We start from the raw sequence: 114376 nt of genomic DNA on the forward strand, positions 1-114376 counted from the left end.
GGTTCCCTGTGCATGCCTGCCCTTTTAGGATGAAGCATGCCTGCAGCCCTCAAAAGTCCCAGTCCCCGTGTGATGGGCCGTTTGCGGCTCGTCAGCCAAGGCCTGCTGGGTGGTGGCTTCCCCTCGGTTGCCGACGCCGTTCGTTGGATGACCGCCATGCAGGCCCAGGACCTGGGCCATGCGCTGTGGGCTGTCGGGCAGCGGGTTCCCGGCACCCATGCCTCGGATGTCCGGGCCGCACTCGACGCCGGGAGCGTGGTCCGTTCCTGGCCCATGCGGGGTACCCTTCACCTCCTGGCCCCTGAGGATCTCCGCTGGATCCTGGGCATCACCAGTGACCGGCTCATGTCCGTGGTGGCCGGCAGGCATCGTGAACTGGGCATCACGCCGGACGACATCAGCCATTGCCGGGACATCGCCTTCAAGACAGCGGAGTCCCTGAAGGCCGGGGGTGCGCCCGGAGCGAGCCGTGAGCAGTTGTTCCAGGCCTTTGAGGAAGCAGGCCAGGCCACCAAAGCGCAGCGGGGGATCCACTTGCTGGGGAGTCTGTGCCAGCGTGCGTGGCTGGTTCAGGGGCCCATGGCTGCGGCCAGCGGGAAGGCAGGCTTGCAGCAGCTGTTTGTGCCGTTTGAGGACTGGATCCCCGAATCCAGGGAGCTTGGCCGCGAGGAAGGCATAGCAGAATTGTTGTTCCGCTACGTCAGGAGCCACGGACCGGCGACCATCAAGGACTTCTCGTGGTGGAGCCAGGTCCCGCTTCTTGAGGCGCGGGCGGCCCTGAAGACCCTGCATGGCCGGCTGGTTGAGGTGCCGTTGGGCGGCAGCAGTTATTGGGTGTCGCCGGAGACTGCTGCGATGCTCGACGACGGCGTCCCAGGGTCGCGCTCGCTGCTGGCACTTCCTGGCTTCGATGAGTACCTGCTCGGCTACCAGGACCGGAGCCTGGTGCTGGCTCCCGAGCATGCCGGGCAGGTGGTGCCTGGCAGGAACGGCGTTTTCAAACGCATCATCGTATCCGGCGGAGAAGTGGTGGGAACTTGGGTCAGGACCATGAGCGGCAAGTCAGTGGGCGTCGCACCCGAGCCGTTCGCCGGGCAATTGGGGGCTGCCGCTGAGCGCTCCTTCCAAGCCCAGGGCAGGGCGTACGTGAAATTCATGGCCGGCTGAACAGGCAACCGGGGGCCATAAATACACCGACAACGCGAAAACCCGCTGTTCCGAGGCCGTGAAGCAACGGAACAGCGGGTCAGCAGCGGGTTGGAGCAGCCTAGAGCTTGCCCGTGGCGATGTTGAGCATGCGGCGCAGCGGCTCGGCTGCACCCCACAGGAGCTGGTCGCCAACTGTGAAGGCGCTGATGTACTCCGGGCCCATTTCGAGCTTGCGGATACGGCCCACGGGGATGTCCAGGGTTCCGGAGGCTGCCACGGGGGTCAGGTCCGCCATGGAGGCTTCCTTGGTGTTGGGAACAACCTTGGCCCACTCGTTGTCCTTGGCCAGGAGGTTCTCGATTTCGGTCACGGACAGGTCTTCGCGCAGCTTGAGCGTCAGGGCCTGGGAGTGCGAACGCATGGCGCCGATCCGGACGCAGAGTCCGTCCATCGCGATGTGGTCCTTGCCGGCCGTTCCGTTGCCGGTGCCGAGAATCTTGTTGGTTTCGACGCCGGCTTTCCACTCTTCCTTGGACTGGCCGTTGCCGAGGTCGGCATCGATCCAAGGGATCAGTGAGCCGGCCAGCGGCACGCCGAACTGGGTGGCGTCAACGCCGGTGCGCTGTGCAGCGAGGACCTTGTGGTCGATTTCAAGGATCGCCGACGCCGGATCCTGCAGTTCGCTGCTGACCTCGTTGTTGAGGGTGCCGAACTGGTTCAGGAGTTCACGCATGTGACGGGCTCCGCCACCGGAGGCAGCCTGGTACGTCATGGAGGTTCCCCACTCCACCAGGTTGTTCTTGAACAGGCCACCGAGGCCCATCAGCATGCAGGAAACCGTGCAGTTGCCGCCGATGAAGTCCTTCACGCCCCCGGACAGGCCGGCGTCGATGACATCGCGGTTGATGGGGTCCAGGACGATGATCGAGTCATCGTTCATGCGCAGGGTGGAAGCGGCGTCGATCCAGAGGCCGTCCCAGCCACGGCTGCGAAGTTCGCTGTGGACCTGCTTGGTGTAGTCGCCGCCCTGGGCGGTGACAATGATCGGCAGCTTGGCCAGGGTCTCAATATCGAACGCGTCCTCGAGCTTGCCGGGGTCGCCGGCGGCAGAGTCCAGGAAGGACGGGGCCGCACCTCCCGCGTTCGAGGTGGAGAAAAATACCGGGTTGATGTTGGCGAAGTCGTTCTCTTCCTGCATGCGCTGCATCAGGACGGAGCCGACCATGCCACGCCAACCGACCAGTCCAACGGACGGATTAGCTGCTGTAGTCATTGAACAAGTCTAGACTTTCGGAGCAAACCGCCGCTGTTGATTACGTCACGCACGCAACGGGCGGGCACCACGAGTTCCCAGGTGCCGCGCGGCAGCCGGCCGCGGCTTCAGCGCTTCTTAGAGGGCGCCGGCGTCGTGCTCTTCAAGCAAGAGGGCTTTGCGCTTGCGCACGGCGAAGAAGGCACTGAACGTAAATACCTGCGTGACAACGATCAGCACGATGATTCCGGCGATCTTGTTGCCGCCCAGGATCATGGTCAGTCCCACAATGGCGGAGATCAGGGCGAAGAGCGGCAGCAGCATATAGCCCAGCACAAACAGGGTTTCGGGTTTCTTCAGCATGCTCAGCTCTCTTGGCTTTCCTGGGTTGCGTTTCGGCGCCACGTAGTGAACCGGTAGTTGGTGCCGTTCTTGGCGGTGAGCCAGCCCTCGGACGGGGCTACGGCGTCGAAGGTCCAATCATCGCCGAGTTCGGGAGCGAAGGTGTCGCCCTCCGGATCGGCGTCGATGATGGTGATGACGGCCAGGTTTGCTATCTCCATGGATTGTCCAAAGATTTCGCCGCCGCCGATGATCCAGACTTTTTGGCCACCGGGCGCGAACTGCGACTCCAGGAGGGCCGCGTCCAGTGATGAAACCACGACGGCGCCCTGGGCCTCGGGCGTGGACGCCCAGTCTGCGTTGCGGGTCACCACAATATTGGTCCGGCCCGGGAGGGGACGGTACTTTTCCGGGAAGGACAGCCACGTCTTGCGGCCCATGATGACGGGGTGGCCGGTGGTGAGTTGGCTGAAGTGCTTGAGGTCCTCGGGGAGGTGCCACGGCATGGAGCCGTCCTTGCCGATCACGCCGGACTTTGTCTGCGCCCACACCATGCCGATGCCCGTCATGCGCGCGGCGGTCTCCTGGGTGAAGATGACGCCGGGAAGCTGGGAGGGAGTCCCGGGGGAAGTCGTGCTCATACGGCGATCGGGGCCTTGATGGTGGGGTGGTGGCGGTAGTCCACAACCTCGAAGTCGTCCAGGGTGTAGTCGAAGATGGAGTCCGGCTTCCGGAGGATCTTCAGTTGCGGGTACTCGTAAGGCTCACGGCCGAGCTGCTCGGCAACCTGGTCCACGTGGTTGTCGTAGACGTGGACGTCTCCGCCGGTCCAGACGAATTCGCCCGGCTCCAGGTCCAGTTGCTGCGCCACCATCCGGGTCAGCAGTGCGTAGGAGGCAATGTTGAAGGGAACGCCCAGGAACGTGTCGGCGGAGCGTTGGTACAGCTGGCAGGACAGTTTCCCGTCTGCGACGTAGAACTGGAAGAACGCGTGGCACGGAGGCAACGCCATGTCCTTGAGCTCGGAGACGTTCCATGCGGACACGATGTGCCGGCGCGAATCCGGGTTGGCGGCCAGGTTGGCCATGAGCTCGGAGATCTGGTCGATGTGCCCGCCGTCGGGGGTTGGCCAGCTGCGCCATTGGACGCCGTATACCGGGCCGAGCTCGCCGTCGGCGTCCGCCCATTCGTCCCAGATGGAGACGCCTTGGTCCTGCATCCACTTCACGTTCGAGTCGCCGCGCAGGAACCACAGGAGCTCTACCGCCACGGACTTGAAATGGACCCGCTTGGTGGTGATCAGCGGGAAGCTCCCGGCAAGATCGAACCTCAACTGGCGGCCGAAGACGCTGCGGGTTCCGGTTCCGGTGCGGTCCGACTTGTGCGTGCCGTTGGCCATGACGTCGCGCAGGAGGTCTTCATAAGGGGTGGGGATGCTCACGAGTCCAGCTTACTGGTCAGCCTGCCTCGAACCAGATCTATGAGAGTGTCGTCACCAATGCCGGCACCCCTGGCCGTCCGGATCAAGCCGTCGACGGCGGCCATCACCGCAGCGTCCGAACGGACAGTCCCGTGGGGCGCGGGAGGCGGGCCGACGACGACAGTCCCGTTCCGGCGTCGTGATTCAATCAGTCCGCCCTGCTCCAGCTCCTTATAGGCGCGCGCCACGGTTCCCGCTGCGATGCCGAGGTCAGCGGCCAGGCTGCGCACCGTGGGCAAGCGGCTCCCCGGTTCAAGGATGCCCACTGCTATGAGGGAACTGAGTTGCCGGCGGATCTGTTCGTACGGCGGAACAGGATCGGAGAGGTCCACAGTGATCCCGGCCGTCATTGTGCGTGTTCTCCCTGCTTGGCCGCGTGACCCCGTGGAATGGTCCGGAAGAGCCGCCGCACCGGTGTCAAGGCGACCAGGGCCCCGAGGACGATCAGGACCAGGCCAATGCCCACCGCGGGGCTCGGGCCGATCGGATCCGGGCTGGGTGCGGGCGGGAACACTTCGTACCAGGCGTTTCCAGTACTGACCAGCAGTACGCCGGCCTGCGCCAGGGCATACGCCGCCAGCGTCCGCACGATCCTGTAGATGCTGATGGCACGGAGCGCGGAGTCCAGTCCTGCATTACCGCCTGCCTCGGGGATACCACGACGACGACGCACAGTCAGGATGGCACCGGCCCCGGCCAGGGCAACCACTGCGGAGAGAAGGGCGACGGCGGGCCAGGCCTTGGGACCGAACGGTTTCACTTCCCCGGCAACGGCGAAGGCAACTGCCAGTGCCAGTACCACGGCGCTGGCTATGGCAAAGGACAGCAGGCCCCTGGAGACGGGTTGCCGCGGCCAGTGGCGTGGAGCCTCGGGCGTGCCGTAGTTCCTGGCGGTCAGGAACTCGCCCGCAGCAATGGTTGCAAGGAGCAGTAAGGCCACTATGGCCGTCAGGGCGGGAAAGGACCACGCGGCGGGTGGTAGCGGAGGAAACAGGATGAGTGCGTAGCCGGCCGCCAGGGCGATGCCGCCCACCACGCCCAGGGCTGCTCCGACGGAAATGCCCAACCGGGCAGCGGGGTGGGTGCGGGGATCGGCGCGGAGGGTGGCGGCGCTGGTGGTCTTGGCCGCTTGGTGCAGCGACGGCAATTCCGGGACCCGCCAACCCCACATCATGAGGAGCACCACCATGTTGACCAGGCCCAGGATGTTGAACCACGACGATTGCCAAAGTGCTCCGGGTGCGGGCTGGGCCGCGAAGTTGCCGGCGATGGCAGCCAGGCCGGCCGCGATGGTGGCCACTGTTCGAAGCAGCCGGTTGGTGGCGATGATCCGGAGTGTTCGGTTGTCGTCGCCGTCGAGGGTTTCCAACTGGCGGCGGCGGGCGGTCAGGAAAAGTACCAGCACGGTTCCCAATGCCAGGACCAGCAAGGCCCCGCCGAGCCAGGCTGCCAGCTCTACTCCGGGAATGCGGCCGTCCTGGCCTTGACCCACGTACCCGTTGTCCGGATACGCACCGCCCTGAGGAGGCGCCTGGCCCGGGGGTGTCGGCAGTACCGGCGTGTGGCCCGGGAGGGTCCCGATCCACGCAATGACCAGCGCTGCGACTGCGAAGATTGCTGCGGTGGTCCAAGCAAGCTTTCGGGGAAGGAAGTCGCGGATCCTGCGGACGGTGAGTTCAGCGTATCTGCGCGGAGCTTTCGGTGCCGGGTAGCTCAACTGCCCCAAGGCATGAACCGTGAGGCAGGCAGCGATCGGCCAGCCCAGGGCCGTGGCGATCTGGTCCGCAGTTGCGGGGGCGCTGGATCCCATGGGATTTGCGCGCATGATCCCGGCGTTCATGGCACCCTGCAGTGAGCTGGCCATCCACCCGATGATGCCCACCCATAATCCGTGCGAGGCAACGGATTGGGCATCGGGCTTGGACCAGACCTGCATGCGCAGGAACAAGTACACGATGATGGCGCCGACTACCGGCGCCAGGAAAAACAATGTTGGCACAACAACCACAGCAAGACCCCCACATCTTTTGTATCAATCTACTGATACAAAAGTGCGGGGGTCAAGCTACTGCCTAGTCGTCGAAGGGCTTGACCTGCTCCACGGAAACAATCTTCCGCCCGGAACCACGCGCTACCTGACAGACGATCACTTCGCCCGGCGTCAGGTACGGGTCCGATGCCGGTAGCAGGGCTTTCAGGCCCTGCGACATATGTTGTCCCAGCTGTTTCAGGGCAGTGGGAAGCGCAGGGCGGTGTGTGCAGACGGCGATCGGAACCTGTTTGTCGAACAGGGCCTCCACCGCTGCCGCCGTCTTCTTGGGGGAGCGCTGGTGGCTGTGTTCGGTCAAGGCTTCCACCAGTTTGACCTTTGCCCCACTGGCCTTGGCATAGGGGGCGATGGTGGCAACGCAGCGCGCCCAGGGGCTGGTGACCACGCGCTGCGGTTTCCACACGCCCAGGAGACGTTGAACGGCAACTGCCTGCCGCTGGCCCGTCGCTGCCAACGGACGGTCGCCCTCGGCTTTGGTCCAGGAAGACCGCGGTTTTGCCTTGGCGTGACGGATCAGCACCAGCGGCCATGTGTCCAGTTCGCCCCGGACGTGCGCCTTCTCCAGGTACTCGAGCGGCTCCACATCCGTTGGGTTGCTCAGGAACGAGGCCGCCCTGTCGGGACTGCACCACATGACGCTGTCCACTTCCTTGCCGTCCGGCCTGAGCTGGGCTCCGTTGACCCGGACAGCCCAATACCGGACAATCTTCAAACCGGCAGAGACGTGGTAATGGATTGCGGGAAGGGGGATGCCCAGCGGTGCCTGGAGACCTATCTCTTCCCACACTTCACGGGCAGCGCACTCAGGAACCGTTTCGCCGGCGTCGAGCTTTCCTTTCGGCCAGGACCAATCGTCATACCGCGGCCGGTGGATGAGGAGTACCTCAAGGGCACCCTTGTTGAGCCGCCACGGAATAGCGCCGGCTGCGACAACAGCCACCGGCTCGCCGGGGTGGTCAGTCTGATCCGCCACGGGGGTATCGCTGTTCAAGTGCTTCCTCTACCGCCGTGCCGATGCGCGCTGCCGCGAGCGGGATTCCAGGAGCCAAGACTGCATGTCCAGCAACGGGTTGCCGTCCCCATCCTGGTGATGCCGCGTCCAATGGCCCTGGTTGTCCAAGTGCCAGCTGGCAGTATTGTCATCCACGTAACGGCTCATGAGGTCCATGACTGTTGCGGTATCTTCCTTGCTGGCCAACTGCACCAAGGCCTCCACGCGACGGTCCAGGTTGCGGTGCATCATGTCCGCCGAGCCGATGTACACCACGGGATCGCCGCCGTTGCCGAAGGCGAACACGCGGGAGTGCTCAAGGAAACGCCCCAGGATGGAGCGGACTGTGATGTTCTCACTCAGGCCAGGCACGCCGGGGCGCAGCGAGCAGATGCCGCGCACCACCACATCAACTCTCACGCCGGCCTGCGAAGCGCGGTACAGGGCGTCGATGATGGCTTCGTCCACCATGGAATTGACCTTGATCTGCACCAGGCCAGGGACGCCGGCGCGCGCATTGCGGATTTCGGTTTCAATCCGCTCCACCAAGCCCGCACGGACCGAACGCGGAGCAACGAGCAGCCTCTTGAAGGTGGACTTCGGCGCGTAGCCGGAAAGCTGGTTGAACAGCTTGGAAAGGTCCTCGCCCACTTGCTCGTTGGCAGTCAGCAGGCCAAGGTCCTCGTAATACCGGGCTGTGCGCGGGTGGTAGTTACCGGTGCCGATGTGGCAGTAGCGGCGCAAGCCATCCACTTCCTGGCGGACCACCAGCGACAGCTTGCAGTGGGTCTTCAAACCCACAATGCCGTACACCACGTGGACGCCGGCCTGCTCCAGCTTGCGTGCCCAGGAAATATTGGCCTGCTCATCGAATCGGGCTTTGATTTCCACCAGGGCCAGCACCTGCTTGCCCGCCTCTGCGGCATCGATCAGTGCGTCCACAATCGGGGAGTCGCCGGAGGTCCGGTACAGGGTTTGCTTGATCGCCTGCACCTTGGGATCCGCCGCTGCCTGCTCCAGGAAAGCCTGAACCGAGGTGGAGAAGGAATCGTACGGGTGGTGGAGCAGGATGTCCCGACGACGCATGGCCGCAAAGACGTTGGCTGCCTTGGACGTCTCGGATTCGTTCAGGTACCGCGAAGTGTGCGGAACGTGCTTGGGGTAGTGGAGATCTGCCCGGTCGATGTTGCTGATCGCCGACAATCCACGCAGGTCAAGGGGTGCCGGCACGGAGTAGACCTCCGACTCCTCCACTCCCAGTTCCCGGATCAGCAGCGCCTTGATGTTCGGGTTGATGTCCGTGGTGACTTCCAGGCGGACCGGGGGGCCGAAGCGGCGGCGCAGCAGTTCCTTCTCCAGGGCCTGGAGGAGGTTCTCGGCGTCGTCCTCTTCGACTTCCAGGTCCTCGTTGCGGGTGACGCGGAAGGTGTGGTGCTCCAGGACCTCCATGCCTGGGAAGAGTTTGTCCAGGTGGACGGCGATGACTTCTTCCAGGGCGATGAAGCGGGCTACCCGGCCGGGGATGGCACCGGCCCGGGGTCCGTCCACCGAAATCAGGCGCGGGAGCTGGTCCGGCACCTTCACGCGGGCAAAGAGTTCCTTGTCGCTGATCGGGTTGCTCACGATCACTGCAAGGTTCAGGGAGAGTCCTGAGATGTACGGGAAGGGGTGTGCCGGGTCCACAGCCAGGGGGGTCAGGATGGGGAAGACCTTCTCCTGGAACATGATGCTGATCCGGTGGCGCGCATCTTCATCAAGTTCGTGCCAGTGCATGAGATGGATGTGCTCATAAGCCAGTGCCGGACGGATCTGCTCGGCAAAGACCCGCGCGTGGCGTTCCTGCAGCTTGTGGGCTTCCTCGCCGATCTGCTCCAGTACCTCGATGGGGCTCAGCCCCGCGGGGGAGGGCACGGCCAGCCCGGTGGCGATACGGCGCTTGAGGCCTGCCACCCGGACCATGAAGAACTCATCCAGGTTTGAGGCAAAGATCGAGAGGAAGTTGACGCGTTCCAGCAGGAACAGGTCCGGGTCCTCGGCGAGTTCAAGCACGCGGGAGTTGAACGCCAGCCAGCTGAGCTCGCGGTCCAGGAAGCGGTCCGGGGTGATGTCGCCTTCGGGCTCAAGGCTCGGCGCGAATTCCGGAATGTCGATGCGGTCCTGGGTGGCCCGCGAGGCCGGCACTTCCGAGGATCCGAAGCGCGGGGGCAGGGTTGCCCCCTTCGAGGTGGATCCGGCGGTGCCGACGGGGTCCGGCTGCATGGGGTTCTCCTAAGCTCAGGACGGGGTTTCCTCCCACATTACAAGCAATTGGGCTGCCCGAATCATAGATGTCACCGGCTTTCCGTCCGGCAATCACCCCTGGTTAATTTTTGGTTAAAGGTCCATACATCACATCGGTATCCCAGCGGACGAAGCCGAGTTTCTGATATAGGGCTACCGCAGCCTGGTTGTCGGCGTCCACGTACAGCATGACGGCGTGCAGGCCTTTGTCCTGGAGATGCTTGATTCCGGCCACCGTCAGGGCCTTGCCCAGTCCCAGTCCTTGGGCTTCGGGAGTAACTCCCACTACGTACACTTCGCCGATGGCCGGGTGCGGTCCCTGCCGGGGATGGACCTTGGTCCAGTGGAAGCCCAGGAGCTCGCCGCCGGCATTGACGGCCAACAGGAACCCTTCGGGATCGAACCAATCTTCGGCCTTCCGGGCTTCGAGGTCCGCCAAAGTCATCGAACCCTGCTCGGGGTGGTGGGCGAACGCGGCACGGTTCGCTGCCAGCCATGCCTGCTCGTCCTGGCCCGGCACGAAGGCGCGCAGCGACACGCCCTCCGGTAGGCCGGCATCGGGCAGTACCGAAGCGGAGGACATGAGCCGCATCTTCCACAGCTCCCGCACGGCCTGGTAGCCGAATCGGGCGGCGAGTTCGGCAGCGGCCTCATGGTTCCCGTGGGACCACGCACTGAGTCCCTCCAGGCTCCGCTTGCCCTGCAACCCGCCCAGCAGCCTTCCCGCCACGCCCTGGTTGCGGTAGCTCGGGTGGACAGCCAGTTCCAGGACACCGCTGGAGTCAGGCGCTTCAACGACGACGGCGACACCCGCCAGATCGTCGCCGGTGGCAGGATCGGAGTCCTCGTCGGGGGCGTACAGTGCCAGGGTCAAGACGGAGTGGTCCCCGGAATCTGCGCCGCGCAGCATGACCAGGGTCTGCTCAGAGAAGGGCGGGTTGCCATCTGACTCCTCTGCGGCTGCGGCGAGGGTCTTGACGTCCTTGAGGAGATGGGGGTCCAAGGCGCCGGCGATGATCAGGACGGGCCAGTTTTCCGGGTGCGCGTGACTCATGATGCAAGGCTATACGTCCAAGGCAAGCCCTGTGATTTGAAGTCCGGGGGGAACGGCGGTAGTCTCGTTATCTCGCTCGGCTTTGCGGCTTCTTATGAAGTCAACCAGTCAGTGCAGGGGGGATCCACCAGTGGGGTGGCCTCGATACGTTCGACCCGTATGTCCTCCACTTTGAAACGAAAGAGGCCGGAATCCGCAGGGATTCCGGCCTCTTTCGTATTATGCTGCGGTTTCCCGTGGCTTCCGGGAGCCTGCGGTCAGGCTTCGGACAGCTCGTCATCGGGCAGTCGCACCAGCGTGAGCCGGTAGCCCACGTTGCGGACCGTGCTGATGAGGTTCTCGTGATCCACACCCAGCTTGGCGCGAAGCCTCCGGATATGGACGTCCACGGTCCGGGTGCCGCCGTAGTAGTCATAGCCCCAGACTTCGGTCAACAGCTGCTGGCGCGTGAACACGCGGCCCGGGTGCTGTGCCAGGTACTTCAGGAGTTCGAATTCCTTGAAGGTCAGGTTCAGGGGCTGGCCGCTGACGCGGGCGGTATAGCTCGCTTCGTCAATAACGACGCCGGCCGCACGGATCTCCGTTTGGGTTTCCTCTTCACCGGGAACCGCCCGGGCCATGGCAAGGCGGATACGCGCTTCAACCTCGGCGGGGCCGGCGGAATCGAGCACGATGTCATCCACTGCCCATGCATTGGAGACGGCAGCCATGCCGCCTTCGGTGAGGATGAGCATAAGGGGGGCGCTGAGTCCGGTTGCCTTGAGCAGTTGGGTCAGCGATCGGGCGCCGACCAGATCCTTGCGGGCGTCCAGGAAAACGATGTCCGTGGGATCGGTTTCAAGCAGGGCGGTGGGTTCTGCCGGGAGGATGTGTACGCGGTGGTTCAGCAACTCCAAGGCAGGCAAAATGTCCACCGATGAGCCGGTGCTGTTCGTCAGGAGCAGGATGTGCGACATAGTTCCTCCAATGGGCTGTACGCGCATCATCGGGCGTCGAAACCGGTAATTCCCGGCCGGTCACAGCGCATTGGCAGCCTCTGCCCGTTGTAACGGGATCAAGGCCAATACAGTGCGCCGTTGAAGTCTGAGTATACCCATCAGTGCCCTGCGACACATGGATTCGTGACGGGCGTGCACCGGAATTACGACATATTGGGCCGGGTTAAGGCAGGATTGTCGAGAGGTCGTAAGGCGCATCGGATTGAGGTCGGCACACAGTGAAGTCTTGGAGCATCGGGGTATTCGGACTCGTGGCGCTTACCGCCATCGTGGCCAGCACCTTCGTTTCCCGGGAGGCCATGGTGGGTGTCGGCGTTGCCGCATCGGCGGCCGTGGGTATCGGCTGGCCGCATTTCCTTGGCGTTCCCGCAAAGAAAACCCTGGCGTCAGTGATCGGGTTGGCTGGTGCGGGATCTGCCGTGTCCGCCGCCTACCTGCCGGCTCCCGGATTCCTGGAAGGAACGCCGGCCTTCATTGCCTTGGGGGTGATGGCGGTCTTCGTGGTCCAGCTCGTCCGCGGCACAGGGCAAGCGCAGCGGCTGGAATCAACCCTGGGATGCTGCGCCGGTGTGCTCCTGAACTGCCTTGGTGCAGGGTGGATTGCCGGGGCACGGTTCAACGGAGTCAAGGAAATGGTGGTGGTGGCCGGCCTGAGCGCAGCGGTCGCCCTGTTGGTGGGAATCATCCGGTGGCCCGACCGCATCGTGGCTCCGCTGGGTGTGGTCATGGCCGGACTCATGGGTCCCCTGGCCGGTCTTGTATTCTCTGATATCGCAGTACTTCCTGCGGCGTTGGTGGGCGTAGTGGTTGGCTCCGTCCTTGTCTGCTTCCGCCGGATGACCACCCTTCGGCGCGGACGCCTGAACATCCGGGCGGCAGTGGGAATGGGTGTTGCGCCTGTCTGGGCTGTGGGGGCCTTGGTGTACTTCATAGACAAACTACTCATCTACTAACGGTTAGGATGGCATCATGTCTGTACTCGCATTTGAAATCTTCTTCCTCGTTCTCCTCGGCCTGGCCAGCGTTGCCATGGCATGGTTTGCGGGCTTTGTCGTATACCGCCTTTTCAAGGGCCAGAAGTAAATTCTCTGATCCTGCTCTCCAACAGAGGTAGTCGTTGTGCCTATTGAGATCCCTACCGACCTGACGCCCGAACTCGTCCCCCTTTCCTGGCTCATTGGTGAGTGGGAAGGCCGCGGCCGGCTCGGCAGCGGCGACGAGGATTCCGAGCATTTCGTCCAGCACGTCTCCTTCACCCATAACGGGCTCCCGTACTTGCAGTACCGGGCCGAGACCTGGCTCAGTGATGACGCCGGTGAAAAGCTGCGGCCGTTGACCGTTGAAACAGGCTTCTGGGCCCTGGAGCGGAAGCTCGAAGAGGGCGACGGCGGTCCCGGACTTATCCCGGCGGACATCGTTCCGGTGCTCAAGACAGCCGACGAAGTCGAAGAACGCCGCAACAAAGACGGTGGCTTCGATATCTCGGTGTCGATTTCGCATCCCGGTGGAATTACCGAGCTCTACTACGGCCAGATCAAGGGGCCCCAAATACAGCTCAGCACCGACATGGTGATGCGGGGAAGCCACTCCAAGGAGTACACGGCAGCTACCCGGATCTTCGGCCTGGTTGATGGGAACCTTTTGTGGCGCTGGGATGTTGCCGCAAGCGGCAAAGCCCTCGAAGCGCATGCCTCGGCGTTCCTGAACAAGGTTTCCTGACACTTCCTGACCCCAGGAGCATCACCTCAAGTTCCAGCAGTCGCACGGCAGAAGGAGCAGACAGTGAACAACCACGTCAGGCCTGAGGGATATGGCGGCCTCAAAGCTGTCTTCTTCAACGGCACCCTGAAACCTTCGCCGCAAACCAGCAACACTGATGGGCTCATCAGGATCAGCCGGGACATCATGGAGAAGCAAGGTGTCACCACCAAGCTTTTCCGCACCGTGGACCATGACATCGCCAGTGGTGTCTATCCGGACATGCGCGAGCACGGTTGGAAAACGGACGAGTGGCCGGAGATCTACCCTGAGGTCCGGGACGCCGACATCGTAGTGGTGGCCGGGCCTATCTGGTTGGGGGACAACTCCTCCCAAACCAAGAAGCTCATCGAGAGGCTTTATGCCCATTCCGGCGAGCTGAACAGCAACGGCCAATGGGCGTTCTACCCGAAGGTGGGCGGCTGCCTCATCACGGGCAACGAGGACGGCATCAAGCACTGTTCCATGAACGTGTTGTACAGCCTGCAGCACATCGGCTTCACCATCCCACCCCAGGCCGACGCCGGGTGGATCGGGCCTGTGGGCCCTGGTCCCAGCTACCTGGACGAGGGATCAGGTGGCCCGGAGAGTGATTTCACCAACAGGAACACCACCTTCATGACATGGAACCTGCTCCACATGGCCAAAATCCTCAAGGATGCCGGGGGTATACCTGCCTACGGCAACCTGCCGGCGGAATGGAAAGCCGGTACCCGGTTCGACTTCGAAAATCCGGAATACCGCTGACCGGAAATATTGCCGCACCCGGAATACCGCTGAACTGCAAGGACTTCTACTACATATGACTTACTCGAGCCCTCTCTTGTCGCGCCCTGGCGCCGTCGAGGACACCGGCCTGGATGCCGGCGTCGCTGCCCACTACGGGGAGCCGCTGCGTGAGCAGCGCGCACTGGCGGCCGGAACCGCCGTCGTCGACCTCTCGCACCGCGGTGTGGTGACCGTGTCCGGACCCGACAGGCTGAGCTGGCTTAACACGCTGTCCTCGCAGCAGCTCACCAACCTTCAGCCCGGTGTCGCCAGCGAACTGCTGCTGCTCAGTGTCCAGGGCCGCATCGAGTTTGACGCCCGGGTCATTGACGACGGCGGGACCACTTGGCTGATCGTGGAAACCGCGGAAGCGGCGCCCTTGGCTGAGTGGCTCAACAAGATGAAGTTCATGCTCCGCGTCGAGATCGCGGACGTCTCGGAGCAGTGGGCAGTGGTGGGTTCCACCAAACCGGTGGAGCAGTTCTCCCAGCGCCTGGTGTGGAAGGACCCGTGGCCGCGTGTCAGCCCGGGTGGTTATGCGTACAGCATCGTTCCGGAGGAGTCGCACCCGGGACTTGAGCGTCCCTGGTTCGAATACCTTGTCCCGGCCGCGGAACTGGAGAGCACCGTCGAGGGCCTTCCCCTGGCAGGTGCCTTGGCGGCAGATGCGCTGCGGATCGCTGCCTGGCGTCCCCGCTTGGGTGCAGAGACCGACGAGAAAACCATTCCCCATGAACTGGATCTGCTGAGGACCTCCGTCCACCTGAACAAGGGTTGCTACAAGGGCCAGGAGACCGTTGCGCGGGTGCACAACCTGGGGCACCCGCCGCGTCGGCTTGTTTTCCTGCAGCTGGACGGTTCACAGCACACCCTTCCCGCAGTGGGCAGCGTCGTATTTGCCGGCGAACGGAAGGTGGGTACTCTGACTTCTGTGGCGCAGCACTTCGAAATGGGACCCGTGGCCTTGGCCGTGGTGAAGCGGTCCGTTTCAGCGGAGGAAACCCTGACGGTGATGGATGGCGAAGAGCCGTATGTCGCTGCCCAGGAAGTGATCGTCGCCCCCGACGCCGGCCAGGTTGTCGGGCGCCAGACCGGATTCCTGAAGGGACCCCACCGATGAGCCATCTGAACCCGACCCCAGGTTCCGAGCCCACCAACCCGGCAGTGGCCGACGACGAAACGTTGGCACTGGCCCACGCCCTTTTCGATGCCGCACGCGAAGGCAATACCGAATTGCTCCGCGGGTACTTGGCTGCCGGGGCCCCGGCCACGCTGACCAACGCCGCGGGTGATTCCCTGCTGATGTTGGCCGCCTACCATGGGCACGCCGAAGCCGTGCAGGTGATCCTCCACCATGGCGCCGACGCCAATGCAGCCAATGACCGCGGCCAGACGCCCCTTGCCGGAGCGGTCTTCAAGGGTTACACGGATGTTGCCCGGGTGTTGCTGGACGCAGGAGCAGACCCCGACGCCGGAACCCCCTCCGCGCGCGAGGCTGCGGCGATGTTCGCCAGGGCCGAGATCCTGGCCCTTCTGGGCTGACGGTTCCTATCTGACGCCAGCCAGGAAGCAGGCCCGGTCGCTTGGCGGCCGGGCTTACTTGTGCCCATATATTCCATGTGGAATAGTTGTGGTGGAATATACGCGACGGAAAGGGGCCCACATGCCCAGGATTTCCGATCTGACGCCCCTGGGTGTCGCATCCCTGGCCCTTCTGGCCGAGGAACCCATGCATCCGTATGAGATGTACCAACTGCTGATGGCCCGCCATGAAGACCGGCTGGTCAAGGTTCGCCCCGGAACGCTGTACCACGCAGTGGGCCGGCTCGAAGACAACGGCCTCGTGGAAGCCACGGGAACCGAACGTGAAGGAAACCGGCCCGAGCGGACCTTGTACCGGATCACCGATGCCGGGAAAGACGCGCTCGATGACCGGCTCAGGGCCATGCTTTCCACCCCTGTCAATGAGTACCCGCTGTTCCCGCACGCCATTGCGGAGGCGCACCATTTGCCTGCCGCCGATGTGATGGAACTCCTGGAGGAACGGGTGGTGGCCCTGGCCGCGGACCTTGACTTCCTGCTCCGTGCGGAGGCCGTCGTCACGGCCAAGGGACTGGATCGCAAGTATTGGATAGATATCAGCTACCAGCAGGCAATGCGCAAAACGGAGATCGCGTGGATCCGCGGCCTCCTCGAGGAGTTGGGCAACGGGCTCCTGCCCTGGGACGAGTCCCTTGCCACTCCACCGGAACTTTCAAACAAGCCAAAGGAATCCCTTGGAAAACGTAGCTAAGCCATGGCCCGCGCTGTGGTCACTCGTTGTGGGCTTCTTCATGATCCTTATCGACACCACCATTGTGTCGGTCGCGAATCCGCGGATCATGGAGGGCCTCAACACGGACATCAACGCGGTCATTTGGGTCACCAGCGCCTACTTGCTGGCGTACGCAGTACCCCTTCTCATTACCGGCAGGCTGGGGGACCGGTTTGGTCCCAAGAACTTGTACCTGATCGGCCTTGTGGTCTTCACGCTGGCATCGTTGTGGTGCGGCCTCTCCGGTGATGTCGGCATGCTGATCGCGGCACGGGCTGTCCAAGGCCTGGGCGCGGCAATGATGACTCCGCAGACAATGGCCGTCATTACGCGCATCTTCCCCCCGGACCGTCGTGGTGCCGCCATGGGACTGTGGGGAGCTACAGCCGGCATGGCCGTGCTGGTTGGCCCCATCCTCGGCGGCGTGCTGGTGGACAGCCTTGGCTGGGAGTGGATCTTCTTCGTCAACGTCCCCATCGGGATCGTGGCCTTCATCCTCGTGACGCGTTTCGTGCCGAAGCTGACCACCCACACGCACTCGTTCGATGTCCTCGGCGTAGTCCTGTCCGCCGTGGGCATGTTCCTGCTGGTCTTCGGTATCCAGGAGGGCCAAACCTACAAGTGGGGAACAGTCACCGGCTTCGTCACTGTGTGGGGCTTGATCATCACAGGACTTGTGGTGCTGGTGCTCTTCGTTCTCTGGCAGTGGTGGCTGGAACGCCGCGGCGGGGAACCGCTGCTGCCGCTCGGCCTGTTCAAGGACCGGAACTTCTCACTGGGCAACACCACCATCATGGCGGTTGGATTCACGGTGACCGCCTTCCCGTTGCCCACCATCTTCTACTATCAGACGGTGCGCGGCCTGACACCAACGCAGTCGGCGCTTCTCATGATTCCCATGGCAGTCATTTCCGGTGCCTTGGCGCCGTTCGTTGGCAAGCTTATTGACCGCGCCAACCCCCGGTACTTCGCATCCTTCGGCCTGGTGTGCCTGGCCGGCGCCTTGTTCTGGACCGCCTCACTGCTGGGACCGGACACCCCCATCTGGATGTTCCTGCTGCCCAGCGCCCTGCAAGGTGTTGCCAACGCCTTCATTTGGGGACCGGTGTCCAATGCCACCACCCGCAACCTGGAGCCCCGGCAGGCCGGTGCAGGTTCCGGTGTTTTCAACACCACCCGCCAAATCGGTGCAGTCCTTGGCTCGGCGGCCATTGCTGCGTTGATCCAGTCGAGGCTCTCCGCAGAACTGCCCGCAGCGCCTGCCGGCGCACCGGTGGGCGAGGCGTCCATGGGTGGGGCATTGCCGGAAGCCCTTCATGCAGGATTCTCGACGGCGATGAGCCAGTCCATCCTGCTGCCCGCCTGTGCGGTGCTGCTCGGCGCCGTGGTTGCACTGTTCTTTGGCAAACCGAAGACCGTGCAGGGCTGGGGAGGCGAGTCCGAACCAGCGGCCACAACCGACAAGGCTGACCTGAACTCTTAAGGGTTTTGGTACACCTGACGCCCCTAAGGAGCCTTCTTAGGGGCGTCAGTTGTCTTGGAACCTGGTGGGAGTCAGCCGAGAAGGACGCTCGCATGGAGCCCGCCAGTGGCAAAGCCAAGGCTGCGGGCCATAGCGAGTGCTCCGGTGTTGCTGACATCTGCCTTCCATTGCAGGGTCAGCCCTGCGGCGAGCGCTTCGTGGGCAGCGATGGATGCAGCCAGTGTTCCCAGGCCCCGCCGACGCCAGGGGGGTGCCACCAACACACCCATGTTGGCCAGGATGCCTTCCCATTCGGTGTAGGCCCCGCAAGCCACGGGGGTGGGGGGAGCCTCGTCGGGGTGCATGATGGTGAACCGGTGTTCCAGGCCCTGGAGTCCCACCTCATTGACGTCATCCGGAGGGCACAGCGATTCGAGGCTGATCGCTTCCGGGTTTCCCTGGGAGACGGTGAGGTCCTCGGAGGGTTGCTGCAACGGCAAATCGTCGGCGAAGAACAGGGCAGTCGATCCCAACCCGTGCCCTCCGTGCGACCGCGTCAAGGTCAGCAGCGTGACGTGTTGTGCCAGTTCGGTATCGGGAAGTCCGACGGCGGCGTCCAGGGCCCATTGCGGCCCCACCAGTGCTGAAACCCCGAAGAGCCTGAGGAACACCACGGCACTTGCGGATTCGTCCACGCGGGTGATGCGCTGTGCGGGGTCGCCTGCGTCCGTCGATGAGGTGGCAAGCCTGTCCGCGGCGGTGGCGAAAGCGTCGTCGTCGAGCCCCAAATGGCGAGCCCACGCCAGCTGGATGATGGCAGCGGACGTGGGCTCAAGAGTCATGGATTCAGCCTAGCCGACTAGCCGAAAAGCACTGACGCTTCGTCGTAGCGGTGCTGGGGCACGGTCTTGAGCTTGCCCAGGGCTTCCTCGAAGCCCACGTGGGAAATGTCCGTGCCCTTGAGGGCCACCATGGTGCCCCAGCGTCCGTCCACAACGGAGTCAATCGCTGCCATGCCGAGGCGGGTTGCCAGCACACGGTCGTAGGCGGTGGGGACACCGCCGCGCTGGATGTGGCCGAGGATTGTTGCGCGGGTTTCAATGCCGGTGCGGGCCTCAATCTCGGGGGCCAGCTGGTCAGCGATGCCACCAAGCCGCGGCCGCCCAAAGGTGTCCAGGCCGCGTTCGGAGTGCGGGGACTCCATGTGCTCGGGTACGAAGCCCTCGGCAACCACCACCAGCGGTGCACGGCCACGGTCGTGGGCTTCCTGGACCCATTCGGTGATTTCCTCGATGCTGACCTTCTGCTCCGGGATCAGGATGGCGTGCGCACCGGAAGCCATGCCCGAGTGGAGGGCGATCCAGCCAACGTGGCGTCCCATGACTTCGGCAATCATGCAACGGTGGTGCGATTCGCCCGTGGTGCGGAGGCGATCTATGGCCTCGGTGGCGATCTGAACTGCGGTGTCGAAGCCGAAGGTGTAGTCGGTGGCATCGAGGTCGTTGTCCACGGTCTTGGGGACGCCGACAATCTTCAGGCCGGCGTCGGTCAGGCGTTTCGCCGCAGCCAGTGTGCCCTCGCCGCCGATGGCGATGATGGCGTCGATGCCCAGGCGTTCCATGTGGGCTTTGATGACGTCCGGTCCGCCGCCGTTTTCGAACGGGTTGGTGCGGGACGTGCCCAGGATGGTGCCGCCCTGCTTGGCGATGCCGCGGACCATGGTGCGGGGGATGTCAATGACATCACCTTCCACAACACCACGCCAGCCGTCACGGAAACCCACAAATTCCTGGCCGTGGATGGCGATGCCCTTCAGGACTGCACCCCGGATTACTGCGTTGAGACCGGGGCAGTCGCCACCGCTGGTAAGAATGCCAATTTTCATGTTTGCTCACTCATGGCTTGGAGGAATACGTGCAGAGCGCCACGCTGAGCTCCCCATGATTGTAGACGGGCATGTGGGGTGGGACACAAACGGTTACTTTTGAACCCGCCGGTGCGGTATTGGAAACATCGCCGAAAACGAAGGAAGCGCCCCGCCGGTCGACGGGGCGCTTCACAGGCTTTGTGACCGGCAGCTACCGGGAACGTTGGCTGATAAACGATTCCAGGGCGATCTTGTTGTTCTGGTCCGGCAGGAGCAGCCAGCCCAGGATGTAGACCACGAAGGCAGGGCCGGGCAGCAGGCAGAAAAGCAGGAATGCTACCCGCACATATGCCACGTCCACCCTGAGTTTGGCAGCGATTCCTCCGCAGATGCCGCCCAGCCAGCGCTGCGGTCCACGCTTCAGGCCGAAGCCCCTGACGATGCTGAAGAACTTGTCCATGGCTACAGACTTCCCTGTTGTGGTTGCTTTGTCACTTCGTAGTGGTCACTTTTTTTGAACCCTTGCGGGCCGAGAGGAGTCCTCCGACCACCAGGGCCGCTCCTGCACCGATCATCAGGCCGATCAGCACGTACGTGCCGTTCAGTGTCACCCAGCCAAGCGTTGAGATGACGATCAGGGCAGCGAGCGCTATCACGATCAGCCCCCACACCACGGTGCCGATCCGGGCCTGCCGGGGCTCGTCGTCCTCTGCAGGCTTCACCTGGAAGCTTCGCTCCAACGGTGGCGTGAGCGGGATTTCCTGGAGTCGCGGTTTGGGCAAGGCCTGTGTGGGACGGGTTTCCTTCGGCAGGGACTCCGTGGGGGTCGTCTCCCGCGGCAGGGGTGCTGTGGGCTGGGTGTCGTCGCCTTTGCCGGATTCGTTGGTGCTCATGTCAGTTTCCTTCCTGGATGGTCACGTTGCTGAACGTGCCGTCGATTTCCACCACGAGGTTGGCGCCGGGCTTTCCTGTGTTGTAGAGCGTCCGCTCGTCCTGGAACCGGCCGCCGCGGTCCGAGCCGCGTTCGTTGAGATTGCCGAACGTCATGTCTGCCCTGACTTCAACGGGAACGTCGTCGGGAATGATCACCGTGACGTTGCTGGCCGTTGCGTCCACGGGGATCTGGACTTCAGTGACAAGCGGGGGATTCAAGGTGATATTGCTCAGGTCCAACACCCCTTGGGCACCGGTGACATTGATGCCCAGCCGGGCCTGGTCCAGGCTGGTGGGCGCCCAGTTCACGTCGTGGAAGGTAAAGCGGTCCCCGTCCCGGGGTACCACGTTGAAGATTCCGCCGATGATCAGGGCAACGACTGCGAGGAATCCAAGGAAACCCGAAGTCCTGCCCCGGAGCCCTGCAACCAGGATGCCCAGGCCGAGGACTGCGGCGCCGGTGGCCCACACCACGGCGTTGGCGGAGTTGCCCAAGTCAATGACGTTGCCGGCGTCGAGGGCTTTCAACGTACCGCCTGCCAGTAACGCAGCACCGGCGGAGACTGCCACGATCGCAGCCCCGGGGCCCTTGCGCTTGGGGGCGGCAGGCTTGGGCTGCCAATCCTGCGGGCCGCTGGGGCCTTGCGGCGGGCGGGGGCCGGAGGCATTGGACTGGCTGCGCGGCCCTGCAGGGGCGTAGGCAGCTGAGGGGGTGTAGGGGCCGGGGCCAGCCGGAGTGTACGGGCCCGTCGACGGCCCGGCGCCGGCACCATGTCCGTGGTGTTTGGTCCCGGGTTGGCCGGGGCCGTAGACAGGGACGCCGGTGTTGGCTGCGGCCGGGGCTCCATAGGCCGTAGAGGAACCGTAGGTGCCCGCCGGCCCATAGGCGGCCGGTGATCCGGCGGTGCTTCCGTAGGCAGTGCTTCCGTAGGCGGTGCTGCCAGGTGCCGCAGGGTAGTTCTGCTGGCTCGTGGATGGTGTCGGGCTGCCCTTGGCCGTCTTGTTGCGTTGGACCAGGAAGTAGATGAGGTAGAAGATGCCGCCCATCCAGAACAGCGTCCAGAAGAGACCGGGCAGTCCGTCCCAGCCCCAGCCCCAGAATCCGCGGCCCAGGCTTGGAAGCCCGATGATCGTAGTGATCAACGCGCCTGTCATGCCCCCGGACCAGCGGCCCGCGGCGGCTTCCTGGACGTGGATGCGCCCGTCAGGCTCAGGCAGCAGCGCCCAGGCGATGCCGTAAAGCAGCACGCCCACGCCGGCGAAGACCGCCAAAACGATGAAGATGCCCCTGACAATCAGGGGGTCGATGCCGAAACGGTGGGCAACACCGCTTGCGACGCCGCCAATCCAACGGTCCGGTCCGCGGCGGATGCCCTGGTTGCGGATCCAGTCGAAGAAGTTCTCCTGGGACGTTGCCGGGGCGGCGCCGGCCGGCGGGTAGCTGCCGGTTGCGGGACCTGTGCCCGCGGAAGTGCCGGCGGCGGGCTCATGCTGTGAGCCGGGGGTGCCTGGTGTTCCGGGTTCCTCTGGATTCATGCTGTTCGCGTTCATACTTCGATCCTGCCGTCCGGCCCGTCCTTCCCTCTACTGGGGGATACCCTGAATGATCCCTGAGTGGCCCCCGAACAACGCTGGTTTCCGGTCCGGGTCACCCTGATCCGTGTTTGGATTGGTACATGAGAACCGCTGTACAACGCCCCGTGCTGGTCCGCAGCAGCGACCGCATGATTGCCGGCGTCTGCAGTGGCCTGGCCGATCATTTGGGCTGGCCGGTCAAGTTTGTCCGGCTTGGCATGATCCTGGCGTGTTTCGCCGGGGGCGCAGGCGTGGCCTTTTATGCGTGGCTGTGGACCATGGTTCCTACCGCGGACGAGAACGCCAAGCGCAATGCCCGCCGCCCGGCGTCGCCCATTGCTCCTGCCGTGAGCCTGCCGCCCGCCGGTGGAACACTGAATGCAGCTGGTAAGGCAGTTGGGTTCCCGCCGGGCGCGGTAAGCACCCAGGCTGCCAACGCGTACGACGCCGGACACTCACCGTCGGCGTCCGGAGCACCTCCGGTCTCCGGTCCTGTCGGTGGTCCTGTTCCTGTCGGTGGTCCTGTTCCTGTCGGTGGTCCTGTCGGCGGGCCTGTTCCGGTCCGTGGGCCGTTTCCACAGGTGGGCGCCGGGACTCCTGGCTTGGGTGGTTCCGCCACGGGCCACGAGCCATTCATTGAAGCAGCTGGCAATTCGGGACCCGACGGCTTGGGATCCAGTGGTTCGGTATTCGGCGGCCTGGGCTCCGGCGTCGGTTCCGTTCCGGCGGGTGGCGCGGTTTCGGCCGATGAGCGCGCAGGATTCGGCAGTCCTTCGGCCGCTTGGGACTGGGCAGGCAGAAGCGGCGAGGGCACTTGGTCGTCATGGTTTTCCACGCGGCGCGTCCCGTACGGCAAGGAAATCCTGTTGGGCGCAGCCCTGCTCCTGGTGGCCGCTATCCTGATCGCACGCCAGTTCGGCGTCGAGGTTCCATTGGGGACCCTGATACCAGCAGCAGCTATCCTGGGCGGCGCGGCCATCGCATGGATGCAGCTGGATGAAACCCGCCGGGCCGGCCTGGTGGACAAGACGAAGGCCGATCAGGCCGGCGGCTGGGTCCGGCTGGCGGCCGGCTTGGCGCTGGTGGTGGCCGGTGTCCTGGTCATGGTGTCGGGCTCGGGCTCGTGGGAACAGACGTGGCTTGCATTGCTTGCCTCGGTAGCAGTCCTCGGCGGCGTGGCCTTGGTGCTGCTTCCCTGGGGACTGAAGTTTTGGAAGGACCTGGAGACAGAACGGGCCGGCCGCATCCGTGAGACAGAGCGCGCCGAGATCGCAGCCCACCTGCACGATTCCGTGCTGCAGACACTGGCCCTGATTCAGCGCAGGGCCGGATCCGAACAGGATGTGGTGCGGCTTGCCAGGGCGCAGGAACGTGAACTCCGGTCCTGGCTGTTCAGTGATCCCGCCAAGGAATCCGGCCTTCTGGCCGACCGCATCAAAGCCGTTGCAGCGGAAGTCGAAGACTCCCAAGGCCACGCGGTGGAGGTCGTGGCGGTAGGTGACACCACCATGACCGAACGGCACGAGGCCATGGTCCAGGCAGCCCGTGAAGCGATGCTCAACGCGGCGCGGCACGGTGGTGGGACAGTATCGGTGTATGTGGAGAGCACGGCGGGCACTACGGAGATCTTCGTCAAGGACCGCGGCCCCGGCTTCGACCTCGATGCTGTTCCGGACGACCGGCTGGGTGTCAAGGAATCCATCATTGGCCGGATGAAGCGGCACGGCGGCACCGCCACCATCAACAGCAGCAGCGACGGCACCGAGGTCCGTCTGGCCCTTCCATCCGCCAATGGCGAGGCGGGCGACCAGCGGAACAGTGAAGCCCGGAACAGTGAAACCCGGAACAGTGAAACCCGGAACAGTGAAACCCGGAATGGAGAAGCGAAAGCATGAGCACCAACCCCCAGAGTGGTCCAGGACGCAGCGTACGGGTGGTGATCGTGGATGACCACACCATTTTCCGGTCGGGGCTGAAAGCCGATCTCGATGCCCGCATGGACGTCGTGGGAGAAGCCGGAACGGTGGAGCAGGCCATTGAGGTGATTGCTGCAACCCGTCCCGAGGTGGTCCTCCTCGACGTCCACCTTCCCGGCGGACTGGGCGGTGGTGGACGCGAGGTCATTGCGGGATCGGCCGCTTTGCTGGGAAACACCAGCTTCCTGGCGCTCAGTGTCTCCGATGCCGCGGAGGACGTAGTCTCCGTGATCCGTGCAGGCGCCCGCGGCTACGTCACCAAGACCATCTCCGGCAAGGAGATTTCCGACGCCGTCATCCGTGTGGCCGACGGTGACGCCGTGTTCTCACCCCGCCTGGCAGGCTTCGTGCTGGACGCGTTCGGCACCGCTCCGGCAGATATCGCGGACGACGAACTGGATAAACTCTCAGCCCGCGAACTCGAAGTCATGCGGCTCATCGCCCGCGGCTACAGCTACAAGGAAGTGGCCAAGGAACTGTTTATTTCCATCAAGACCGTTGAGACGCACGTGTCGGCCGTCCTCAGGAAGCTCCAGCTCTCAAGCCGGCACGAGCTCACCAAGTGGGCCGCCGAACGCCGCCTCCTCTAACCGGACGCCTCCTCCAACGCTCGTTCACATCCCCCGCGGTTTCCCGGGACCCTCGCTCACGTCCCCCGGGGTTCCCGGGACCCTCGCTCACGTCCCCCGGGGTTTTCGGGGATCCTCGCTCACGTCCCCCGGGGTTTTCGGGGACGCTCACTCACGTCCCCCGGGGTTTTCGGGCATCCTCGCTCACGTCCCCCGGGGTTTTTGGGGACCCTCGCTCACTTCCCCCGGGGTTTTTGGGGATCCTCTCTCACGTCCCCCGGGGTTTCTCGGGACCCTCGCTCACTTCCCCCGCCTTAAAAGCAAACGCTCTTCCACCATTCACGGTGGAAGAGCGTTTGCGTTGGCTACTGCCTACTGCCTACTGGCTATTTGGCCTTGCCCAGGAATTCCTGAATACGACGGACACCTTCGGCGAGGTCCTCATCGCCGAGGGCGTAGGACAGCCGGACATAGCCCGAGGGCCCGAAGGCTTCGCCCGGAACAATGGCAACTTCGACTTCGTCAAGGATGAGCGTGGCAAGTTCAGCCGAGGTCTGCGGCCGGACGGGACCGTTGGAGGTCTCGAATTCCTTACCCAAGAGTCCGCGGACGTCCGCGTAGACGTAGAAGGCGCCGGTCGGCGTCGGGCATTCAACGCCTTCAATGGCGTTCAGGCCGGCAACGATCGCTTTGCGGCGGCGGTCGAATGCAACCTTCATTTCATCGACGGCAGTCAGAGGCCCCGTGAGGGCAGCGGCCGCGGCGACCTGCATGATGTTCGAGACGTTGGAGGTGGCGTGCGACTGCAGGTTGGTGGCTGCCTTGATGACATCAGCCGGGCCAATCATCCAGCCCACGCGCCAACCGGTCATGGCATAGGTCTTGGCCACACCGTTGAGGATCACGACTTTGTCGCCCAGTTCCGGGGCTGCGGTGGCGATGGAGGTGAACTCAACGCCGTCGTAGGTCAAGTGCTCGTAGATCTCGTCCGTGACAACCCAAAGACCCTTGGAAGCGGCCCATTTACCGATCTCCGCAACCTGCTCCGGGCTGTACACGGCGCCGGTGGGGTTGGACGGGGAAACGAACAGCAGGATCTTGGTGCGGTCGGTTACAGCAGCTTCAAGCTGTTCGACGGTCACCAGGTATCCCTGTTCCGGTCCGGCGAAAACCTCAACGGGCACACCGCCGGCCAGGCGGATGGCTTCGGGGTAGGTGGTCCAGAACGGGGTGGGAATGATGACCTCGTCTCCCGGATCCACCAAGGTGGCGAAGGTGTTGTAGACGGCTTGCTTGCCACCGTTGGTCACCAGCACCTGGGAAGGGTCAACCTTGTAGCCGGAGTCCCGCAGGGTCTTCTCCGCGATGGCTTTCTTCAGCTCGGGGAGGCCGCCGGCGGGGGAGTAGCGGTGGTACTTCGGCTGGCCGGCAGCTTCAATGGCGGCCTGGACGATGTAATCCGGGGTGGGGAAATCGGGTTCCCCGGCACCGAAGCCGATCACGGGACGGCCCGCGGCCTTCAGTGCCTTGGCCTTGGCGTCAACGGCAAGGGTGGCGGACTCGGCGATGGCGGAGATTCGCTGTGAAATGCGGGCGGTAGTTGTTCCGGCAGACATCTATGTACCGTTCTTCGCAGGCAGCTCGTGGGCTGGATGATGGGATTCGACGTAAACTACCTTATGCTGTTCTGCGGACCTCCCGGGTGCCTGCCGGACTTTGTGACTGATAATGCTGGTCACAGGTTTTTGGGGCTGGGAGGACCGGATTTGGGCCGGTTCGACTATCGCGAAATTCTTGCGTAGACTGGTTCACCGGTGTTGAAAAGCACCACAGGCTGAAGTGCGGCCTGAAACATGGATTCGATCCATAGGGTAGTGGCGCAATTGGTAGCGCAGCGGTCTCCAAAACCGCAGGTTGCAGGTTCGAGTCCTGTCTGCCCTGCGCAAGCTGTCCCGGCGGAAACGCCGGGGCACGCGCAGCAACCATGGCTCTGATCAGAGTCGGGTCAACGACTTTGCAAGGTGAGTGAGGATCAGGTGACCGAAACAGCTGCCAGCAGCTCTAAGGGCCGTCCCGCCAAGAAAGCCGATCGCGGCTTCTTCGCCCGTATTGCTCTCTTCGTCCGCCAGGTCATTGGCGAACTGAAGAAGGTCGTTGCCCCCACCCGCAAGGAACTGATCAATTACACGCTCGTGGTGCTGGTGTTCGTGGCCATCATGATGCTCATCGTCACCCTTCTGGACCTGGCCTTCGGCACGGGAGTCAGCTGGGTCTTTGGTGGGTCAGGCGCTACGGACCGCTAAGCGGATCTGTCCGCAAACTGTGTGGAATTCCTTGGTTATTCAGGAATTGCGCGGGGTTTGCGGAATTGAGCCATTTAAATAGGCATGTTAGGCAATGAGGAAGCAGGAGACCAAGTGTCTGAGCAGGAGCTCGAGGTAAACGAGACTGAGCTGGAAGCAGCCGACGACGCCGCAGCTGAGGCTGTGGAAGAGTCCGAGGTTGATTCTGCTGCGCCCGAATCTGCCGACGCCGACGATTCCGAAGAGGACTTCGAAGCCGACGTGGACGACGAGTCCGATGATGCGTCCGGCGATGTCGCAGATGATGACGACGCTTCGGAAGAGTCCGACGGCGACGACCTCGCAGCCGCTGCTGCTGCAGCGCCCGCTGACCCGGCTGAAGAATTCAAGGCCAAGCTGCGCCGCCAGGAAGGTGACTGGTACGTCATCCACTCCTACGCAGGTTACGAGAACCGCGTAAAGGCCAACCTCGAGACCCGCATCCAGACCCTGGACATGGAAGATTACATCTTCGAAATCCAGGTCCCCATGGAAGAGGTTGTCGAGATCAAGAATGCGCAGCGCAAGGTGATCAACCGCGTTCGCATCCCCGGTTACGTCCTGGTCCGCATGGACCTGACGGACGCCTCCTGGGGCGCCGTTCGCCACACCCCTGGTGTTACCGGCTTCGTGGGCAACGCCCACAACCCCGTTCCGCTGCGCCTTGACGAGGTCTTCTCCATGCTCGCCCCGGTCTTCGAAGAAGAGCAGGCAGAGCAGGGCAAGCCGGTCAACAAGCAGAACCAGGCTCCCGTGGCCGTCGACTTCGAGGTCGGCGAGTCGGTCATCGTCAAGGAGGGCCCGTTCGAGACCCTTCCGGCAACGATCTCCGAGATCAAGCCCGAGTCCCAGACCCTCGTGGTACTGGTCTCGATCTTCGAGCGCGAAACCCCGGTGACGCTCGCATTCAACCAGGTCACCAAGATCTAGCTGATTCCAAAATTTCGCTCCGGTACTGCCTGCTTAGCAGTTCGGGAGCGGCCGGCCGCCTCGCCATGGCGGCCAAAAACCTGGGACGCGCTCCTGTGCCCCAGGAAGCTATTGAGAGAAGGACCCTACATTGGCTCCCAAGAAGAAGGTCACCGGCCTCATCAAGCTGCAGATCCAGGCAGGTGCCGCTAACCCGGCCCCGCCGATCGGTCCTGCGCTTGGCCAGCACGGTGTCAACATCATGGAATTCTGCAAGGCGTACAACGCTGCAACGGAATCCCAGCGCGGAAACGTTATCCCGGTGGAAATCACGGTCTACGAAGACCGTTCCTTCACCTTCATCACCAAGACCCCGCCGGCTGCAGAGCTCATCAAGAAGGCTGCAGGCGTCGCCAAGGGTTCAGCTACCCCGCACACCGTCAAGGTTGCCAAGCTGACCCAGGCACAGGTCGAGGAAATTGCTTCCACCAAGATGGAAGACCTCAACGCCAACGACATCAAGGCTGCTGCCCTGATCATCGCCGGCACCGCCCGCTCCATGGGCATCACCGTAGAAGGCTGATTCCAGCTTTTTACCCGCCGGGCAACCGGCATCTGAAACATTTGAAATGTCGCAGGATCCTTGCCGGATCCACGACTGTGGCAGGGCCCAGCGCGGTCCGCAGACCACAACTGCACAAGGAGAAACAGCAGCATGGCAAAGCGCAGCAAAGCATATGAGGCAGCCGTAGCCAAGATCGAGGCAGACAAGGTCTACGCCCCGATCGAAGCCATCAACCTCGCGAAGGACACCAACCCTTCCAAGTTCGACGCAACCGTTGAGGTCGCTTTCCGCCTGGGCGTTGACCCGCGTAAGGCCGACCAGATGGTCCGTGGCACCGTCAACCTGCCGCACGGCACCGGTAAGACCGCCCGCGTCCTCGTTTTCGCAACCGGTGACAAGGCTGAAGCAGCAATCGCTGCCGGCGCCGACTTCGTTGGTTCCGATGACCTGATCGAAAAGATCGCAGCCGGCTGGACCGACTTCGACGCCGCAGTGGCAACCCCTGACCTCATGGGCAAGGTTGGCCGCCTCGGTAAGGTCCTCGGCCCGCGTAACCTCATGCCGAACCCGAAGACCGGCACGGTTACCCCGGATGTCACCAAGGCTGTCAACGACATCAAGGGTGGCAAGATCGACTTCCGCGTCGACAAGCACTCGAACCTGCACTTCATCATCGGCAAGGTGTCTTTCGACGCCAACAAGCTGGCCGAGAACTACGCAGCAGCACTGGAAGAGGTTCTTCGTTTGAAGCCGTCCGCTTCCAAGGGCCGCTACATCCAGAAGGCTACCGTTGCCACCACGTTCGGTCCGGGCATCACCGTTGACCCGAACGTCACCAAGGTTCTCACCGACGCGTAAGCTTCGGGAGCACTGGCTCTGAGAAAAGGACCGTCCGGCTTAGCCGGGCGGTCCTTTTTCTTGCCCGGATGTTGCCGCCCGCCCTGTTCGCAGCCCAAGGTGGGCCGTAGGCTGTGGTGCGTGTCGTCGTCGAACTCTTCCGGAAATGGCGGGCTGTCCGTCGAACGCATCCGCGTGCCCGACAAGCCCGGCGGAGAATCCCCGGAATTCCAGGCGTTCCATCGACTGAACGTGGAGCATCACATGGAGCTCTGGGGCAACGCTGACCGCTGTGCCACCCTGACGGAGGCAGCCGTCTTCTGGCGCGGGAGTGAATACGAGGAACGGCGGGTGTTTCTGGCGTTTCTCGGTGATGCTGTGGTGGGCAGCGGCACGCTGACGTTGCCATTGAGCGAGAACACGACGACGGCGGGCGTGGACGTCCTTGTCGCCGCACCTTTCCGGCGGCGTGGGTTTGGGTCCGGGATACTCAACGTCCTCGAACAGTTGGCGAAGGACCGCGACCGCATCTCTTTTGACGGCTATTGCGGGGAACCGATCGGGCCGGTGCTGGCGGGCGCAGAGTTGGTGAAGGCTAAATCCGGAACGGGTGGTGTCCCATCGGACAACCCCTCCACGCGTTTTGCCCTTCATCACGGATATTCGCTGGAGCAAGTCGAAACGAACAGCACGTTGGGCCTTCCCGTAGCGGAAACGGTGCTGGGCACGCTGGAAGATGAAGCGATGCCAGGAGCTGCGGGGTATAGCGTCATTACCTGGCAGGACCGGTGCCCCGAGGATCTGGTGAAGGTCTTCGCGCGCCTCAAGAGCCTGATGAGTACGGAAGTGCCCATCGCCGGGTTGGGCTGGGAAGGCGAAGAATGGGATGCCGTACGTGTCCGCCAGGAAGAGTCCACATGGAGTGCAAGCGGCCTTGATTGGGTGGTTGCGGTTGCGCGCCACGATGCCACGGGTGAATTGGCTGCCTATACCGTCCTCACTCACCGTGGGGCGATGCCGGCGGTGGTCTTTCAGGAGGACACACTGGTAGCCCCTGGACACCGTGGGCACCGCTTGGGGATGCTGGTCAAGATCGCCAACCTTCGCCGTGCGATGCAGCTTTGGCCGGACGCCACGTCGGTTATGACATGGAACGCCAATGAAAACCGGCATATGCTGGCCATTAATATCGCCCTGGGATTCAAGCCCTCCGGCGTGGAAGGCGAATGGCAGAAACGGTTGGGATGACTGTAGACGAGGCAAAGACCGTTCATGTCGAGCAGCTGTGGGTGCCTGACACCCTGGACAGCCCCGATGCCGCTGATTTCCTGGACGCCGTGGAAGTGGGCCGGCGGGTAAGGATGGAGACCTGGGGGAGTGACGATCTCGCCTATACCCCGCTGGAGAAACTCCTGGAGTTCTCCGATCCTTATGAGCGCCAGATCATCCTGGTGGCCAAGGTAAACGGAACGATTGTGGGCACCGTGGACATCGCCTTGCCCCTGACGGACAACATGGACCTGGCCGAGTTCACCCTTGACATCCTGCCTGAGCATCAAAGCCAGGGCGTCGGGCGCCAATTGCTCGAGGCTGCGGAGGAGTTGGCCCGGGCGGAGGGCAGGACCATGATCCTGGTGGACACCAACCATCCTGCAACATCCCTGACTGAGGTTCCCGAAGACCAGTTGATCCCTGGAAGCGGTGCAGGCTTTGTGCCGGTCAGCAGCCGGGAAGTGGATTTCGCCAAACGTGCCGGCTATACGCTGCAGCACATTGAGCAGTTCAGCTCCTGCATACTGCCGCTGGATTCCAAACTGGTTGGTGACCTGCAGTTGGAGGCCGAGGAAGCCAACGGTGGCCGTTATGCGCTGCACCACTGGACTGACCGATGCCCGGAACCGTGGCTTGAGGCCGTCGCCGAGTTGGAGAATGCGGCCGGTGAGGTGGTTCGCGACGAGGGGGACGAAGAAGCTCCTGAAGTGGAGGCAAGCGGCATGGTGTTCGACCCCGCCGTCCTTCGCGAAACTGAAGACGCAGCCCTGGCGCAGGGCCGGCGCACGGTGGTCACCGCCGTCGAACATGTCGAGACCGGAAGGCTGGTTGGCCTGACAACCATCAGCGTGCTGGCCCATCGCCAGGACGTGGTGTTCCAGGACGACACCTTGGTCCTCCAGGAACACCGGGGCAACAAGCTGGGCCTGCTGATCAAAGTGGCCAACATGGAGAGGCTCAGCGAGCAGTTCCCGGACGCCCGGGTGATCTACACCTGGAACGCACCGGAGAACCGTTACCTCCTTACGGTGAACAAGCAGTTGGGATTTACGACGGCGGGCGTCACCGGACTCTGGCAAAAGGAACTTCCCGGACGGGGCAAGGACACGACGTCGTCGGACTAGTCCGCCCCCGATTTGGTTTGGGGAACACTCTCCCGTAACCTTGAAGTACCAAAGACCGTCGGTTGATGGGAATCCACTCTTTCGGGCACAGCTCAATTCTGCAGTTGCGCCCGAGGGACCACAGTGAATTCCTTGACGAAGGACCCTGAACATAGGGCGGCCGGCGCAGGTGAACGAAGCAAGTCTCCACGGATTCAGTCTGTGTTGAGCCAAGCCCCGTGCATCTGCGCGGGGCGTTTTTAGTTTTAGCTCTCGTGAGCGGGGACCCGGAAGACCGGCTTTATTCCCCGGAAGGAGGGTTATGACAACGCCTAGCAAGGTTTCCGCTGTTGCGGAGATCACCAACGATTTCAAGGAATCGAACGCGGCTGTCCTGACCGAATACCGCGGGCTCACTGTTGCACAGCTCAAGGAACTGCGTGTTGCGCTCGGCCAGGACACCAAGTTCTCGGTCGTCAAGAACACCCTGAGTGCAATTGCAGCCAAGGAAGCTGGTGTTGATGCATTCAACGATCAGCTCGCCGGCCCTACTGCAATCGCCTTCATCAAGGGTGACGCTGTTGCTGCTGCCAAGAGCCTGACGGACTTTGCCAAGGCCAACAAGCAGCTGGTTATCAAGACCGGCGTCTTCGAAGGCAAGGCATTGGACGCAGCAGGAGTTGCCGCACTGGCAGCCCTCGAGTCCCGCGAACTGCAGCTTGCCCGCGTTGCTGGTGTCCTCAAGGCTCCCGCATCCGCTGCTGCACGCATCATCGACGCCCTGCGCCTCAAGCTTGAAGAAGAGGGCGGCGCATCTGCACCGGCCGCTGAAGAAGCTCCGGCTGAAGAGGCTGCTGTTGAGGCTGCTGCTGAAGAGGTTGCGGCTCCGGCCGAAGCCGCTGAAGCTGCAACCGAAGAGAACTAAGTTCTCCCCCCAATCAAACTCCGGTGCACGGAGCGGCCTGGTCCGCGCCTGTACCAACTAATGGAAGGACGCCACCATGGCGAAGCTCAGCAACGAAGAGCTCATTGAAGCTTTCAAGGAACTGACCATCATCGAGCTCTCCGAGTTCGTCAAGCTCTTCGAAGAGACCTTCGAAGTTACGGCTGCTGCTGTTGCAGTTGCCGGCCCCGCCGCTGGCGGAGCTGCTGAAGCTGCTGAAGAGAAGACCGAATTCGACGTCGTTCTCGAAGCTGCTGGCGACAAGAAGATCGCAGTGATCAAGGAAGTTCGCGCCATCACCTCCCTCGGCCTCAAGGAAGCCAAGGACCTGGTTGACAGCGCACCGAAGGCTGTTCTCGAAGGCGCCACCAAGGAAGCTGCCGAGAAGGCAAAGGCTCAGCTCGAAGAAGCCGGTGCAACGGTTACCCTCAAGTAACTCGTTCCTGCTTGTGGACGCCCCGTCCTCTCCTGCGAAGGAGAAGGCGGGGCTTCCTGCTTTTAACTGCAACGCAGGGTCACTTATTACCCGATAAACCCCCCTTGAGGGGGCCATAAGTGACCCCGCGTGGCTATTGGAGGGGTTCGCTGATGTCCGCCACCACCGCGCCGAGCGCGGCTGTGAGTGCGTCTGCATCCACGAAGGCACTGCGTCCGTGGGCGCCGGCTCCCATGGAGATGCGCCGGCCCGTGATACTGGCGTCCGCGTACACGGGCCACGGCGTCGTGCTGCCGAGCGGTGTGATGGTTCCCCGTTCATAGCCGGTAGCGGCCAGCGCAACGTCAGCATGGGGGAGTGAGAGCTTGTTGACCCCCACCAGTACACGCAGCTTCGGCCAGGAGATCTGGCGGTCCCCTGGAACCAGGGCGAACAGGAAGCTGCCATCGCGGTGCTTGACCACCAGCGACTTCACGATGTCTGCCGGGCTGATGCCCAGGATCCCGGCGGCTTCTTCCAGGCTGCGGGCTGCTGGACGCTCGACGACGTCCACGTCCAGTCCGCGGGCGGCAGCATCGGACAGGAACCGTTCGGCCCCGTCCGTCACAGGATCATTCACGTCGTTTCTCCTCGTCTGCGGTTTGGGACTCAGCCCCGGTTCGATCGTCAGTCGCGGTACAGGAGCAGGGCTTCACCTTGGCCGCCACCGCCGCACAGCGAAACAGCGGCCTTGCCTGTTCCCCTGCGCTTGAGTTCGTGGGCGGCATGCAACGCGAGCCGCGCTCCGGATGCTCCAATGGGGTGGCCCAATGCGATGGCGCCGCCATGGATGTTGCACTTCTCCAGCGGGTAGCGCAGGTCCTTGAGGGACTGGACTGCCACAGAGCCGAAAGCTTCATTGATTTCAATAAAGTCAAGGTCTTCCGCTTCCCAGCCGGCCCTTTTCAGTGCCTGGGCAATGGCATTGGATGGCTGGGAGTGCAGCGAGTTGTCCGGCCCGGCAACCTGGCCGGGCTTGCCGACCACAGCCAGGTAGTCCAGGCCGTTGTCCTCGGCGAAGCGTCGGCTGGTCAGAACCAGCGCGGAGGCTCCGTCGGACAGGGGAGAGGAGTTGCCGGCCGTGATGGTGCCGTCCGTAGCGAATGCGGCCTTGAGCGGGGCCAGGGTCTCCAGCGTGGTGTTGGGCCGGACGCCTTCGTCGGTGCTGAGTACCAGTGGATCACCCTTGCGCTGCTTGACGCTCACCGGAGCAATTTCGACGTCGAACGTTCCGTCGGCGATTGCGGCAGCGGCACGCTGGTGGGAGGCAGCGGTCACTTCGTCCTGGGATTTGCGGTCAATGCCAAGTGTCACGTTCTTGGTTTCCGTGGACAACCCCATCGACTGCCCGTCGAAAGCGTCCGTGAGGCCGTCGTGCGCGGCAACATCCAAGGCCTGGACGGCACCGTATGTCCAGCCTTGGCGGGAACCCGGCAGGAGGTGGGGCGCGCGGGTCATTGATTCCTGACCGCCTGCAACCACCACTGTGGCATCTCCGCTGCGGATCATTCGTGCGGCATCGATGACTGCAGTGAGCCCCGAGAGGCACACCTTATTGATGGTTACTGCGGGGATGTTCCAGCCCACCCCCGCGGCAATGGCGCTCTGGCGGGCCGGGTTCTGGCCGGCTCCTGCCTGGAGGACCTGCCCCATGATCACGGCGTCCACTTGTTCTGCTTTCACGCCGCTGGCCGCGAGGGCCGCGGTGATGGCATGCGCGCCAAGGTCGACGGCGGTGAATCCCGCCAGTTGCCCGTTGAGCCGGCCCTGTGGGGTGCGGGCAGCGGCAAGGATGACAACGTCATTGTCGTCAGCGGAGTTGGTCATGGTCTCTCTTCCGATCCGGGAGTGGTGTTGCAAGGCTATCGCGGGGCGTGCGCCAGCCTACCCTTTCAACGGCTGTGCCCGCTGCTGCATTCCGTGGCCGGCAGGCGGGAACGGTGAGGGATGCGTCGTCGGGACGGGACTGCCTCCTGTACTGACAGTTGGACTGCCTGCCGACGCTGCAGAGTCAGCCGGCTTAGGTGCCTGCAGCAACGGTGCTTGCAATCACGGACGATCTGGGGTAGACAGGAAGGCTGCTTTGCCGTATTGTAGATATTTGCGTCTTCCCTGTTAACCTTCAGCCTTCATATAGCGGTGGGCTTTACCTCTCAGCTGCGCCATTGACGTGCCGTTCCTTAACGTGCATAGCCAATGAGTGGACTGGGTCCGGGTCATATAGCGGAACCGGAATAAGTATCCTGCGGAGCACTCTGCGGGATGCAAACGGGGGAGATCTGAAAACGCCTGAAGGTCTGTGGAAGGATCCCTCTTGGTCGCCTCGAGCACCTCTAATAACGAAACCGCTAACACGGCAAGCACCGATGGTGCCACCCGCCGCCTCTCATTCGCAAAGATTCACGAACCGCTTGACGTTCCGAATCTTCTCGCCCTGCAGACGGACAGCTTTGACTGGCTCGTCGGAAACGAACGCTGGCAGGCGCGGGTAGCGAAGGCTGTCGAGGAGGGCGACCTCAGCGTCGCCACCACCTCCGGACTTGCCGACATCTTCGAAGAGATCTCCCCCATCGAGGACTTCCAGGGCACCATGTCCCTGAGCTTCTCCGAGCCGGAGTTCGCTGACCCGAAGTACACCATGGCCGAATGCAAAGACCGTGACGCCACTTACTCGGCACCGCTGTATGTCAAGGCCGAGTTCATGAACAACAACACGGGCGAAATCAAGCAGCAGACCGTGTTCATGGGCGACTTCCCCCTCATGACTGAAAAGGGAACGTTCGTCGTCAACGGCACCGAACGTGTTGTTGTCTCCCAGTTGGTCCGTTCGCCGGGCGCCTACTTCGAGCGCACTGCTGACAAGACCAGTGACAAGGACATCTTCACTGCGAAGATCATCCCGTCCCGTGGTGCATGGTTCGAACTCGAAATCGACAAGCGCGACCAGGTCGGCGTTCGCCTCGACCGCAAGCGCAAGCAGTCGGTCACGGTTCTCCTGAAGGCCCTCGGCTGGACCGAAGGCCAGATCCTGGAAGAGTTCGGCCAGTACGACTCCATGCGTGCAACGCTGGAGAAGGACGCCACCGAGACCCGCGAAGACGCGCTTCTGGACATCTACCGCAAGCTGCGTCCGGGCGAGCCGCCCACAGTCGAGGCTGCCCAGTCGCTGCTGGACAACCTGTACTTCAACGCCAAGCGCTACGATCTGGCCAAGGTTGGCCGTTACAAGATCAACCGCAAGCTCGGCATTGACCGCTCCCTTGGTGACAAGGAAGCGTCGGTCCTGCACGTTGAAGACATCGTCGCCATGATCAAGTACCTCGTTGCGCTTCACGCCGGCGAGAAGTCCCTCATGGGCAAGCGCGATGGCGAAGACCACGAGCTCCGTGTTGACGTCGACGACATCGACCACTTCGGCAACCGTCGCATCCGCGCCGTGGGCGAACTGATCGAGAACCAGGTCCGCACCGGTCTTTCCCGCATGGAACGCGTCGTCCGCGAACGCATGACCACGCAGGACGTAGAGGCCATCACGCCGCAGACGCTGATCAACATCCGTCCCGTTGTTGCAGCCATCAAGGAGTTCTTCGGAACCTCCCAGCTGTCGCAGTTCATGGACCAGAACAACCCGCTCTCGGGTTTGACCCACAAGCGCCGCCTGTCGGCACTTGGCCCGGGTGGTCTGTCCCGCGACCGTGCAGGCATGGAAGTTCGAGACGTTCACCCGTCCCACTACGGACGTATGTGCCCCATCGAAACTCCTGAAGGCCCGAACATTGGTCTGATCGGTTCGCTGGCCTCCTACGGCCGCATCAACCCGTTCGGCTTCATCGAGACGCCGTACCGCCTGGTTTCCGAAGGCGTCGTTTCCGACGAGGTCCAGTACCTGACCGCCGACGACGAAGCTGAGGTCCTGATCGCACAGGCCAACGCTCCGCTGGATGCTGACAAGAAGTTCTCCGAAGAGACCGTCCTTGTCCGTGCCCGCGGTGGTGGAGGCGAGCCGGTTCTGGTTCCGGCCGGCGAAGTCCAGTTCATGGACGTTTCCCCGCGCCAGATGGTGTCCGTGGCAACCGCCCTGATCCCGTTCCTCGAGCATGACGATGCAAACCGCGCACTCATGGGTGCCAACATGCAGCGCCAGGCCGTGCCGCTGGTCCGTTCCGAGGCTCCTTTCGTGGGCACCGGCATGGAGCGCGCAGCAGCCGTCGACGCCGGTGACGTTGTCATCGCGAAGAAGGCAGGTGTGGTCACCGAGGTTTCCGCCGAGCTGGTTGTCATGATCAACGACGACGGCACCGAGACCAACTACCGCATCAACAAGTTCGCCCGTTCCAACCAAGGCAACTGCTACAACCACCGCGTACTGGTCAACGAAGGCCAGCGCCTGGAAGTTGGCGGCATCATCGCTGACGGTCCCGCAACGGACCAGGGTGAACTGGCCCTCGGTAAGAACCTCCTCGTGGCATTCATGTCATGGGAAGGCCACAACTTCGAGGACGCCATCATCCTGTCGCAGCGCATTGTTGCTGAGGACGTTCTTTCCTCCATCCACATCGAGGAGCACGAAATTGATGCCCGCGACACCAAGCTTGGTGCCGAGGAAATCACCCGTGACATCCCCAACGTGTCCGAGGAAGTCCTTGCAGGCCTGGACGAGCGCGGCATCATCCACATCGGTGCCGAGGTTGAAGCCGGCGACATCCTGGTCGGAAAGGTCACCCCTAAGGGTGAAACCGAACTGACCCCGGAAGAGCGCCTCCTGCGCGCCATCTTCGGTGAGAAGTCCCGCGAAGTCCGCGACACCTCACTGAAGGTGCCCCACGGCGAGTCCGGTACGGTCATCGGCGTGCGCGTCTTCGACCGCGACAACGACGACGAACTGCCCCCGGGCGTGAACCAGCTGGTCCGCGTCTACGTTGCAGCCAAGCGTAAGATCACCGACGGCGACAAGCTCGCCGGCCGTCACGGCAACAAGGGTGTTATCTCCAAGATCCTCCCGATCGAGGACATGCCCTTCCTTGCAGACGGTACCCCGGTGGACATCGTCCTGAACCCGCTTGGTGTTCCGGGTCGAATGAACGTTGGACAGGTCCTGGAAACCCACCTCGGTTGGGTTGCCAAGACCGGTTGGAAGATCGAAGGCGAGCCTGAGTGGGTCAAGAACCTGCCCAACCTGCCCCGTGAAACCGGCCAGACCACCGTTGCCACCCCGGTGTTCGATGGCGCCCGTGAAGAAGAAATCACTGGCCTGCTTGACTCCACCAACGTGACCCGCGACGGCGACCGCCTGATCGATTCCTCCGGCAAGACCCGTCTGTTCGACGGCCGCTCCGGCGAGCCGTTCCCGGACCCGATCTCCGTCGGTTACATGTACATCCTGAAGCTCCACCACTTGGTGGACGACAAGATCCACGCGCGCTCCACCGGCCCGTACTCCATGATCACCCAGCAGCCGCTGGGTGGTAAGGCCCAGTTCGGTGGCCAGCGCTTCGGTGAAATGGAAGTGTGGGCGCTCGAAGCTTACGGTGCCGCCTACACGCTTCAGGAACTCCTCACGATCAAGTCTGATGACATCCATGGTCGTGTGAAGGTCTACGAAGCCATCGTCAAGGGCGAGAACATCCCTGAGCCTGGCGTTCCCGAGTCCTTCAAGGTCTTGATCAAGGAAATGCAGTCGTTGTGCCTGAACGTGGAAGTTCTTTCCACCGACGGAACCACGATCGAAATGCGTGACTCTGATGACGCAGTCTTCACGGCTGCGGAAGAACTGGGCATCGATCTGTCTCGTGCAGAGCCCAGTTCCGTAGAAGAGGTCTAGCAGCTGTTCCGGCGGGCAGCCTCAACCACTGTCCGTCGGAACAACTCCCTCTTCCCGTAACCAAGACTTCAGAATTTAGAGAACAAGAGAGAACAGGGACCATATGTCCAGCGAATCCTCCTTCGGCCTCATGCAGATCGGCCTCGCCACCGCGGAAGACATCCGCGGATGGTCTTACGGTGAGGTCAAGAAGCCGGAAACCATCAACTACCGCACGCTCAAGCCCGAGAAGGACGGCCTCTTCTGCGAGAAGATCTTCGGCCCGTCCCGCGACTGGGAATGCTACTGCGGCAAGTACAAGCGCGTCCGCTTCAAGGGCATCATTTGCGAGCGTTGTGGCGTTGAAGTCACCCGCGCCAAGGTGCGCCGTGAGCGCATGGGCCACATTGAACTGGCTGCGCCTGTAACCCACATCTGGTACTTCAAGGGCGTTCCCTCGCGCTTGGGCTACCTTTTGGACCTGGCACCGAAGGACCTTGAAAAGGTCATCTACTTTGCTGCCTACATGATCACCAGCGTTGACACCGAATCCCGTCACGCCGAACTGCCGAACCTCCAGGTCGAGCACGACCTCGAGAAGAAGCAGATGGTGGACAACCGCGACAGCGACATCGCCACAATCGCCCGCGATCTTGAAGACGAGCTTGCCCGTCTCGAAGGCGAAGGCGCCAAGGCTGCCGACAAGAAGAAGGCCCGCGACTCTGCTGACCGCCAGATGGCGAACGTCCGCAAGCGTGCCGACGCCGACATCGAGCGCCTCGAGCAGGTCTGGGACCGCTTCAAGAACCTCAAGGTCGCTGACCTTGAAGGTGATGAAGGCCTCTACCGCGAACTGCGCGACCGCTACGGTCTGTACTTCGAAGGCTCCATGGGTGCCGAAGCCATCAAGAAGCGTCTTGAGACCTTCGACATGCAGGCTGAGGCTGAGTCGTTGCGCGACACCATCCAGAACGGCAAGGGCCAGCGTAAGACGCGTGCCCTGAAGCGCCTGAAGGTTGTCAACGCGTTCCTGACCACCAACAACAGCCCGCTCGGCATGGTTCTTGACGCCGTTCCGGTGATCCCGCCGGAACTGCGCCCGATGGTCCAGCTTGACGGTGGCCGCTTCGCGACCTCCGACCTCAACGACCTCTACCGCCGTGTGATCAACCGCAACAACCGACTCAAGCGTCTGCTTGACCTCGGTGCTCCGGAGATCATCGTCAACAACGAGAAGCGCATGCTTCAGGAAGCTGTTGACAGCCTCTTCGACAACGGTCGTCGTGGCCGTCCCGTCACCGGTCCTGGCAACCGTCCCCTGAAGTCCCTGAGCGACATGCTCAAGGGCAAGCAGGGTCGTTTCCGCCAGAACCTCCTCGGCAAGCGCGTTGACTACTCCGGCCGTTCGGTCATCGTGGTTGGCCCGCAGCTGAAGCTGCACCAGTGTGGTCTGCCCAAGCAGATGGCCCTGGAGCTCTTCAAGCCGTTCGTGATGAAGCGCCTGGTTGACCTCAACCACGCACAGAACATCAAGTCGGCAAAGCGCATGGTCGAGCGTTACCGTCCGCAGGTCTGGGACGTTCTGGAAGAGATCATCACCGAACACCCGGTGCTGCTCAACCGTGCACCTACCCTGCACCGCCTCGGCATCCAGGCCTTCGAACCGCAGCTTGTGGAAGGCAAGGCAATCCAGCTTCACCCGCTGGTTTGTGGCGCCTTCAACGCTGACTTCGACGGCGACCAGATGGCAGTCCACCTGCCGCTGAGCCCGGAGGCCCAGGCCGAAGCACGCATCCTGATGCTGTCCTCGAACAACATCCTGAAGCCGTCCGATGGCCGTCCGGTGACCCTGCCTTCGCAGGATATGATCATCGGCCTGTACCACCTGACCACCAAGCGCGTCGGTTCTGCCGGCGAAGGCCGTATCTTCTCCTCGGTTTCGGAAGCCATCATGGCTTACGACGCCCGCGATCTGCACCTGAACTCCCAGGTCAAGATCCGTTTGGATGACTTCGTGCCTTACGCAGGATGGGAAGCTCCGGAAGGTTGGGAGCCCGGTCAGCCGGCTCTCGTTGAGACCTCCCTGGGACAGGTCATCTTCAACCAGACACTGCCTGAGGATTACCCCTGGGTAGAGGCTGTTGCCGACAAGGGAGAACTGTCCCGGATCGTCAACGACCTCGCCGAGCGCTACCCGAAGGTTGTTACGGCGGCAACGCTGGACAACCTCAAGGACGCAGGCTTCTACTGGGCCACCCGTTCGGGTGTCACGGTTGCCATCTCCGACATCGAGGTGCCTACTTCCAAGCCTGCCATCCTGGCCGGTTACGAAGCCATGGCTGCCAAGATCCAGGGCCAGTACGACAAGGGCCTGATCGACGACGACGAGCGTCGCCAGGAACTGATCGAAATCTGGAACAAGGCAACCAACGAGATCGCCCAGGCGATGCGTGACAGCCTGTCCCCGATGAACACCATCAACCGCATGGTCTCCTCCGGTGCACGTGGTAACTGGATGCAGGTCCGCCAGATCGCGGGTATCCGTGGTCTTGTGGCCAACCCGAAGGGCGAGATCATTCCGCGCCCGATCAAGTCCTCCTACCGCGAGGGCCTGTCGGTGCTGGAATACTTCATCGCCACGCACGGTGCCCGTAAGGGTCTGGCCGATACCGCTCTCCGTACCGCCAACTCGGGTTACCTGACCCGTCGTCTGGTGGACGTTTCGCAGGACGTCATCGTCCGCGAAGAGGACTGCGGTACCGAGCGCGGTCTGCTCACGCCGATCGCCGTGCCGGATTCCAACGGTGAGCTCGTCCTGGACGAGAACGTCGAGAACAGCGCCTACGCACGTACGCTGGCTGTCGACGTCGTCGATGCCCAGGGCAACGTCCTGGCTGCCGGCGGCACCGACTGCGGCGACGTCGTTATCGACCAGCTGCTGGCTGCAGGCATCACCGAGGTCAAGGTCCGCTCCGTACTCACCTGTGAGTCCAAGGTCGGCACCTGCGCGCTCTGCTACGGCCGTTCGCTGGCCACCGGCAAGACCGTGGACATCGGCGAGGCCGTGGGCATTATTGCCGCACAGTCCATCGGTGAGCCCGGTACGCAGCTGACCATGCGTACGTTCCACACCGGTGGTGCTGTTTCCGCCGGTGGTGGCGACGACATCACCCAGGGTCTGCCCCGTATCCAGGAGCTCTTCGAAGCCCGTACTCCGAAGGGTGTCGCACCGATTGCTGAAGCAGCCGGCCGCATCACCATCGAAGAGTCCGAGCGCCAGATGCGCCTGGTCATCACTCCGGACGATGGTTCCGAAGAGATTGCCTACCCGGTACTGCGCCGTTCACGTCTCCTCATCGAAGATGGCGATCACGTCAGCGTCGGCCAGAAGCTGATCAACGGTCCGGTGGACCCGAAGCAGGTTCTGCGCATCATGGGTCCGCGTGCTGCACAGAAGTTCCTTGTGGACGAAGTCCAGGGCGTTTACCGCAGCCAGGGTATTGGTATCCACGACAAGCACGTCGAGGTTATCGTCCGCCAGATGCTGCGCCGCGTGACCGTCATCGAATCCGGCGACTCCGACCTGCTCCCCGGTGAGCTTGCAGAGCGCGCCCGCTTCGAGGACGAGAACCGCCGCGTCGTGTCCGAGGGCAAGTCCCCGGCTTCGGGTCGTCCGGAACTCATGGGTATCACCAAGGCTTCCTTGGCTACCGAGTCCTGGCTGTCGGCAGCTTCCTTCCAGGAGACCACCCGCGTCCTGACGCAGGCGGCCATGGAAGGCAAGAGCGATCCCCTGCTCGGCCTGAAGGAAAACGTCATCATCGGTAAGCTCATCCCGGCTGGTACGGGCCTGCCCCGCTACACAGAGGTCACTGTGGAGCCGACGGAAGAAGCAAAGGCAAGCCTGTTCACGGGCCCCAGCGCTTTCACCGACTTCTCCTATGACGCCCTGGGTGGCGACGGTGCTCCCGAGTTCCACGCCATCCCGCTGGATGACTACGATCTCGGCAACGACTTCCGCTAAACCGGTAAGTTGACGCTGTAAAGGCCGGACCCCGCACTCTTGAGTGCGGGGTCCGGCCCGTTAACGCGTGCGCCTTTCGCGCGTTGACCCGGGGGAGTGGAAGACGACGGCGGCAGCCCGCTTCCGCCGTCGGCCTCCATACACCCGATTAAGGCCTCAGATCAAGCCGTGCTAGACTTTTGGTAATTGTTCTGTGTGGCAGTGGATGAAGGCCGCCGCAGCATCATTTTGGTTTTGTTCTCATGGTGCTGGGTGGAGCCTGTTTCCGGGTTGCGGGCAACATGCGCAACGAATGCCGCACTTTTGCACGCCTACCGGAGTTTCGGCCGGCTGCACGAGCAACGCCAAAGTTCCCACGTTTACCCAGGCTGGCGCCTGTGTGTGGGGGCAGAGATCAAACAACGGAGAACACGAAAGTGCCTACGATTAACCAGCTGGTCCGCAAGGGCCGCACGCCGAAGGTCTCCAAGACCAAGGCTCCCGCGCTGAAGGGCAGCCCGATGCGCCGCGGTGTTTGCACCCGCGTTTACACCACCACCCCCAAGAAGCCGAACTCGGCTCTCCGTAAGGTGGCACGTGTGCGTCTCAACGGTGGCGTGGAAGTAACCGCTTACATCCCCGGTGTTGGCCACAACCTCCAGGAGCACTCCATCGTGCTCGTCCGTGGTGGTCGTGTGAAGGACCTTCCGGGTGTCCGCTACAAGATCGTCCGCGGCGCACTCGACACCCAGGGTGTCAAGAACCGCAAGCAGGCCCGCAGCCGTTACGGCGCAAAGATGGAGAAGAAGTAATATGCCTCGCAAGGGTCCGGCCCCGAAGCGGCCGCTAGTTTCCGATCCCGTTTACGGCTCCCCGTTGGTCACTCAGCTGATCAACAAGGTTCTTGTCGACGGCAAGAAGTCCACCGCAGAGCGCATCGTTTACGGCGCACTCGAAGGTGCACGTGCCAAGTCCGGCGGCGACCCCGTTGCCGCTCTCAAGAAGGCCATGGACAACGTCAAGCCTTCCCTCGAGGTGCGTTCACGCCGTGTTGGTGGCGCTACCTACCAGGTTCCGGTTGAGGTCAAGCCGGGTCGCTCCACCGCTCTCGCTCTGCGTTGGCTCGTGGGCTACTCCAAGGCCCGCCGCGAGAAGACCATGACCGAGCGTCTCCAGAACGAAATCCTGGATGCCTCCAATGGTCTTGGTGCCGCTGTGAAGCGTCGCGAAGACACCCACAAGATGGCCGAGTCCAACAAGGCCTTCGCACACTACCGCTGGTAAAAACTTTCCGGACGCCGCCGGCTCACTGAGCCGGCGGCGAACGTGTAGTCCATCCGAAAGGGAGACCCCGTGGCACAGGACGTGCTTACCGACCTTAATAAGGTCCGCAATATCGGCATCATGGCCCACATCGATGCCGGCAAGACCACCACTACCGAGCGCATCCTGTTCTACACGGGTGTGAACCACAAGATCGGCGAGACGCACGACGGCGCTTCGACGACCGACTGGATGGAACAGGAAAAGGAACGCGGCATCACCATCACGTCTGCCGCCGTGACTTGCTTCTGGGACAAGAACCAGATCAACATCATCGACACCCCGGGCCACGTTGACTTCACGGTTGAGGTTGAGCGCTCCCTGCGCGTCCTCGACGGTGCAGTTGCAGTGTTCGACGGCAAGGAAGGCGTGGAGCCGCAGTCCGAGACTGTTTGGCGCCAGGCTGACAAGTACAACGTTCCGCGTATCTGCTTCGTCAACAAGATGGACAAGCTGGGCGCTGACTTCTACTTCACCGTAGACACCATCATCTCCCGCCTTGGTGCCAAGCCGCTGGTCATGCAGCTGCCCATCGGCGCTGAGAACGACTTCATCGGTGTTGTTGACCTGCTCGAAATGCGCGCCCTGGTTTGGCCTGGCGACGCTAAGGGTGACGTCACCATGGGCGCTTCCTACGAAGTGCAGGAAATCCCGGCGGACCTCCAGGCCAAGGCCGAAGAGTACCGTGCACAGCTCGTTGAGACTGTGGCCGAGGCTTCCGAAGAGCTCATGGAGAAGTACCTCGAAGGTGAAGAACTCACCCTTGAGGAACTGAAGGCCGGCATCCGCAAGATGACCATCAACTCCGAGCTCTACCCGGTGTTCTGTGGTTCTGCCTTCAAGAACCGCGGTGTCCAGCCGATGCTTGACGCCGTTGTTGACTTCCTGCCGAACCCGCTCGACGTCCCGCCGATGATCGGTCACGATCCCCGCGACGAAGAGAAGGAACTGACGCGTAAGCCTTCTGCTGACGAGCCGTTCTCGGCCCTCGCCTTCAAGATCGCTGCGCACCCGTTCTTCGGTCAGCTGACCTTCGTCCGCGTGTACTCCGGTCACGTTGAGGCCGGCGCCCAGGTGGTTAACTCCACCAAGGGCAAGAAGGAACGTATCGGCAAGCTGTTCCAGATGCACGCCAACAAGGAAATGCCCGTTGAGGGCGCTACCGCCGGCCACATCTACGCAGCGATCGGTCTGAAGGACACCACCACGGGTGACACCCTGTGTGATGCCAACAACCAGATCGTCCTCGAGTCCATGAGCTTCCCGGAGCCCGTGATCTCGGTTGCCATCGAGCCCAACACCAAGGGTGACCAGGAGAAGCTCTCCACGGCCATCCAGAAGCTCTCCGCTGAGGACCCGACCTTCCAGGTCTCCCTCAACGAAGACACGGGCCAGACCATCATCGCCGGCATGGGCGAGCTTCACCTGGACATCCTGGTGGACCGCATGCGCCGCGAATTCAAGGTCGAGGCAAACGTCGGCAAGCCGCAGGTTGCTTACCGCGAAACCATCAAGCGCGCAGTCGAGCGTCATGACTACACGCACAAGAAGCAGACCGGTGGTTCGGGTCAGTTCGCAAAGATCCAGATCGCGATCGAGCCCATGGACACCGCCTCCGGCGAGCTGTACGCATTCGAGAACAAGGTCACTGGTGGCCGCGTTCCGCGTGAATACATCCCGTCCGTTGACGCCGGTATCCAGGATGCACTGAACGACGGCGTCCTGGCCGGTTACCCGGTTGTCGGCATCAAGGCCACGCTGATCGATGGCGCGTCCCACGATGTTGACTCCTCGGAAATGGCGTTCAAGATCGCCGGCCGTATGGCTTTCAAGGAAGCTGCACGCAAGGCGAACCCTGTTCTGCTTGAACCGCTGATGGATGTTGAGGTCCGCACACCTGAGGAATACATGGGTGATGTTATTGGTGACCTGAACGCCCGCCGTGGCCAGATGCAGTCCATGGAAGACGCAGCAGGTGTGAAGGTTATCCGTGCACACGTTCCGCTGTCCGGCATGTTCGGCTACATCGGTGACCTCCGGTCCAAGACGCAGGGTCGCGCTGTGTACTCCATGACGTTCAACAGCTACGCGGAGGTCCCGAAGGCAGTAGCCGACGAGATCATCCAGAAAACCCGCGGCGAGTAATCTCCCGGTAACGGATGCAATTCCGGAATCGGGAAGGCATCTAAGCGCGTGAGGCGGGGCTGCGGCGAGAGCCGCAGCCCGGCCCCTGCGCAAACAGGCTCGAGGAACTACTATTGGTTCCTGAATCTGCAATTTCACCAAAACCAAGCCCCCAAGTAGACTTGCTAAAGTTTCTGCCGCGAAAAGCGCGGCCGAGGAGCACTTCACTTGAAATCGTTCTAGGAGGAACCTGTGGCAAAGGCAAAGTTCGAGCGGACTAAGCCGCACGTCAACATCGGCACCATTGGTCACGTTGACCACGGTAAGACGACGCTGACTGCCGCCATTTCCAAGGTGCTGTACGACCAGTACCCGGATCTCAACGAGCAGCGCGACTTCGCGTCGATTGACTCTGCTCCGGAAGAGCGCCAGCGCGGTATTACCATCAACATCTCCCACGTGGAGTACCAGACCGAGAAGCGCCACTACGCACACGTAGACGCCCCGGGTCACGCTGACTACATCAAGAACATGATCACCGGTGCTGCCCAGATGGACGGCGCAATCCTCGTGGTTGCTGCAACCGATGGTCCGATGGCTCAGACCCGTGAGCACGTTCTGCTCGCCCGCCAGGTTGGTGTTCCCTACCTGCTGGTCGCACTGAACAAGTCCGACATGGTTGATGACGAAGAACTCCTCGACCTCGTCGAAATGGAAGTTCGTGAGCTCCTGAGCTCGCAGGGCTTCGATGGCGATGAGGCTCCGGTTGTTCGCGTTTCCGGCCTCAAGGCTCTGGAAGGCGACCCGGTTTGGGTCAAGTCCGTCCAGGACCTGATGGCAGCTGTCGACGAGTCCGTTCCGGACCCCGTACGTGACCGCGACAAGCCGTTCCTGATGCCGATCGAAGACGTCTTCACGATCACCGGTCGTGGCACCGTTGTTACGGGCCGCGCCGAGCGTGGAACCCTCGCCATCAACTCCGAGGTTGAGATCGTCGGCATCCGCCCGATCCAGAAGACCACGGTTACCGGTATCGAGATGTTCCACAAGCAGCTCGACGAAGCATGGGCCGGCGAGAACTGTGGCCTCCTGCTCCGCGGTCTGAAGCGCGACGATGTCGAGCGTGGCCAGGTTGTCGTCAAGCCGGGTTCCATCACCCCGCACACCGACTTCGAGGCTAACGTCTACATCCTTTCCAAGGACGAAGGCGGACGTCACAACCCGTTCTACTCCAACTACCGCCCGCAGTTCTACTTCCGTACCACGGACGTAACCGGCGTTATCACCCTGCCGGAAGGCACGGAAATGGTTATGCCTGGCGACAACACTGAGATGACCGTTGCGCTCATCCAGCCGATCGCTATGGAAGAGGGCCTCGGCTTCGCTATCCGCGAAGGCGGCCGCACCGTTGGTTCAGGACGTGTCACCAGCATCATCAAGTAGTCACTACTTGTAGATCTGTGACCTTCCGGCCCAGCCGGTAGTCATTCAGGAAGAACCCCACCGTTTCGGCGGTGGGGTTCTTTTTGGTATTGTTACTCTATCGATTGGATAAACGCGGGGAGTGTGTCGACTGCCCGTGACGTCAAGGAGTGGCCATGGAAGTCCTGCTAGTACTGATACTCCTTGCTGTGTCGTGGGCGGTGGGTAATGCCATAGGGCGGGGTCGAGGGCGGAAAGAAGCCACCGCCACCGCAGCCATGGTTGAACAACGTGCCTATCAGGCGGGCTACTTGGCCGGCCATATGGCGGGTTGGCGCGATGCCGAAGCCAAGATGCAGGGAGCCGTTCCGGGGTCTCAAGCGCCTGCTCCTCCGGGGCCAACAGTTTCGCCGGCAGGCGGCCCCACCGCGCCTCCTTCGCCACCATTGCATCCTCCAACACACGTGGGTGCACCCTTCGACGCGCCTGCCCCCAGGCCGACGTCCAATCAGTCACCCCTGCTGCCTCCCGCGTTTCCAGCTGCACACGTGGGTGCGCCCTTTGCAGCCCCGGTCCCCAGTCCGGCGTCGGGTTCCCAACCTCCCTCGGTGCCGCAGCGTCCCGCGACGGTACAGCCGCAACCGGCAGTGCGCCAGCAGGTTCCCATTGCGCGGGAAACTCCGGAGGCGGATGCCGCGCGCAAAGCCACGCGTGACCAGCAGAACATCAACATCACGCTCTACGTCGCCAGTCTTCTGCTGGTGGCAGCCGGTGCCTTGTTCGTCGGGACAAGCCTGCCGGAACTGTTCCGTTTCGCAGGCATCTGTTTCATTACCACCCTGTTCTACGTTGCCGGGTTGATCATCCACGCCAAACTGCCGCGCCTGCGTCCTGCCGCAATTGCGTTCGTTGGAACGGGCTTGGCCCTGATCCCCGTAACAGGGCTCGCCATGTACAACTTCGTACTGCCCAACGGTCCGGCAGCATGGCTGGTGACCTCAATTTTGGGGACCGCCGTATATGCCTACACAGCAGTACGGCTGGACAACAAGGTCTTGGCCTTCCTTTCCCTCAGTTTCGTTGTCTCGACAGCCTGGTCCGGAGTTTCCGTGCTCGGCGGGGCTCTGGTCTGGTATTTCACGGCGTTGATTGGAATCGCCATTGTGCTCACGTTGGGAGCGTTGGTTCGACCCAGGTGGTTGCCGCCGCTCTATGTCCGTCCGCTGATGATGCTCCATCCCTATCTGGTTCCCTTGGTGGCGCTGGCTGTGACGGTCACCCCGCAACTGCTTGCCCGGGGCGAATACCCGCTGGTCATGTTGATGTGTGGCACCTACTTTGCCGTGATGGCCTTCATTCCGAAGGCCCGGTACAGGCTGCAGCACGTCTACGCGGCGCGGTTGGCCCTGACGTTGGCGTTGTTGGGACTGGTGTGGGACACCACTTCGGATGTGAGTACGGTGCTGTTTGCGGCAGTCATTTGCTGCGGGGTTCAATCCCTGGGAGTTGCTTTTGGGGGAGAGGGCCTGAAGCTGCGGCACTGGTGGAACGACGCCGTGTCCTGCTTGGGCCTGCAGTTGGCCGCCGCTGCCGTCCTCACAGTGGTCCTGGGCCTCGGGACCTATGAACTGCCAACGTATCTTCCGCTCGCTGCCACGATGGTGACGGCAATGCTGGTGGGCTGGAAGCTGGGCGCCGGAACCGAGTTTGCGCCCGCAGTTGTCCTCACGGTGGCCCTGCCGTTCATGGGCCTGCTTGGCGCGTGGCCGGTGTCGGCATTGCTGGCATCCGCCGCCCTGTATTGGTCTGTGGGGGCGGCCGTGCATCCCGTCTCCTTCAGGCCTGTGCTGGTCCTTGCAGCACGAACAGCGGCAACGGCGGCGGTGCCCATCGCAGTTGCCGGTATCTTCCCGGACAGTCCGGACAGGATTGCCGTTTCCTTGGTTGCCCTCGTTGCAGCAGCAGCTGCGCAGCAACTGGTCAGTGCGTGCCTGAAGCGTGCGGGGGTGGAACTGCTTGCTCCGCAGGCTACACTCTCCGGGTTCTGGGGGCTCGCTGCAGCAGGCTTGCTGGTTCTGCCATTGGTGGACCGTACTGCTGGTCATACCTTCATTGTCACGGCCGTGCTCCTGGTGTTGTTTGCCGGTGTGGCCTCTGGTGCATTGTTGTTTCCGCCGTCACGGCAGGACAGTGCTGCGGCCGGGAGTTGGCGCCCTACCCTCGGCGAAGTCGTCGCCCCGGCATCGGTCATGGTTGCTGGAGGGGTTGCGTGGGCCGCCGTCTCAATGGCGTTGGCAAACGTGGTGCTCCTGGCAGCGGTGGCGTACTTTGCCGCCACCGCCCTCCGAATTCCCGCTTCCTTCCACCGCCAGTCCTACTGGTGGCTGGCACGGGTGGCAGGTACCGTCCTGGCCGGTTCGGCCTACCTGGAGGCGCTGCGGCGTGGTTGGAGCGTTGGCGTCGCCGGCGAACTTCCCACTGTGGCGTTGGTGGTAGCAGGAGTGGCGGCTCTGCAACTGGTCCTGCCGCTGCAGCAAAATATCCGCCGACGCTTCCCGCACGCTTCCATGGTGGATGCCTCCGTGGTGGTAGCGGTGATGGCCGGAGCGGCGACCATCCTGACAGTTTCCGCCGGCTCGGGAGGGCAGTTCCTGCGTGGGGGGTGGCAACCCGGGGTGGTGGCAATTGCGACTGCTCTCGCGGCAGTTCTCTGCGGCGTAGTCCTGAGGCGGCACCCGGCGGCCTGGATCTTCGCGCCCGTGACCCTCGTGCTGCTCCTTGCCCTGCGCTTCGGAAGTGTCCGGGACGTGGAGATCGTCCTGGGAGTCTTCGCAGCCTACAGCGGCTTCATGGTGGCAGTGGAAAAGGACCGCTACATTCGTGGCGCCTACATGCTGGGCCTGCGTGTCTTGTCCTTGGCTTTCATCGGCGTCCTGGTGGGCGATCTCTCAGAGTCGACCACCACGGTTTCCATGACCATGGCCGTGGTCCTTGTGCTGCAGCACGCAATCACGTGGATCCAACGCAGCCGAGGCCTGGACATTGCCTTCCAGCAGTCGGCGGTCTGGGCTGCTTTGGCTGCCCAGCTCCTGTTGCCCGCGGTGTACCTGCTCGCGGGATCCTACGACGGCGGTGGCCGTTGGGTGGTTATCGTCCAGTTGGCGCTCTCCGCAGCCTCCGCCGCGATCGTTTGGCGTCTCCTGGGCGTCCGGGGATCCCAATACTTCAGTGCCGCAGCCATGGCAGGGGGCGTGATTGCTGCCGGACCGTCCCTGGCGTTCCCGGCGGGCACATGGTTGTTCCAACCACTTCTGGACAGGGCACAAGTGCCGGTGGTGCTTTTGGGGCTTGCCGTCGTGATTGTGGTTGCCCGGGTTGTGTATGCCGTCATCCGCGCCGGACAAACCCCAGCCCACGTTGCCGAGCGCTGGTTCTGGTTCATTGCATCGCTTGCTTTCGTCATGACCGGGGGCCTGTTGGCCCTTGACGTCTCAAACGCCCTGACCGGGCTGGCGGTGCTGGCCCTCGCAGCGGTGCTGTTCGCTGCCTCGCATGTTGAGCAGTTGCCGGCGATGTACCTCGGTGCCGCCCCGTCCGTGCTGGTAGGTGCCGTTCCCGCCGTCGACGGTTTGCTCCCGGGTGCTGCACTTGGAGTGTGGAGCGATTACGCACCTTGGCTGGTAGGTGGTGTTGGTACGGCCGTGCTTCTTTACGCGATGAAGTGGCTGGGCGGGGCTGCGGTTCTCCTGCAGCCGTTGCGGCGAAATGCCCTCGCGGCGACAGCGGCCGCAGCGCTGGCTTCATCGGCCGCTGCTGGGATGATTCGTGATCAGACGTCCTGGGTGGGATTTGTCCTGGTGGTCGCTACCGGTGTGTTGATTGTTGTTGAGACGCCTTTCAATAAACGGCTGACGGGTGAAGTAGCGGCGCTGGTCTCACTGGCAGCCCTTCAGCGGGCTGTGCTCTTCGTTGGCGACGCCGCACCGGACTGGTTCTGGGCAGTGCAGTGGTACGTCCTCTCTGCGGCTGTTTTAGCAGGGGTGCGCTACATGAAGGGGCAGCGCAGCGAAGGCCTGCTTCGGCTCGGCATTGCCGCGGGTCTGTTGTCGACGACATCCCTGGGGACCATCTTTGGCGGGACCGCCCCCCAGCAGCTGTATGTCCTGGTAGGGCACGCGGTGCTTCTTGTTGCCGGGTTGCTGCTGGCCGAGAGGGCCATGGTGTGGTGGGGTGCGGCAGGCGTAGCGCTCAGCGTTATGTGGGCGCTGCGTTCGTACGCGTTCGCCATGCTTGCGTTGGTCGCCCTGGCACTGATTGTCCTGGCCGTTTGGCGCCTGAACAGGAAGCCTCAGGCACCTGCAGGTGGTGCGGCCCCGGGTAGTGGGCCGGGTGGTGCTCCGGGTGGGGTGGCTCCGCAGGGTGGTTGGTCGGGCGGTGTGCCTTCCCAGGGCGGATGGTCGGGTGGCGTGCCGCCGCAGGGTGGTGTGCCTAGTGGTGGGCCAGGTGGCGTGCCGCCGCAGGGTGGTGTGCCTAGTGGTGGGCCAGGTGGTGTGCCGCCGCAGGGTGGTTGGTCGGGCGGTGTGCCTGGTGGTGTGCCGCCGCAGGGCGGTTGGTCGGGTGGCGTGCCTGGTGGTGTGCCGCAGCAGGGCGGTTGGTCGGGTGGCGTGCCTGGTGGTGTGCCGCAGCAGGGCGGACGGCCGGATGGTGCCAGCCCGGACAGTGCATCGGCGCAGGACGGTCCACCGAACAATGCCATGCCTGGCCCCACCCCGTGGGGACAGGAGAAGGACGGAATCCGATAATCTGGCAGTCTACGAAGAGGAGCGCAGTATGGAATTCCTGATCTTCCTGGCAGTCATTGCCGCCGTTGGTGGTGGTGTGCTGTGGGGCCGCAAGAACTTTCGGAGCGAAATTGAGCGCGCCAAGCGGATCCGGCGGGCCAACAAGAATAATTAGCCCCTCGTTTTAACCTGGTTGGGCGGTCAGGGCTCACGATTCACGGCTACGTGCCCTCTCCAGCGCGCGCAGCCAGTAATAGGATTCCTTGGGTGTCCGCTCCAAGGTGTGGAAGTCGACGTGGACCAGCCCGAAGCGCTGGGAATAGCCGGCGGCCCACTCAAAGTTGTCCAGAAGTGTCCAGACGTAATAGCCGCGCAGATCCACATCCTCGGCAATCCCGCCCGGGCCGGTTGCGGTCAGGGCGTGGCCAAGGTGCTCGGCGAGGTAGGAGATGCGGTTGGTGTCCTGGACGGGGCCGTCAACGTGGGGCGGTTCCGGAAAACTGGCACCGCCCTCGGTGATGTAGAGCGGGGGAAGGGCCTCTCCGTACCTGTCCTTCATCTCCCTTAGCAACAACGCCAAATACTGCGGTGCAACAGGCCAGCCGAATCCGGTGGTGTCGTACTCCTGATACGCCGCCAGGTGGAACGGGACCTTGGTCATCTCGGGAGAGGTTCCCGTGGGGATCTCCGCCGGGCCCGGACCCGCAGCGACCTTGACGGGGTAGTAGTAGTTGAGTCCGTAGAAATCCAACGGCTGGCTGATCAGCTCGAGATCGCCGTCGTGGACAGTGCCTAGCGAGCGGAACCAAGGTTTCATGGGCAGGGGTGGCCTGGGGTACTGGCCAAGGAGTATGGCATCGGCATAGATGCGGTTGAGGATCAGGTCCAGCGCCTGCGCCATCAGCCGGTCGCCGAGGCTGGTGCCGGCGGGCTCCACGGGGCAGTGCATGTTGGATACTCCGATCTGTCCTTTGACGCCCGCATCACGGAGGGCGCGTACCGCCATTCCGTGGCCCAGCAATTGGTGGTGTGCCGCCGGCAGGGAATCAAACAGGAGTTGCCGGCCCGGAGCGTGCACCCCCAGGGAGTACCCCTGCACCGTGACTGACACGGGCTCGTTCATGGTGACCCAATGATCCACGCGGTCTCCGAACCGTTGTGCAGCGGCGGCGCAGTAAACCGCAAAGCGCTCGGCAGTATCACGGTTCATCCACCCGCCGGCGTGCTCCAGTTCCAACGGGGTATCCCAGTGGTACAGGGTAGCCATGGGGGAGATGCCTGCGGCCAGGAGCTTGTCTATCAGCCGGTCGTAGAAATCCAACCCGCGCTGGTTGACTGAACCTTTGCCGCCAGGCTGGATCCTCGGCCAGGACAGCGAGAAACGGTAGGAGTCCACGCCGAGTTCCTGCATCAAGGCGATGTCTTCATCAGTGCGGTTGTAATGGTCGCACGCTACGCTGGGGGAGCCGCCGTCGACTATTGCTCCTGGCTTTTCCGCAAACGCATCCCAACCCGAAGGGCCACGGCCATCGGCCGTCAGTGATCCTTCAATCTGGAAAGCAGCCGAGGCCACACCCAGCGTGAAGCCGGGGCGCAGCCGCGCCGCCAGATCTTCCACCGAGCCTGAATCCTGGACCGTCATGCACCCATCTTCCTCAGGCGCAGGCCGCCGGGCAATGGCCCTGCAGGGGGCTCTTCCGCCTCCGATTGGCCTTTACCCCATATTTCCGCCATACTGGATGAGTTGTTCAAGCGCTTCTTCGTGTCCCGATCCGGATAATGCCGGGTGTCAGGGTCCAGGTTGAAGCCCAAACATAACCCTGAACCCCATGGAATGCGGTCGAGTCTGCGTGGAAATCGCGACACGCCCGACCGCGGGGGTCGGTGCGCCGGCAGGTTGAGGAACCCGGAATATCCGGATTCAGCTTGTGCGGCGTGTGGTGGTAAAACCTCAAACGCTTCGGCGGCCACATCAACAGGTAAGTAAACAGAGCAGCCCTAACTAGAGCAGCACTAGCTGAAAGAGAGTCAGGCGACATGGCGGGACAAAAAATCCGCATCCGGCTGAAGTCATATGACCACGAGGTCATTGATGTTTCAGCGCGGAAGATCGTTGAGACGGTCACGCGCGCAGGCGCAACGGTAGTCGGCCCGGTGCCGCTGCCCACGGAGAAGAACGTTTACTGCGTTATTCGCTCTCCTCACAAGTACAAGGACAGCCGTGAGCACTTCGAAATGCGTACTCACAAGCGTCTGATCGACATCATCGACCCCACGCCGAAGGCCGTCGACTCGCTTATGCGTCTCGATCTGCCTGCAGACGTGAACATCGAAATCAAGCTCTAGGGAGGTGCTGAGAGACTATGACCGCAACCCGTAACGTAAAGGGCCTGCTGGGCACGAAGCTCGGCATGACCCAGGTCTGGGACGAGAACAACAAGCTCATCCCGGTAACTGTTGTCCAGGCTGACTCCAACGTCATCACCCAGCTGCGCAACGCAGAGGTAGATGGCTACGTCGCCGTACAGATCGGCTACGGCCAGATCGACCCCCGCAAGGTCACCAAGCCGCTGGCTGGTCACTTTGAAAAGGCCGGCGTCACCCCTCGCCGCCACGTCGTCGAACTGCGTACCGCAGACGCCGCATCCTACGAGCTGGGCCAGGAGCTCTCTGTTGAGATCTTCGAAGCCGGCCAGAAGATCGACGTCGTCGGCACCTCAAAGGGTAAGGGCTTCGCCGGTGTTATGAAGCGTCACGGCTTCCACGGCGTTGGCGCTTCCCACGGTGCCCACAAGAACCACCGTAAGCCTGGCTCCATCGGTGGCGCATCCACCCCGAGCCGCGTCTTCAAGGGCCTGAAAATGGCCGGCCGCATGGGCGCCGAACGTCACACCACGCTGAACCTCACGGTTCACGCTGTTGACGTTGAGAAGTCGCTGCTCCTTATCAAGGGTGCCGTTCCCGGCGCCCGCGGCCAGGTCGTACTCGTACGCACCGCCGTGAAGGGAGCCTAGTTCAATGACTAGCACTGTCAAGGTAGACCTGCCTGCAGAGATCTTCGACGTCCAGACCAACGTGCCGCTGCTGCACCAGGTCGTCGTCGCACAGCTCGCTGCTGCACGCCAGGGTACCCACAAGACGAAGACCCGCGCCGAGGTTTCCGGTGCAGGTCGCAAGCCGTTCAAGCAGAAGGGTACCGGCCGCGCCCGTCAGGGTTCCATCCGTGCTCCTCACATGACCGGCGGTGGCGTTGTCCACGGTCCGACCCCTCGTGACTACAGCCAGCGCACCCCCAAGAAGATGAAGGCTGCTGCACTCCGCGGCGCCCTGTCTGACCGCGCCCGCAACGGCCGCATCCACGTCATCGCTGAACTGGTAGCCGGCACCAAGCCGTCCGCCAAGGAAGCACTGGCTTCGCTGCGCTCCGTTACTGAGCGCAAGAACCTGCTCGTTGTTATCGAGCGCGCCAACGATGTTGCTGCACTGTCCGTGCGCAACCTCCAGGATGTTCACGTTCTGTACGCAGATCAGCTGAACACCTACGACGTGCTTGTCTCCGACGACGTGGTCTTCACCAAGGCTGCTTTCGAGGCGTTCGTCGCTGACAAGGCAAAGAACGAGGAGGCCTCCAAGTGAGCGTAACCACCATCAAGGACCCGCGCGACGTCGTGCTTGCACCCGTCGTTTCGGAAAAGAGCTACGGTCTGATCGACGAAGGCAAGTACACCTTCCTGGTGGACCCTCGCTCGAACAAGACCGAGATCAAATTGGCCGTTGAGAAGATCTTCTCGGTCAAGGTTGACTCGATCAACACCATCAACCGTGCCGGTAAGCGCAAGCGCACCAAATTCGGCTGGGGACAGCGCAAGAGCACCAAGCGTGCAATTGTCACCCTCAAAGAAGGCACAATCGACATCTTCGGCGGTCCGCTCGCGTAGCGGAGACCACTTTAACGAGGAAATAAATTATGGGAATCCGTAAATACAAGCCGACTACCCCGGGCCGTCGTGGCTCGAGCGTAGCCGACTTTGCTGAAATCACGCGATCGACTCCGGAAAAGTCGTTGCTGCGTCCGCTGCACAAAACAGGCGGCCGTAACAACTCCGGTAAGATCACCACCCGTCACAAGGGTGGTGGGCACAAGCGCCAGTACCGTCTGATCGACTTCCGTCGTCACGACAAGGACGGCATCAACGCCCGCGTTGCCGAAATCGAGTACGACCCGAACCGCACGGCTCGCATCGCACTCCTGCACTACGTTGATGGCACCAAGCGTTACATCATCGCCCCCAACAAGCTGTCCCAGGGTGACTTCGTCGAGGCTGGTCCCGACGCTGACATCAAGCCGGGCAACAACCTGCCGCTGCGCAACATCCCGGTTGGTACCGTAATCCACGCAGTTGAACTGCGTCCGGGTGGCGGCGCCAAGATGGCACGTTCCGCAGGTGCTTCGGTACAGCTCGTTGCCAAGGAAGGCCGTTTCGCCCAGCTGCGTCTGCCCTCCGGTGAAATCCGCAACGTTGACGTGCGCTGCCGCGCAACCGTCGGCGAGGTCGGCAACGCCGAGCAGTCGAACATCAACTGGGGCAAGGCCGGCCGCATGCGCTGGAAGGGCGTTCGCCCGACCGTCCGTGGTGTAGCCATGAACCCGGTTGACCACCCGCACGGTGGTGGTGAAGGTAAGACTTCCGGTGGACGTCACCCGGTTAACCCGAACGGCAAGCCCGAGGGCCGTACCCGCCGTCCGAACAAAGAGAGCGACAAGCTTATTGTTCGTCGCCGCCGTACTGGCAAGAACAAGCGATAGGAGCCTGGACACATGCCACGCAGCCTGAAAAAAGGTCCTTTCGTTGACCAGCACCTCTTTGTGAAGGTCGCACGGGAAAACGATAAGGGCACCAAGAACGTCATCAAGACCTGGTCCCGCCGTTCGATGATCATCCCCGACATGCTCGGGCACACGATCGCCGTACACGACGGACGCAAGCACATCCCGGTGTTTGTCACAGAGTCGATGGTCGGGCACAAGCTCGGCGAATTCGCTCCCACGCGGACATTCCGCGGCCATGTTAAGGACGACCGTAAGGGCAAGCGCCGCTAGGCGCCTGACTTTACGTCTTAGACGAGAGAAGGAAAGCAATGGAAGCCAAGGCTATTGCGCGTCACATCCGCGTAACGCCTATGAAGGCCCGGCGCGTCGTCAACCTTGTTCGTGGTAAGCAAGCGAATGAGGCTCTGGCAATTCTGAAGTTTGCCCCCCAGGCAGCTTCGGAGCCGGTATTCAAGGTACTTCAGTCGGCAATGGCCAACGCACGTGTCCTCGCGGACCGTGACGGCGTTGCATTCGACGACAGCGACCTCTTCATCACCGCAGCATTTGTTGATGAAGGCCCGACCATGAAGCGGTTCCAGCCGCGTGCCCAGGGCCGCGCCTACCGCATTAGGAAGCGGACCAGCCACATCACGCTGGTTGTCGCAACCCCGGAGAAAGAGGAGGCTCGCTAAGTGGGACAGAAAGTAAACCCGCACGGGTTCCGACTCGGCATCACCACCGACCACGTTTCGCACTGGTTCGCTGACAGCACCAAGCCCGGACAGCGCTACAAGGACTTCGTCCGCGAGGACATCAAGATCCGTCAGCTCATGTCCACCGGCATGGAGCGCGCCGGCATCGCCAAGGTCGAAATCGAGCGCACCCGTGACCGTGTCCGCGTGGACATCCACACGGCACGCCCGGGCATCGTCATCGGCCGCCGCGGCGCAGAAGCAGACCGCATCCGCGGCGAGCTCGAAAAGCTCACCGGCAAGCAGGTTCAGCTGAACATCCTCGAGGTCAAGAACCCCGAGATGGAAGCACAGCTTGTTGCCCAGGGCATCGCTGAGCAGCTGACTTCCCGCGTGGCTTTCCGCCGTGCGATGAAGAAGGCAATGCAGTCCGCACAGCGTGCGGGTGCCAAGGGCATCCGTGTTGCTTGCTCGGGTCGTCTGGGTGGCGCAGAAATGTCCCGCTCGGAGTTCTACCGCGAAGGCCGTGTGCCCCTGCACACCCTCCGCGCGAACATCGACTACGGCTTCTACGAAGCCAAGACCACCTTCGGCCGTATCGGTGTGAAGGTTTGGATCTACAAGGGTGACGTAACTGCCAAGGAACTGGCTCAGCAGGCAGCTGCTGCTCCGTCCCGTGGCCGTGCAGGAGACCGTCCGGGCCGCCCGGGTGGCGACCGCCGTCGTCGTAACGACCGTCCGGCAGCTGAGGCAGCACCTGCTGCCGTTGAAGCACCGGCCGCTGAAGCTGCTGCTCCTGCAGCAGAAGGAGGACAGGCTTAAATGCTTATCCCACGTCGAGTCAAGCACCGTAAGCAGCACCACCCGGGTCGTTCCGGCGCTGCTACGGGCGGCACCAAGGTCAGCTTCGGTGAGTACGGTATCCAGGCTCTGAGCCCGGCATACGTAACCAACCGTCAGATCGAGTCCGCTCGTATCGCGATGACCCGCCACATCAAGCGTGGCGGCAAGGTCTGGATCAACATCTACCCGGACCGTCCGCTGACGAAGAAGCCTGCCGAAACCCGCATGGGTTCCGGTAAGGGTTCTCCGGAATGGTGGGTCGCAAACGTCAAGCCGGGCCGGGTTCTCTTCGAACTCTCCGGTGTCAATGAAGAGGTAGCTCGCGAGGCCCTGCGCCTGGCAATCCACAAGCTCCCGTTGAAGGCACGCATTGTGCGTCGCGAAGGTGGTGAATAGAAATGGCAGTAGGGTCGAAGGATCTCGCACCCGCACAGCTGGACGGTTTCGACAACGAGCGTCTCGTTGAAGAACTCCGCAAGTCCAAGGAAGAGCTGTTCAACCTGCGTTTCCAGTCCGCCACCGGACAGCTGGAGAACCACGGTCGCCTGCGCGCGGTAAAGAAGGACATCGCACGCATCTACACCGTTCTGCGTGAGCGCGAGCTGGGCATTCGTGCCGAGGTTGCCGCACCGGTTGTGGAAGCCAAGGAAGAAAAGAAGTCCAAGAAGGCTGCCAAGGCTGAAAAGGCCGAGGTTGAAGCTGGAGAGGACGCCAAGTGAGCGAGAAGGAAACTGTGACGGAAGCAGCAGCCAGCGCTGAACAGCGCGGTTACCGTAAGACGCGTCGCGGCTACGTTGTCTCTGACAAGATGGAAAAGACCATCGTTGTTCAGGTTGAAGACCGCGTGAAGCACGCTCTGTACGGCAAGGTTATTCGCCGCACCTCGAAGATCAAGGCTCACGACGAAGAGAACACCGCCGGCATCGGCGACCTCGTTCTCATCTCTGAGACCCGCCCGCTGTCTGCTACCAAGCGGTGGCGTCTGGTGGAGATCCTCGAAAAGGCCAAGTAAATCCAACGTCAGGTACGCCTGGCAGTGATTCACTGGAAAGGTCCGTGTTCCTTTGGGAATGCGGGCCTTTCCGCTTGTCCGGACGTTTCGGCTTCGGGCTGAAAACGTGCTAGGATATTGAGTTTGTATGGCGCCACTTGTGCGTCATCAACTACCTCGTAAACAATCGTGCCGCTGCATACTGCCCCGCGCAGAGTTTTCTGCAAGGGAAGCTGATGCTTGTGGCACGGGCGTTTAGGCCTGTACTGGCAAAATCCAGGCAGGTCAAGAGACACCCCGATCAACCGTTCCGCAAGGCTCATTCCGTATGCATGATTTCGGTCTGAGAACCGGCGCGACGCAAGGAGTAAAAATTGATTCAGCAGGAGTCGCGACTCAAGGTCGCCGACAACACGGGTGCTAAGGAAATCCTTACCATTCGCGTTCTCGGTGGATCCGGTCGTCGCTACGCAGGCATTGGCGACGTGATCGTCGCTACCGTCAAGGACGCTATCCCTGGCGGAAACGTAAAGAAGGGTGACGTCGTCAAGGCTGTCATCGTTCGTACCAAGAAGGAACGCCGCCGTGCGGATGGTTCCTACATCAAGTTTGACGAAAACGCAGCTGTGATCCTGAAGAACGACGGTGACCCCCGCGGTACCCGTATCTTCGGCCCGGTTGGTCGTGAACTTCGCGACAAGAAGTTCATGAAGATCGTTTCGCTGGCCCCGGAGGTGCTTTAGTCCATGGCTAAGATCAAGAAGGGTGACCTCGTTCAGGTCATCACCGGTGCCAAGCAGGAACGCGGCGGAGACCGCGGCAAGCAGGGCAAGGTTCTGCGCGTATTCCCGGACACCAACCGCGTGCTGGTAGAGGGAATCAACCGCGTCACCAAGCACACCAAGGTCGGTCAGTCGCAGCGCGGCACCAAGACCGGTGGCATCGAGGTTGTTGAAGCCCCGATCCACGTTTCCAACGTTGCTCTGGTTGACCCGTCGACCAAGAAGCCGACCCGTGTTGGTTTCCGTCTCGACACCGTTGAGAGGGACGGCGCTACCAAGACCGTCCGTATCCGCGTGTCCAAGGCCACCGGGAAGGACATCTGATGAGTGAAACACTGTCTGAGACTACCGTCGCAAACAAGATCGTTCCGCGTCTGAAGACCAAGTATGCAGAGACCATCAAGAAGTCCCTGCAGGAGGAATTCAGCTACGCGAACGTCAACCAGGTTCCCCGCCTGGTCAAGGTTGTAGTGAACATGGGTGTTGGAGATGCCGCCAAGGACTCCAAGCTGATCGACGGCGCTGTCCGCGACCTCACCCTGATCACCGGCCAGAAGCCGCAGGTAACCAAGGCCCGCAAGTCGATCGCACAGTTCAAGCTGCGCGAAGGCATGCCGATCGGTGCACACGCAACTCTGCGTGGGGACCGCATGTGGGAATTCGTGGACCGTCTGGTTTCGCTGGCTCTGCCGCGTATCCGTGACTTCCGCGGCCTCAACGGCAAGCAGTTCGATGGCAACGGCAACTACACCTTCGGTCTGACCGAGCAGGTTATGTTCCACGAGATCGACCAGGACTCCATCGACCGCGTTCGCGGTATGGACATCACGGTCGTCACCACCGCCAAGACCGATGACGAAGGCCGCGCGCTGCTCAAGGCGCTTGGTTTCCCGTTCAAGACCGAAAACTAACTACGTGACAGGTCCGTCTTCGCAGGCTCTTGAGAGCCGGCGCAGCGGAAACCGGTACGAGGAAGGGCTATAGCCCAAATGACTATGACAGATCCTGTCGCAGACATGCTCACGCGTCTGCGCAATGCAAACTCGGCATACCACGACACCGTGTCCATGCCGTACAGCAAACTGAAGGCACGCGTTGCCGACATCCTGAAGGCAGAAGGCTACATTGCCGGCTGGAAGGAAGAAGACGCCGAGGTTGGCAAGAAGCTGACCATCGACCTGAAGTTCGGTCCGAACCGCGAGCGTTCCATCGCTGGCGTCCGCCGCATCTCCAAGCCGGGTCTCCGCGTTTACGCGAAGTCCACCAACCTGCCGCACGTGCTGGGTGGCCTGGGTATCGCAATCCTGTCCACCTCTTCCGGCCTCCTGACTGACAAGCAGGCCGGCAAGAAGGGCGTGGGCGGCGAAGTCCTCGCGTACGTCTGGTAACGGGAAAGGAAGAGAATAATGTCACGTATTGGACGTCTCCCCATCACCGTTCCTGCCGGAGTTGAGGTCAAGCTCGATGGCTCCGTCATCAGCGTCAAAGGTGCCAAAGGCGAGCTGAGCCACACTGTGGCCAGCCCGATCGAGGTTACCCAGGAAGAGAACACCCTGACGGTCACCCGCCCGAACGACGAGCGCAACTCGCGTTCGCTGCACGGCCTGACCCGCACCCTGATCGCCAACATGATCCAGGGCGTTACCGAGGGCTACGAGAAGAAGCTTGAAATCGTTGGTACTGGTTACCGCGTTCAGGCCAAGGGTTCTGACCTGGAGTTCGCTCTGGGCTACAGCCACCCGGTTAACGTCTCTGCACCCGAAGGCATCACCTTCGTAGTAGAGGGTCCGACCAAGCTCTCTGTTTCGGGTATCAACAAGCAGCAGGTCGGCGAGGTTGCTGCCAACATTCGCAAGCTGCGCAAGCCTGACCCCTACAAGGGCAAGGGTGTCCGTTACGCCGGCGAAGTCATCCGCCGCAAGGTCGGAAAGGCTGGTAAGTAAACCATGGCCATCGCAATTAACAAGAAGCGTTCGAACAAGAGCAAGTCTGCTGCACGCAGCCGTCGCCAGCTTCGTATCCGCAAGCGCATCACCGGTACGGCTGTACGTCCTCGTTTGGTCGTCAACCGTTCGGCACGTCACGTATTCGTCCAGGTTGTCGATGACAGCAAGGGTGTAACCGTGGCTTACGCTTCCACCCTGGAAGCTGACCTTCGCGCATTCGACGGAGACAAGACTGCCAAGGCCAAGCGCGTCGGCGAGCTCGTTGCAGAGCGCGCCAAGGCTGCAGGCGTCGAGGCTGTTGTCTTCGACCGTGGCGGTAACAAGTACCACGGCCGCATCGCCGCCGTCGCTGACGGTGCTCGCGAAGGTGGGCTGGCACTGTGACCGTTGAAAATAACGAAAAGGACATTCAGGTGACTGAAGCTGTAGCTGCTGAAGCAACTGAGACCGCACCCGCTGCCGATGACCGCCGAGGCGGACGTCGTGGCGAGCGCGGCGACCGTGGCCAGGGCCGCGGCGACCGTGGTGGCCGTGGTGGCCGCGACGGCGGTCGTGAGGCTGAGAAGAGCCAGTTCGTAGAGCGCGTTGTCACCATCAACCGCGTTGCCAAGGTCGTCAAGGGTGGTCGTCGCTTCAGCTTCACCGCTCTCGTCGTCGTCGGTGACGGCAACGGAATGGTCGGCGTGGGCTACGGCAAGGCCAAGGAAGTTCCCGCTGCTATCGCCAAGGGCGTTGAAGAGGCCAAGAAGTCCTTCTTCCGCGTTCCCCGCGTTGGCAACACCATCCCGCACCGTGTGCAGGGTGAGGCTGCTGCAGGCGTAGTCCTGCTGCGTCCGGCTTCCGCCGGTACCGGTGTTATCGCCGGTGGTCCGGTCCGCGCGGTATTGGAGTGCGTGGGTATCCACGACATCCTCTCCAAGTCGCTCGGTTCTTCCAACGCGATCAACATCGTTCACGCGACCGTTGCCGCTCTGAAGCAGCTCGAAGAGCCCGCTTCCGTGGCTGCCCGCCGTGGCCTGCCGCTGGACGAGGTTGCTCCTGCTGCTCTGGTGCGCGCGCTCCAGAACCAGAAGGCAGGTGTTTAGTCATGGCTAAGAACCTGACTCCCTCCGACGCCCAGTTGGAGATCACCCAGATCAAGGGCGTCATTGGCGCCAAGCAGAACCAGATCGCCACCCTTCGGTCCCTCGGACTCAAGCGCATCGGACACACTGTTGTCCGCACCGCTGATGCCGTGACCGTTGGAATGCTGAACACGGTTCCGCACCTCGTGAATGTAGAGGAGGCGAAGTAATGGCAGAGAACAAGACCGCCGCAGAGACTGCTGAGAAGCAGAACGCTCTGAAGGTCCACCACCTGCGTCCCGCCCCGGGTGCCAAGACCGCCAAGACCCGTGTTGGTCGTGGTGAAGGCTCCAAGGGTAAGACCGCTGGTCGCGGTACCAAGGGTACGAAGGCCCGCTACCAGGTAAAGGCTGGCTTTGCCGGCGGCCAGCTGCCGCTGCACATGCGCCTGCCGAAGCTGCGCGGCTTCAAGAACCCGTTCCGGGTTGAGTTCCAGGTTGTAAACCTGGAGAAGCTCAACGAGCTGTTCCCGGAAGGTGGCGCTGTCACCGTTGAGTCCCTGGTTGAGAAGGGTGCCGTTCGCAAGAACCAGCCCGTGAAGGTGCTTGGCACCGGCGACATCACCGTCAAGGTTGATGTTACGGCCCACGCATTCTCCGCCAGCGCCTCGGAAAAGATTGCCGCAGCAGGCGGAAGCACCACTGCTCTCTAAGAGTCAGCGGGGCTGATGCCCGTAGCAAAAAAGGATCCCGGTACGCGGGGCTTCGGCCCTGTGTACCGGGATTTTTTTCGTGGTTGTGGACTCTCGATTATTACGACGGCGTCACAAGCAGTTAGACTCGGTTGTTGGGTTTCATTGAGCCCCATCACATCCTTGTACTTTCTACTCAGGAGGACGCTTGCTAAGCGCATTCGGCCGGGCGTTTCGGACGCCTGATTTGCGACGCAAGTTGTTGTTCACGCTGGGAATCATCACAATCTTCCGCTTGGGAGCTTTCATCCCCTCGCCTGGTGTGAACTACCAGAATGTCCAGCAATGCTTGAACAACGGTGAAACCTCGCAGGGCATCTACCAGCTGGTGAACTTGTTCAGCGGCGGCGCGTTGCTGCAGGTCTCAGTCTTTGCCTTGGGCATCATGCCCTACATCACGGCGAGCATCATCGTTCAGTTGCTTCGGGTGGTCATTCCCCGGTTCCAGCAGCTCTACGAAGAGGGTTCATCGGGACAGTCAAAGTTGACCCAGTACACCCGTTACCTCACCATCGCCTTGGGCCTGCTGAACGCCACCACGCTGGTGTCGCTGGCCCGCTCGGGTCAACTGCTCCCGGGCTGCAACCTGCCCATCATTCCTGATGAGAGCATCATCGCGACCATCCTGATCATCATCACGTTGACGGCCGGTACCGGCCTCATCATGTGGATGGGCGAGCTCGTCACGGAAAAGGGCGTGGGCAACGGTATGTCGCTGCTCATCTTCACTTCCATCGCGGCCAGCTTCCCCGGCTCTCTCGGATCCATTTGGGAGACCAAGGGCCCGGGCACATTCTTTACCGTCCTGGCGGTTGGTTTGCTGACTGTGGCATTGGTTGTGTTCGTGGAACAGTCCCAGCGCCGGGTTCCGGTCCAGTATGCCAAGCGCATGATTGGCCGCCGCACGGTGGGTGGAACCAGCACCTACATTCCCATCAAGGTGAACATGGCCGGCGTCGTGCCCGTCATCTTCGCTTCCTCCATGCTTTACCTGCCCGGACTGATTGCGCAGTTCAACCAGCCGGCAGCAGGGGAGCAGATGGCTCCATGGGTTGAGTGGATCAACAACAACCTCACCCGTGGCGACCACCCCATCTACATGGCGCTTTACTTTGCCATGATCGTGTTCTTCACCTACTTCTACGTGGCCATCACCTTCAACCCTGAAGAAGTGTCGGACAACATGAAGAAGTACGGCGGGTTCATTCCGGGCATCCGGGCGGGTAAACCGACCGCGGACTACCTGCAGTACGTGCTTTCCAGGATCACCTTGCCGGGAGCCCTCTACCTGGGCTTCGTGGCGTTGATTCCGCTGGTTGCACTCGTCCTGATCAATGCCAACCAGAACTTCCCGTTCGGTGGCACGTCAATCCTGATCATGGTGGGTGTCGGCCTGGAAACCGTCAAGCAGATTGATGCGCAGCTACAACAACGTCACTACGAAGGGCTTTTGCGATGACGAGAATGCTGATCATTGGACCTCCCGGTTCGGGCAAGGGTACACAGGCTGAGCGGATTTCCGAGCGCCTCGGCGTAGTCGCCATCTCCACCGGCGACATCTTCCGTGCCAACGTCAAGGGCGAAACCCCCTTGGGCATCGAAGCCAAGAAGTACATGGACGCAGGCGACTTCGTTCCGGACAGCGTTACGAACGACATGGTTCGCGACCGCCTGAGCCAGAGCGATGTGGAGAACGGCTTCCTCCTGGACGGCTACCCGCGCACCACTGCCCAGGTTGATTACCTGGACCAGATCCTCGCCGAAGGACAGCAGGAGCTCGACGTCGTGCTCCAGCTGACCGCCGACGACGAAGAACTGGTGACCCGTCTCCTTGGCCGTGCCAAGGAAACCGGCCGCTCGGACGACAACGAGACCGTGATCCGTCACCGCCTCGATCTGTACCACGAGCAGACCGAAGCCGTTGTGGCCAAGTACGCCGAGCGTGGCATCCTCACGCAGGTTGATGGCATTGGCGGTATCGATGAAGTTACCGATCGTGTCCTCACGGCGATCGAGTCGGCCAAGGCCGTCTAGCTTGTTTTCCACATAGCCGGATTACCCGGCTCTGGAGCTAAGGGTGTGTCCCGTACCATTGGTGCGGGGCACACCCTTTTCGTTTCGCGGCTGACTATTGGGGGACCGCATGCACACTGCTTTATCCAGGCACAGCCGGATTTCGGGGCTCGAGGTTTACCTGCCGCCCGGACGGTTGGACACGGCCACTGTCGAGCGCCGTATTGGTGAGTGCAGTCCAGGGTTCCGGGTCCCGAAGGGGCTGATAGGACGCGTTACGGGCATCCGATTCCGAAGCGTCATGGCTGATACCGAACAAGCCTCCGACCTCGCGGCAAATGCTGCTGCCAAGGTTCTGGCCGGGTGCGGACTACAGGCTCCGGACGTGGACCTCCTGATTTTCGCTTCGGCCAGCCAGGACATGGTGGAGCCGGCTACAGGGCACATGGTTGCGGCAAAGCTGGGGCTCGCCTGCCCCGTAATGGACGTGAAGAACGCCTGCAACAGTTTCCTCAACGGTGTGGAGGTAGCGGACTCCCTGATCGCCACCGGACGCTACCACCGTGTTGTGGTGGCCACTGGCGAATCCCCGTCGAGGGCGGTCCGATGGACAGTTCCGGACTTCGAGACTTTTGCGTCCGGCTTTCCGGGATACACCATGAGCGACGGCGGTGCCGCAGTGTTGCTGGAGGCGGCAGACCCGGAGCCACAAGGACCCGAAGGAGCGGCCGGAATCCTGTCCATGGCCTTCACTGCCCAAAGCAGCCACTGGTCCGTGGGAACGCTCTCGGCAGGCGGATCGGCTTTTCCCCGTGACCCGGAGGCCAGCTATTTCAGCATGGATGGCGAGAAGCTGAAGGACGCATTCCTCGATCTGGGGTCCGGGCTCCTCGACGAAACCCTTGACCGGCTTGGGTTGTCATGGACGGATTTCGCCGTGGTGTGCGTCCACCAGGTCAGTGCTCCTTACCGCGATATCTTTGCCAAGCGCGCAGGTGTCCCCATGGAATTGCTGGTCCCTTCCGTGGAGGACTTCGGCAACCTTGCCTCGGTCAGCCTTCCCCTGCAACTGAAACTGGCCATGGACAGTGGGCGGTGTGGACCGGGAGATCTCGTGGCCTTGGTGGGCCTGGCCGGCGGCGTGAGCCTGGGCATGGCTGTGGTGCGGCTGTGACGGCCGTGAACCCGCAGCCAGGAACTGTGAACATGGCGTCGGCGGGCACGGATCCCACCAGGCCGCTGTGCATCGCTGTTCCGATGCTGAACGAGGAAAAATTGGTACGTCAGACCCTGGTGTCCCTGGCGGCACAGGAGTTCAAGGACTTCACTGTGGTGGTTGTGGACAACGGTTCCACTGACAGCAGCCGCAGCATCGTGGCAGAGTTCGCCTCGGATCATCCAGAGATGGATATCCGCCTCCTGGTTGAGGAGCAGAAGGGTACCGGCGCGGCAGCGGACACCGGCATGCGGTTCGGTGTGGAGCACGGCGCCATATGGTTGGCCCGCACCGATTCCGATTGCCTCGCCGCCCCTGACTGGACTGCAAGGATCATGGCTGCGTTCGAGGACGGGCTGGAACTGATCGCCGGCCAATTGAATCCGAGGCTAGATGAGGGGATCAGCGCAGGCGAACGTCGAATGATGTTGCTTGCGGTGGAGGTCGCTTCGTTCTTTGGTCGCATCCGTCCCGGGAACAAGGGCGAGGGCTACTTGGGGCCCTACCAGATGCTCCCGGGCTGCAACATGGCCATCACTTCGGACATGTATCACCGCAGCGGCGGATTCCCCCGGTCCAGTATCGAGGACCTCCATGAGGACAGGGCCTTGTCCAACCAGGTAAGGAAGCTGACACGGAACTACGCCCTGCGGCGCGATGTTGTCGTTTTCGGCTCGTCGCGCCGCGTCAAGGCCTGGGGCTTGAAGAACACCCTGGCGTGGTACGCAGACCACCGGTACCGGCCCGAACATGTGGATATCCGTTGACGGTGGACCGATCCACTGCCGGGCAATGGGAGCGGCGCATTCACCGGGGCGCCCATCCGCTGCTTTATCCCACGATCCGGGGCTTGGGGAGCCTGAAGCCGGTGGTGAGGCTTCCGGGTGTGGGGGTGTTGGTCAGCGAGGCAGCTTTGGTCCGTGAGGTTCTCCTGGACCAAGAGAGGTTTATCAAGGACGGACCCTCCGGCTCGGGTGCCCTCTGGACCCCTGTTGTTGGCCCCAAAGCCCTGGTGAACATGGATGGCGAAGAGCACAAGAGATTGCGGCAGCGCCTGAGTGATCTGTTCACACCGCGATCGGTAGCCGGGATAGTGGAACCCGCAGCGTCAGCCTTCGATTCACACTTCTGCAAGGCACTGGACGCGGGGCGTTCAGTTGATGTGGTGGACTGCGTCAAGGATCTCGCCGGGGGAGTGATCTCCCGGATGCTGGGCGTGCCGGACGACGCTCCTGGCAGGCTTCCCAACAAGGAGCTTTTCAATCTTGGTTCTTCGATCTCCTCCCTTGTCCGCCTGGGCCGCCCTACCCTGACGGTGCGGCAGATCGCCAAGGGCCGTTCCGCCGTCGGAGTCCTGGCCGGACCGGCCAGAACGGCATACCGGGAGAGTGATCCAGGGACGTTTCCCGGAAGGCTCCGGGAACTGGGAATGTCCGAGGACGAGGCCATGGGCATCATCAGTGCTTTTGTCATGGTGGGCACCGAAACTTTGGTCTCCTTTCTTCCGCGGATGGTGGCCCTCCTCAACGACAGCGGTCGGGTTGAGGAACTGGCCCGGGACCGAGCGCTGCTTCCTGCCGCAGTCAATGAGGCGCTGCGCTTCACGGTGCCTTCGCCCATGATGCTCAGGGATGCGGTAGCGCCGGGATTCATCGGGCAAACCAAGGTTCGCGCGGGAGACCGCATTCTCTTGTCCACCATCCACGCAGCCAAAAGCCTGCGTGGTTTCGATCCCGACGCGGCCGTGCCCCCGGAAGCGCGCCAGTTGTGGTTCGGTGCCGGTGCACACTTCTGTATTGGCATGCCCTTGGCCATGGCCGAGATCAATGCCGCCCTGGACGTGCTGCTGAACCGGTACCTTCAGCACCCTTGGACCATCTCCAACCGACGTATCAGCAGGGGCGTTCTCATTCCGGGATACAAGAGTTTGGAGTTGGCGAATGCCTGAGGCGACTGTTGAACAGTCACCCGCTGCCGACTTGATCGCTGCCGTGTTTTCGGCAGCGGAACGGTTCCCGGAACACCCTGCCATCACAGCCCCGGGTAAAGTCCGCCGCATCAGGGTCAGGCGGGGCGCCGATCGCGTGAAGCCCGGACACACCATCACTTACCGCGAACTCGTGGACGGGATCGAGGCTACGGCACGCAGTCTGAGGGAAGATGGGTTCGGCCCCGGGGAACGCATGCTGTTCTCCGTGCGGCCCAGCCCCGCAGCGTTCACCCTCGCCTTGGGTGCCGTGCGCGCGGGTGGCTCGGTGGTGTTTATCGACCCGGGGATAGGTCCCGCGCTCTTCCGGGACCGTGCCGGCCTCGCATCGCCGCGCTGGGCAGCGGCTGAGTCATTACTGTATGCACTGAGCACTAAAAGCCCGCTGCGTCCGGTGGCCCGGAGCAGGGGTCTCCTCCTTCCGGATTACGGTGCCATGGATGTGCGCCACTATTACTCAGGTCCGTGGCTGCCGGGTGTACCCAGGGGCGCAACCCCTGTCAGGAACCTGGCAACAAGGAATGGGGTAGAGGAAGTATGGGACGCCGGCGTTTCCAGCCACGGGCAGGGCGCATCGGCCCAGGAGGCAGTGATTATCTTCACCTCGGGGACCACCGGCGCTCCCAAAGGAGTGGTCCACACCCGTGGATCGCTTGCCGCGGGGTTTGAACAACTCACCACGCGCTGCACCTTCAATGAAGGTGACAGGGTCCACTCCGAGCAGCTCATGATGGGGCTTCCGGCCCTCATCGCGGGTGCGCACTGGACCATGCCGGCGTACGGGTTTTCCGCCCACATCGACCCTCTTCGGCTTGCCGCCGAGCTTGGGCCTGTGGCTGGCCAAAAGACAGCATACGACGGCGCCACCCACCTTTTCCTGGTGCCGTCACAGTTGGCGCCCATCCTGGATTCGATCGAGGCCGGTACGGTCAGTCTGCCTGCTTCCCTCAGGACGGTCATGCTTGGGGCGGCGCCGGTTCTGGCACCATTCCTGAAGCGCGCCGTTCACTTGCTCCCCGGCATCGACTTCAAATTGATCTACGGCATGACCGAAGCGCTCCCCATCTCCATAGCCGACGGACACGAGAAACTGGCCTTCGCCTCAGGAACAGACGCGGAAATAACAGCCCCCGACGGAAGCGGTGAAGGTGACTTCCTCGGGGAGCCGCTTCCCGCCGTCGGAATCCGGGTGGCTGAAGACCACGAACTGTTTGTTCGAGGTCCCAACGTGTGCCACGGCTATCTGGGTGAGGAGCCGATGGTGGAGCACGCCACGGGGGACCTGGTCCGGCTTGACCACGGCAGCGGCAATGGCAACGGCAGCGCGCCGAGGTTGGTGATGATCGGACGGAAGAAGGACATGATCATCCGGGGGAAGACCAACATCTACCCGGCGCTTTATGAGCCCGTGATCGCAGGCGTCCCCGGGGTCCGGCAGGCAGTGATGGTGGGCGTCGCCGATGAGGTCGGAGATGAGGCAGTGTGGTTGGCCGTGGTGGGATCAAGCGGCGAAAATCCGGGCACGCTGGTGTCGAGACTTGCCCGTGAACTGCCAAGGCTTATCGATGAATCCGCCCTCCCGGACCATATTGAAGTTTTGGAGTCCATCCCATCGGGCGGCCGGCACAGGAAACCCGACCGTGCAGCATTACGGCAGGAGTTCGCAACACGCTCCCAGCCAAAGGCGGCACTATGAGGATCGCGGTCACCGGCGCCACAGGATTCATCGGAGGAGCCGTAGCCGGCGCAGCGGAGGCGCGGGGGTGGGAAGTGGTTCGCTTCGCCAGGCAGCGCACGGCCGGACTGGACTACTGGGACCTTACGGGTCTTCCGCCTGCGCGGCTTCCCCGTGTTGACGCGGTGGTGCATGCCGCAGCACATGTTGCAGACTGGGGTGCTCCTCCGGTCTTCCACCGGGCCAACGTCCTGGGTACGCGGGCCGTTGCAGAGGCTTTCGCAGGGACCCGCCTGGTCCACATCTCAAGCTCCAGCGTCTACCCATGGTGGGAAGCATGCATCAACAGGGCCGAGGACGAAGTAGCGACGCACCACCTGAACGCTTACGGACGCAGCAAGGCGCTCGCCGACGTCGAAGCCCGTCGTCACGGCAATGCCGTGGCACTGCGCCCGCACGGTGTCTACGGGCCAGGTGACCGGACGCTGTTGCCGCGCCTGATCGCCAACATCAGGCGCAGTACTTTGCTCAGCGTCGGACATGCCAGGGTCAAGCACCAACTGACCCACGTGGAGAATCTGACTGAAGCCGTCCTGGCCTCCTGTCGATCCGAAGTCCGGGGTGCAGTGAACGTGGCCGATGCTGAGCCGGTTGAACTGGGCGCAGTGCTGCGGCAGGTCCTCGATGCCTCCGGACTGGAGGGAGTGAATATCAGGTATCTCCCGGAACCTGCGGCCATGGCCATTGCCGGAGTTTCGGAGGCGATTGCCCGGCTGGGCGGCCGGAATCCGCGGCTCACCCGGTACGCGGTCAGCCAACTCGGGCGTGAGCGGACTTACTCCTTGAATCGACTCCGACAGGAGCTGGGAGTCGAGCCAATTTCGACCACAGTGGCCGATGCGGGAAAATGGTTCAAGCACGGAGCATGATTGGCTCCATCAGCAAATCTTCCAGAGGAGAACATGGCGTTCGGTCAGCCCCGCATTGAATACAAGACCAACGAGCAAATGCGCAAGATGCAGGAGGCCGGGCTTGTCCTGAGCCGAGCACTTGACGCTGCAGTTGCGGCGGCCAAGCCGGGCGTCACCACCACGGACCTGGACGTTGTTTTTGCCGAGGTCCTCAACGATGCAGGAGCCAAGTCCAACTTCCTCGGCTATCACGGCTTCCCCGCAACCATCTGCACCTCCGTCAACGAGGAAGTGGTCCACGGGATCCCTGGAAACAAGGTCCTCAACGACGGTGACATCATCTCCATCGACGGTGGCTGCATTGTGGACGGCTGGCATTCCGACTCGGCCCGGACGGTCATTGTCGGTGCAGCCGATCCCGAAGACCAGCGGCTCTCCGACGTTACCGAGGCTGCCATGTGGCGGGGTATTGCCGCCCTCGCCAAGGGAAAGTTTGTCGGCGATATCGGCAACGCCATTGATGATTACGTGTCCTCGGTCCAAGGCAAGCCGTTAGGCATCCTTGAAGACTATGTAGGGCACGGCATTGGTTCGGAAATGCACATGGCACCGGATGTGCTGAACTACCGTACCGGCCACCGCGGACCGAAGATCCGCCCCGGTCTGTGCCTGGCCATTGAGCCCATGCTGGTCCGTGGCGGCATCGAGACCGCCACCCTCGACGACGACTGGACCGTGGTCACCACAGACGGCAAGCGTTCCTGCCAGTGGGAGCACTCCGTAGCCGTGCACGAAAAAGGCATTTGGGTCCTGTCCGCACCGGACGGAGGCGCCGCGCAGTTGGCGCCGCTCGGCGTCGTGCCTGTACCGATCCCGTAACGCCTGTACCTATGCCGTAATCCCTGCACCGCTCCCGTAAACCTGGAGCCGTACAACCCTAAGCACAAGAGCCGGACTGCTGAAGCAGCCCGGCTCTTGTCATGCCTGAAGGAGGATTCAGCCCTTCAGCTTGGGCTGCACGTCCTTGGTGTAAATGCCCTCGAGCGTTTTCTTCAGCTCCGTCATGGTTGCCTTGACGTCGCCCTGCTGCGTGAGGATCTTGGCCGCGGCCTTGGCCATCTCCTGGTCCGCGCCCGGAAGGAATACCCGGGCGTTGTCCTGGACCCTGGTAACAGAGAGCTGGTCCATGGCGGTCTTGATCTGTGGGGTCGCGGCGAGAACAGCGGACATGTCGGCTGAAAGGCGCGTGGGCATGTAGCCGGTTGCGGCGGAGAAGGCGGCCGTGTTCTCAGGCTCGGTCATGAACTTCAGGAACGTGGCCGCAGCCAGCTGTTCCTCCTTGGTGACGCCGCTTGGGATACCGAGGCCGGCACCACCGGTCGGGCACACTCCGCTGGCTACCTCGGGACCGCCTGGAAGGAAGCCGACGCCCACATTGAACTTGGCTGCCTTCAGTACACCCAACAGGGAACCGGTGGAGGAAATGGTGGATGAAGTGATACCTGCGGCGAAGTCGTCCGCGGCTTCCTTGGAGGAAACACCGGCCCACGCATCCTTGTAGATCGAATCCTGGGCCCATTGCAGTGCCGCGACGGACTCAGCCGAGTCACAGGTGATGTCCCAGTCCTTGGACCAACTGCCGCCCCAGCCCCACAGGTTGTTCTGCAGGGTCCAACCCGCGTATCCGGCAAGCGCGGGATAGATGTAGGCGTACTGCGCGCCGGAGGTGGCCTTGAGCTTCGGAGCCCATTCTGCGAATTCCTGCCATGTGGCCGGTGCGCGGTCCGGGATGCCCGCGGCCTTGAAATGGTCCTTGTTGTAGTAGAACAGCGGGGTGGACCTGCCATAAGGGAGGGCCCACTGCTTGTCGTCGTACTTGTAGTCGTTCACCAGCGACTTCTGGAAGTCATCGATCTTAATGTCCAGCTGCTTCACCAGTCCGTCCAAGGGGATGATGCTGCCGTTGGAGAAGTAGCGGAACCACCACACGTCCGAGAGCACCACCAGGGCCGGGAGACCGGTCTTCGCGGCCTGCGACGTCTGGAACTTCTGTGCAATTTCCTCGTAGTTCGCGCCGGCCGTGACCAGGTTGACCTTGATCTCCGGGAACTTGGCGTGGAACTTCTCAATGATTGCCTTCTCCACGTCCTGCGACTTGCCTGGGTGGTTGGTCCAGAAGTCAATGGAGGCGGCCGGCTTCACGCCATTGAAGTCGATCCCTGCAGTGTCGACGACGCCTGCCGGGCCCGCCGTCGAAGGCCCACCGCAAGCGGCAAGTGCTGCTGCTCCGGCGCCGAGTCCGGCCAGGCCCAGGAAATGTCGGCGGTCAAGGTTGGTATGCATGGTGCTTCCTCTCAATAACTCTTTACTGGTGTTTCGATGCGAATGGTGCGGAAGGGAGAAATCAGCCGGTGACGCTGCCTTGGGTCAGGCCGGCCACGATGTAGCGCTGGAGTGCTGCGAACACCAGGAGGATGGGGACGATCACCAGTACGGCTCCGGCCATGAGGATTCCCCACCCGGCGCCATTGCTTTCGGAGTTCTGCAGCAGCGTCAGGCCCACAGGCAACGTCATGGTTTCGGGGCGGTCGGTGATGATGAGCGGCCAAATGTAGTCGTTCCATTCGCTGACCACTGTTACCAATGCCACGGTGGCGATCGATGGCACCGAGACCGGCACAATGATCCGCCACAGCCGCCGCCAGTGGCCGGCCCCATCAATTTCCGCGGCTTCCAGGATCGACGGCGGCAGCGTCAGGAAGTGTTGGCGCAGCAGGAAAGTGCCAAATGCCGTACCGAGGCCGGGGAGGATGATGCCCCATAAAGTGTTCTTGCCACCCATGCCTGCGATGAGGATGTAGTTGGGCAGGATGGAGACTTGGGCCGGGACCATGAGGGCCACCAGGATCAGCACGAAGATCACGTTCTTGAACGGGAAGCGCACGAACACCAACGCATAGGCGGTCAGTATGGCCAGGATGACTTTGATGGATGAACCGATCAGGGTCACGATCAGGCTGTTGGCGAAGAACTGCGCAAACGGGACAGTGGTCATTGCCGTCGCGTAGTTTTCCACGTTGAGCGACTCCGGCAGCAGCTTCAGGTCCATGGTGACGATCTCGCCCGGCTGCTTGAAAGAGCTCAACAGCATCCACAGCAGGGGCAAAAAGACCACCAATGTGGCGATGATCAACGGAACGTAGCCGGTTGCCACAGTCTGGAGCAGGTTCGCGCTGGAGAAGGGACGCGGCCGCTGCTGCGGCTCCTGGCTCGCTTCCTGCTGTGGGTCCGGTGAAGGCACGGTGTCCGGTGAAGGCACGACGGCGGTGGGTGAGGTTGCGCTCATGAGTAGTGGACCTTTCGCTCAACGAACCGCAGTTGGAGGACCGTGATGATCAGCAGGATGGCGAAGAGGATCACCGAGATGGCGGCCGAATAGCCGGCACGGTTATAGGCGCCGAATGCTTGCAGGTAGGCCTCGTAGATCAACGTGCTGGTGCCATTGCCCAGCGGCGTCATGATGCGGATGAGGTCGAACGCCTGCAAGGAACTGAGCATGGTGGTGATCAGCAGGAAGAACGTGGTGGGAGAGAGCAGCGGCAGGGAGATGTTGAAGAAGCGCCGCACGCTGTTTGCCCCGTCAAGCGCTGCAGCTTCCATGACATCTTGGGGAAGGGACTGGAGCCCTGCGAGGTACACCACGGCGCAATAGCCCAGGTTCTTCCACACGTAAACGATGATCACCATCACCAAGGACAACTGGGGATCGTTGATCCACTGCGGGCTCTGCTGGCCAAACGCCCGAAGAATCCAGGCCAGCACGCCATAGCCGGGATCGAAAATGAACAGCCACACCAACCCGACGCCCACCCCGGACAGTACATAAGGGGCAAACACTGCGGACCTCGCGAACGTGGTTCCGCGGACTCTGGAGTTCAAGGCAAGGGCAACCAGCAAGCCAAGGACCATGGAGCCACCGACCGTCACCAACGTAAAAATCGCCGTAGTGCCAAGAACCTTGCCTGCGTCCTCGCTGGTGAAGAACGTGACATAGTTCTGCAGCCCCACCACCGTGGCTGACGCAGAACCCAGCGTCCAATCCAGCGTGGAGTAATAGATGTTGTTGATCAGGGGCCAGTACGTGAAGGTGCCGATCAGCACGAGGTTCGGCAAAGCCATGGCAAGGAAGACCAGGAAGTCCTTCCGGCTGCGGCCTGACCAGCGTCTCCTGGCCGGGAGGTCCTTGGCTGGCTCAAGCGGCGGGGCATGCGGTTTTGTCTCTGGCCTGCCGGCAGGCGCAGTGCTGCTGTGGATCTGTCGGGTAGTCATGGGTCACTTACGTTTTCGGGCGAACAGGGGCGCCAGCTCCCGGACCGGGGCGGCGAAGACAGGCTTAGCTCACCACATGCACAGCAGGGGATTGGGCCAAATTGGTGCCCCGTAGCGATAGTTGTCTTACACTTCCCAACCCGTTTACCCGGCGTTACTCGCTGGTTCGTATTCGAGGCCGGGCTCCCACTTTGCCCCTCCGCCCCACGCCGCGGTCGGGCTGAACCCCTCTGCGCGCTCGGTCGTGCCGCCCCAACGGCGCCCTAACCTCGCAAGCTCGGCCAGGGAACCCGGCCGTCGTGGGCCCACCTTGGACGCGCGCTGCCGGGTGCCAGCCCTACCGCAGTTTGTTTGGGTCCGCAGGGGAGAATGGAGCCATGAATTCGATCACCGATGTTGCGGGCATACGGGTTGGGCATGTGCAGAGGGTGGGGGAGGGGTGGTTGTCCGGGGTGACCGTGGTGCTGCCTCCCGTGGGGACTGTGGGCTCCGTGGATGTTCGTGGTGGAGGTCCGGGGACTCATGAGACCGACGCGCTGGATCCGACCACCCTGGTTTCCACTGTGGATGCCGTGGTGTTGACCGGAGGCAGTGCTTTTGGGTTGGCCTCGGCTGGTGGGGCGCAGCTGTGGTGTGAGGAGCAGGGCAGGGGGTTTGCTGTTCCGGGGACTGTAGTGCCGATTGTGCCTGCCGCGGCCATCTTTGATCTCGGTCGGGGTGGTGACGTGAAGGCGCGACCCGACGCGGACATGGGTTACCAAGCGGCCGCCGCAGCGTTCGCCTCAGGTGACCAGGCCGCCGTCGAACGTGGAAACGTGGGTGCCGGCACTGGTGCGCTGATAGCGCGTGGCCAGTTCAAGGGCGGGATTGGAACGTCGTCGATCACTCTTGATGGCGGAGTGGTCATTGGGGCTATTGCAGTGGTGAACGCGCTCGGCTCGCCGTTGTTTGGCCCTCCGGACCTGAAGTCCTCTGCGCGCTCGGTCGTTCCTCCCTTGGACGCGCGCCGCCGGGCTCCAGGCCCGGAGGGCCAACGGGAAGCGCCATTGACGGCCCCGCCGCAGGGACTCAATACAACGTTGGTGGTGATCGCCACGAATGCTGCCCTTGATGTGGCCGAATGCAAGCGGACTGCCTCGGCCGGGCATGCGGGCTTGGCGCGGGCCCTGGATCCGTCCCATACCTTGGCGGACGGTGACACCGTATTCGCCCTGGCGACCGGCGCCGTCGGGCTTGACCGCAGTACCGAACAGGCGCGGCAGGTTTCGCTGATAACACTCCAAAGCGCCGCGGCGGAAGCCGTCAGGCTGGCGATACTCGACGGCGTCCGGGCTGGGGAAAGTGTCTCGACGGCGGCGGGCGAATTCCCGGCTTTCAGGCCTGCGGGGGAGTGACGGCGGCCGACCCTTGCGCTACCATGGACGGATTTAACTTTCCGGCCCGATTGGCGTAGAGTTATTTGTTGGTTGTCTGTGCAGCCACGCCCTTTTTGGTGTCGTGGCTCCAAGGTGGCCAAGCAAACAAAAAACGTCCGCTGGATCTTCGGTGCCTACTGAAGGACGGCGGCAAACAACAGTTAGCGGAGGATATGGCCAAGAAGGACGGGGTCATTGAGATCGAGGGCGTTGTGACTGAGGCGCTGCCCAATGCGATGTTTCGTGTTGAGCTCACCAATAAGCACGTCGTTCTCGCACACATCTCTGGGAAGATGCGACAGCACTACATTCGAATCCTCCCCGAGGACCGGGTAGTGGTTGAGCTGAGCCCATACGACCTCACACGTGGTCGTATCGTCTACCGCTACAAGTAAATTGCTGGGCGGCCAGGCAACAGTGCCTAAGCCGCTCCAGCAGATCAACTGCAAAACACGCAAAGGAACGCCATGAAGGTCAAGCCGAGCGTCAAGCAGATCTGCGACAAGTGCAAAGTGATCCGCCGTAACGGCCGGGTCATGGTGATCTGCGAGAACCCGCGCCACAAGCAGCGCCAGGGCTAATTCCCCTTCCGGGAATCAGCGCCCGCAAGGGCAAACCTGGGTTGCTAGCCCACGCAAGTAAATAAAGGCAGCACAAGCTGTGCCAGGACTGCATTTCAGAGCCTGGTCAGCGAACCCCCGGTCGGAGGCTGGGGCCACACGGAACGTGTGGGTGTACTGCCTACGACCTCCGGTTTATTCAAGGAGTACCGCCACTATGGCTCGTCTCGCTGGCGTAGACATTCCCCGCGAAAAGCGGTTGGAAATTGCGCTTACTTACATCTACGGCGTGGGCAAGACCCGTGCACACGAAACCCTGGCTGCCACCGGCATCAGCGCTGACGTTCGCGTCAAGGACCTGACTGACGCCGAACTGGTCCAGCTGCGTGACTACATTGAAGGCAACTACAAGGTTGAGGGTGACCTTCGCCGCGAGGTAGCCGCTGATATCCGCCGCAAGGTAGAGATCGGCAGCTACGAAGGCCTGCGCCACCGCAAGGGCCTGCCCGTACGCGGACAGCGTACGAAGACCAACGCACGTACCCGCAAGGGTCCGAAGCGCACCGTCGCCGGCAAGAAGAAGGCCGGACGTTAATCCCTCGGGATTGACCTGGTTTTCCCCCGATAACTTTCTGTAGGAGAAACAATGCCCCCGAAGACTCGTGGAGCGGTTCGTAAGCCGCGTCGCAAGGATAAGAAGAATATTGCGCTTGGCCAGGCGCACATCAAGAGCACCTTTAACAACACCATCGTGTCCATCACGGACCCGAACGGTGCTGTCATCTCATGGGCTTCCGCCGGTGAGGTTGGCTTCAAGGGCTCCCGTAAGTCCACCCCGTTCGCTGCCCAGATGGCTGCCGAAGCTGCTGCAAAGCGCGCTCAGGAGCACGGTCTGCGCAAGGTTGACGTATTCGTCAAGGGCCCGGGTTCCGGACGCGAAACCGCAATCCGTTCACTTCAGGCCGCTGGCCTCGAGGTTGGCTCCATCCAGGACGTCACCCCCAGCGCCCACAACGGTTGCCGCCCACCGAAGCGCCGCCGCGTCTAATTAGGTCTTCCCTGCCTGACCGGCCGGGCCTGCTATGGATGGTTTCGATCATCCATCAGCATGGCCCGGCTGGTCAGGCTGGAAACCGAAGCCGATTTCCACCACCTGTGTTGCGTCATATAGCGGATGCTCGCCGAAAGGAAACCTAAGTGCTCATTGCACAGCGCCCCACCCTGTCTGAAGAAGTTGTATCCGAGAACCGCTCCCGTTTCATCATTGAACCGCTGGAGCCGGGCTTCGGCTACACCCTCGGAAACTCCCTCCGCCGTACCCTGCTCTCCTCCATCCCCGGTGCCGCTGTAACCAGCATCCGGATCGATGGCGTGCTGCACGAGTTCACCACGGTTCCGGGTGTCAAGGAAGATGTCACCGAGATCATCCTGAACATCAAGAACCTTTCGGTTTCCTCCGAGCACGATGAGCCGGTTGTTGCGTACCTGCGCAAGCAGGGCCCCGGAGTCGTCACCGCCGCGGACATCGCTCCGCCGGCCGGCGTCGAATTCCACAACCCGGATCTGCACATTGCCACGCTGAACTCGAAGGGCAAGTTCGAACTCGAACTGACCATCGAGCGCGGCCGTGGCTACGTTTCGGCAGCTCAGAACAAGTCCGGCGACTCCGAGATCGGCCGTATTCCGGTTGACTCGATCTACTCGCCGGTCATGAAGGTAACTTTCCGCGTGGAAGCTACCCGTGTTGAGCAGCGCACCGACTTCGACAAGCTCATTGTCGACGTCGAGACCAAGCAGGCAATCGCCCCGCGCGATGCTGTTGCTTCCGCAGGCACCACCCTGGTGGAACTGTTCGGTCTGGCTCGTGAGCTGAACACCGCAGCTGAAGGTATCGAGATTGGCCCGTCGCCGACGGACGCTGCCCTGGCAGCTGACATGGCTCTGCCGATCGAGGATCTGGACCTCACCGTCCGTTCCTACAACTGCCTCAAGCGTGAGGGCATCCACACCGTGGGTGAACTCGTTGCCCGCTCCGAGGCTGACCTGATGGACATTCGTAACTTCGGTGCGAAGTCCATTGACGAGGTCAAGGCAAAGCTCGTCGAACTGGGTCTGTCCCTCAAGGACTCCCCTCCCGGTTTCGATCTCGCAGCCCGCGCCGCAGCCATCGAAGAGGACGACGCCGCGTTCAGCGACGACGAGCTCTAAACAGCAGATCTTGGCCGCCGGGTCCAGCGATGGACCTGACCGGCTTACATAACAGGAGAAATAATTATGCCTACCCCCACTAAGGGTCCGCGCCTCGGAGGCGGCCCGGCTCACGAGCGCCTGATGCTCGCGAACCTGGCAGCTGCTCTGTTTGAGCACAAGCGCATCACCACCACGGTCACCAAGGCCAAGCGCCTTAAGCCGTACGCAGAGCGTCTGGTCACCTTCGCCAAGCGTGGCGACCTCGCTTCCCGCCGCCGCGTTCTCGGCCTGATCAGCGACAAGGGCGTTGTCCACGAGCTGTTCACCGACATCGCCGGCGCCGTTGCCAACCGCGATGGTGGCTACACCCGCATCACCAAGATCGGCAACCGCAAGGGCGACAACGCTCCCATGGCTGTCATCGAGCTCGTTCTCGAGCCGGTTTCCCCTAAGCAGGCCGTTGTTGCTGAAGCAACGGCTGCCGCTGCCAAGGCTGCTCCGGCTGCCGAAGCTCCGGCTGCTGATGAAGAGGTCGTAGAGACCGAAGCTGCTGAAACCGAAGAGGCTCCGGCCGCTGAGGCAGAGGTTGCTGAAGCTGAAGCTGCTGAAACCGAAGAGGCTCCGGCCGCTGAGGACAAGAAGTAATTCACTGAATTCTTCACAGTAGACTTAAGTCTATGAACGAACGAAAACCCGCTGCCCCCGTTTTGGGGGGCGGCGGGTTTTTGCGTGTCCGGCTTGATCTCTCCTACGACGGCGGTCCTTTCAACGGGTGGGCATTGCAGCCGGGTCTCCGGACTGTTCAGGGCTCTTTGGAAGAAGCACTGGCTCTCTTGCTGCAACGGCCGGTCCGTGTGACGGTTGCCGGCAGAACTGATGCCGGCGTCCACGCCCGCGGGCAGGTGGTTCACCTGGACCTGACCGAAGCCGAGTGGCTGTCTCTGCCGCGCGGGCACGAACTCGATCCCGGCGTCGCGCTCTTGCGGCGGCTCCGTGGCGCCTTGAGCCGGATTCTCGGTGACCTTACGGGGGCCGTTGAAGTGCACGACGCCGGCCTGGCGCCCGAGGGCTTCGACGCCCGCTTTTCTGCCTTGTGGCGGAGGTACAGCTACCGCATCGCCTATGGCCCGGAGCGGTGGGACCCTGTCCTGCGGGGGATTACCCTGTGGCACAAGACTGCGCTGGATGTTTCGCTGATGAACCAAGGCGCTGCGGCTTTGCTTGGACTTCAGGATTTCCGTTCCTACTGCAAGCCACGGGAAGGTGCCACTACTATTCGTGAGCTGCAGAAGTTCACCTTTGACCGTGCCGGCGATGGTGTCATTGTTGCCACCGTTCAGGCTGATGCTTTCTGCCACAACATGGTGCGCTCCTTGGTGGGGTCTGCGCTGCGTGTGGGGGAGGGCTTGGAGTCTCCTGGCTGGTTGCACTCGCGGCTGCTGGAACGCAAGCGGGATGCCAAGTCCGTTCTGGCCGCACCCCACCCGTTGGTGCTGGAAGAAGTTGCCTATCCAACGGACGCCGAGCTGCTGGCCCGGGCTGAGCTGACGCGGGCGCGACGACAGTAGTTTTTTCCCTGGCGTCCGGGCATTGGAGGACCCCCTCCCGGCTCTGGGTACCGGAAGGGGGCCGTTGTGGCACTCCGTGGTCTGGGATCCGCGAAGTGCCGGTCTATTTCCAGCGGGGCAAGATCAGCTGAACGCCTGCATGATCTTGATCACTGCCGGACCCAGAAGGACTATGAAGAGCACCGGGAAAATGCAGAACAGGAGCGGAAAAAGCACCTTGACGGGCAACTTCATGGCACGCTCTTCAGCGCTTTGACGCCGTTTGACGCGTGCTTGCTTGGCTTGGGCCCGGAGGACATTCGCGATGCCGATGCCATACTTGTCGGCTTGTATGACGGCGAGGACAAAACTACGAACGTCTGGTACAGCGCATCGTTCGGCCAAGGCTTCGTAGGACTCCTGCCGGGGACGTCCCACCTGGATGTCCTGCAGCGTGCGCATCAGCTCATGGGGCAGGGGACCCGACCCCTGCGAGGATGCCCGTTCCATCGCCGATTCGAACCCAAGACCGGCTTCGACTGAAATCAGCATTTGATCCAGGGTGTTCGGAAACTCGAGTTTGATGGCCTCCTGCCGCTTGATCCCGGTGTTGTAGACCAGGAGATCTGGAAGGAAGTAAAGAAACACAGTCAGGAAGAGGCCCAGTCCTACCATTCCAGGTCCGGGACTGAGGAGAAACAGGAATACTCCGCCGAGTGCTCCCGCTAACGCGAGTGCCGGTTTCAGGGCGATGAGCCTAGGCAACGGCATCGACATCGGGCGGCCGGCAAGCGCGAGCCAATGATCCAGTCTGGCTTCGTAGCTGCCGGGGGTTAGTTTCCTGGCAACGCCCAGCAGGAGGGGCTGTCGTCTAAGGTTCACCCCACTACCTTGAGCGAAGCCCGACCCGAGATTGCTTTGAATGGCAACAACGCCCTTACGGTCAATGCTGAGCAGTGACCAGGCGAAGTAGCCGAGTGGAAGGACGATGGTGCCAATAATGAGCCATGCGATGGGAGTCATGAGCGTTGTCTCCTAAAACTTGATCTTTACAGTGCGGCTCATCCAGAAGCCTCCGATAACGAACAGGAGCGCGCTGACTACCACCAGAGCAATCCCAATGGGGTGTTCGGCGAAGAGTCTCATATAGCCGGGGTTCAACGCGGACATGAAAAGCCCCACGGCTACAGGAAGAATCATCAGGACCATGGCAGACATCTTGCCTTCAGCACTCAGGGCGCGTACGTGCCCCTTGATCTCGCTTCGCTCCCGGATTGTTCCTGCCACTTGTTCCAAAACCTCGGCCAAATCCCCACCCACCTCGCGGTTGATTTGGATTGCCTGCCCGATCCACTGGAAGTCTTCGCTGTCCATGCGGCTGGCACAATCTTCCAGCGCTTGCCGTGGGTCCTTGCCGATTCGCACTTCGTTGACAATCCGGGCCAGTTCTTCCGACGTCGGGGCTTGCGATTCCTGGGCCGCGGCCTCCAACGACCTCATGATGCTGTGCCCCACGCGAAGGCCGCCAATCAACATCTGGATGGTGTCCGTTAGCTGCATCTCAAACTTCCCGCGGCGTCTTCCTGTCTTCACACCAAGGATCAGCTTCGCCCCAAAGGGAGTGGCAATAGCTAGCAGAATGCCAATGAAGGGATTAATCAGGAGCCAGCCGAAGCCTCCAAGAAGTACGGCCGCGATGACAACCACGACGGTCACGTCGGCGGGCGCCTGTTTGACGCCGGCGTTGTAGAGAACCTCGCGGTTGAAAGGCCCGCCTGACTTGCCAAGGGCGACGTCAACGAAGCGTACGGCGGACTCCGAAACACGCCCCACTGCTGAATTATCCTGAGGCAGGTCCACCCGGCGACGCTCGACAGGGATAGGGCCGTTCTGAGGTTTCAGGACAACGGCTACCACGACAATGAGGGCGGCCACGCAGAGCGAGACGGCGAGGACGAAGAATGCTGGAGAATCCACCGTTATCGCCTCCCCACTGTAACGGGAACCGCACCGAAGGTCGCGGGGGAAACCTGAATGCCGAGCTCCGCGAAACGATCGAGGAAACGGGGCCGAATACCCGTGGGTACGGCTTTGCCCAGGAAACGGCCCTGGGCATCCAACCCGGCCGAGTAATCGAAAAGAAACGCGTCCTGGAGGGTGACAACATCTCCTTCCATGCCTTGCACCTCGGTCACGTGGGTTACCCGCCGGCTACCATCACGTAGGCGGGTGACCTGAACAATGAGGTCGACGGCAGATGACACTTGTTCCCGGATGGCCCGCAGCGGAAGGTCCATTCCGGCCATGAGTACCAGCGTCTCCAAGCGCGCAATTGCGTCGCGGGGAGAGTTGGCATGGACAGTTGATAGTGAGCCGTCGTGCCCCGTGTTCATCGCCTGGAGCATGTCCAAAGACTCACCTCCACGAACCTCTCCCACAATGATGCGGTCGGGACGCATACGGAGAGAGTTCCGCACGAGGTCCCGGATGGTGATTTCACCCTTGCCTTCGATATTGGGTGGCCTGCTCTCCAAACGGACCACGTGGCGCTGCTGCAGCTGCAGTTCAACGGCGTCTTCGATGGTGACGATGCGGTCGGACTCAGGAATGAAGGACGACAGGACGTTGAGCAACGTCGTCTTTCCTGTACCCGTACCGCCGGAGACGATCACATTCAACCGCGCCCGGACGCACGCACTCAGCAGCTCGGCCATCTCCTGGCTCATGGAACCCCATTCGATGAGGTTCCTCACCGTGAGCGGAACGTGGCTGAATTTCCTGATGGTCAGCGATGGGCCGTTGACAGCCAGCGGCGGGATGATCGCGTTGACGCGGGAGCCGTCTTCCAGTCGTGCATCCACCAACGGAGAAGATTCGTCGATGCGACGTCCCACCTTGGAAACGATCCGTTCGATGACCTTCCGAAGGTGGTCATCCGAGCTGAACTGCAGCTCCGTTAATGCCAGGTGACCGTGACGCTCCACGTAGATCTGGTCGAATCGATTCACCATGACTTCTGTGACCGACGGGTCTTCCAACAATCGCTGCAACGGACCGTAGCCCATGACTTCATCGGAAATCTCGCGGATCAGCCGGCGCCTTTCCTCTGGGGATAGGGGTACTTGCTCTTCGTCGATAACGGCTGAGAGTTCCTCCACTGCGAAGGACCGAAGGTCCTCCTCGGACGAGGAGGTATCCCCCATGCGGTTTCCTATGCGTGCAAAAAGAGAAGATGCTGCTCGTTGCTTGAGACCAGCCAGTGCATCCACCGCCGGAGCGGTAGGTACACCACCTAGGATCGGTGGTGACACCGAGGACAATCCATTGTTGTCCTCGGCCGCAACGAAGTTTCCCGCCTCCGGATCTGTGGAAGCACCTGGGTGAAGAGGGTTGTTTTTGGTCAATCTCTCTGACAGCTTCACGACACCACCACCCTCCGGTGCAATTTGTTCTGGGGTGTTGATTCCAACCGAGGATCGAATCGTTGAACGAGCTTTCGCAGCCCCTTGATCGATGCATCCCGGGCGGTTCCTTGCAGCACGGGAACACCACGATTCGTGGAATAAGGAAGGGTCTTGGAACGAGGGATCACGGTGTCAACGGGAACCCCAATGGTGGCCTCGACATCCTGTACGGAAAGACCGCTCTTCCTGTCCGCGAAGTTCAAGACAGTATGACGGCCTTGAGGTAGAAGCTGCAGCTCCTTCAGCACGCTGAAGCATTTCCGGAGACCCCTGATACTCGGGACATCCATCCCACAGACCCAGACCCCGTCAGTGGCCAACTCCAAGGTCGCCAGGCAGTGTTCGCCCAAACCTGGTGCTGTGTCCACCACGACGTACTTGAACTCCGTCGCCAGCTGATTGAGGAGCCGGGTGACGTGGTCGGCGGTAATGTAGTCCGAATCGGACGGCTTCTGTGGTGCGCAAAGTGCGTAAATGCCAGCGGGATGGACCGTGAGAAATGCTTTGAGGACCATGGAATCCTGGGCAGCAGCACCGTGAACCGCCTCGGTGATGGAATGTTCCGGTTCCAGCAACAGGCCGGAGGCAACATCCCCGAACTGCAAATCCAGGTCCACGATCACGACGCTCATGGGTGCTACGGCGCCCAGCCCGATAGCCAGGTTGGTTGCCACGGTTGTCTTGCCAACTCCACCTTTGGGCGACATGACGGCAATGACCCGGCCCCGCTCCTGCCCGGACTCGGCAGCAGGTTGCATTCCACGTCGCCGGCTGGCGGCCGCCAAGCACGCGCGCTCCAGGAGGACGCGAAGCTCGTTGACCTCAGCCTCAGGTGCCACCACATCCCTGACTCCGGCATGCATGGCCTTCAACACGACATCCGCAGTGGGGTCGGCTACCATCAGCAGGCTGATTTCCGGATACTGAAGGTCGATCACTGTGGCCAGTTTGAAAGCATCGTCGGGATTGACTCCTGGGCCGAGGATCATGACCTCGGGAGGAGCCCCGGTCAACTGCTTGAAGATTTCATCAGTGCCGTCTTGGAGCACGGCGGGTGACAAGGTTTGAAGCTCGCCGTGCAGGGCTCCAGTAATGGCCTGTCGGATCCGGGCTTCAAAGTCCCGGACCGCGGTGATGGCTACGAAGCGGCTCATTGGACCAGCCCTCCAAATGTGGTTGTTGGGGGATCGCTCTTGACAGTCTTCTCTGTCTGCTTGGAGAGCCATAGTGTGCCGAACTCTGCGCCGAAGACCATCTTGACAGCGTTGGCGTCGCTCAGGGCCACAGTGACATACGCCGAGCCATTGGGAAGAGCGACTGCCTTTTCCGTTCCGGCCGACTTTTCCGCATCGGGTGCTGCCTGCTGGACTGCGGTGACCAGAACGTCGTGATACAGGAGCTCGGTGAAGTTCTTCCACCCCGTCAATCCAGTAGGTAGGTTGGCTCCTGCCGGCACGGCTTCGTCGAGTTTGAAGGAGGCAAAGACAGTAACTGTATCTCCTGCCTCCACCCGGCCGCCCAGCATGCGCTCCGGGGCAAGAACAAAGGTTGCTTCCTGCAAGCCTTCGGGAACGGGAACGGTTCCCGGGACCAGCTCTTTAGGGCTGACCAGTTTTACTCCCAAAAGCTGCTCACCTGGCTGGAGGTCAGAGGAAGTGACCTTGCCTTTTTGATCAGTGAGGGCGTTGATAGTCCCCGGTGCCACAGCGGATTGAGGCAAAGTTTCGGTTTTGACCTTGGACTGAAGTTCCTCTGCCTTGGTTCCGGCGGGAATGCGTTCTTTGACGACAAGTACGGTAACGGGATCAAGCCCTTGCTGCGCCCGTTTGTCGGCCCCCTGAACATAGGTGACCAGCAAGACGGTGCCAATGACTGCCAAAAGCAGTGCTGCAATGCCTCCCAGTAGGCGTGTTTTCACTTTGTAACTCCCTTCGAGTTCTCTTGAGGTTGAAGAGCAGGCGCATATCCAGCGGCTACTCGGTGAGCTTCACAACGGATGCTCCATAGTTGGGAATGCCACCCGTTGACTGTGAGCCCTCTTCGAGTGACACGAAACGCGAGAAGTAGCCTTGTATTGCGCGGCAGTTGTTTGTGCAGTTCGGTGCTGCAGGGTCGAGCTTCTGGCCACCATCGAACTTGTACCCAGTCACCTGAAAGGCCGCGAAACCGATCAGCGTGTATTTTGTTTTGTTGCCGTTCTGTGCAGCCGTCTTGAAAAGCGGGATGAGGGCAGGCTCTTCCATGATCTTGGCTAGTACCGAGTTGCAGGTTGCGCCGTTGGGAAAATGGTTACCCGGTTGACCCTGGACCACTGCCTTAACGGATATATCTGTTGAGCAGCCGGAGTTGGTCTCCAGCCACCCGAAACCACCAGGTTGATAGCCGTTTTGGGCAACGCATCCGCCGACTGCGGGGGCGTTCGTGTCATAGCGCAAGGTCACGTGGGTTGGAATGGGATCGCCCGAGAAGGCGCCGGTTGAGTTCAGCGAAGCGAGTTGAGCTGGTGAAAGGTACTTCTTGAAAACGCACTCGCTTACGGTCCACGGCAGGGTAGTCGCAGAAGAAGGAGCTCCCCACGACGCTTCGGCCGAGGCAGTAACGTTCGCGGTGTCGAAGCCCATGGTTTGTGCGAAAAACAGCGAGAGGCTGTTCTGCCCTGCTGTGTCCCGTGCATTCGTTGCCACCCGTACGGTGGTGGCAGCCGGAAACGTGACGACGGCGCCGCTGGTGTTGTCATTGGCGTTGTCATTTGCGAACTGATTTCCCGTAGATGTGCTGCTCCCACAGTTGCCCCCGGCGCAGTCGGTGGCGATAGCCAGCGCTGCAGCATCAGCGCCATTCTGCAGTTGAGCTTTCTCAGCGTAGATAGCCCCGACATCCACGGCCAAGGCAGCGAATCCGAGGAGGACAACCATGAGGACTCCGACGATGACCGTGCTTGCGCCACGTTCGGAATCGACCGCATCTTCAGGTGACCGAATGTCCCGAGGTGCCCTGACTAACCACCGCATCTCATCACCCCCACTCCTGACAGGTTGAGGGGGAAGATGCCTGCTCCGCCGAAGAAGCCGGCGTCCAGGAATCCAGTCATCGAAGACAAGGAAACACTGGTGGTGACCTCCACGTTTGCTCCTGGTGCGCAGCTGGAAGCATTGTCTGCGACAGTGACTCCCAGTCCGTCCAGAGCCGGTGCGGCGGCCAAAGCGGCGCCGGAGACGTCCAGGGTGCCGTCCTGGTAGTGCACCGCGGCATGGCGGGCTCCTTCCCGCGCAGCCTGAGTCAGGGAAACCTGGACATTGTAGGCACGCCCAAACTCCATGATTCCGAACAGGATTAGCAGCAAAAGTGGCAGAATGATGGCCAGTTCCACGGCCGCGGCGCCACGCTCATTCGTTTTGGATTTCACATCCGTCTCCCGGTCCCAGATCCCATAAGAACTTGCTCTTAAAAGCGACGGTTGGTCGTGGTTGCCAAGCGGCAGCCGCGACCAACCGAGTCACGTGGCTGAGCTAGAGGATGCCACCGAAGAGAGCAGTAACACGCCCGCCGAGTGCGAAGGCTGCAACTCCGACGACGACTGCAATGGCGGCGACCATGATGCCGTATTCAACCATCGTCGCGCCCTTCTCCTCGGAGGTGAAGCGGTCCTTGACGCCGGCAATGTACGAGGTAATGGTGAAGATGAAAGCAGACATTGGAAAATCCTTCCCAGAAAAATATTTGCGAATTGGGTTATAGGTCCAGCAAATTATCGGAATTTGCTTCGACTTCCGAACTACCCCCATGTTTCCTTTAGCGGTCCGGAATTCGATGAGATAAGAATTCACCCTGGGGAGCAGTCGCGACAATGCGTAGCCGTACTCGACTTGGGGGAGTGGGCGCTACTTGCCGGTGCGGGCCGAGGGCAGGAAGTACTCAGTTTTAGAACAGAAAGGGGTCGAAACTACTTGGTTTCGAAAGCCCGCTTATCAATTGGGGGGCCCGTTCCGGGGAAGGTAAGTGCGTACTAAGCTGCGTCAGTTAATGGCCAGGGCGACGCCGAGGGCAGCGATCACCATGGCCGGGCCATGGGCCGTTTCCGTAGGCTTTTCCGCGCGTCGCAGGCGCAACATCAGTACCGTGAGCACCCCGCCCACCACGAATCCCAGTAGTCCCCCGAAGAGTACTTGCTGCCAACCCAAGTACCCCAAGTACAGCCCCAGGGGTGCCGCGAGCTTCACATCGCCCATTCCAATGCTTCCGGGCGAAAGAAGTCCAAGAATTAAGTAGCCGGCGAACAGGATCGAACCTCCGGCGAGAGCCCGGAGCAGCTCGGGCCAGCCTGGAGCAAGGGCTGCGGACGCGGACAAAAGCAACAGTCCACCCCCGAGAAGGATCACAATGAGGGCGTTGGGCAGCAGATGAAGGACGAAGTCGATCCGTGAAAGCTGCACGCCAAGTAATGCCAATAAAAGAAATGCCGGCAATTCCCATGACGCACCGAACCGCCATGCGAGCAAGCCGAACAGCAGCGAGGTGACAGCCGCCGTCGTGATCCGCACCTTATGGGAGGGGAGTCCGCCGAGCCGCGGCAGCCGCAGCGAGATGAGCCACTCGGCGGCTGGGCCCAGGAGGAGGCCCGCGAGGGCGATAATGAGTGGAAAGGCGGCCCCGTCGGTCATGTGCTCTCCCTCAATCAGTGCGCTGCCCCCAAGGGCGGTTACCCCATTTTGACCCGGACACCCCGATGAAGGTATTGTTTAGAGTCGTTGTGCGTGTCCTATCTCGATGACACATGCCTTACGGGGGATCCAGTTGCAGGATCGCTAACTCCTGGGGCATATCGAGATCCTGGGATGACTGGTACATAGAGCCCTCACCTCTGCTCCGGTAGCGCATACATAGTAGGTACACGCCTCACTGCGTGTCGCCTAAAACATGAACGCCAGAACAAGAACGAGGCAAAACCGTGCGTACGTACACCCCGAAGCCCGGCGATATCAACCGCCAGTGGCACGTCATTGACGCCACCGACGTTGTCCTTGGTCGTCTTGCCAGCCAGACCGCAACACTGCTGCGCGGAAAGCACAAGCCGACCTTTGCGTCCCACATGGACATGGGCGACTTCGTCATCATCATCAACGCTGAAAAGGTTGCCCTCACCGGCGCCAAGCTGGAGCAGAAGCGCGCATACCGCCACTCCGGTTACCCGGGCGGCCTGACCTCCGTCAACTACGCCGAGCTGTTGGAATCCAACCCGGTTCGCGCTGTTGAGAAGGCCATCAAGGGCATGCTCCCCAAGAACTCTCTCGCTGCACAGCAGTTGGGCAAGCTCAAGGTCTACCGTGGCGCTGAGCACCCCCACGCTGCACAGCAGCCGAAGACTTTCGAAATCACCCAGGTCGCCCAGTAGTCCTGGCCACCAACTAAACTTTTTATTACAAGGAGAACCGTGGCTCAGAACGAAGAACTGACCGCCGAAGCCGTCGAGGCTGAGGAAACCCTCACCAGCTACACCTCTGAAAGCACATCTGCTGAAGATGCGCCCAAGAAGGAGCGCCCGGCACTGACCGTTGCCGGTGCAGCTGTTGGCCGTCGCAAGGAAGCCGTTGCACGCGTTCGCGTTGTTCCGGGTTCCGGCAAGTGGACCATCAACGGCCGCACGCTGGACAACTACTTCCCGAACAAGCTGCACCAGCAGGACGTCAACGAGCCCTTCAAGATCCTTGATCTCGAAGGCGCCTACGACGTCATCGCCCGTATCCACGGCGGTGGCATCTCCGGCCAGGCCGGTGCACTGCGTCTCGGTGTTGCCCGCTCGCTGAACGAGATCGACGTCGACAACAACCGCGCCACCCTCAAGAAGGCCGGTTACTTGCGCCGTGACGCCCGCGTCATCGAGCGTAAGAAGGCTGGCCTCAAGAAGGCACGCAAGGCTCAGCAGTACTCCAAGCGTTAATCCGCTTGGCCCCCCCCTTGCGGGGTATCGAAAGCCCGTTCCGCCATTTCGGCGGGGCGGGCTTTCGCCGTTAAGGGGCGGGCTTTCCCCGTTAAACACCCACCGTTGAAGCCCGTCCATATGACGCTCCGACACGCCCCTGAACTGATGGTGTCCCGTAGTCGTCTAAACTTGAGCCGATGTCTAGATTATTTGGAACAGATGGCGTGCGCGGTCTCGCGAACGGATTGCTCACCGCCGAGCTGGCTATGCAGCTCGCACAGGCCGCCGCCGTCGTACTCGGCCATGACCGCACAACCAATGGCAAGCGGCCGCGCGCCGTCGTCGCCAGGGACCCCAGAGCGAGTGGCGAGTTCCTCGCAGCCGCCGTGGAAGCCGGGCTTTCCAGCTCCGGAATCGACGTCTATGACGCCGGTGTTCTTCCCACCCCTGCGGCCGCTTACCTGGTGGCAGACCTCGACGCCGACTTCGGCGTCATGCTCTCGGCCTCCCACAACCCCGCGCCGGACAACGGGATCAAGTTCTTCGCCCGCGGCGGCCAGAAGCTCCCGGACCACGTCGAAGACGCCATCGAGGCGCAGCTTGGCAAAGAGCCGCAGCGCCCCGTGGGAGCCGACGTCGGACGCATCCAGCGCTTCTCCGACGCTGAGGACCGCTACATCGTGCACCTGCTGGGTACGCTGCCCAAGCGCCTGGACGGCCTCAAAGTAGTCCTCGACTGTGCCCACGGTGCAGCGAGTGGTTGCTCGCCCCAGGTGTTCAAGGACGCCGGCGCTGATGTTGTAGTGATCGGCGCTGAGCCGGACGGCCTGAACATCAACGAAGGTGTGGGCTCCACACACCTGGGCCCGCTGAAGGAAGCCGTGGTCAAGCACGGTGCAGATCTTGGGGTAGCCCACGACGGCGACGCCGACCGTTGCCTTGCCGTGGACCACGAAGGCAATGAAGTGGATGGTGACCAGATCATGGCCATCCTCGCGCTGGCCCTCAATGATGCAGGGAAGCTCAAGGACAACATCCTGGTGGCCACGGTCATGAGCAACCTCGGCCTTAAGATTGCCCTCAAGAACGCCGGCATCACCATCCGTGAAACCGGCGTCGGCGACCGCTACGTCCTGGAGGAAATGCGCGACGGCGGCTACAACCTTGGCGGGGAACAGTCCGGCCACGTGATCTTCTCCGACTACGCCACCACAGGCGACGGCGTCCTGACCGGCCTGCAGCTCGCGGCGCAGGTCGCTCTGACCGGCCGCAGCCTCAAGGAACTCTCCACGGCCATGACAAAGCTCCCGCAGCTGATGATCAACGTCAAGGGCGTCGACAAGGCCCGCGCCGGTACCGACGAAGGCGTGGCAGCGGCTGTTGCTGCCGCCGAGCTGGAATTGGGTGAGACCGGCCGCGTGCTGCTCCGCCCGTCAGGTACTGAAGCGTTGGTCCGTGTCATGGTGGAAGCCGCTGATATGGAAACAGCTGAGCGCATCTGCAACAGTCTTGCCGCAGTGGTCAAAGAACGACTGGGCGTGTCCAGCGAAATGACCGTCTAGGAAGTTTGAACGAGCATCGGCCCGCACCCTGGATGCCAGGGGAGCGGGCCGATGCTGTTTAAGGGCTAAAGGTAGTCCGGGGCTGCTTCGAGCCCGAAGTACTCTTCCAGGGTGGCAATGCCGCGCGTGGCCATGTCCGTTGCCGCTTCCACGCCGATATACCGCAAGTGCCAGGACTCGTAGAAGTACCCGGTGGTGTCGTGGAGCATCCAGGGATAGCGGACCACAAAACCGAACCTGTGGGCGTTGGCCTTGGCCCAGACCGCCGAGGGCTGCTCAGCAAAGCACGGCTGGAAGCTGCAGGCTCCACCCCCGTCGCCGATATCGAAGGACCAGCCCGTCTGGTGCTCGGAGTGGCCCGGGCGGGCTGAAGCACGGTCCGCAGCCGCCTGCCCCGTGCTGGCGACGTACCCTCCGTACGTGGCCACTTGGGTGGAGTAGGAACGGTAGCCCGAAGCCAAGGTCATGATGATGCCCTCTGTTGCCGCCGCGCCGAACATCTTTTCCGCGGCAGCCGCCGTCGTGCTGTTAAGCAGGGAAGCTTCGCCGCTGACGGCGAGTCGGACCTTCGGCTGGACCAAATCGGCCGGGACGAAGTCCTGCGGGATCAGTGGGCGGTGCTTGTTGACGATCACCCAAGGGCTGGCGGGGTCAGTGAGGGAATGCTGGGGTGCAACGGCGCTGGACGGTGCCGCAGTGGGGGACTCCGCGCTGGGGGACGGGGAAACAGCCGCAGACTCCGTAGCGGGGGCGCTGGAGGGGGCTGCAGACGGCGCAGCGGCTTCGCTGGCGGCGTTTGCAGCTACGGGGGAGGGGACGGCCTTCTCAGGTGTGCACGCAGCCAATGCCGCCATTCCAGCTCCGGCGGTGAGCAAGCCTGCAAAAACGCGCCGGCTCGGGAGCTTTTGGGAGTCGGCCACCCTAGACCTTCCTCAGCAGCATCCGGCGGATGGAGTGGTCTGCGTCCTTGGTCAGGACCAATTGGGCGCGCCCGCGCGTTGGCAGCACGTTCTCTTCGAGGTTGGGTTCGTTGATGCGCTTCCAGATGCCGCGTGCGGTGGATTCGGCGTCGTCATCGGACAGCGTGGCGTAGCGGTGGAAGTAGGATTCCGGCTGCGCGAATGCGGTGGTGCGCAGTTTGCGGAAACGGTCCACGTACCATTCCTCGATGTAGGAGGTTTTGGCGTCCACGTAGATGGAAAAGTCGAAGAAGTCGCTGACTGCCAGTCCCTGCTTGCCGTCCATGCGGGGACGGGCGGGAGCCAGGACGTTGAGACCCTCGACAATCAGGACATCGGGACGCCGCACCACGACTTCCTTCCCCGGCACGATGTCGTAGGTTACGTGGGAATACCACGGCGCCCGCACTTCTTCCGCGCCACCTTTGACTTCGGAGACGAAGCGAAGCAGTCCGCGCCTGTCGTAGGACTCGGGAAAACCTTTGCGCTCCAAAAGGTGCCGGCGCTTCAGCTCGGCCAAAGGATAAAGGAATCCGTCCGTGGTGATGAGTTCCACATTGGGGGTCCCGGGCCAGCGCCGCAGCATTTCGCGGAGCACGCGGGCGATGGTGGACTTGCCAACGGCCACTGAGCCGGCGACGCCGATCACGAACGGTGTGCGCTGGGTCTGTTCGCCCAGGAACGTGGTGGTGGCTGCATGGAGCTGGTGCGAAGCCTGTACATACAGGTGCAGGAGCCGGGAAAGGGGGAGGTAGACCTCCCTGACTTCCTTCATGTCCAAGGGGTCGCCGAGTCCGCGGAGACGGAAGATGTCCTCTTCGTTGAGGGGCTGCTCCATCTGCGCTGCAAGCCTGGACCACGTTTGACGGTCCAGCTCTACAAACGGGGAAGCGCCGTCGCCATTAGCTTCGGTGCGTTGCAAAGTCACGCTCATGATTCTGCCCTCCGCGAGGCGGAACAGGAAATGCGCGACGACGGGAGGGTGAATTGTGAGGGTTGGACATCATACTGGCAAGGGGAAGAGCTGGGATGTCCCACGTCAGTTGTTTGCGCTAGACGTTAGGCTAGTACCCATGTGTGGAATCGTAGGCTATGTTGGCAATTCGTCTCGCAAGGCAGCTGGTCACAGCGCCCTTGACGTCGTCGTGGAAGGGCTGCGTCGTCTTGAGTACCGCGGCTATGACTCCGCTGGCGTCGCAGTGGTGGCTGACGGGAAAATCTCATCCCGTAAAAAGTCCGGCAAGCTGAGCAACCTGATCGGTGAACTGGAAGCAAATCCAGTTCCTGAATCCCTGACCGGCATCGGCCATACCCGTTGGGCTACCCACGGTGGCCCGACCGACCGCAACGCGCACCCGCACCTTTCCGATGGCGGCCGCCTTGCACTTATTCACAACGGCATCATTGAGAACTTCGCTGAACTCAAGCAGGAGCTCCTGGCCAAGGGCGTTACCTTCGAGTCCGAAACCGACACCGAAGTTGCCGCTGCGCTTGTTGGCGACATCTTCCGCACCCAGCTCAATGGCGACGGCGGAAACCTCACCGAAGCGATGCGCCTGGCCTGCCAGCGCCTTGAAGGCGCCTTCACCCTTCTTGCAGTCCACGCAGACCAGCCCGACGTCGTCGTAGCTGCCCGCCGCAACTCCCCGCTGGTGGTTGGCCTGGGCGAAGGCGAGAACTTCCTCGGCTCGGACGTCTCCGGCTTTATCGACTACACCCGCCGCGCCGTGGAACTGGGCCAGGACCAGATCGTCACCATCACCGCGGACTCCGTGGAAATCACCGACTTCTTCGGCGCTCCTGCCGAAGGCAAGGAATACCACGTCGACTGGGACCCGGCATCGGCCGAAAAGGGTGGCTTCAACTCCTTCATGGAGAAGGAAATCCACGATCAGCCTGACGCTGTTGCACAGACCCTCCTGGGCCGCTCGGACCTCGATGGCAAGCTGACGCTGGACGAGGTCCGCATCGACCCCGAACTCCTCAAGCAGGTTGACAAGATCATCGTGCTCGCTTGCGGTACCGCGGCTTACGCCGGCCTGGTGGCCAAGTACGCCATTGAGAACTGGTGCCGGATCCCCACGGAGGTGGAGCTCGCGCACGAGTTCCGCTACCGCGATCCGATTGTGGACTCCAACACCCTGGTTGTTTCGATCAGCCAGTCCGGTGAGACCATGGACACCCTGATGGCCGTCCGCTACGCCCGTGAACAGGGCGCCAAGACGATCTCCATCTGCAACACCAACGGTTCCACCATCCCGCGCGAATCCGACGCCGTGCTCTACACGCACGCCGGCCCGGAAATCGCGGTTGCCTCCACCAAGGCATTCCTGGCGCAGATCACGGCCGCTTACCTCCTGGGCCTGTACCTTGCCCAGTTGCGCGGCAACATCTTCTCGGGCCAGATCAAGGACGTCCTGGCGGACCTCAACAAGATTCCCGCCAAGATCCAGCACATCCTGGACAACGCAGGGCCCCTGCGCGAGCTCGCGCGCAGCATGAAGGACGAAAAGTCCGTGCTGTTCCTTGGCCGTCACGTGGGCTACCCGGTTGCCCTGGAAGGCGCCTTGAAGCTCAAGGAAATCGCCTACATCCACGCTGAAGGCTTCGCTGCCGGCGAGCTCAAGCACGGTCCGATCGCCCTGATCGACGATGGCCAGCCGGTCTTCGTCGTGGTTCCGTCCCCGCGTGGCCGCGACTCCCTGCACTCAAAGGTCGTCAGCAACATCCAGGAAGTCCGTGCACGTGGTGCGCGCACCTTGGTCATTGCCGAAGAAGGCGACGAGTCGGTCAAGGATTACGCAGAGCAGGTCTTCTACGTACCGGAGACGCCCACCCTGTTGATGCCGCTGCTCACCACTGTTCCGCTGCAGATCTTTGCCGCTGAACTGGCCGGCGCCAAGGGCTACGACGTAGACCAGCCGCGCAACCTCGCCAAGAGCGTGACCGTAGAATAACGCCATGATTGTTGGCATTGGCGTAGACGTCGTAGACATCGAGCGGTTCGGCAGGCAGCTGGAGCGGACGCCCGGGCTCCGGGATCGGCTGTTTGTTCCTGCCGAACGGGAATTGAACACCCGTTCCCTGGCTGCCCGTTTTGCGGCCAAGGAAGCCGTGGCCAAGGTTCTGGGTGCCCCCGCGGGCATGAACTGGCAGGACTGCTGGATTGGCCTCGATGAGAACGGCCCCACGGTCCAGGTCAAGGGCACGGTGCTGGCAGTGGCTGAGGCCAAGGGCGTCAAGCGCTGGCACTTGTCCATGAGCCATGACGGTGGCATCGCCACGGCCACTGTGCTCGCCGAGGGCTAAGCGGACTCTCAAGAACAATGATCAGCGCCTTCACCGGACAACAGATCAGGGATGCGGAACAACCGTACCTGGACGCCGGTGGGGGCGCTGTTCTCATGGAACGGGCAGCCTATGGGCTGGCCCAGGCCGTAGCACGCGAGGTCAAGACACGGCGCCGGCTGGCCGGTGCCAGCGTCACCGTCCTGGCAGGCAAGGGCAACAATGGCGGCGATGGCCTCTTTGCGGCAGCGCTGCTGGCACGCCGGGGAATGCGCACGACGGCGGTCCTCGCCGCTGCTGAAGTCCATCCCGAGGCGTTGGCAGCCTTCAAGACAGCCGGTGGTCGGACCCTCTACCTCGAGCCGGGGAACGCTGAGGAACTCGCAGTCGTATGCGCAGGAAATGACGTGATCATTGATGCCCTGCTTGGCACGGGTGCCCGTGGAGGCCTCCGTGGGACATCCGCGGAACTTATTGCTTCCCTTCAGGAACTGCGTCCCGCCTTGGTAGTGGCCTGCGATCTGCCCAGCGGGCTGGATGCCACCACAGGCGAAGTCCACTGGCCTGTGCTGGATGCGGACGTTACGGTGACGTTTGGCGGCGTCAAAGCAGGCCTCATGACCGACCCGGGGGAAGGCTGTTCGGGCCGGGTCCAGGTGGTGGACATCGGCATTGAAGAGTTGCTCGAATCCACCCGGCCGGAGCTCCGCCGCCTCACTTCTGCAGAAATTTCCGCAGTGCTGCCCCGTCCCGGACGCCGGGCACACAAATACACGCGGGGTGTCCTGGGCGTTGTGGCGGGCTCGGTGCGGTTTGCCGGTGCCGCTGTCCTGGGCGTCCATGCGGCGGCCCTCGCGGGCGCCGGGATGGTGCGTTACGCCGGCCCCCAATCGGTAGCGCAGTTGGTGCTGGCCAAAACCCCGGAAGCTCTGTGGGAACCGGAGAAACCCGGCCGGGTCCAAGCATGGTTGCTGGGCTCCGGCGTCGACGGGGAAGAGCAGCTTGAGCGGGCCAGGTCCGCTGCTGCGACTGCCTTGGCCGCGGATCTGCCCGTGGTAGTGGATGCAGGTGCATTAAGCCTCCTGCCGGACCACTGCCCGGCCCACTGGATCCTGACGCCACACGCTGGAGAACTGGCCACACTCCTCGGCTCGCTGCCCTCAACCGGTGAGGTGGCCGTGACGCGGGAGGACGTGGAATCGCGGCCGCTGCACTGGGTACGTCAGGCCGCAGAACAAACCGGCGCCACGGTGCTCCTGAAGGGAGCCACCACACTGGTGGCGTCGCCGTCGGGCGTTGTTTTCAGCCAGTCCGAAGGCACGGCCTGGATGGCGACCGCAGGCAGTGGCGATGTCCTGGCCGGTATTCTGGGCGCTTTGCTCGCCCAAAGCGCGGAATCCATCAAGGACGACGACGGCGCATATGCCGGCCTGGGCCTGGGCGTTGAGGACCGCTGGGCTGCATTGGCTGCCGTTGCTGCGAGCCTCCACGGGCGGGCTGGATCGCAGGCATCGGAAGAATTCAACGGAGGGCCCCTTACAGCTTCCGCGATCATGTCTGCGATACCGCGTGTGATTGGTTCGCTCAGCGCGGAATACGACCGAACAAGACCCTAAGGTTACTGTCGTTGTCGGGGTCATGAGTAGGCTTGCAACAGTTGTTCGCATCATCAAGAGGAGAACGCATGGAAGTCTGGCCTGGATCGGCTTATCCGCTGGGTGCCACCTTTGACGGCACCGGCACCAACTTCGCGCTGTTTAGCGAGAAGGCCGAAAAAGTGGAATTGTGCCTCTTCGACGACGACGGCGGGGAAGTCCGCGTAGAAGTTACCGAGGTTGATGGTTACGTATGGCACTGTTATCTGCCGCAGGTCCAACCCGGACAAAAGTACGGCTACAGGGTGCACGGTCCTTACGACCCCGACGCCGGCCAAAGGTTCAATCCCAATAAGCTGCTGCTGGATCCTTACGCAAAGGCCATCCACCGGCAGATCGACTGGGATCCATCCTTGTTCTCCTACAACATGGATGACCCGGACTCCCGCAATGACGAGGACTCGGCACCGCACATGATGCTGGGTGTCGTCATCAACCCGTTCTTCGATTGGGACGGCGACAAGCTGCTGCGGATTCCGTATCACAAGTCCGTGATCTACGAGGCCCACGTCAAAGGCCTTACCCAGATGCATCCAGAGGTGCCGGAGGAGCAGCGCGGCACGTATGCCGGCGTCGCCCACCCGGCGGTTATTTCCCACCTGCAGAAGCTGGGAATCACGGCGATCGAGCTCATGCCGGTGCACCAATTCGTCAATGACGGCATCCTGCAGGACAAGGGCTTGAACAACTACTGGGGCTACAACACCATTGGGTTCTTTGCCCCCCACAACAGCTACAGCTCCAAAGGTGACACTGGCCAGCAGGTCCAGGACTTCAAAGCCATGGTGCGGGCACTGCACACCGCCGGAATCGAAGTCATCCTTGATGTGGTCTACAACCACACAGCCGAAGGCAACCACCTTGGACCGACCCTCTCGTTCAAGGGAATCGACAACTCCGCGTACTACCGCCTGGTGGAAGACGACCAGAAGTACTACATGGACTACACCGGCACCGGCAACTCACTCAATGTCCGCAGCCCGCACTCCCTGCAGTTGCTGATGGACTCCCTGCGGTACTGGGTCACCGAGATGCACGTGGACGGGTTCCGTTTCGACCTCGCATCCACGCTTGCCCGCGAATTCTACGATGTGGACAAACTCTCCACATTCTTCGAACTCATCCAGCAGGACCCCGTGGTTTCCCAGGTGAAGCTCATTGCCGAACCATGGGACGTTGGTCCCGGCGGCTACCAGGTGGGCAACTTCCCGCCGCAATGGACCGAATGGAACGGCCAGTACCGCGACACCGTGCGTGACTTCTGGCGCGGCGAACCCTCAACCCTGGGCGAATTCGCGTCCCGGCTCACCGGCTCCGCGGACCTTTACGAGCACTCGGGCCGCCGCCCGGTGGCATCGATCAACTTCGTCACCGCCCACGACGGTTTTACCCTGGCTGACCTCGTCTCCTACAACGAGAAACACAACGAGGCCAACGGCGAAGGCAACAACGACGGCGAATCGCACAACCGCTCGTGGAACTGCGGAGCCGAAGGTCCCACGGATGATCCCACTGTCCTTGGCTTGAGGGCGCGCCAGCAGCGCAACTTTATCGCCTCGCTGTTCCTGTCTCAGGGCGTCCCCATGCTCCTGCACGGCGATGAACTCGGCAGGACCCAGAACGGCAACAACAACGGGTACTGCCAGGATTCGGAACTGACCTGGATCAACTGGGACAACGTGGACCAGCCCCTGATCGAGTTCACGGCCGCCGTCAGTGCCCTCCGGGCCAAACATCCGAGCCTGCGTCGCAGCCGCTTCTTCGACGGGAGGCCGGTCCTGCGAGGCGAAGGCGAGCGACTGCCCGACATCGTATGGCTTGACGCGGACGCCAGCACCATGAGCCCGTCGGACTGGGATGAAGCCTTGGGTCGGTCCGTTGGCGTATTCCTCAACGGTGATGGCATCCACGGCCAGGATACGCAGGGCCGGCGCATCACGGACGTGAACTTCCTGCTCTACTTCAACGCCGACCAGGAAGAAGTCGGTTTCCGGATTCCTTCGGATGAGTACGCCCCCGCCTGGGACGTCATGATCGACACCGCCGGAGAAGGTGCTGAAGCGGGAGTGGTCAAGCCCGACCAGATCCTGATGGTCGGCGGGAAGTCCTTGGTGGTCCTGCGGGCCCACAGCACTCCGGAAATTGAACCCGACCACTCCGTGGCGGCCTCCCTTGCTGCCCTGACGCAGACCAGCACACCGGAAAACGCGTCCATCACGGCTCCTGCCGTGACATCGCTGCCTTTCGACTACAAGGACTCCGCACCCGAGGGGACCAATGACGAAGGTGACGGGAAGAAGGCGGATTCATGAAGACACCCGTCTCAACCTACAGGCTCCAAATCCGCGCTGGTTTCACTCTCCAGGACGCAGCGGATCTCACCGGATACCTGCGTTCGCTTGGCATCGACTGGGTTTACGTCTCCCCGATCCTGACCGCGGAAGAGGGCTCGGACCACGGCTATGACGTGACCGATCCTTCAACCGTCGATCCTTCCCGTGGAGGCCCTGAGGGGCTTTCCGCGCTGTCCAAGGCAGCGAAGGAAAAAGGCCTTGGCGTCCTGGCCGACATCGTGCCCAACCACATGGGTGTTGCTTCACCGAAGCAAAATGCCTGGTGGTGGCAGTTGCTGAAGGAAGGCCGCGGTTCAAAGTACGCGGAGGCCTTCGACGTCGACTGGGACTTCGGCGGCGGCAAGATCCGCATCCCTGTACTGGGAAGCGATGACGACCTTGACGGGTTGTCGGTGGTGGACGGCGAACTGCGCTACTACGATCACAGCTTCCCCCTGGCCGAGGGGACCTATACCTCCGGGGACAACCCGCGGGAAGTCCATGCACGGCAGCACTATGAACTAGTGGGCTGGCGCCGGGCGGACGCTGAGTTGAACTACCGCCGGTTCTTCGCCGTCAACACCCTCGCCGGGCTGCGCGTCGAAATCCCCTGGGTCTTTGACGAGTCCCACGAGGAGATCGTTCGCTGGTTCCGTGAAGGACTGGTGGACGGGTTGCGGATCGACCACCCGGATGGGCTCGCCGACCCCGAGGGTTACCTCGCCCGGCTGCGGGAAGCAACCGGTGGGGCCTACTTGCTGGTCGAAAAGATCCTTGAACCCGGAGAAGAACTGCCGGACACCTTCGAGTGTGAAGGGACCACCGGCTACGACGCCCTTGCCGACGTCGACAGGCTCTTCGTGGATCCGGCCGCAGAGGAATACCTGAATTCCCTCGACGCCAGGTTGCGGGACGCGGAATCCCCAGCGAACTACGCTGCGATGATCCACGGGACCAAGCGCCGGATCGCCGACGGAATCCTGCGTTCGGAAATCCTCCGGTTGGCGCGATTGGTGCCACCGTCCATGGACTTGCCGGCGGAGAAAGTTGCCGATGCCATCGCCGAAGTCATCTGCTGCTTCCCCATCTACCGCACCTACCTTCCTTACGGCCAGGATGTCCTGGCCGAATCGATCCGTCGTGCCGGGGAAAGCCGTGCTGACCTCAATGAGGTGCTGGAGCTCCTGACGCCACTGCTGATGGATTCCTCCGGTGCTTTGGCACAACGTTTCCAGCAGACCTCCGGAATGGTCATGGCCAAGGGGGTGGAAGATACCGCCTTCTTCCGTTACAGCCGGCTGGGGACCCTTACCGAAGTGGGAGCAGATCCGACGGAATTCGCGGTATCCACCGACGTCTTCCATAGGCGGATGGCCCGCAGGCAGCAGGCGTTGCCGCTCTCCATGACCACACTGAGCACCCATGACACCAAGCGGAGCGAGGACGCAAGGGCTCGTATCTCGGTCATCTCCGAGGCCGTCCCTGAATGGGAACTGTTCCTGGGCACCGTCCAGGAGTTGGCCCCCATCCCTGACGGTCCCTTGGCTGCCCTTGTATGGCAATCGATCGTCGGTGCCTGGCCTGCAGATCGCGGACGCCTGCAGTCCTACGCCCTGAAGGCTGCACGTGAAGCGGGTAATTCGACCAACTGGACCGACCCCAACCAGGAGTTCGAACGTCACCTGGCGGCCGCCGTCGACTCCGTCTTTGATTCGCCTGAAGTTGGAGCAGCCTTGGCCAACTTTGTCGCTGAGCTGGAACCCCATGGAACGTCCAACTCGTTGTCGGCCAAGCTGGTCCAGCTGACCATGCCGGGTGTGCCGGATGTCTACCAGGGCACCGAATTCAGGGACGGTTCCCTCACCGACCCGGACAACAGGCGCCCTGTCGACTTCCAGGCTCGCATAACCGCGCTGGCGGAGTTGGACAACGGGGCCTCGCCGGCGTTTACGGACGAGGCGGCCAAGCTGTTGGTGGTGTCACGGGCACTGAGGTTGCGGCGCGACCGGCCTGAACTCTTCAGCGGATACACCCCGGTAGGAGTGCACGGGGCCGCAGCCGGCCACGTGGTGGCCTTCGATCGCGGCGTTGCCGGCCGCGGCGCCCTCACTGTGGCCACGCGCCTGCCCAAACGGCTTGCCCGGGAAGGTGGGTGGCGGGACACCGTAATCGAGGTATCCGGAAACGTCCGTGACGAACTCACCGGAGCCACGTACGGTGCCGGCAACATCTTGTTGGAGACGCTGCTGGAAAAGTATCCCGTGGCCTTGCTGGTCCCCACCGACTGACCCCACATCAAACCATCACTGCAACGCACGCTTGAACACGCATAAGGGAGCATGATGCTGGAGCACGCTGCTGGAAAAAACCGCTACGACGTCTGGGCGCCGAACGCTGATTCGGTCCGGCTTCTTGCCGACGGGCGCGAATACCAGATGGAACACCACGACGCCGCCGCCCCCGGTTGGTGGCGGGCGCCCGCTGAGGCGCCCGGCCAGGAAGGCGACGGCGTGCCCTATGGGTACATCGTGGACGGCGAGGGGCCATTCCCGGACCCGCGTTCGAGGCGGCAACCGGACGGCGTTCACGGTTTGTCCGTCACCTTCGATCCCTCCGTCCACGAGTGGCAGGACTCCGGGTGGAAGGGCCGGCCGCTCAAGGGAGCTGTCATCTACGAGCTGCACCTGGGCACTTTCACCCCTGAAGGGACACTGGATGCTGCCGCCGCCAAACTGGACTACCTGGTGGACCTCGGTGTGGACTTCATTGAGTTGCTGCCGGTCAACGGCTTCAACGGCGTCCACAATTGGGGTTACGACGGCGTTCTTTGGTACGCCGTCCACGAGCCCTACGGCGGCCCGGCAGCGTACCAGCGCTTTGTTGACGCCGCCCATGCTGCCGGCTTGGGCGTCATCCAGGACGTTGTCTACAACCACCTTGGGCCGAGTGGGAACTACCTGCCCAAGTTCGGTCCCTACCTGAAGTCGGGGGAGGGAAACACTTGGGGTGACTCCGTTAACCTCGACGGGCCTGGCTCGGACGACGTCCGGCGCTACATCCTGGAGAACGCGGCCATGTGGCTGCGGGACTACCACGTGGACGGGCTCCGCCTTGATGCCGTTCACGCTTTGCGTGACGAGCGCGCAGTGCACATCCTCGAGGAGTTCGGGGCACTGGGTGACGAGGTCGAAGCAGAAACCGGGGTTCCCCGGAGAATGATCGCCGAATCGGACCTGAACAATCCGCGGCTCATCTACCCGCGCAAGGACAACGGTTACGGGCTCGAAGGCCAATGGAGCGATGATTTCCACCACGCAGTGCACGTCAACCTCAGTGGGGAGACCACCGGCTACTACGCGGACTTCGACTCACTGGCCGTGTTGGCGAAGGTCCTGGAACATGGGTTCCTCCACGATGGCAGCTACTCCAGTTTCCGCGGGCGGCATCATGGCCGGCCCATCCGGCGGGACCTTGCCCACCCGTCGGCACTGGTCGTCTGCCTGCAAAACCACGACCAGATCGGCAACCGGGCAACCGGTGATCGGCTCACGGCGTCGTTGTCCTACGGGAAGCTGGCCATTGGGGCAGTGCTGACCATGACGTCCCCCTTCACGCCCATGTTGTTCATGGGCGAGGAGTTCGGCGCTTCCACACCGTGGCAGTTCTTCACCTCCCACCCTGAACCTGAGCTTGGAAAGGCCACAGCGGAAGGGCGGATCAAGGAGTTCGAACGCATGGGATGGGACCCCGCTGTGGTGCCCGACCCGCAGGACCCGGAGACGTTCCAGCGTTCCAAGCTCAATTGGGATGAAGCAGGCGAGGGAGACCACGCCCGCTTGCTGCAGCTGTACAAGGATTTAGCACAGCTGCGCCGGGACACGCCCGAGTTGGTGGACGGCGGCTTCGGTGAGACTTCGGTGGAGTTCGACGACGACGAACACTGGCTGCAGATGTCCCGCGGCGATGTTCGCGTCATCTGCAACTTCGGGGACGATGCACTCGGGACGCCCCTGAGCGGCAGCATCCTGCTGGCTACTGACGGCGAAGCAGCCCTGGACGAGGGGACGCTGACGCTTCCCGGCGGAAGCGCCGCCGTCGTGCGCGTCCAGTAAGTCCTCCAAGCCGAAGGTGACGGCGCCCACATAGCGGACGGCGCCGTCACCCCGGTTTGCGCAGTGGCAGGATGGTACGTATGACTTATTCGGCTGCGGAAAACCGCTACGAAACCATGCCCTACCGCCGTGTTGGACGCAGCGGACTCAAGCTCCCAGCCATTTCGCTGGGCCTCTGGCACAACTTCGGCGATGACAAGCGCTTTGACGAACAGCGTGCCATCCTGCGCCGGGCGTTCGATCTTGGTGTGAACCACTTCGACCTCGCCAACAACTATGGCCCGCCCGACGGGTCGGCGGAAACCAACTTCGGGCGCCACCTCAAGGATGACTTCAAGCCCTACCGCGATGAACTGGTCATCTCCACCAAAGCCGGCTACTACATGTGGCCCGGCCCGTACGGTGAGTGGGGATCCCGGAAGTACCTGATCTCCAGCCTGGACCAGTCGCTGGAGCGCATGGGCCTGGACTACGTGGACATTTTTTACAGCCACCGCCCGGACCCGGAGACGCCGCTGGAAGAGACCATGGGCGCGTTGGATTACGCGGTCCGGTCCGGCAAGGCGCTGTATGCCGGAATCTCGTCCTACACACCCGAGCAGACCATTGAGGCTGCCCGGATACTGAAGGAACTCGGCACGCCACTGCTGATTCACCAGCCCAGTTACTCCATGCTGAACCGGTGGACCGAGAACGGATCCCCCAATCTCTATGAGGCCTTGGACCAGGTGGGGGCAGGCTCCATCGCGTTCTCGCCCTTGGCGCAGGGCATGCTGACCAACCGCTACCTCAACGGTGTTCCGGCCGACTCGCGGGCGGCGAAGGAACGATTCCTCTCCGAATCCCAACTGACCGAGGAAAAGCTGGACCGGGTCAGGGGCTTGAATGCCATTGCTGAGGGACGTGGGCAGACCCTCGCCCAGATGGCCATTGCCTGGATTCTGCGTGACCAGCCCAAGGGCTCCCCGGTGACCTCTGCGCTTGTTGGTGCATCCAGCGTCGCCCAGCTTGAAGACACGCTTAGCGCCATCAACAACCTGGAGTTCACCACGGATGAACTGACGGCGATTGACGAATTCGCTGTGGAGTCGGACATCAACCTTTGGGCCGGGAAGTAGCCTCCAAAGTATCGCCATAAAACTGCAGGGGCCGGCCGGGAACAAAGCCGGCCCCTGCTGTGTTGGTTACAATGCAAGAGTGCGCCGAATGGCGCCGTGCCAATCAGTCGTGCCCTGGACTCAGTCAGGGCTGCGCCTGGCATATGAGGTTTAGTCTCAAGAGGAGTTCCGTGTCTTCACATCCGATTCGTGTTGCCATTGTCGGCGTAGGTAACTGCGCTGCATCGTTGGTCCAAGGTGTTCAGTACTATCGCGACGCTGACCCCAAGGCCACGATCCCGGGTCTGATGCACGTCGAGTTCGGCCAGTACCACGTCAATGACGTCCAGTTCGTTGCTGCTTTCGACGTTGACAGCAAAAAGGTTGGACTGGACTTGGCCGACGCCATCGGCGCCAGCGAAAACAACACCATCAAGATTGCCGACGTCCCTGCCACCGGTGTAACGGTCCAGCGCGGCCACACGCTCGACGGCCTCGGCAAGTACTACCGCGAGACCATCGTTGAGGCCCCCGAGGAAGCCGTGGACATCGTCGCAGCGCTGCGCGAGGCCAAGGCCGACGTCATGGTCTGCTACCTGCCCGTTGGCTCGGACCAGGCTGCAAAGTTCTACGCCCAGTGCGCGATCGACGCCGGTGTGGCGTTCGTCAACGCCCTGCCCGTGTTCATCGCAGGAACCAAGGAATGGGCTGACAAGTTCACCGAGGCCGGCATCCCGATCGTGGGCGATGACATCAAGAGCCAGATCGGTGCCACCATCACGCACCGCGTCATGGCCAAGCTCTTCGAAGACCGCGGCGTGACGCTGGACCGCACCTACCAGCTCAACGTCGGCGGCAACATGGACTTCAAGAACATGCTGGAGCGCGACCGCCTGGAATCCAAGAAGATCTCCAAGACCCAGGCCGTGACCTCCAACGTTGAGGCCGAGCTGCACGCGGACGACGTCCACATTGGGCCGTCGGACTACGTGGCTTGGCTGGACGACCGCAAGTGGGCCTTCGTGCGCCTCGAGGGCCGCAACTTCGGCGACGCACCGGTGTCCCTTGAGTACAAGCTTGAGGTCTGGGATTCCCCGAACTCGGCAGGTGTCATCATCGACGCCATCCGTGCGGCCAAGATCGGCCTTGACCGCGGCATCGGCGGACCACTGCTTTCCGCGTCCAGCTACTTCATGAAGTCGCCGCCGGAGCAGTTCAACGACGACCTCGCCCGCGATAAGGTCGAAGCCTTCATCCGCGGCGACATCGAGCGCTAAACACCCCTGTTACACCAAACGCCCCCGTGTCCACTACGGGGGCGTTTGTCGTTTCCCGAACCTTCTCTCACGTCCTTCCGGTTTGGGGCCGACGCTCGCTCACTTTTCTCAAGAGAGTGAGAGAGCGTGGTGCTGGAGGGCAGGGGATGTGAGAGAGCGTGGGTCTGGAGGGCAGGGGATGTGAGAGCGGGTTAGAAGAGGCCGGTGGGTTGACCGTCGGCGTCCACGTCCATGCGCATCGCGGCCGGTTCCTTGGGCAGTCCGGGCATGGTCATGACAGCGCCGGTCAACGCCACGATGAAGCCGGCGCCGGTCTTGGGTATCAGTTCGCGCACGTGCACCGTGAAACCCTTGGGAGCGCCGAGCCTGGAAGCGTCGTCGGTGAAGGAGTATTGGGTCTTGGCCATGCAGACAGGGAAGTCGGACCAACCGTTCTTCTCGATCTCCGCCAGTCGCTTCAGGGCCGGAACCGAGAAGTCGACGCCGTCCGCCCCGTAGATCTCCTGCACAATGGTCCGGATCTTGTCCTCCACAGGCATCTCCAGAGGGTAGAGGTGGTGGAAGTCCGACGGTGCGGACAAGGCGGCTGCAACCTTCCCTGCAAGACCGTCACCGCCGTCGCCTCCTCCGCCCCGGCCCCAGACATCGGCGACGGCGGCCTCGACGCCTTCCGCGGCGCACCAGTCGAGCAGCCACTCCAGTTCCTCCGGGGTGTCCGTGGCGAATTTGTTGATGGAGACGATGGGGGAGATGCCGAATTTGGACACGTTGCGGACATGCCTCTGAAGATTCTCCACCCCGGCAGCAACGGCCTCGACGTTGGGTTCGCTGAGTTGGTCCTTGGGGACCCCGCCCTGCATCTTCAGGGCGCGGATCGTCGCCACCACTACGACGGCGGATGGCGCCACCTGGGCGATTCTCGCCTTGATGTCCATGTACTTTTCCGCGCCGAGGTCTGCCCCGAACCCGGCTTCTGTGACCACGATGTCGGCTAACTGCATGGCCGTGCTGGTGGCGATCAGGGAGTTGCAGCCGTGGGCAATGTTGGCGAACGGGCCACCATGGACCAATGCAGGGGTTCCTGCGATGGTCTGGACGAGGTTTGGTTTGATGGCGTCCTTCAACAGCATGGTCAGTGCGCCTTCGACACCGAGGTCCGCTACAGTGACCGGCGAGCGATCGTAGGTGTAGCCAAAAGTGATCCGGCCCAGCCGTGCGCGGAGGTCGTCCAGGTCTTTGGCCAGGCAGAAGACCGCCATGATTTCGGAGGCCACGGTGATGTCGAAGCCGTCCTGCCGCGGTACGCCCTGAACAGGTCCGCCGAGGCCGATGACCACTTCCCGCAGCGAGCGGTCGTTCATGTCCAGCACGCGTTTGAATGTCATGCGGCGGGGATCGATATTGAGTTCGTTGCCTTGGAAAATATGGTTGTCCACCAGGGCCATGAGCGCGTTGTTGGCGGAGGTGATTGCATGGAAATCGCCGGTGAAGTGCAGGTTGATGTCGTCCATGGGAAGCACCTGGGAGTACCCGCCGCCGGTGGCTCCGCCCTTCATCCCCAGGATCGGCCCCAAGGAGGGCTCGCGAAGGGCAATCATCACGTTGTGCCCTGCGCGGGCCAGGGAGTCGGCCAGCCCCACGGTGGTGGTGGACTTGCCTTCGCCTGCCGGGGTGGGGGACATGGCGGACACCAGTACTACCTTGCCGGGGGTCTTCCCAGCGGGAAAAACCAGCTTTGACGGATTGATTTTGGCCTTGTAGGGCCCATACAGCTCAAGGGCGTCCTCGGTGATGCCTGCGCGTCGGGCAATGTCCACGATGGGCTGGATAGTGGCTTTGCGGGCAATTTCAAGATCGGACAGGACCTTGTTTTCAGACATCGTCGTCCTTTGGCTGGGTATGCCGGCAGCGGGGTGGTGCTGCAGGCGTTGGTTCGCTGTGCGCGTCAATCTACCAGTCGACACGGCGGAACCGGCGAAGACTCAGCGCCGGGGAACCAGCAGGCCGCCCACTGCTTCGCGGTAGCTTTCCAGCGTGATGGCTGCTGTCCGTTGCCATCCGAAGGATTCGGCGTGGGTTGCGGCCAACCGACCCATGTCTTCACGGGTCTGGACGTCGTCGTAGAGGTCCTCCAAGGCGTCTGCCCAGTCGGAGGGGTCGTGTCCGTCCACCAGCATGCCCGTCCGGCCATCGGAAATGGCCCGTGACAGTCCGCCCACGTTGGTGGCCACCACTGGTGTACCGCACGCTTGTGCTTCCAAAGCGACCAAACCGAAGGATTCGCTGAAAGAGGGCATGACCACGACGTCTGCGGAGCGGAACCAACCCGCCAGTTCAGGTGCCACCACAGGCGGGCGGTGCGTCACGACGTCGGCCAGTCCGGCGTCGTCGATGATGTGTTGGAGATTGAAGTCCTTGGCACCGCTGAGGGAGCCCAGAATGGTCAGCTCGAGATCGATGTCGGGCCGGCGCTTGCGCAGGATCCCAGCGGCCTTGACGAACACCTGGGGGCCTTTGAGCCGCTGGATCCGCCCGGCGAAGAGGATATGGAAACTGTCCGGCCTGACTCCGCGCAGGGACCGTGACTTCCGCCGGAACGAGGGCGTAAAGACCTTGAGGTCGACGCCGGGCGGGGCCACGTCGATCCGGTCAAGATCGGCACCGTAGTGCGAAACCAGTTCCTCGGCCTCGGCTGGAGTGTTGGCGACCAGCCGGGTAGCGCCGTCGACGATCCGCTGTTCGCCCTCTTCGCGGCGCCGGGGCTCGGGGCGTTCGCCGGATTCGAGGACAAGATTTTTGACCTTGGCCATGGTGTGCATGGTGTGCACCAGCGGCACGCCCCATAGCCCTGACAGTTCCAGCCCGGCCACGCCGGACACCCAATAGTGTGAATGGATGGCATCGTAGCGGCCGTGCAGTTGGCTGCCGCGGATCATGTCGATCTGTTCCACCATCTGGTGCAGGAGGGCCGGCAGCTCTTCCTTGGGGACTTTGCGGCGAGGCCCCGCCATGACGTTATGGACGCAGACGCCGGGACCTGGATGTTCGACGGCGGGTTGGCCGGCTTTGGTGGATCGGGTGAAGATCTCCACTTCCACCCCGGTCTCCGCCAGCGCCATGGCCAGGGCCCGCACGTAGACGTTCATCCCACCGGCATCTCCGGCACCTGGCTGCTCCATGGGGGAGGTATGCAAGGACAGGAACGCCACACGACGGATCAACGGCACCGCATTCCTCCTGACACGAACAGCAAAACAGCAAACACGCCTTTGCCCTGCAGAAAACACTACTCCTGCCGTCCACTGCCTCCGAAGGTGCCAACACACAGCTGCGGGCAGCACCACCGCTGGACGGGGCTGCTAGCGTGGCGGCTGTGAGCGAAGAACAGACTTTCGACATCCGCCAAGCCATCCCCGCGGACTGGCCCGGGATCTGGGCCATCCTGGAACCGGTGATCCGTGCCGGTGAGACCTTTACCTGGGACCGTGACACGTCCGAGGAAGCGGCCCGGAGCAAGTGGATCAAAGACGCTCCCGGCCAGACGTTCGTGGCCGTAGCCAGGGACTCGGGCGTGATCCTTGGAACAGGAGAGTTCCACGCCAACCAGGCCGGCGGCGGCAGTCATGTAGCCAATGCCGGGTACATGGTGGGAGCCAACCACTCAGGCCAAGGTGTTGCCCGCGCCCTTTGCGCCTATTCGTTGACTGAAGCGAAGGCTGCAGGCTTCTACGCCATGCAGTACAACGCCGTGGTGGAGAGCAACGTCCGGGCGGTGTGGTTGTGGCAGTCCATGGGCTTCCGGATCCTGGCGACGGTGCCTGAGGCATTCGATCATCCGGAGATCGGCTACGTGGGCCTGCACGTCATGTACCGGAAGCTGTAGGCCACCTCCACAGCCGGGCGAGTTCGGGAAACGCTGCCTCGTATCCGGTGAGGAGTTGTTCTCCCAGCTCCGCCGTTCCGATCAAAGGGTGCGCCGCGAAGGCATCAACGGCAGCACTGCGCTCGCCGTGCACCACAGCACGGATGGTCAGCCGCTCCACCTCTTTGACGTGCTGCATGAGGGTGAGGAATTGGCCGCCCGGCCGTTCCTGCGCAAGCGGCCACGCGCCGTCGGGCGTCACCTCACAGGGAACCTCGACGACGGCGTCGGCCGGCAACCCGGGCACGGCCACCTTGCCCGCCGGACCAGCAGGCGAGACCGGCGCGTTGGGAACGTTCAGGATCAGCTGGGCAGATCCACCCCCGGACAACGCCCGCATCACGGACAGTGCTACCCGCTCATAGCCACCGCCGGCCAAGTCGGACTCGTCCCGTTGCTCACCGTGCGTACGGGCTTCAGCCAGGTAGCCTTCCTCCCGGGACCTGCGGGCACTGTCCCACAGCTCAAAGGGATGAGTTGCTCGCACCAGGGCAGGGTAGAGGGAACTCTGCTGGTGGTGGATTGATGCACCCCGGGTTTCCTGCTGCCGGCGGATCGCATCGGTGGCCCGGGCTGTTTGGTAGTAGTAGTACAGGTATTCGTTGGGCAGGCAGCCAAGCTGCAGCAGGGTGTGCTGCCCAAACAACCTGCCTTCTTCGATGGTCTCGAGCGCAGCGTGGTCCGCCAGCAGCCCGGGCAGCAGGTCCCGCCCGCCGGGAGCCAGCCGATACAGCCAGCCGAGATGGTTCAACCCGAAGTAGCCCACGCCGTCGAGACTTCCTTCTGCCAGCGGGGTGCCGGCAGCACGTGCCGCCCGATGGACCAGGCCCCCGGCGGAATCGCAGATGCCCACCACCTTGCGTCCCAACACCGGGCCCAAAGCTTCGGTCACCATGCCTGCGGGGTTGGTGAAATTGATCAACCACGCCCCGGGGCAATATTCCCGCATCGCTTCGGCGAGTTCCAGCATGCGGGGAATGGTCCGCAGCGCATAGGAGATCCCGCCCGCGCCGGTGGTTTCCTGGCCCAGCAGGCCAAGATCCAAGGCCACGCGTTCGTCGGCGATCCGCCCGGCAGTGCCGCCGGGACGGATTGCCGCGAACACCGTGTCCGTCCCGGTAAGAGCCTCCGGCAGGTCAGAGGAAACCACGACGACGGGCGCGGAACCTTCCGCGGAGGCCATGTCGCGGACAACAGCTTCAATGGCTGCCAAGCGGGCCTCGTCCACATCGTAGAGCACCAGCTCGTCCACCAGCCCGGCGAAGGGACCCACGCACAAGGCCCTGTAGATAAGGGGTACCCGGAAGCCGCCGCCACCGGCGATCATGAGCCGCATGACCGAAGTCTATGCAGGCCGTACGGATCTATGCAGCCCCGTGAGGATCGGCGTAGTCTGCGATGCATGGACGCTATGCCCCAGCGACGATTTGATCCACTGGCTTCCCTGCGCTCCGATGCCGACCAGCACTGCGACCTCCTCCTGACAGGAACGGTCTTCCAGGACATCATTTTCACTGGCCTGCCGCACTCGCCCGAACCCGGCACGGAGGTATGGAGCGAGGGGATGGGCAGTTGCCCCGGCGGGGTGGCCAACCAAGCCATCGCCGCTGCCAGGCTGGGTTTGCGTACAAATCTTGCCGCGACCTTCGGGGACGACGGCTATGGAGACTACAACTGGCAGATCCTTGAAAGCCAGGAACACGTGGACCTGTCGTTGTCGCGAAAAGTTCCCGGCTGGCACTCGCCCGTCACCGTTTCCCTGTGCGTGAACCAGGACAGGTCCATGGTCACCCACGGGCACCCGGCGCCCATCAGTTCCTCCGAACTGATGGGCAAACCACCCAAGGCACTCGCCGCCGTCGCTGACCTCGGCGAAGAACTGGAGCCGTGGATGCTCGCGGCAAAGGATTCCGGCACCAAACTCTTTGGCGTAGTGGGGTGGGATCCTACGGGAGAGTGGTCCGAACGCCGGCTGGATTTGCTGGAGAACTTCCATGCCTTCCTGCCCAATGCGCCTGAGGCCATGGCATTCACAGGCAAAGCGGACCCGTGGGCTGCGCTGTACTCCCTGGCAGACCGGGTGCCTGTGGCCGTGGTGACGCTCGGACCGCAGGGGGCCGTTGCCGTGGACTCGGAGACCGGCGAGGAAGAATGGGTGCCCTCCCTCCCGGTCTCCGCCTACGATCCCACCGGCGCGGGCGACTGCTTCGGGGCGGCGTTCATTGTGGGATGCCTGGCGGGGTGGAGGCTGGGGGACCGCCTTCGCTTCGCCAACCTGTGCGCCTCGCTGGCGGTCCAGGAGGTGGGCGGCTCGTTGGCGGCCCCCGGGTGGGGGGACATCGCCG

The 114376-nt window shown here is 62.3% G+C and carries 111 protein-coding genes and 1 tRNA gene (1 of these 112 cut by a window edge); 76 read left to right on the plus strand and 36 right to left on the minus strand.

All coding sequences use genetic code 11. The features are described from left to right. The first annotated feature begins 36 nt into the window (after nt 1–36). A complete protein-coding gene (locus AC6JA3_RS06290) occupies nt 37–1167 on the plus strand; it encodes a winged helix DNA-binding domain-containing protein (protein WP_026539773.1) in 1131 nt (376 codons plus the stop codon). Nucleotides 1168–1267: 100 nt separating this feature from the next. Here the strand turns inward: AC6JA3_RS06290 and asd are convergent, their stop codons facing one another. The 10 genes from asd to AC6JA3_RS06340 form a co-directional block, all read right to left on the minus strand. Beyond that, nucleotides 1268–2422: an aspartate-semialdehyde dehydrogenase gene (gene asd, locus AC6JA3_RS06295; protein WP_026539774.1), complete on the minus strand. Its 1155-nt coding sequence runs from the start codon at nt 2420–2422 to the stop codon at nt 1268–1270. Nucleotides 2423–2539: 117 nt separating this feature from the next. Beyond that, complete coding sequence (locus AC6JA3_RS06300) at nt 2540–2764, minus strand: NF038396 family protein (protein WP_026539775.1); 225 nt, start codon at nt 2762–2764, stop codon at nt 2540–2542. Nucleotides 2765–2766: 2 nt separating this feature from the next. Then, nucleotides 2767–3384, minus strand: a complete 618-nt coding sequence (locus AC6JA3_RS06305) for a dihydrofolate reductase (protein ID WP_026539776.1) — start codon at nt 3382–3384, stop codon at nt 2767–2769. Beyond that, complete coding sequence (locus AC6JA3_RS06310) at nt 3381–4184, minus strand: thymidylate synthase (protein WP_026539777.1); 804 nt, start codon at nt 4182–4184, stop codon at nt 3381–3383. The genes AC6JA3_RS06305 and AC6JA3_RS06310 overlap by 4 nt, the downstream gene beginning before the upstream one ends. After that, entirely contained in the window at nt 4181–4573 is a 393-nt protein-coding gene (locus AC6JA3_RS06315) for a GntR family transcriptional regulator (RefSeq protein WP_026539778.1), read from the minus strand. Before AC6JA3_RS06315 ends, AC6JA3_RS06310 begins: the two co-directional genes overlap by 4 nt. Then, nucleotides 4570–6222, minus strand: a complete 1653-nt coding sequence (locus AC6JA3_RS06320; protein WP_155854554.1) for a hypothetical protein — start codon at nt 6220–6222, stop codon at nt 4570–4572. Before AC6JA3_RS06320 ends, AC6JA3_RS06315 begins: the two co-directional genes overlap by 4 nt. Nucleotides 6223–6295: 73 nt before the next feature. Beyond that, on the minus strand, nt 6296–7264 hold the full coding sequence (locus AC6JA3_RS06325) for an NUDIX hydrolase (RefSeq protein ID WP_026539779.1): 969 nt from the start codon (nt 7262–7264) through the stop codon (nt 6296–6298). Nucleotides 7265–7273: 9 nt separating this feature from the next. Then, the gene (locus AC6JA3_RS06330; RefSeq protein WP_026539780.1) at nt 7274–9523 is read right to left on the minus strand and encodes an RNA degradosome polyphosphate kinase; all 2250 of its coding nucleotides are present in this window, start codon (nt 9521–9523) and stop codon (nt 7274–7276) included. A 103-nt stretch (nt 9524–9626) separates the two neighbouring features. Beyond that, entirely contained in the window at nt 9627–10598 is a 972-nt protein-coding gene (mshD, locus tag AC6JA3_RS06335) for a mycothiol synthase (protein ID WP_026539781.1), read from the minus strand. Nucleotides 10599–10855: 257 nt separating this feature from the next. Continuing rightward, the gene (locus AC6JA3_RS06340) at nt 10856–11554 is read right to left on the minus strand and encodes a winged helix-turn-helix transcriptional regulator (protein ID WP_026539782.1); all 699 of its coding nucleotides are present in this window, start codon (nt 11552–11554) and stop codon (nt 10856–10858) included. Between the two features lie 260 nt (nt 11555–11814). Here AC6JA3_RS06340 and AC6JA3_RS06345 point away from each other — a divergent pair, with 260 nt between their 5' ends. The 7 genes from AC6JA3_RS06345 to AC6JA3_RS06375 all read left to right on the plus strand — a co-directional run bounded on the left by AC6JA3_RS06345 (nt 11815) and on the right by AC6JA3_RS06375 (nt 17919). Continuing rightward, nucleotides 11815–12549, plus strand: a complete 735-nt coding sequence (locus tag AC6JA3_RS06345; protein WP_026539783.1) for a hypothetical protein — start codon at nt 11815–11817, stop codon at nt 12547–12549. 166 nt (nt 12550–12715) lie between these two features. Then, the gene (locus AC6JA3_RS06350) at nt 12716–13315 is read left to right on the plus strand and encodes a nitrobindin family protein (RefSeq protein ID WP_026539784.1); all 600 of its coding nucleotides are present in this window, start codon (nt 12716–12718) and stop codon (nt 13313–13315) included. A gap of 63 nt (nt 13316–13378) precedes the next feature. Beyond that, nucleotides 13379–14101, plus strand: coding sequence for a flavodoxin family protein (locus AC6JA3_RS06355; RefSeq protein ID WP_026539785.1), 723 nt, complete (start codon nt 13379–13381; stop codon nt 14099–14101). A 55-nt stretch (nt 14102–14156) separates the two neighbouring features. Beyond that, the gene (gene ygfZ / locus AC6JA3_RS06360; RefSeq protein WP_026539786.1) at nt 14157–15242 is read left to right on the plus strand and encodes a CAF17-like 4Fe-4S cluster assembly/insertion protein YgfZ; all 1086 of its coding nucleotides are present in this window, start codon (nt 14157–14159) and stop codon (nt 15240–15242) included. Next, on the plus strand, nt 15239–15664 hold the full coding sequence (locus AC6JA3_RS06365; protein WP_035760456.1) for an ankyrin repeat domain-containing protein: 426 nt from the start codon (nt 15239–15241) through the stop codon (nt 15662–15664). Before ygfZ ends, AC6JA3_RS06365 begins: the two co-directional genes overlap by 4 nt. Nucleotides 15665–15785: 121 nt before the next feature. Further along, nucleotides 15786–16415 carry a PadR family transcriptional regulator gene (locus AC6JA3_RS06370; RefSeq protein ID WP_026540279.1) on the plus strand — a complete coding sequence of 210 codons (630 nt, stop codon included), beginning with the start codon at nt 15786–15788 and terminating at the stop codon, nt 16413–16415. Then, a complete protein-coding gene (locus AC6JA3_RS06375) occupies nt 16399–17919 on the plus strand; it encodes a DHA2 family efflux MFS transporter permease subunit (protein WP_026539788.1) in 1521 nt (506 codons plus the stop codon). Before AC6JA3_RS06370 ends, AC6JA3_RS06375 begins: the two co-directional genes overlap by 17 nt. Nucleotides 17920–17990: 71 nt before the next feature. Here AC6JA3_RS06375 and AC6JA3_RS06380 read toward each other — a convergent pair whose 3' ends face one another. The 5 genes from AC6JA3_RS06380 to AC6JA3_RS06400 all read right to left on the minus strand — a co-directional run bounded on the left by AC6JA3_RS06380 (nt 17991) and on the right by AC6JA3_RS06400 (nt 22249). Continuing rightward, complete coding sequence (locus AC6JA3_RS06380; protein ID WP_223943478.1) at nt 17991–18740, minus strand: GNAT family N-acetyltransferase; 750 nt, start codon at nt 18738–18740, stop codon at nt 17991–17993. A 17-nt stretch (nt 18741–18757) separates the two neighbouring features. Continuing rightward, nucleotides 18758–19783, minus strand: coding sequence for a 6-phosphofructokinase (locus AC6JA3_RS06385; RefSeq protein ID WP_026539790.1), 1026 nt, complete (start codon nt 19781–19783; stop codon nt 18758–18760). Nucleotides 19784–19976: 193 nt separating this feature from the next. Beyond that, nucleotides 19977–20225: a PspC domain-containing protein gene (locus tag AC6JA3_RS06390; protein WP_026539791.1), complete on the minus strand. Its 249-nt coding sequence runs from the start codon at nt 20223–20225 to the stop codon at nt 19977–19979. Between the two features lie 31 nt (nt 20226–20256). Next, nucleotides 20257–20658, minus strand: a complete 402-nt coding sequence (locus AC6JA3_RS06395) for a hypothetical protein (RefSeq protein ID WP_497920003.1) — start codon at nt 20656–20658, stop codon at nt 20257–20259. 1 nt (nt 20659) lies between these two features. Beyond that, nucleotides 20660–22249: a PspC domain-containing protein gene (locus tag AC6JA3_RS06400; protein ID WP_497920004.1), complete on the minus strand. Its 1590-nt coding sequence runs from the start codon at nt 22247–22249 to the stop codon at nt 20660–20662. A gap of 125 nt (nt 22250–22374) precedes the next feature. On the opposite strand from AC6JA3_RS06400, the gene AC6JA3_RS06405 reads away from it, so the two are divergent. Beyond that, entirely contained in the window at nt 22375–24168 is a 1794-nt protein-coding gene (locus AC6JA3_RS06405; protein ID WP_497920006.1) for an ATP-binding protein, read from the plus strand. After that, nucleotides 24165–24839 carry a LuxR C-terminal-related transcriptional regulator gene (locus AC6JA3_RS06410; RefSeq protein ID WP_026539794.1) on the plus strand — a complete coding sequence of 225 codons (675 nt, stop codon included), beginning with the start codon at nt 24165–24167 and terminating at the stop codon, nt 24837–24839. The genes AC6JA3_RS06405 and AC6JA3_RS06410 overlap by 4 nt, the downstream gene beginning before the upstream one ends. A 365-nt stretch (nt 24840–25204) precedes the next feature. Here the strand turns inward: AC6JA3_RS06410 and AC6JA3_RS06415 are convergent, their stop codons facing one another. Beyond that, nucleotides 25205–26434: a pyridoxal phosphate-dependent aminotransferase gene (locus AC6JA3_RS06415; RefSeq protein WP_026539795.1), complete on the minus strand. Its 1230-nt coding sequence runs from the start codon at nt 26432–26434 to the stop codon at nt 25205–25207. 252 nt (nt 26435–26686) lie between these two features. On the opposite strand from AC6JA3_RS06415, the gene AC6JA3_RS06420 reads away from it, so the two are divergent. From AC6JA3_RS06420 to rplL, 9 genes are all read left to right on the plus strand, one after another. Further along, nucleotides 26687–26759, plus strand: a tRNA-Trp gene (locus AC6JA3_RS06420). Between the two features lie 80 nt (nt 26760–26839). Further along, nucleotides 26840–27121, plus strand: coding sequence for a preprotein translocase subunit SecE (gene secE / locus AC6JA3_RS06425; protein WP_024817604.1), 282 nt, complete (start codon nt 26840–26842; stop codon nt 27119–27121). Between the two features lie 114 nt (nt 27122–27235). Beyond that, nucleotides 27236–28090: a transcription termination/antitermination protein NusG gene (gene nusG / locus AC6JA3_RS06430; protein WP_026539796.1), complete on the plus strand. Its 855-nt coding sequence runs from the start codon at nt 27236–27238 to the stop codon at nt 28088–28090. Between the two features lie 130 nt (nt 28091–28220). Next, nucleotides 28221–28652, plus strand: a complete 432-nt coding sequence (gene rplK, locus AC6JA3_RS06435; RefSeq protein WP_011775609.1) for a 50S ribosomal protein L11 — start codon at nt 28221–28223, stop codon at nt 28650–28652. A 132-nt stretch (nt 28653–28784) separates the two neighbouring features. Further along, nucleotides 28785–29492: a 50S ribosomal protein L1 gene (gene rplA, locus AC6JA3_RS06440; RefSeq protein ID WP_026539797.1), complete on the plus strand. Its 708-nt coding sequence runs from the start codon at nt 28785–28787 to the stop codon at nt 29490–29492. Between the two features lie 120 nt (nt 29493–29612). Next, complete coding sequence (locus AC6JA3_RS06445; protein ID WP_497920007.1) at nt 29613–30719, plus strand: GNAT family N-acetyltransferase; 1107 nt, start codon at nt 29613–29615, stop codon at nt 30717–30719. Next, a complete protein-coding gene (locus AC6JA3_RS06450; protein ID WP_081733226.1) occupies nt 30698–31867 on the plus strand; it encodes a GNAT family N-acetyltransferase in 1170 nt (389 codons plus the stop codon). Before AC6JA3_RS06445 ends, AC6JA3_RS06450 begins: the two co-directional genes overlap by 22 nt. A 301-nt stretch (nt 31868–32168) precedes the next feature. Next, nucleotides 32169–32771 carry a 50S ribosomal protein L10 gene (rplJ, locus tag AC6JA3_RS06455; RefSeq protein WP_026539800.1) on the plus strand — a complete coding sequence of 201 codons (603 nt, stop codon included), beginning with the start codon at nt 32169–32171 and terminating at the stop codon, nt 32769–32771. A 76-nt stretch (nt 32772–32847) separates the two neighbouring features. Beyond that, nucleotides 32848–33225, plus strand: coding sequence for a 50S ribosomal protein L7/L12 (gene rplL / locus AC6JA3_RS06460; protein ID WP_011775604.1), 378 nt, complete (start codon nt 32848–32850; stop codon nt 33223–33225). A gap of 133 nt (nt 33226–33358) precedes the next feature. Here rplL and AC6JA3_RS06465 read toward each other — a convergent pair whose 3' ends face one another. Beyond that, nucleotides 33359–33844: an aminoacyl-tRNA deacylase gene (locus AC6JA3_RS06465; protein WP_497920008.1), complete on the minus strand. Its 486-nt coding sequence runs from the start codon at nt 33842–33844 to the stop codon at nt 33359–33361. Between the two features lie 47 nt (nt 33845–33891). Next, entirely contained in the window at nt 33892–35091 is a 1200-nt protein-coding gene (locus tag AC6JA3_RS06470) for an acetyl-CoA C-acetyltransferase (protein WP_497920009.1), read from the minus strand. A gap of 487 nt (nt 35092–35578) precedes the next feature. Between AC6JA3_RS06470 and rpoB the strand changes: the two genes are divergently transcribed. From rpoB to AC6JA3_RS06510, 8 genes are all read left to right on the plus strand, one after another. Continuing rightward, the gene (gene rpoB / locus AC6JA3_RS06475; RefSeq protein WP_026539803.1) at nt 35579–39085 is read left to right on the plus strand and encodes a DNA-directed RNA polymerase subunit beta; all 3507 of its coding nucleotides are present in this window, start codon (nt 35579–35581) and stop codon (nt 39083–39085) included. A gap of 103 nt (nt 39086–39188) precedes the next feature. Beyond that, nucleotides 39189–43088 carry a DNA-directed RNA polymerase subunit beta' gene (locus tag AC6JA3_RS06480; RefSeq protein WP_026539804.1) on the plus strand — a complete coding sequence of 1300 codons (3900 nt, stop codon included), beginning with the start codon at nt 39189–39191 and terminating at the stop codon, nt 43086–43088. 416 nt (nt 43089–43504) lie between these two features. Further along, complete coding sequence (gene rpsL, locus AC6JA3_RS06485; RefSeq protein ID WP_009358312.1) at nt 43505–43879, plus strand: 30S ribosomal protein S12; 375 nt, start codon at nt 43505–43507, stop codon at nt 43877–43879. A 1-nt stretch (nt 43880) separates the two neighbouring features. Beyond that, nucleotides 43881–44351, plus strand: a complete 471-nt coding sequence (gene rpsG, locus AC6JA3_RS06490; RefSeq protein ID WP_003803829.1) for a 30S ribosomal protein S7 — start codon at nt 43881–43883, stop codon at nt 44349–44351. A gap of 69 nt (nt 44352–44420) precedes the next feature. Further along, nucleotides 44421–46535 carry an elongation factor G gene (fusA, locus tag AC6JA3_RS06495; protein ID WP_026539805.1) on the plus strand — a complete coding sequence of 705 codons (2115 nt, stop codon included), beginning with the start codon at nt 44421–44423 and terminating at the stop codon, nt 46533–46535. Between the two features lie 231 nt (nt 46536–46766). After that, complete coding sequence (gene tuf, locus AC6JA3_RS06500; protein ID WP_011775598.1) at nt 46767–47957, plus strand: elongation factor Tu; 1191 nt, start codon at nt 46767–46769, stop codon at nt 47955–47957. 587 nt (nt 47958–48544) lie between these two features. Continuing rightward, nucleotides 48545–52738 carry a hypothetical protein gene (locus AC6JA3_RS06505; RefSeq protein WP_497920010.1) on the plus strand — a complete coding sequence of 1398 codons (4194 nt, stop codon included), beginning with the start codon at nt 48545–48547 and terminating at the stop codon, nt 52736–52738. Nucleotides 52739–52766: 28 nt separating this feature from the next. Continuing rightward, nucleotides 52767–52892 carry a hypothetical protein gene (locus tag AC6JA3_RS06510; RefSeq protein WP_256378464.1) on the plus strand — a complete coding sequence of 42 codons (126 nt, stop codon included), beginning with the start codon at nt 52767–52769 and terminating at the stop codon, nt 52890–52892. Between the two features lie 33 nt (nt 52893–52925). Here the strand turns inward: AC6JA3_RS06510 and AC6JA3_RS06515 are convergent, their stop codons facing one another. Then, nucleotides 52926–54359: a GH1 family beta-glucosidase gene (locus AC6JA3_RS06515; RefSeq protein WP_497920011.1), complete on the minus strand. Its 1434-nt coding sequence runs from the start codon at nt 54357–54359 to the stop codon at nt 52926–52928. A 395-nt stretch (nt 54360–54754) separates the two neighbouring features. Here AC6JA3_RS06515 and rpsJ point away from each other — a divergent pair, with 395 nt between their 5' ends. From rpsJ to map, 28 genes are all read left to right on the plus strand, one after another. Beyond that, complete coding sequence (gene rpsJ, locus AC6JA3_RS06520; RefSeq protein ID WP_003803825.1) at nt 54755–55063, plus strand: 30S ribosomal protein S10; 309 nt, start codon at nt 54755–54757, stop codon at nt 55061–55063. A 17-nt stretch (nt 55064–55080) separates the two neighbouring features. After that, on the plus strand, nt 55081–55731 hold the full coding sequence (gene rplC, locus AC6JA3_RS06525; protein ID WP_026539807.1) for a 50S ribosomal protein L3: 651 nt from the start codon (nt 55081–55083) through the stop codon (nt 55729–55731). A 4-nt stretch (nt 55732–55735) separates the two neighbouring features. After that, nucleotides 55736–56353: a 50S ribosomal protein L4 gene (rplD, locus tag AC6JA3_RS06530; protein WP_026539808.1), complete on the plus strand. Its 618-nt coding sequence runs from the start codon at nt 55736–55738 to the stop codon at nt 56351–56353. After that, the gene (gene rplW, locus AC6JA3_RS06535; protein ID WP_011775593.1) at nt 56350–56655 is read left to right on the plus strand and encodes a 50S ribosomal protein L23; all 306 of its coding nucleotides are present in this window, start codon (nt 56350–56352) and stop codon (nt 56653–56655) included. Before rplD ends, rplW begins: the two co-directional genes overlap by 4 nt. Nucleotides 56656–56684: 29 nt before the next feature. After that, on the plus strand, nt 56685–57524 hold the full coding sequence (rplB, locus tag AC6JA3_RS06540) for a 50S ribosomal protein L2 (RefSeq protein WP_011775592.1): 840 nt from the start codon (nt 56685–56687) through the stop codon (nt 57522–57524). A 12-nt stretch (nt 57525–57536) separates the two neighbouring features. Continuing rightward, the gene (gene rpsS, locus AC6JA3_RS06545) at nt 57537–57818 is read left to right on the plus strand and encodes a 30S ribosomal protein S19 (protein ID WP_011775591.1); all 282 of its coding nucleotides are present in this window, start codon (nt 57537–57539) and stop codon (nt 57816–57818) included. A 38-nt stretch (nt 57819–57856) separates the two neighbouring features. Further along, a complete protein-coding gene (rplV, locus tag AC6JA3_RS06550) occupies nt 57857–58222 on the plus strand; it encodes a 50S ribosomal protein L22 (RefSeq protein ID WP_223943471.1) in 366 nt (121 codons plus the stop codon). Further along, nucleotides 58223–59044: a 30S ribosomal protein S3 gene (gene rpsC, locus AC6JA3_RS06555; protein WP_011775589.1), complete on the plus strand. Its 822-nt coding sequence runs from the start codon at nt 58223–58225 to the stop codon at nt 59042–59044. Continuing rightward, the gene (gene rplP, locus AC6JA3_RS06560) at nt 59045–59461 is read left to right on the plus strand and encodes a 50S ribosomal protein L16 (protein WP_003803795.1); all 417 of its coding nucleotides are present in this window, start codon (nt 59045–59047) and stop codon (nt 59459–59461) included. A gap of 2 nt (nt 59462–59463) precedes the next feature. After that, nucleotides 59464–59784 (plus strand): 50S ribosomal protein L29, encoded by a 321-nt coding sequence (gene rpmC / locus AC6JA3_RS06565; protein WP_014922387.1) that lies wholly within the window; start codon nt 59464–59466, stop codon nt 59782–59784. Continuing rightward, nucleotides 59781–60077: a 30S ribosomal protein S17 gene (gene rpsQ, locus AC6JA3_RS06570; protein WP_011775587.1), complete on the plus strand. Its 297-nt coding sequence runs from the start codon at nt 59781–59783 to the stop codon at nt 60075–60077. Before rpmC ends, rpsQ begins: the two co-directional genes overlap by 4 nt. A gap of 353 nt (nt 60078–60430) precedes the next feature. After that, a complete protein-coding gene (rplN, locus tag AC6JA3_RS06575) occupies nt 60431–60799 on the plus strand; it encodes a 50S ribosomal protein L14 (protein WP_003803789.1) in 369 nt (122 codons plus the stop codon). Between the two features lie 3 nt (nt 60800–60802). Then, entirely contained in the window at nt 60803–61162 is a 360-nt protein-coding gene (gene rplX, locus AC6JA3_RS06580; protein ID WP_026539810.1) for a 50S ribosomal protein L24, read from the plus strand. Beyond that, nucleotides 61162–61749, plus strand: coding sequence for a 50S ribosomal protein L5 (gene rplE / locus AC6JA3_RS06585; protein ID WP_035760459.1), 588 nt, complete (start codon nt 61162–61164; stop codon nt 61747–61749). The genes rplX and rplE overlap by 1 nt, the downstream gene beginning before the upstream one ends. Nucleotides 61750–61827: 78 nt before the next feature. After that, nucleotides 61828–62226 (plus strand): 30S ribosomal protein S8, encoded by a 399-nt coding sequence (gene rpsH, locus AC6JA3_RS06590; protein WP_011775584.1) that lies wholly within the window; start codon nt 61828–61830, stop codon nt 62224–62226. Between the two features lie 18 nt (nt 62227–62244). After that, the gene (gene rplF / locus AC6JA3_RS06595; RefSeq protein WP_026539812.1) at nt 62245–62781 is read left to right on the plus strand and encodes a 50S ribosomal protein L6; all 537 of its coding nucleotides are present in this window, start codon (nt 62245–62247) and stop codon (nt 62779–62781) included. 3 nt (nt 62782–62784) lie between these two features. Next, nucleotides 62785–63168 (plus strand): 50S ribosomal protein L18, encoded by a 384-nt coding sequence (rplR, locus tag AC6JA3_RS06600; RefSeq protein WP_011775582.1) that lies wholly within the window; start codon nt 62785–62787, stop codon nt 63166–63168. 29 nt (nt 63169–63197) lie between these two features. Further along, a complete protein-coding gene (rpsE, locus tag AC6JA3_RS06605; RefSeq protein ID WP_026539813.1) occupies nt 63198–63869 on the plus strand; it encodes a 30S ribosomal protein S5 in 672 nt (223 codons plus the stop codon). A 2-nt stretch (nt 63870–63871) separates the two neighbouring features. Further along, complete coding sequence (rpmD, locus tag AC6JA3_RS06610) at nt 63872–64078, plus strand: 50S ribosomal protein L30 (protein ID WP_026539814.1); 207 nt, start codon at nt 63872–63874, stop codon at nt 64076–64078. After that, nucleotides 64078–64560, plus strand: a complete 483-nt coding sequence (rplO, locus tag AC6JA3_RS06615; protein ID WP_035760461.1) for a 50S ribosomal protein L15 — start codon at nt 64078–64080, stop codon at nt 64558–64560. Before rpmD ends, rplO begins: the two co-directional genes overlap by 1 nt. A gap of 187 nt (nt 64561–64747) precedes the next feature. After that, nucleotides 64748–66058: a preprotein translocase subunit SecY gene (secY, locus tag AC6JA3_RS06620; protein WP_026539816.1), complete on the plus strand. Its 1311-nt coding sequence runs from the start codon at nt 64748–64750 to the stop codon at nt 66056–66058. A gap of 5 nt (nt 66059–66063) precedes the next feature. Next, nucleotides 66064–66633: an adenylate kinase gene (locus AC6JA3_RS06625; RefSeq protein ID WP_172324492.1), complete on the plus strand. Its 570-nt coding sequence runs from the start codon at nt 66064–66066 to the stop codon at nt 66631–66633. Between the two features lie 280 nt (nt 66634–66913). Then, entirely contained in the window at nt 66914–67786 is an 873-nt protein-coding gene (locus AC6JA3_RS06630; protein WP_347782981.1) for a 3-oxoacyl-ACP synthase III family protein, read from the plus strand. Next, nucleotides 67783–68595 (plus strand): glycosyltransferase family 2 protein, encoded by an 813-nt coding sequence (locus AC6JA3_RS06635; protein WP_254779152.1) that lies wholly within the window; start codon nt 67783–67785, stop codon nt 68593–68595. The genes AC6JA3_RS06630 and AC6JA3_RS06635 overlap by 4 nt, the downstream gene beginning before the upstream one ends. A gap of 2 nt (nt 68596–68597) precedes the next feature. Continuing rightward, a complete protein-coding gene (locus tag AC6JA3_RS06640) occupies nt 68598–69776 on the plus strand; it encodes a cytochrome P450 (RefSeq protein WP_347782983.1) in 1179 nt (392 codons plus the stop codon). Then, entirely contained in the window at nt 69769–71511 is a 1743-nt protein-coding gene (locus tag AC6JA3_RS06645) for a class I adenylate-forming enzyme family protein (protein ID WP_347782984.1), read from the plus strand. Before AC6JA3_RS06640 ends, AC6JA3_RS06645 begins: the two co-directional genes overlap by 8 nt. Further along, a complete protein-coding gene (locus AC6JA3_RS06650) occupies nt 71508–72419 on the plus strand; it encodes an NAD-dependent epimerase/dehydratase family protein (RefSeq protein WP_347782986.1) in 912 nt (303 codons plus the stop codon). The genes AC6JA3_RS06645 and AC6JA3_RS06650 overlap by 4 nt, the downstream gene beginning before the upstream one ends. A 33-nt stretch (nt 72420–72452) precedes the next feature. Next, nucleotides 72453–73280 carry a type I methionyl aminopeptidase gene (gene map, locus AC6JA3_RS06655; protein ID WP_347782987.1) on the plus strand — a complete coding sequence of 276 codons (828 nt, stop codon included), beginning with the start codon at nt 72453–72455 and terminating at the stop codon, nt 73278–73280. A gap of 117 nt (nt 73281–73397) precedes the next feature. Here map and AC6JA3_RS06660 read toward each other — a convergent pair whose 3' ends face one another. The 3 genes from AC6JA3_RS06660 to AC6JA3_RS06670 all read right to left on the minus strand — a co-directional run bounded on the left by AC6JA3_RS06660 (nt 73398) and on the right by AC6JA3_RS06670 (nt 76730). Then, nucleotides 73398–74744 carry an ABC transporter substrate-binding protein gene (locus AC6JA3_RS06660; protein ID WP_026539824.1) on the minus strand — a complete coding sequence of 449 codons (1347 nt, stop codon included), beginning with the start codon at nt 74742–74744 and terminating at the stop codon, nt 73398–73400. Nucleotides 74745–74805: 61 nt separating this feature from the next. After that, nucleotides 74806–75747 (minus strand): carbohydrate ABC transporter permease, encoded by a 942-nt coding sequence (locus AC6JA3_RS06665; RefSeq protein WP_347782989.1) that lies wholly within the window; start codon nt 75745–75747, stop codon nt 74806–74808. After that, on the minus strand, nt 75744–76730 hold the full coding sequence (locus tag AC6JA3_RS06670) for a carbohydrate ABC transporter permease (RefSeq protein ID WP_347782991.1): 987 nt from the start codon (nt 76728–76730) through the stop codon (nt 75744–75746). The genes AC6JA3_RS06665 and AC6JA3_RS06670 overlap by 4 nt, the downstream gene beginning before the upstream one ends. Nucleotides 76731–77107: 377 nt before the next feature. Between AC6JA3_RS06670 and AC6JA3_RS06675 the strand changes: the two genes are divergently transcribed. The 8 genes from AC6JA3_RS06675 (at nt 77108) to AC6JA3_RS06710 (ending at nt 82463) form a co-directional block, all read left to right on the plus strand. Continuing rightward, nucleotides 77108–78124, plus strand: a complete 1017-nt coding sequence (locus AC6JA3_RS06675; protein ID WP_347782992.1) for a P1 family peptidase — start codon at nt 77108–77110, stop codon at nt 78122–78124. 194 nt (nt 78125–78318) lie between these two features. Beyond that, nucleotides 78319–78540, plus strand: a complete 222-nt coding sequence (infA, locus tag AC6JA3_RS06680) for a translation initiation factor IF-1 (protein WP_011775571.1) — start codon at nt 78319–78321, stop codon at nt 78538–78540. A gap of 72 nt (nt 78541–78612) precedes the next feature. Beyond that, complete coding sequence (gene rpmJ, locus AC6JA3_RS06685) at nt 78613–78726, plus strand: 50S ribosomal protein L36 (RefSeq protein WP_011775570.1); 114 nt, start codon at nt 78613–78615, stop codon at nt 78724–78726. Between the two features lie 196 nt (nt 78727–78922). Next, nucleotides 78923–79300 carry a 30S ribosomal protein S13 gene (gene rpsM, locus AC6JA3_RS06690; protein WP_011775569.1) on the plus strand — a complete coding sequence of 126 codons (378 nt, stop codon included), beginning with the start codon at nt 78923–78925 and terminating at the stop codon, nt 79298–79300. Nucleotides 79301–79351: 51 nt separating this feature from the next. Beyond that, complete coding sequence (rpsK, locus tag AC6JA3_RS06695) at nt 79352–79753, plus strand: 30S ribosomal protein S11 (RefSeq protein WP_014922380.1); 402 nt, start codon at nt 79352–79354, stop codon at nt 79751–79753. Nucleotides 79754–79902: 149 nt separating this feature from the next. Further along, nucleotides 79903–80913, plus strand: coding sequence for a DNA-directed RNA polymerase subunit alpha (locus AC6JA3_RS06700; RefSeq protein ID WP_011775567.1), 1011 nt, complete (start codon nt 79903–79905; stop codon nt 80911–80913). Between the two features lie 66 nt (nt 80914–80979). Next, a complete protein-coding gene (gene rplQ, locus AC6JA3_RS06705; RefSeq protein WP_347782996.1) occupies nt 80980–81540 on the plus strand; it encodes a 50S ribosomal protein L17 in 561 nt (186 codons plus the stop codon). A gap of 32 nt (nt 81541–81572) precedes the next feature. Beyond that, entirely contained in the window at nt 81573–82463 is an 891-nt protein-coding gene (locus AC6JA3_RS06710) for a tRNA pseudouridine synthase A (protein WP_497920013.1), read from the plus strand. A 123-nt stretch (nt 82464–82586) separates the two neighbouring features. On the opposite strand, the gene AC6JA3_RS06715 is transcribed toward AC6JA3_RS06710, so the two are convergent. From AC6JA3_RS06715 to AC6JA3_RS06755, 9 genes are all read right to left on the minus strand, one after another. Beyond that, nucleotides 82587–83465 carry a type II secretion system F family protein gene (locus tag AC6JA3_RS06715; protein WP_347782998.1) on the minus strand — a complete coding sequence of 293 codons (879 nt, stop codon included), beginning with the start codon at nt 83463–83465 and terminating at the stop codon, nt 82587–82589. 12 nt (nt 83466–83477) lie between these two features. Continuing rightward, complete coding sequence (locus AC6JA3_RS06720) at nt 83478–84419, minus strand: type II secretion system F family protein (protein ID WP_347783000.1); 942 nt, start codon at nt 84417–84419, stop codon at nt 83478–83480. Between the two features lie 2 nt (nt 84420–84421). After that, nucleotides 84422–85762 carry a TadA family conjugal transfer-associated ATPase gene (locus AC6JA3_RS06725; protein WP_347783641.1) on the minus strand — a complete coding sequence of 447 codons (1341 nt, stop codon included), beginning with the start codon at nt 85760–85762 and terminating at the stop codon, nt 84422–84424. A 98-nt stretch (nt 85763–85860) separates the two neighbouring features. Continuing rightward, nucleotides 85861–87060 (minus strand): CpaE/TadZ family protein, encoded by a 1200-nt coding sequence (locus tag AC6JA3_RS06730; protein WP_347783002.1) that lies wholly within the window; start codon nt 87058–87060, stop codon nt 85861–85863. Continuing rightward, entirely contained in the window at nt 87057–87824 is a 768-nt protein-coding gene (gene cpaB / locus AC6JA3_RS06735; protein ID WP_347783004.1) for a Flp pilus assembly protein CpaB, read from the minus strand. Before cpaB ends, AC6JA3_RS06730 begins: the two co-directional genes overlap by 4 nt. A 55-nt stretch (nt 87825–87879) precedes the next feature. After that, on the minus strand, nt 87880–88917 hold the full coding sequence (locus AC6JA3_RS06740) for a TadE/TadG family type IV pilus assembly protein (RefSeq protein ID WP_347783005.1): 1038 nt from the start codon (nt 88915–88917) through the stop codon (nt 87880–87882). Then, nucleotides 88905–89312: a TadE/TadG family type IV pilus assembly protein gene (locus AC6JA3_RS06745; protein ID WP_347783006.1), complete on the minus strand. Its 408-nt coding sequence runs from the start codon at nt 89310–89312 to the stop codon at nt 88905–88907. Before AC6JA3_RS06745 ends, AC6JA3_RS06740 begins: the two co-directional genes overlap by 13 nt. 103 nt (nt 89313–89415) lie before the next feature. Then, on the minus strand, nt 89416–89601 hold the full coding sequence (locus AC6JA3_RS06750; protein WP_347783008.1) for a Flp family type IVb pilin: 186 nt from the start codon (nt 89599–89601) through the stop codon (nt 89416–89418). Between the two features lie 321 nt (nt 89602–89922). Further along, nucleotides 89923–90567 (minus strand): prepilin peptidase, encoded by a 645-nt coding sequence (locus tag AC6JA3_RS06755; protein WP_347783010.1) that lies wholly within the window; start codon nt 90565–90567, stop codon nt 89923–89925. Nucleotides 90568–90854: 287 nt separating this feature from the next. Between AC6JA3_RS06755 and rplM the strand changes: the two genes are divergently transcribed. The 3 genes from rplM (at nt 90855) to glmM (ending at nt 93388) form a co-directional block, all read left to right on the plus strand. Further along, nucleotides 90855–91298, plus strand: coding sequence for a 50S ribosomal protein L13 (gene rplM / locus AC6JA3_RS06760; protein WP_024817563.1), 444 nt, complete (start codon nt 90855–90857; stop codon nt 91296–91298). Nucleotides 91299–91337: 39 nt separating this feature from the next. Then, entirely contained in the window at nt 91338–91844 is a 507-nt protein-coding gene (gene rpsI / locus AC6JA3_RS06765; RefSeq protein WP_035760464.1) for a 30S ribosomal protein S9, read from the plus strand. A gap of 179 nt (nt 91845–92023) precedes the next feature. After that, entirely contained in the window at nt 92024–93388 is a 1365-nt protein-coding gene (glmM, locus tag AC6JA3_RS06770) for a phosphoglucosamine mutase (RefSeq protein ID WP_026539840.1), read from the plus strand. Nucleotides 93389–93453: 65 nt separating this feature from the next. Here glmM and AC6JA3_RS06775 read toward each other — a convergent pair whose 3' ends face one another. Together AC6JA3_RS06775 and coaA are read right to left on the minus strand one after the other, a co-directional pair. Further along, nucleotides 93454–94308, minus strand: coding sequence for a M15 family metallopeptidase (locus AC6JA3_RS06775; protein ID WP_431768461.1), 855 nt, complete (start codon nt 94306–94308; stop codon nt 93454–93456). Between the two features lies 1 nt (nt 94309). Next, on the minus strand, nt 94310–95281 hold the full coding sequence (gene coaA / locus AC6JA3_RS06780; RefSeq protein WP_026539842.1) for a type I pantothenate kinase: 972 nt from the start codon (nt 95279–95281) through the stop codon (nt 94310–94312). A 139-nt stretch (nt 95282–95420) separates the two neighbouring features. Between coaA and glmS the strand changes: the two genes are divergently transcribed. The 8 genes from glmS (at nt 95421) to AC6JA3_RS06820 (ending at nt 108109) form a co-directional block, all read left to right on the plus strand. Beyond that, nucleotides 95421–97304 (plus strand): glutamine--fructose-6-phosphate transaminase (isomerizing), encoded by a 1884-nt coding sequence (gene glmS / locus AC6JA3_RS06785; protein WP_026539843.1) that lies wholly within the window; start codon nt 95421–95423, stop codon nt 97302–97304. 4 nt (nt 97305–97308) lie between these two features. Further along, entirely contained in the window at nt 97309–97656 is a 348-nt protein-coding gene (locus tag AC6JA3_RS06790) for a holo-ACP synthase (protein ID WP_011775548.1), read from the plus strand. Between the two features lie 17 nt (nt 97657–97673). Then, a complete protein-coding gene (locus AC6JA3_RS06795) occupies nt 97674–99251 on the plus strand; it encodes an NAD(P)H-hydrate dehydratase (RefSeq protein ID WP_347783014.1) in 1578 nt (525 codons plus the stop codon). Nucleotides 99252–99319: 68 nt separating this feature from the next. Next, nucleotides 99320–101602, plus strand: coding sequence for a glycogen debranching protein GlgX (gene glgX / locus AC6JA3_RS06800; RefSeq protein ID WP_026546278.1), 2283 nt, complete (start codon nt 99320–99322; stop codon nt 101600–101602). Next, nucleotides 101599–103911 carry a malto-oligosyltrehalose synthase gene (gene treY, locus AC6JA3_RS06805; RefSeq protein ID WP_347783016.1) on the plus strand — a complete coding sequence of 771 codons (2313 nt, stop codon included), beginning with the start codon at nt 101599–101601 and terminating at the stop codon, nt 103909–103911. Before glgX ends, treY begins: the two co-directional genes overlap by 4 nt. A 54-nt stretch (nt 103912–103965) precedes the next feature. Beyond that, entirely contained in the window at nt 103966–105735 is a 1770-nt protein-coding gene (treZ, locus tag AC6JA3_RS06810) for a malto-oligosyltrehalose trehalohydrolase (protein WP_347783643.1), read from the plus strand. Nucleotides 105736–105815: 80 nt separating this feature from the next. Beyond that, nucleotides 105816–106853: an L-glyceraldehyde 3-phosphate reductase gene (mgrA, locus tag AC6JA3_RS06815; protein ID WP_026539848.1), complete on the plus strand. Its 1038-nt coding sequence runs from the start codon at nt 105816–105818 to the stop codon at nt 106851–106853. A 170-nt stretch (nt 106854–107023) separates the two neighbouring features. Then, nucleotides 107024–108109: an inositol-3-phosphate synthase gene (locus tag AC6JA3_RS06820; protein ID WP_026539849.1), complete on the plus strand. Its 1086-nt coding sequence runs from the start codon at nt 107024–107026 to the stop codon at nt 108107–108109. Between the two features lie 191 nt (nt 108110–108300). On the opposite strand, the gene AC6JA3_RS06825 is transcribed toward AC6JA3_RS06820, so the two are convergent. Continuing rightward, entirely contained in the window at nt 108301–109989 is a 1689-nt protein-coding gene (locus AC6JA3_RS06825; protein ID WP_347783018.1) for a formate--tetrahydrofolate ligase, read from the minus strand. A gap of 102 nt (nt 109990–110091) precedes the next feature. Continuing rightward, the gene (mshA, locus tag AC6JA3_RS06830; protein WP_026546274.1) at nt 110092–111336 is read right to left on the minus strand and encodes a D-inositol-3-phosphate glycosyltransferase; all 1245 of its coding nucleotides are present in this window, start codon (nt 111334–111336) and stop codon (nt 110092–110094) included. Between the two features lie 137 nt (nt 111337–111473). On the opposite strand from mshA, the gene AC6JA3_RS06835 reads away from it, so the two are divergent. Next, nucleotides 111474–111992 carry a GNAT family N-acetyltransferase gene (locus tag AC6JA3_RS06835; RefSeq protein WP_026539852.1) on the plus strand — a complete coding sequence of 173 codons (519 nt, stop codon included), beginning with the start codon at nt 111474–111476 and terminating at the stop codon, nt 111990–111992. Here AC6JA3_RS06835 and AC6JA3_RS06840 read toward each other — a convergent pair. Next, entirely contained in the window at nt 111973–113367 is a 1395-nt protein-coding gene (locus AC6JA3_RS06840) for a 6-phospho-beta-glucosidase (protein WP_497920014.1), read from the minus strand. The two genes, AC6JA3_RS06835 and AC6JA3_RS06840, sit on opposite strands and share 20 nt — an antisense overlap. Nucleotides 113368–113433: 66 nt before the next feature. Between AC6JA3_RS06840 and AC6JA3_RS06845 the strand changes: the two genes are divergently transcribed. After that, nucleotides 113434–114376, plus strand: partial view of a carbohydrate kinase family protein gene (locus AC6JA3_RS06845; RefSeq protein ID WP_238324844.1) — the 5' portion only. The gene runs 152 nt beyond the window's last position; only the first 943 of its 1095 coding nucleotides appear in the window; it begins with the start codon at nt 113434–113436; the stop codon falls past the right edge of the window.

The organism is Arthrobacter sp. TmtSoilC79 (genome assembly GCF_059739405.1).

Excerpts from the sequence above, each read along its gene's own strand:
- AC6JA3_RS06795 (WP_347783014.1), top strand. The coding sequence starts at position 97,674 with ATGATCAGCGCCTTCACCGGACAACAGATCAGGGATGCGGAACAACCG.
- treZ (WP_347783643.1), top strand. The coding sequence starts at position 103,966 with ATGCTGGAGCACGCTGCTGGAAAAAACCGCTACGACGTCTGGGCGCCG.
- rplA (WP_026539797.1), top strand. The coding sequence starts at position 28,785 with ATGGCAAAGCGCAGCAAAGCATATGAGGCAGCCGTAGCCAAGATCGAG.
- AC6JA3_RS06790 (WP_011775548.1), top strand. The coding sequence starts at position 97,309 with ATGATTGTTGGCATTGGCGTAGACGTCGTAGACATCGAGCGGTTCGGC.
- AC6JA3_RS06840 (WP_497920014.1), bottom strand. The coding sequence starts at position 113,367 with ATGCGGCTCATGATCGCCGGTGGCGGCGGCTTCCGGGTACCCCTTATC.
- rpsK (WP_014922380.1), top strand. The coding sequence starts at position 79,352 with ATGCCCCCGAAGACTCGTGGAGCGGTTCGTAAGCCGCGTCGCAAGGAT.
- rpsJ (WP_003803825.1), top strand. The coding sequence starts at position 54,755 with ATGGCGGGACAAAAAATCCGCATCCGGCTGAAGTCATATGACCACGAG.
- AC6JA3_RS06380 (WP_223943478.1), bottom strand. The coding sequence starts at position 18,740 with ATGACTCTTGAGCCCACGTCCGCTGCCATCATCCAGCTGGCGTGGGCT.
- rplO (WP_035760461.1), top strand. The coding sequence starts at position 64,078 with ATGGCAGAGAACAAGACCGCCGCAGAGACTGCTGAGAAGCAGAACGCT.
- rplL (WP_011775604.1), top strand. The coding sequence starts at position 32,848 with ATGGCGAAGCTCAGCAACGAAGAGCTCATTGAAGCTTTCAAGGAACTG.
- coaA (WP_026539842.1), bottom strand. The coding sequence starts at position 95,281 with ATGAGCGTGACTTTGCAACGCACCGAAGCTAATGGCGACGGCGCTTCC.
- rplQ (WP_347782996.1), top strand. The coding sequence starts at position 80,980 with ATGCCTACCCCCACTAAGGGTCCGCGCCTCGGAGGCGGCCCGGCTCAC.
- AC6JA3_RS06300 (WP_026539775.1), bottom strand. The coding sequence starts at position 2,764 with ATGCTGAAGAAACCCGAAACCCTGTTTGTGCTGGGCTATATGCTGCTG.
- rpmD (WP_026539814.1), top strand. The coding sequence starts at position 63,872 with ATGGCTAAGAACCTGACTCCCTCCGACGCCCAGTTGGAGATCACCCAG.
- AC6JA3_RS06405 (WP_497920006.1), top strand. The coding sequence starts at position 22,375 with ATGAGAACCGCTGTACAACGCCCCGTGCTGGTCCGCAGCAGCGACCGC.
- AC6JA3_RS06450 (WP_081733226.1), top strand. The coding sequence starts at position 30,698 with ATGGCAGAAACGGTTGGGATGACTGTAGACGAGGCAAAGACCGTTCAT.
- AC6JA3_RS06400 (WP_497920004.1), bottom strand. The coding sequence starts at position 22,249 with ATGAACGCGAACAGCATGAATCCAGAGGAACCCGGAACACCAGGCACC.
- AC6JA3_RS06365 (WP_035760456.1), top strand. The coding sequence starts at position 15,239 with ATGAGCCATCTGAACCCGACCCCAGGTTCCGAGCCCACCAACCCGGCA.
- rpsM (WP_011775569.1), top strand. The coding sequence starts at position 78,923 with ATGGCTCGTCTCGCTGGCGTAGACATTCCCCGCGAAAAGCGGTTGGAA.
- ygfZ (WP_026539786.1), top strand. The coding sequence starts at position 14,157 with ATGACTTACTCGAGCCCTCTCTTGTCGCGCCCTGGCGCCGTCGAGGAC.
- AC6JA3_RS06710 (WP_497920013.1), top strand. The coding sequence starts at position 81,573 with ATGAACGAACGAAAACCCGCTGCCCCCGTTTTGGGGGGCGGCGGGTTT.
- rplP (WP_003803795.1), top strand. The coding sequence starts at position 59,045 with ATGCTTATCCCACGTCGAGTCAAGCACCGTAAGCAGCACCACCCGGGT.
- AC6JA3_RS06395 (WP_497920003.1), bottom strand. The coding sequence starts at position 20,658 with ATGAGCACCAACGAATCCGGCAAAGGCGACGACACCCAGCCCACAGCA.
- AC6JA3_RS06390 (WP_026539791.1), bottom strand. The coding sequence starts at position 20,225 with ATGGACAAGTTCTTCAGCATCGTCAGGGGCTTCGGCCTGAAGCGTGGA.
- glgX (WP_026546278.1), top strand. The coding sequence starts at position 99,320 with ATGGAAGTCTGGCCTGGATCGGCTTATCCGCTGGGTGCCACCTTTGAC.
- mshD (WP_026539781.1), bottom strand. The coding sequence starts at position 10,598 with ATGAGTCACGCGCACCCGGAAAACTGGCCCGTCCTGATCATCGCCGGC.
- asd (WP_026539774.1), bottom strand. The coding sequence starts at position 2,422 with ATGACTACAGCAGCTAATCCGTCCGTTGGACTGGTCGGTTGGCGTGGC.
- AC6JA3_RS06740 (WP_347783005.1), bottom strand. The coding sequence starts at position 88,917 with ATGCGGTGGTTAGTCAGGGCACCTCGGGACATTCGGTCACCTGAAGAT.
- AC6JA3_RS06315 (WP_026539778.1), bottom strand. The coding sequence starts at position 4,573 with ATGACGGCCGGGATCACTGTGGACCTCTCCGATCCTGTTCCGCCGTAC.
- rplJ (WP_026539800.1), top strand. The coding sequence starts at position 32,169 with ATGACAACGCCTAGCAAGGTTTCCGCTGTTGCGGAGATCACCAACGAT.
- AC6JA3_RS06730 (WP_347783002.1), bottom strand. The coding sequence starts at position 87,060 with ATGAGCCGCTTCGTAGCCATCACCGCGGTCCGGGACTTTGAAGCCCGG.
- rpsG (WP_003803829.1), top strand. The coding sequence starts at position 43,881 with ATGCCTCGCAAGGGTCCGGCCCCGAAGCGGCCGCTAGTTTCCGATCCC.
- AC6JA3_RS06670 (WP_347782991.1), bottom strand. The coding sequence starts at position 76,730 with ATGACTACCCGACAGATCCACAGCAGCACTGCGCCTGCCGGCAGGCCA.
- rplE (WP_035760459.1), top strand. The coding sequence starts at position 61,162 with ATGAGTGAAACACTGTCTGAGACTACCGTCGCAAACAAGATCGTTCCG.
- AC6JA3_RS06645 (WP_347782984.1), top strand. The coding sequence starts at position 69,769 with ATGCCTGAGGCGACTGTTGAACAGTCACCCGCTGCCGACTTGATCGCT.
- treY (WP_347783016.1), top strand. The coding sequence starts at position 101,599 with ATGAAGACACCCGTCTCAACCTACAGGCTCCAAATCCGCGCTGGTTTC.
- rpsH (WP_011775584.1), top strand. The coding sequence starts at position 61,828 with ATGACTATGACAGATCCTGTCGCAGACATGCTCACGCGTCTGCGCAAT.
- AC6JA3_RS06470 (WP_497920009.1), bottom strand. The coding sequence starts at position 35,091 with ATGACCAACTCCGCTGACGACAATGACGTTGTCATCCTTGCCGCTGCC.
- mgrA (WP_026539848.1), top strand. The coding sequence starts at position 105,816 with ATGACTTATTCGGCTGCGGAAAACCGCTACGAAACCATGCCCTACCGC.
- AC6JA3_RS06305 (WP_026539776.1), bottom strand. The coding sequence starts at position 3,384 with ATGAGCACGACTTCCCCCGGGACTCCCTCCCAGCTTCCCGGCGTCATC.
- glmS (WP_026539843.1), top strand. The coding sequence starts at position 95,421 with ATGTGTGGAATCGTAGGCTATGTTGGCAATTCGTCTCGCAAGGCAGCT.
- AC6JA3_RS06665 (WP_347782989.1), bottom strand. The coding sequence starts at position 75,747 with ATGAGCGCAACCTCACCCACCGCCGTCGTGCCTTCACCGGACACCGTG.
- rplV (WP_223943471.1), top strand. The coding sequence starts at position 57,857 with ATGGAAGCCAAGGCTATTGCGCGTCACATCCGCGTAACGCCTATGAAG.
- AC6JA3_RS06370 (WP_026540279.1), top strand. The coding sequence starts at position 15,786 with ATGCCCAGGATTTCCGATCTGACGCCCCTGGGTGTCGCATCCCTGGCC.
- rpsS (WP_011775591.1), top strand. The coding sequence starts at position 57,537 with ATGCCACGCAGCCTGAAAAAAGGTCCTTTCGTTGACCAGCACCTCTTT.
- AC6JA3_RS06385 (WP_026539790.1), bottom strand. The coding sequence starts at position 19,783 with ATGAAAATTGGCATTCTTACCAGCGGTGGCGACTGCCCCGGTCTCAAC.
- rplB (WP_011775592.1), top strand. The coding sequence starts at position 56,685 with ATGGGAATCCGTAAATACAAGCCGACTACCCCGGGCCGTCGTGGCTCG.
- AC6JA3_RS06625 (WP_172324492.1), top strand. The coding sequence starts at position 66,064 with ATGCTGATCATTGGACCTCCCGGTTCGGGCAAGGGTACACAGGCTGAG.
- rplF (WP_026539812.1), top strand. The coding sequence starts at position 62,245 with ATGTCACGTATTGGACGTCTCCCCATCACCGTTCCTGCCGGAGTTGAG.
- rplC (WP_026539807.1), top strand. The coding sequence starts at position 55,081 with ATGACCGCAACCCGTAACGTAAAGGGCCTGCTGGGCACGAAGCTCGGC.
- AC6JA3_RS06290 (WP_026539773.1), top strand. The coding sequence starts at position 37 with ATGCCTGCAGCCCTCAAAAGTCCCAGTCCCCGTGTGATGGGCCGTTTG.
- AC6JA3_RS06410 (WP_026539794.1), top strand. The coding sequence starts at position 24,165 with ATGAGCACCAACCCCCAGAGTGGTCCAGGACGCAGCGTACGGGTGGTG.
- AC6JA3_RS06825 (WP_347783018.1), bottom strand. The coding sequence starts at position 109,989 with ATGTCTGAAAACAAGGTCCTGTCCGATCTTGAAATTGCCCGCAAAGCC.
- AC6JA3_RS06480 (WP_026539804.1), top strand. The coding sequence starts at position 39,189 with ATGTCCAGCGAATCCTCCTTCGGCCTCATGCAGATCGGCCTCGCCACC.
- AC6JA3_RS06650 (WP_347782986.1), top strand. The coding sequence starts at position 71,508 with ATGAGGATCGCGGTCACCGGCGCCACAGGATTCATCGGAGGAGCCGTA.
- map (WP_347782987.1), top strand. The coding sequence starts at position 72,453 with ATGGCGTTCGGTCAGCCCCGCATTGAATACAAGACCAACGAGCAAATG.
- infA (WP_011775571.1), top strand. The coding sequence starts at position 78,319 with ATGGCCAAGAAGGACGGGGTCATTGAGATCGAGGGCGTTGTGACTGAG.
- rplX (WP_026539810.1), top strand. The coding sequence starts at position 60,803 with ATGGCTAAGATCAAGAAGGGTGACCTCGTTCAGGTCATCACCGGTGCC.
- AC6JA3_RS06415 (WP_026539795.1), bottom strand. The coding sequence starts at position 26,434 with ATGTCTGCCGGAACAACTACCGCCCGCATTTCACAGCGAATCTCCGCC.
- AC6JA3_RS06660 (WP_026539824.1), bottom strand. The coding sequence starts at position 74,744 with ATGCATACCAACCTTGACCGCCGACATTTCCTGGGCCTGGCCGGACTC.
- rpmC (WP_014922387.1), top strand. The coding sequence starts at position 59,464 with ATGGCAGTAGGGTCGAAGGATCTCGCACCCGCACAGCTGGACGGTTTC.
- AC6JA3_RS06510 (WP_256378464.1), top strand. The coding sequence starts at position 52,767 with ATGGAATTCCTGATCTTCCTGGCAGTCATTGCCGCCGTTGGTGGTGGT.
- AC6JA3_RS06755 (WP_347783010.1), bottom strand. The coding sequence starts at position 90,567 with ATGACCGACGGGGCCGCCTTTCCACTCATTATCGCCCTCGCGGGCCTC.
- glmM (WP_026539840.1), top strand. The coding sequence starts at position 92,024 with ATGTCTAGATTATTTGGAACAGATGGCGTGCGCGGTCTCGCGAACGGA.
- AC6JA3_RS06750 (WP_347783008.1), bottom strand. The coding sequence starts at position 89,601 with ATGTCTGCTTTCATCTTCACCATTACCTCGTACATTGCCGGCGTCAAG.
- AC6JA3_RS06330 (WP_026539780.1), bottom strand. The coding sequence starts at position 9,523 with ATGCAGCCGGACCCCGTCGGCACCGCCGGATCCACCTCGAAGGGGGCA.
- AC6JA3_RS06675 (WP_347782992.1), top strand. The coding sequence starts at position 77,108 with ATGAATTCGATCACCGATGTTGCGGGCATACGGGTTGGGCATGTGCAG.
- AC6JA3_RS06715 (WP_347782998.1), bottom strand. The coding sequence starts at position 83,465 with ATGACTCCCATCGCATGGCTCATTATTGGCACCATCGTCCTTCCACTC.
- AC6JA3_RS06515 (WP_497920011.1), bottom strand. The coding sequence starts at position 54,359 with ATGACGGTCCAGGATTCAGGCTCGGTGGAAGATCTGGCGGCGCGGCTG.
- AC6JA3_RS06340 (WP_026539782.1), bottom strand. The coding sequence starts at position 11,554 with ATGTCGCACATCCTGCTCCTGACGAACAGCACCGGCTCATCGGTGGAC.
- rplD (WP_026539808.1), top strand. The coding sequence starts at position 55,736 with ATGACTAGCACTGTCAAGGTAGACCTGCCTGCAGAGATCTTCGACGTC.
- AC6JA3_RS06630 (WP_347782981.1), top strand. The coding sequence starts at position 66,914 with ATGGCTGATACCGAACAAGCCTCCGACCTCGCGGCAAATGCTGCTGCC.
- rplR (WP_011775582.1), top strand. The coding sequence starts at position 62,785 with ATGGCCATCGCAATTAACAAGAAGCGTTCGAACAAGAGCAAGTCTGCT.
- rpmJ (WP_011775570.1), top strand. The coding sequence starts at position 78,613 with ATGAAGGTCAAGCCGAGCGTCAAGCAGATCTGCGACAAGTGCAAAGTG.